Origin of the sequence: Paenibacillus amylolyticus (genome assembly GCF_051136285.1) — a bacterium.
Classification (GTDB): domain Bacteria; phylum Bacillota; class Bacilli; order Paenibacillales; family Paenibacillaceae; genus Paenibacillus; species Paenibacillus amylolyticus_F.
This window is the reverse complement of record NZ_CP194938.1, coordinates 3,285,828-3,401,170: the sequence shown is the minus strand read 5'-3', so window position 1 is coordinate 3,401,170 and position 115,343 is coordinate 3,285,828. Positions and strand designations below refer to the sequence as shown.

The following is a 115,343-nucleotide window of genomic DNA, read 5'->3' as shown; positions in this document are numbered from 1 at the left end:
GGTAGCATCGGGAGTGACGATTTCAATCGTGTGGCTCGCCATTTTTGACCCGACGGAATCTGGGCTGCTCAACCGCTTCCTCCTTTTATTTGGTCTTGACCCGGTGATCTGGCTTGGACAGTCGGGTACCGCGCTCTTTTCCCTCATTCTGATGAACTGGCTTGGATCTCATGGTGCGGGCATCATTCTGTATCTTGCAGCTATGGGGGGCATCCCGAAGTCGCTGTATGAGGCTGCTGATATCGATCATGCAAGTAGATGGACACAGTTCAGCAAAATTACGTGGCCCCTTTTGAAACCAACCACACTGTATCTGCTCGTTACAGGTGTAATTACGTCATTTCAGGTATTTATCTCCGTGTATCTGATGACCCAAGGTGGGCCGAACTTTGCGACAACAACCATTGCGTATTTGATCTATGAAACGGCCTTCAAGTTCTACGAGTTCGGACTGGCTTCGGCGCAATCTTTTGTGCTGGCGCTCATCATTATTGTCATCTCCGTCATTCAATTCAAATATTTCTCCAGTGATATCGAGTATTAAAGATGAAGTAAACGTATTACGTGTTAAATATGGCTTTCATTAGGCATCCGGGGGTGAATGCAACGTATGAATTCAACACGAAAAAAGATGTTACTTGTGATTGCATCTGTTCTATTGGCTGGGTGGGCGCTGATTACTATCATTCCGATGTACTGGATGCTGGTGGGATCCGTGCAGGATACAACGATGTCTGCTTCGTTTAAACCGCAGATGATTCCGGAGCAGTTGTCGATGTCGCCGTATGAACGTTTTTTTGCAAAAACAGATGCATGGCGCTGGCTCTGTAACTCGCTGCTGATCTCTGTTATTTTGACGGTAACCAATGTGTTCTTTGCCTCGCTGGCCGGATATGCATTCGCTAAACTAAAATTCCCGGGCAGTCAGGCCGTATTCTGGGTGTTGCTTGGGACGATGATGATTCCTGCGCAGGTAACATTGATTCCGCTCTACATTCTGATGGTCAATGTATTTGATCTCGGGGATACGTATACGGCAATTATTCTGCCAGCAGCGGTCAGTGTGGGCAATATCTTTCTGATGAAACAGTTTATGTCCACCTTGCCAACATCGCTGATCCATGCTTCCCGAATCGATGCCTGTAGTGAGTTTGGTATCTTCTGGAAGGTTATTCTGCCGATGGCCAAACCGGGGATTGCGGTGCTTGCAATATTCACCTTTGTCGCGTCTTGGAATGAATTTTTCTGGCCTTTCCTGATCACCAATTCCAATGAAATGCGTACGATTCAGGTCGGACTGGCTTCATTTGTTTTTGCTGAATCTACTGACTTCGGTGCCATGATGGCAGGAGCTACAATAGGCGCATTGCCGATGATTATTCTGTTCTTTTCACTTCAGCGTTACTTCCTGCAGGGGATTACGATTGGTGCGGTGAAGGGGTAAATATGATGATTGAACGTGGACTCTGAGATTGGGTTTGCGGATCGTAAATCTGAATGCATTCCGTTCTGGGAAAGTGACAATGTAAAGGGGGATCAACCTATGGCACGCGTGGAGTTTCGCCAAGTGCGCAAAGAGTTCAAAGACGACCATAAAGGAACGTTCACGGCAGTCGCCGGTTCGGACTTTGTTATAGAGGATAAGGAATTTGTCGTGTTTGTCGGTCCTTCGGGCTGCGGTAAAACAACCTCACTGCGCATGATCGCAGGGCTTGAAAAACAAACCAGTGGGGATATCGTTATCGGGGATCGGATTGTGAATGATCTGCATCCCAAGGATCGTGATATCGCCATGGTCTTTCAGGATTATGCATTGTATCCGCACATGACTATTCGGGAGAATCTGTCCTTCGGTCTGAAAAATCTCAAGAAACCGAAGTCCTATATTGACGAGCAGGTACAAAATGCTGCTTCGATCTTGGGTTTGGAAGCCATGCTGGAGCGTAAGCCACGTGAATTGTCTGGAGGACAGCGTCAGCGTGTCGCTGTAGGGCGGGCGATTGTGCGTGATCCGCAGGTGTTTCTATTCGATGAGCCGCTTTCGAATCTGGATGCCAAGCTGCGTGTGCAGATGCGCGTAGAGCTGGGTGAGCTGCATAAAAGGCTAGGTGCGACCATCGTTTATGTTACGCATGATCAGGTGGAGGCCATGACGCTCGGGGAACGGATCGTTGTTATGAACCATGGGGACATTCAGCAGGTTGCTTCACCGAAGGAGCTGTATGCCAGCCCGCGCAATATGTTTGTAGCTGGATTTATTGGCTCGCCTGCGATGAACTTTATTGATGCTCATATTGAAGGCACAGAAGTTAAGGTGGAAGGTGCCTCCTTTACGCTTCCTGATGATGTGCTGCAGCGGTTAAGCATATATCAGGGTAAACGAGTCATTCTCGGACTGCGCCCGGAACATATTTTTGGCGACGATGCCGCGTTTAACATCCCGAAGGATCACACATTACAGGCACGTGTTCAGGTAGTAGAGCACCTCGGGTCGGAGAATCTGCTCTACTTCCATCTGGGGAGCCGAACTGTAACGGCTAAGGTGCACCCTGAGACACATGCGTACGTAGGCATGGACAAAATTTTTGTGCTGGATATGCGCAAAGCACACTTTTTTGATCCGGAGACGGAGATAGCGATTGGTCGCGAATAAGAATCCATCGTGATAAGAAGCTTATATCATGCTCTTGACGAAAAAAAGCTTGTAGTAATCACAGAGGGGAGAACACCTATGCGTAAACTGAGTGAAGTGCTGGTCAAGTCGGGGGTAGAAATCTACCGGGATATTATTCCAGTGGCGTTGTACAGTGTAGGGAGTTCCGTACTGCTCGTTCCGATCTTGATGTTTGCACCCATACCGGTGGCTGTGCTGCTGCTAGCCGTCATCTATATGCCAATCTTGTTTGGTGTCTGCTATGCAGTACATCATCGGTTGGAGCGGAAAGTGCGCCGTAATGGACTGACTGATCTGTGGGAAGGTACATTGAAGGGACTGCTTCCAGGAGGTGTGACGGGACTGCTGTTTGCACTGCTCGTTTTCGTTCTCTGGTCAACCTGGTGGTATTATGGCGGACGTGGCAGTATGGTGGGAATGGCAGTAGGTATGTTCCAGACGTTCTTTGTCATTCTGGCAATGATTTCACAGTTCTACACCTGGCAACTTATTTTGCAAAAGGGATTGGGCACCTTTCAAGCAATGGGCGAGAGTGTGAAGCTGTTTTTTCGCTATCCGGGGTATACGGTGGCAGCCTGCTTCCAGGCAGTGTGCCTTACGGCACTGCTTATGCTGACGGTCGTGGGGTTCGGTGCTTTATTTGCAGGCATGTTTGCCATCTATCAGCATAAGGTCACACTCAATCTGATTGAACCTAAGGAGGAATCTGTTTCGTCGTCCAGCGGGAACGACCATCAGCAGACAGGCTGGCTGAGCGAAGGTCATGTATCATGAGAGTGAAAACGGGAGCAGATGTGCTGGCTGAGGGAGGCACTCATCCCTGGTTGTCTGGTGGTGCACGCATGGGATTGGTGACGAATCCGACTGGGATCACGGCTGAATTTGTGTCTACGGTGGATGTATGTGCTGGTCTTCCAGATACCCAGCTTACGGTACTGTTCGCATGTGAGCATGGATTGACTGGAGAGCTGCAGGCAGGTGTCCCTTTTGCAGATTCAGTGCATCCTCGTTACGGCATACCGGTATACAGCTTGTACGGTACACAAAAAAAGCCGCTGCCTTTCATGCTGGCCGAGGTGGATATGATCCTTTTTGATATTCAGGATGTGGGTGTGCGGTATTATACGTATGCATCAACGTTATTCCAGATGATGGAGGCATGCGGCGAAGCGGGAAAACATCTGCTGGTGCTGGATCGTCCTAATCCGCTTGGCGGTATGGAGGTCGAGGGAGGTTTACTACAGGAGGGATATCAATCTTTCGTAGGCGCCTGGACCACACCCATCCGTACGGGAATGACCATTGGTGAGCTGGCCCTGCTCGTCAATGCCGAGTGTTCCGAACCCTGTTCATTGGAAGTGATTGCAATGGAAGGGTGGCGGCGCGGGATGAATTTTGCAGAAACTGGCCTACCCTGGATGATGCCCTCGCCCAATATGCCAACGGTAGATACTGTGCGGGCATATGCGGGAATTTGTCTGTTCGAAGGTACCAATGTATCGGAAGGCCGAGGTACAACAAGGCCATTTGAATGGATTGGTGCTCCATGGATCAACGGCGAGCAACTGGCAGACGCGATGCAGGCACATGGATTGCATGGGGTTCATTTTCACCCGGTGTATATGACGCCAGCCTTTTCGAAACACGCAGGTGAGCTGTGCGGGGGTGTGCGAATTTTTGTTACGAATGAAACGGAATTTCGTTCGGTAGAAACGGGTTTGCTGCTTTTGCATGAGATCGCAGTGGGATATTCCAAACAGTTTGAGTGGCTTGAACCTCCGCGTGAAGGCTCCAGATATTTTATTGATTTGCTTACCGGGGGTGCAGAGGTTCGTGACGTTATTGATGACAGTGAACGCTTATCCGATCTAATGGCACTTTGGCGTGAGCAGGAGCAAATGTGGCGGGAACGACAGAACCCTTTTTTGATATACGAATAGAGGAATAGGTATGCTCGAGGGAAATACGAACCGGCTTGAGGGGAAGGATCGATGTTCATGGGAGGAGGGCATGGTATGCACAGCTTGAAGGACAGGGTCAAGCAGAGACTTGGGCAGATGAGCCTGCGTGACAAAATTGGACAGATGCTGTTATGTGGATTTCACGGAACAGAGCCGGAGGGAGAGGTAGAAAAGCTACTTCGAGGTTACCCGATTGGCGGCATCGTTTATTTTGCAAGGAATGTCGTTTCGCCTGAGCAGGTAGAGCGGCTGTCTGGTGGTTTACAGGACATCGCGCATGCGAGCGGTAATGTGCCTCTTTGGATCGCCATTGATCAGGAAGGCGGCATGGTGGCCCGAATTACAGAGGGTATCGCACTGATGCCTGGACAGATGGCCATTGCTGCGGCTGGATCGGTGCAAGATGCTTATGAGGCGGCACGTATCAGTGGAATGGAACTGCGATCGATGGGTATCAATATGAACTTTGCCCCTGTACTCGATGTGAATAACAATGCGAACAACCCGGTTATCGGTGTACGGTCGTTTGGGGAATCCGAGGAAAAGGTAGCCGAATTCGGTGCAGCAACCATTGCGGGCTTTCAGAATGCGGGTATCGCTGCGACGGCCAAACATTTCCCTGGTCATGGCGATACGGATACCGATTCTCATCTCGATCTTCCTGTAATCACCCATGACAGGGCAAGGGTCAACCGGGTTGAGCTTGCGCCGTTTCGTGCAGCAATAGCGGAAGACGTGGATGCTATGATGTCTGCTCATATTTATTTTCCGGCACTGGAGCCGGAGCGCCTACCTGTCACATTGTCCCATTCGGTATTAACCGGATTGCTGCGCAAGGAGCTTGGGTATGAAGGCATTATTGTGACTGATTGCATGGAGATGAATGCTATCGCTGTTCATTATGGCACCGTTGATGCAGCGGTGATGGCGGTGGAAGCAGGAGCGGATATTGTGCTGATCAGTCACACGGCACAGTTGCAGATGGAAGCTTTTGACGCATTGATACATGCAGTAGATAGCGGACGGATCAGCGAGCGCCGGATTAACGAGTCGGTTACACGTCTGTTGACGTTTAAAGCAAAGCGTGGGGTGCTTGAGAGGGAAAACGATGTGGCCGATGTGGAGCTGATGAATGCATTGAGCCCAGACTCCGTTACAGAGCATAGAAGTGATGTAGCCTCATCAACTGTGACGTTTCGGCGTAATGATCCGATACATCAGAAGGTGGCTCAGCGGATTAGTGAGAAGAGCATTACACGGGTCAGGGATACCCAACATATGCTACCGCTAAAAAGAGAGCGAACACTCGTGATCACTGTTGCATCAGAAGTGACAAGTATCGCGGATGAACAGTTGGGCGGTGCAGCAACACTCGGAGCGGCTTTGTCTGCCCAAGGTCTGGAGGTCGTGGATTGGATGGTGCCAGCGGATGAAGTTGCCATATCCTCGGCTCGTCTGCTTCAGGCCGCAGAAGCGGAGGATATTACACAAATTGTAATTGGTACATATAACGCAGGCAGCCCTTCCGGTGACCCGCAATGTCGATTGATCGGCTGGCTTCAACAGCTTGGTAAACCTTTGGCTGTAGCTGCACTTCGCAGTCCATACGATCTGTTGAAGCTTCCCGATGTGCAGACGTATATCGCAGCTTATGAGAGCCGACCTCTTGCCATGGACAGTGTAGCGAAAGCATTGATCGGCCGGATTCCATTCGAGGGCAACCTACCCGTCTCGCTGGATGTCGGTTAGTATGATTTAGCTGAATGCTGGCGATCACCAGAATTCGTAGTGTGGGGTAGCTTAGCCTTGAGTAGGTGGCTAAAAATAACAAAGGGACGGAGCTCTTATGCTTCGTCCCTTTTGTGTTATATCATACTCTCATTATTGAACGTGTAGAGAGCTTGATCATGTAAACCTTATCTAATTTTAGCGCCCCCCGATGATGATATGATCCGTTTTGGTGGATTCTGAAATCTAACGATCTCCAGAAGCGCTATTTGGGCAATATTACACGTTTTTATTTTCTAACGGTCTCAGCAGAGCTTATTATGGGGAATCGATGCGAAAATAGGTGTTGATCATGTGTTTTTAGCAAAATAAGGTTGCTGGTGATCGTTAAAATTCTCGAAGGCTCTTTATCACTCCAATAAGCTCATCTGAGATCGTTAGAATAAACAAGGGGTGGGGGAAGGCTTTAGATCCAGTCTCCACTCTGAAAACCTCAACCTACCCACCACACCCTAACCGAACCTAAAAACCTCAAAACCTCAAAATCTCACTCAACCTCAGCCTAAACCCAACCCAACCCAACCCAACCCAACCCAACCCAACCCAACCCAACCCAACCCTCAATCCCAAACTTTCAACCCCAACTGAATCGGTGGCTCCGTTATGATGCTTTAAGTGACTATCACAACTGCAAAGCTTCGGCCGTTCGTGCCTCTACGTCATTCAACAGCGAGGTCATATCCATGCCTGCATGATTACCGAGCAGGATAATGGTAATATCATCGGATAGATTGCGTGAAAATGCTGTCGAGAATCCGCCGCCGCTTCCATTGTGGAAGACAGTACGCTTCATTCCATTTTCCTTAAGAATCCAGGCGTAGCCGTAATTTTTATTGGAGTAGGGCTCGTACATCGTGTCAATCGTTTCTTGACTTAAAATCTGGTCGGTGTATAACGCCCGATCCCATTTCAGCAAATCGTCCACGGTCGAATAAATCGTTCCTGACCCGGATTGTGAAACATAGTAAGGTGCAGGCGCCCATCCTTTACCTTGCTGAACAAAGCCACTGTTTGTATGCACTTTGCGGGATGTCTCTCCCGAGTCTTTCATACCTAGCGGTCCCCAAATGGTTTGTTGCACATAATCGGCATAACTCATGCCGGATACCTGTTCTACAACATACGCCAGTAAAACGTAACCGCTATTGCTGTATAGATAGGCACTGCCAGGTTCAAACTTCAACGTTTTGTGCCGAATCTCTTCAACAGTTTCCTCAAGTTTCGTGCCTTCACCGCGACCGAAAGCCGAAGGCAGTCCCGACCTTTGGGACAGCAACATATGCAGGGTAATCTGATCTCCCTTCGGGATACCCGAAATATAGGTAGAGATCGGATCTTGAACGTTCAACTTACCGGCTTCGGCCAAACTTAAGATGGAAGCAGCTGTGAATGCCTTGCTCAAGGAGGCGATTCGGGTCTTCTGGTCCGGACGATTCATTGTTTGTTCATCGGCAAGACCATACCCCTGTCTCAACAATACTTCTCCATTCCGTGCAATCAGAGCCATACCCGGATAGTTAATCTCGCGCAGATACGTATCCACGCTAGCCACTTCAGAATTCAGCAAGCTGACCTGATCAGTTAAAATACCAACACGGATCTGGCCTGAAGGTGTTCGCTGGACCTTAATATCAGCCTTAAGAGCATTCGCCAAGGTACGAACAGGAATCATTAATGTACCGTTAATGGTACGTGAATTCACCGGAGCAGCTAGAGCAACATGATTTATTTTGATGGAGTTACTGCCAGCTTGATGCACCAGCTTGTCCCTGCCAACGGTAATGATTGCTGTTTTGGTACGGGCATCCCATTTCAAATCCCCTTTGACAGATTGAACTACATCCCGTAGAGGAACAAACGTTGTGCCTTTTAGAATAACCGGAGCATTCTGCCAGAATTGCTGCTCTCCATTAACTTCAATGTGCACAGATTGTGTGTTCTGCGCTGCAGAAACAGTAGAGTGGCTAGCCAGCCCAAATACCGGGCCTACGCATAGTATGAGTGCTAATAGAATACGAAACATAGATGGGTAGACACGGCTAGATATAAGTTGTTGCATGTGAAACTTGCGTAAGATTTGAACCCGCTCCTTCCAAGTGTTTCATGAAAAACCAATATATGATTATTGTAAACGATCCCAACAAGGGGGTCAAAAACAGAGTATACCTATGTAATAGGATTAGATCATTAAAAATGCGATTATTTAGTATTGATACATAATGTTTCGTGGTGAACTTTCCGATAAAAAGAGTTGAACTTAAGGATGGGAGATAGATAGATAATGAAAAAAGGGTTTCAAAAAAGACTTCAAACAGCACGTACAACGAAGAACGAATTCCAGTCCTGGTTTACGTTGACGGTGAAAAAACGGCTGATTGCGGCATTGCTTTTGTTCCTGATTGTTCCTAGTCTTAGTGTAGGGTGGCTGGCTTATCTTAAGGCAGCAGATCAGGTTAACCTGGAGATCACTCGTTCGGCACAGGCCAAAGCGGAAATGCTTAGCTTGCAAATCGATCAGATGCTCAGTATGGAGAAGGACAACGTTGCACAGATCGCATCGGGAATGACATCCGAAGACATTATTAACAAGTCACCTGCGATTCAAGCTCAGATGGATCGGATGTCTAAAAATCATAAAGAACTGGGTGTACTTACGGCAGGAGCCGAGGATGGAAGCTGGATGAAGTCTCCCGATCCGGGGAATCAGATCTATGATCCACGCGAACGCCCGTGGTATAAAATGGCAATGTCACAATCTGAACCAATTATCTCGGATACCTACCAGTCTTCATCGACAGGAGAATGGGTCGTGACGGCGGCAGCCAAACTGGCAGATGGGAAAGGTGTTTTTGGTGCCAATGTAAGCCTGAATCATCTGAAGGAGACGGTTGACCAGATCCATATCGGCAAAGCAGGGAAGCTGTATATGCTGGATAATGGCGGGAAATTTTTGTTCCATTACAAGATTGAAGCAGGTACACAGTCGAATCAAAGTTACATTAACGAGATGTACACAAAAGATCAGGGAACCGTGAAGTATACATATGATGGTCAAGCGATGGAGGCGGTGTTCTACACGAATCCGGCGACAGGCTGGAAAATTGTCGGTGAGATGATCCCTTCTGAAGCAGTGGAGTCCGTGCAGCCTATCATGATCCGAGCGATCACTCTTGTAGGCGTAGCAGTCATTGTGGGGATCGTGTTGATGATCTTTATTATTCGCAGCATTCACCGTCCATTGCAGCAGTTAACGCAAGCGGCATCTCAAGTAAGCGCAGGGGATCTGACGGTTCGTGTAGGCCTGCAGCGTAAGGATGAATTCGGTCAACTCGGAGAAAGCTTTGATACCATGACGACATCATTACGTAATGTACTCGGAGAAGTACATGATACATCCAGCCAGTTGGCAGCATCATCCGAGGAGTTGATGGCAAGCTCCGAGCAGACCTCCAAAGCAACCGAGCAGGTGGCCGAGTTGATGCAGGATGCTGCAGCAGGAACGACAATGCAGAATGCAAGTCTTGCAGCAACGGAACAATTAGTCGGTGAAATGTCACTCGGAGTGAAGGAGATCTCTGCAAGAGCAGGGGATGCGGAGCGTATTGCGATCGAAGCATCTTCGAAATCGGAAGCGGGTATGGTCACGATGCAGGAAGCCGTATCCTATATTCAGCAGGTGAATGATGAGAGTAAGGCTATGGAGGTTGTCATCGATGATCTGCGAGCGAAGAATGATGAAATTCTGGAGATCGTAGCGGAGATTACCGCCATTGCCAAGCAGACGAACATTCTGGCACTGAATGCTTCTATTGAGGCTTCAAGAGCAGGCGAGCAGGGGCGTGGATTTGCAGTGGTTGCAAACGAAGTGAAAATGCTTGCGAACAGTTCCGGCGCTTCGGCAGAGCGAATTAACGAGCTTATGCAGGAGATGCACGAGAAGACACATGCCGTACAGTCTACTTTTGCACGTACAGGTGAAGGCATGGTGAAGGGCTCGCAGATGATCGAAGAGGCAGGAGAAGCCTTCGAGACGATTCGTGATGCGGTCCGAACCGTTGCAGCACAGGCTGAGGAGGCCGCTGCAGCTTCCCGTCAGATTGATCAGGGAATGGGGCATGTAAACAAAGCTGTAAACGAAACGATGGTTCTGTCCAACCGGATTGCTGCGGGAACGGAGGATGGCTCGGCTGCCGCTCAGGAGCAACTTGCTACAATGGAAGAGGTTGCTGCATCATCAGCAGCCCTGTCACGCATGGCAGAGGATCTGCAGAGCATGATAGAACGATTCAAACTGTAATGAAATAAATAGGGAAACAGGTATGAAGACTGTCGGGGTGATGAACCGGCAGTCTTTTTTTCTAGCAAAAGGTTAATAGTTGTGTTTCTTATTTCTAATTTATTCATTTTGTTTGACAATAATAAAACAAAATAATAATATATCTATAAATAAACAAACGAGCAAGTTAGTGAATGAAGATTGGAAAACAGAAAACAAAAAATATTGAGATGAAAAAGCTGAAATTTTATTGAAAAACAATTCAAATTATATTGGAAAGATTTTAGAAAGGATGGTGACGGATGAAAGCCTCGGATTCAAGATTACAGACAGCTTCTCTCGAAGAGATCAAACGTGGATATGTGGAGGAAGGGTTGGCCTATTCATGTATCTGTTGTGGTTTTACAACGGAGGCAGGAATTATTTATCCCGAAGAGGGAGTGCTGTATGACGCAGTTCGTTATATGCGTGTTCATATTGAGAAGGTACATGGGTCCGTATTTGAATATTTGCTGGAACTGGATAAAAGCGTGACGGGGTTGTCCGATGTGCAGCGAGGTCTGCTGGCTCAGTTTTATGAAGGGAAAAAGGATGCAGAAGTGCAGCAGGCTTTGGGCATCGGCAGTGCGTCTACCATTCGAAACCACCGGTTTGTTTTGAAGGAAAAGGAAAGGCAGGCCAAGATCTTTCTGGCGTTGATGGAACTGTTGAAAAATAAAGACCTTCATGCTCCGGCAGCATGGGTATCCCCAATCATAAAACAAGAACATACGATTCATCAGCATTCTTTTGATATATCCGAAGAGGAACGTGAATATGTGCTGCGTAGTTATTTTCCGGAAGGTACGAGCGGCCCGATGACCACGTTTCATATGCAGCAAAAGCATAAGTATATTGTGCTCACGGAGATCGTCAAACGATTCGAGCCACAGCGTCACTACACCGAAAAACAGGTGAACACGCTCTTGAAGAGGGTGCATGACGACTATGTTGAGATCCGGAGGTATCTGGTGGATTACGGTCTGTTGGAGCGGAAGGAGGACGGCAGCCAGTATTGGCTGGGTAGTTCGGTAGAGAAAACACGTGACGACAGAGGACAGGGAAGGCAACCGGGCGAACAAACTGAGCAATTATCCGGAACATCATCACAAGTTGTGGAACAGCAAGATCGTGAAGGAAAAGCAGATAAGGGAGAGAAGCGCATGAATCGGCGTAAAGAGTTACAGGAACAGGCGAAAGAGGTCAAAACAGAAGCAGGTGTGTACCAGATCCGGAATGAACGAAATGGCAAAGTGTATATCGACAGCACACCGAATCTGAAGACGATTAATGGACAGCAATTTATGCTACAAATGGGAAGCCATTTGAACCGACGTTTGCAGGCGGAATGGAATGAATACGGTGAGAGCGCCTTCGTGATTGAGGTGTTGGAAGTGTTGAAAAAAGATGATAATCCCTACGCTGATTCGAAGGACGCACTGGCTAAATGTCTGGAACGCTGGTTTGAGAAACTCGAACCTTACGGAGAGCGTGGCTACCACGGGGAGACCAGACCATCTAATCAATAGACAAATAGGGTTCACTCCTACCTCAATTTTAACAATTTCAGATGAGTTTAATTTGGCGATACGGGGTTTAGCAAGAATGGCTATCCAAATAAAAAAGACCCTTTGCTGTAGAGTCAGCAAAGGGTCTTTTTTTGTGGTGATATGCTCTAATGCGCTCACCAGATGGCGATAACTTGACAGTGATCATCAGTTATAGCTTGAATTGCTCCACCAGCTTCTGCAGCTTACTAGCCAGGTGTGCAAGTGAATCCGCTGAGGAAGATATTTCTTGCATGGAAGCTACTTGCTCTTCTGTCGCAGCAGAGATATTCTCTGTGCCATCTGCATTCGTTTCCGATATCGTATGAATGTTGTCGATGGACTGCACTACTTCTGCTGTGCTGGCAGACATCTCCTCTGAAGCTGCTGCAATATTCTCAAGCTGCTGATTGACAATTCCAACAGCCTCGCTGATCTGCACAAAAGCATCATCGGCAAATTGTACTGCTCGAATGCCACTCTCCACGTCTTTTTGACCCAGATTGACATTTTTATTCGCTTGGGAGATTTCTTGCTGAATGGAGCTAACCATCTCAACAATTTTCTGACCGGATACGCTGGATTGCTCCGCCAGTTTGCGAACTTCACTTGCTACAACGGAGAAGCCGCGTCCATGCTCGCCAGCACGGGCTGCTTCAATGGAAGCATTCAACGCAAGCAGATTGGTTTGGGCTGCAATATCTGTAATGACAGACACCATCTCACCAATCGAAGTGGAATGCTGATCCAGCCGTATGGCGGTCTCTGCGATACCTTGCACGAAATTCTGGATGGAGCCCATCTCCGATACAGCGGTTTTGATGGTCGAATTCCCTTGTTGTGCAAGTTCACTTGCTTGCATAGCAGCTTCAGATACTTGCTGTGTACTGTTGGTTACTTGTCCGACCCCTCCGGCAAGCTCATTCATCTGCTGCGCGGTATGTTTCAGGCTGTTCGCCTGCTTTTCAATACCAGCTGCAGACTGCTCCGTAATGAGAGCTACTTGCTCCGTGGCTTTGGTCGTCTCAGACGAATTAATGGCAAGCTGTGCGGAAGAGGCAGTAAGCTCGTCAGCCGTATGACGCACATCCTGTATAACGTTACGGAGAGATTGACTCATTTTGTTAAAGCTGTTGCTGAGTTTACCGAATTCATCCTGTCCTTTCACAGCAACCTCAATGGTCAGATTGCCATCACTGATCTCGTTGGAGGCTTTGACAAGTCGATTGAGCGGTCTCGTAATGGCTTGTACAATCCAGTAGATAATAATGGAGCTGATGACAATCGCAATCGCGATAACAATAAGTGTAGTGTATAGAATCGGACGAACCGTTTCCGTGACCTCATCATTGTCTATAACACCGACAACCGTCCAGCCAGTTGTTTCATTGGTGACAAAGAAGGCATGTTCATTTTTACCATTTTGCGTATATTGCAGATCACCGTTTTTCTGTTCAAAAATATTTTTGTAAGGTTCCATCGTGCCTTCGGTACCTGGTTTCTCGGTTGGATGTACGATGATTTTATTCGCATTATCAATAATGTAGATATATCCTCTTTTCCCGATTTTGGTATTGTTAACCGTCTGGGAAAGAGCTTCAAGGGATAGACTTACCGAAACGACACCATGACCATCACCGGTCGTTTGAGCGACCGAAGCAACGACATTACCTGTATTACTTGAGATGTACGGTGTGATTACTGTAGGCACGTCTTTGTTGTCTGAAGCTGCTTTAAACCAAGGACGTTCACGGGGATCATATCCCGGCTTGTTCACGGCGGTCACCGGAGAGTTGATATAGACACCTTTATCTGTTCCAACGGAAGCGAGCTCGACATCGCTATGGGTATCTTTGTATGCATCCAGTAAGGTACGAATGGTTTTGGTTTCATCTCCTTGAACAGCTCCGACATTACCAGCATCGAGCTGACTTGCCAGGAAATCCACATTTTTGCGTGTAGCTCCAATGATCTGATCAATGGTCTGATTAAGCACGCTCACACTGCTATTGGCATTCTCAAACATTTTTTCTTCGACCTTGGCATTTGCTGTCTGGAATGAAATGATGCCTAAACTAATGGTCGGGATCAGCAGCACGATGGCAAATGACAGTATCAGTTTCTCTCTCATCTGCAACGTTCGTTTCCCCTTTGGCTGCGTCACTTTCTTCATAGTACATTCTCCCCCTGTCAACTCTCCCGAAATGACATAAAATGTGGTATATTTATAAGTTAATGTGCGAACCGATTCTGAATTTATGATTAGAATTTTCTGACCCAGAATGGTATGTATCGATATATATCGGTTGCACATGATTAAAATTAGAGAGGAGTTGTACTTGATTTTGGAACAAAATGCACTAAGGTCATCCGGATATGAGAACGATGTAAAAGTTCGGGATGATGCGACATTTATGCAGGGGGTTCGTGATTGTGTACCTACACTGCTTGGATATTTAAGTATTGGCTTTGCGGCGGGGGTTATCGAGATGACTGCAGGGCTGAGTTTTGCCGAGACCGCATTGTTAAGTCTAATTCTGTATGCAGGTTCTGCCCAGTTCATTGCAGCAGGTATGCTGGCTTCGAATGGATCAGCATTAGCAATCATCTTCACCATATTTTTTGTGAACCTGCGGCATTTGCTGCTCAGCGCAGCTGTATCTCCGTATTTCAGACATCTGACACCGCTTAAAAATATGTGGATCGGCTCACTGCTTACGGATGAATCATTCGGTGTGGCGATGACACGAGCCATTGGTAGGAAAACGCTCAGTGAACGCTGGATGCATGGCCTGAATATTACGGCATATTTGAACTGGTTTGCTGCGAATATGGCGGGAGCATATTTTGGACGCTGGATCACGAACCCGGATCGGTTAGGACTTGATTATGCACTGCCAGCTATGTTTATCGGGCTAATTGTGCTTCAACTGATACATCGCAAAAGCAAAAAAATACATATTAATGTAGCGATCATTGCAATTGTGTGTGTCATCTTAGCAAGTATGGCTTCACTAGGTAGTCTGAGCATTATCATAGCAGCGGTTGTTGCCGCAACGATGGGAGTGTTTATGGAACGATGGAAGTAAGATGGGATGTGTTCTGGATTATTATGGGCTCGGCATTGCTTACATTTATCCCCCGGGTATTGCCACTTATGCTCTTCAGTAAAATACAAATTCCGATGTGGCTGATGCGCTGGCTTGAATACGTGCCTGTCGCTGTTATGGGCTCACTCATTGGTCAGGAACTGTTCATGTCAGGCAGCCGCCTTGTGCCAATTACAGAGAATACGGCCTTGTGGGCAGCGCTGCCCACAGTTGCTGTTGCCATCTGGACACGCAGCCTGCTCGGCACGGTGCTGGTGGGTATTGTATCGATGATGATATTACGTTACCTCATGGGATAGGAAGAGATGATGGTAATGAAAACGCTATTTTCTAATGAAGCTAAAAGGGATAAGATGGAGAAAGAAGAATGGAATAGTCCATTTTTGCAGAGATAAAGCAGTAGATATCATCCTATGTGTTGAGAGAAAGGAACGATGTCCAAGATGAAACCAAGTCCATCTATGATTTTGTTTCAAGGTGATTCTATTACAGATGGTGGGAGATCACGTGATGGGGATCTGAATCATGTTCTTGGTCACGGGTATGCGTATCTGATCTCAAGCCGACTGGGCATGGAGCTGGCGAGTAAGCAAAAAACGTTCTATAACCGAGGGATTAGCGGAAATCGGGCATCCGATCTGTATGCACGTTGGAATGAAGACACGTATAGTCTGAAACCGGATCTGATCAGTATTCTGATTGGGGTTAACGATGCCTGGCGCTTCATGAATGAAGAACCTAGAGGGTACACGGATCGTTTTGCCCGGGCGTATCGTCACTTGCTGGAGGAAACGAGGGAGGTTATACCGGATACCGGTCTTATTCTGATGGAACCTTTCATTCTGAAGACGGGAGCAACGTTGGAGAAATGGGAGGGCTGGGAGAAGCTTATGGCAGAATACCAGCAGCAAGTTCGGGAAATGGCCGAGCAGTTCGGAGCCGTGTGGGTTCCGCTGCAGCAAACGTTCAATGCAGCTCTGGAGCGGGCTGATGCCTCCTACTGGCTGTGGGATGGCGTCCATCCTACTGCGGCGGGTCATGAGTTAATTGCACGCCAGTGGTTGTCCGTTGTGCAGCAATCTCCACTTGCTATTGTGTAGCGGGAAGCAGGAAACACATTGATTTTCGTAAACAATGTGTAATAAATAAAGAGTTCCTTATAGTATTTGATTTATGGCTCGTACTCCAATTTCTCATACCGTATTCGGTTGAAGGTTCTATCTTAAATTCCATAAGCGAAACGTGGTGAATGCTGTGCAAGGCTCCAATCACGACATTGAGAATAAACCTATGCATATACGTACAAGAGGGGCTGCAGATGAATCTGGGGCTGGGGGGATTGACTGGCCAGATGAACAGCGTATCCAGCAGGTACTTCATAACATTAATAAGCGAAATCATGGTCAGGAGAGTATAGGATGGAAGGCAGGTAAACTTCGGGAGAGATTGTTTAGGCCAGAATTAGCTGAGTTGCTCGAAGATTTGCAGACATATGGAGAGCGGGCATTAAATGGACCGTTGCCTCTCCTGACATTTCAATTGTTTCGACAGTTTGGCACGACGGGAGATCGCAAGGCTTACGAGCATGTTTATTTCGACCGACGCGGTAGATTGGCAGCCGTGTCCTTGCTTGCGCTCGATTCGAATGCCCCCGATATGTTCCATGCTCTTGAAGAGATGTTATGGGCGGTATGTAATGAGTATACGTGGTGTCTTCCAGCACATCTGGGAACGGGAGAAGCGGAGCAGGTGGAAGGTAATATTGACCTCTTTGCCGCAGAAACGGTACATATGCTTGCTGAAATTGTGGGGATTCATCGTCATCATCTCGATCCTCTGGTTGTTGAACGGATCAGTATGGAGGCGGAGCGGCGTATCTTTACGCCGTTATACAGGGAAAAGCGGGCGTATCACTGGCAGACGGCAGATCACAACTGGTCTGCTGTCTGCGGAGGGTGCTGCGGTATGGCTGCCATGTTGCTGCTAGAGGATAAAATGATGCTCTTGGAGTCCACCCGGCAGACGCTTGGCTGTATGAAGGCGTTCCTGAGCGGATATGGCGAGGACGGCGGCTGTGCCGAAGGGATTGGATACTGGGTCTACGGGTTCGGTTACTTCGTCTATTATGCCGAGATGTTATTGGGCTACAGTGGAGGGGCGTTAAATCTCCTGACGGGTTCCAAAATAGCAGCTATAGCAGCATTTCCGCTGCGAATTCATCTGTCAGGCGGAATATTTGTCAATTATTCGGATAGCTCGGAGCATGAAGAGATTCCATCAGGACTGTTGTCCCGGTTAGCCGCACGATTCGGGATGCAGGTGGATCTGCCCTTACACATTCCTCGGCTGACAGACGATCCTTGTCGTCGCTGGGCCCATCTGCTGCGGAACGTGATGTGGAGCGCTCCGGCGGTCTATGGACGTGTGCATGAAGAAGCGGCTGTGCAGGCGAATGGCGGATTTATTTTTCAACAGCTTAAATGGATGGTTGCCAAGGGAGCCCTTCATGTACCGAATGCACGGGAAGAAGAGGGCAGTCTGCGTTCCGACAGAGAGTGGATTCAGGCGGCGTGTTCGTTCAAAGGCGGTCATAATGATGAACCTCACAACCATAATGATCTGGGACAAGTGATTATCCATTGCGGCGGTGAAAATATACTGTGTGACCCTGGAGCAGGGGTGTACACTCAGGCGTATTTTGCTCCAGGGCGTGAGCGGTTATTTCATATCTCGTCTGCCGGCCATAATGTGCCGTTGATTCAAGGTTGTGAACAGGGCTCTGGCAGGCAGGCTGAAGCCGAACTGCTGGAGTTCAAGCTTGAGCCGGATGGATGTGGAATGCAGGCTGCTTTGGATCTGACGCGTGCATATCCTGAAGTAGAATCGTTGCATCAGTACACACGCCATTTGTGCTGGAGGATCGGAAAAGATGGTGCCGTGGCAACCTTACGAGTTATAGATCGGTTTCAATGGAGGGATGGCGCAGAGGATGACTCTGTGAAATTCTCGGTGGAGCAGCCATATGCCGGATCGCGGGTTGTTGAACGTTGGATAAGCCGGATATGTCCAGTGGTAGAAAAGGAAGGCCAGCTTAAGTGGCAGGCTTCACGCGCCAACATGTACATGATATATGATGCCATTCAGTGGCAGGCTGAGACGGAAGCGGTGCACACCATGGGTCATGATCAGGTACCTGTTACATTTTATCGTACATCCCTTATGTGGAAAGGGAATGAAGCAACAGCGACAAAGGGCGAGGATGAAAGATTCGGAGATGTGTTAATGCCGACGGGAGTTTCGGAAACCCAAGATTTCTTGGGAACTCTGGAGGTCTTGGAAAGTACGGATGGTGGAGATACGCCAGGTGTTGCAGGGGAGCAGGCGCACGGGATAGCTAATCTAGACATGCCGGAGATTTTATGTCAGGTTGATTTTATTATTGAATCCCATAAAAGAGAAACCGAGGTGAGTCCACGTGAGTAGTTATACAGCCACAGCGACATATCCATGGCATACGGAGCTTGAGCAGTATCGGACATTGGCAGCAGAGGCTGGCCCCGCACCGGCAGATGGCTGGAATCGGGAGCGCAAGCTGGCTCTCGTTCAACAAATTGTCAACGCTTACACGAAGATTCAAGATATGAATGGAGCTATTATCGATCCATACTCAGGCATAGAACGCTATTATTCCACGCCAGCTTATGCTATGGCCGCAGCTGTACTAGTGGATGTAGGGCATATGGAGCTTCTGGATTCTGCATCGGCGGCTCTATCACAGAGCATTGATGCGGTGGTCAACGGCAGCGCTCCAGACAATCATCCGGATTTTTTTCCTGTGCTGATGATGCGGGCTTATATGTTGCTGAGGCCTCATCGACCTGAACAAGCAGCCATCTGGGCTGAGGCCCTCCAAACCATTGATCCTGAGAGTGACTATGTGTTTACAATGAGCAAGATGAACAATGCCAATCGGATGATTAACTGGAATGCCATTATGATCTCAGGCGAATATTTGCGGTGGAGTGAGCAGCTTGCGAGTGAGGATAAGGCATGGATGGATCGTTATCTGGGGGCGTACCATCTACCACGCTTTACCGCGCTTGGATTGTATCAGGATGGGCCACTGGATCGGCCCAATTGTCCGTTCTCTTATGATATCGCTACCCGTTATCATCTTGAAGTGATGCTTGATGCCGGATATGAAGGCAAAGTCGCAGATGCATTGCGAGAGAGACTTCGTCACGGTGCGTTCAGCTCATTACTGATGTTGTCTCCGCTGGGAGAAATACCACCTCGGGGTCGTAGTTCCCAGCACCAATGGAATGAAGCTGCGGCTGCTTATGTATGCTCGGTGCACGCCAAGCTGGCGTTGCAAGCGGGGGATTCGGTAATAGCCGGGGCGTTTGCACGAGCGGCCAATCGTTGTTTTGAAGCTGTGGAGCGCTGGCTGATGCCGGATGGACGTCTAAAAATCGTACGCAACGAATATGCACCTGAGAATCGACACGGATATGAAATATATACGAATCACACCTGTTACAATCTGTGGACGGCCGCCGCGCTGGCTCATGCTTGTCTATGTGATCCAGATGAGGATATCGCTCCATTCTATCTTCCCTCCGAGATTGGAAGCAGGGTGTTGCGGGCCGATGGCTGGTTTGAAACGATACTGTCCTCTGTGCCAGGCCAGCAGATGGTTCTGCACACCGCACTGAATGACCCGTATACGATTCCCGGACTGGTACGAATACAGCAGGCTGGCCTACCAGGGTTAATTGGCCCGTCTGCAGCTAGCCATATGCAGGCAGGATTCACGGAATTTGCAGAAGGGGTTGTTCGTCCTTTGAGTTATTGCCCTGCCTGGAAGACTATCGATGGGGTCTGGCATAGTCTGGCCGAAGGTATCCCGTCTGGTAGCGACTATGACCGTGATGCGGGAATCAATCCGGCTAGCGGCGGTGGTTCGATTGTGTGTAAGCTGGAGGCTCAGAGGGCTGAGATGGTTGAGGCTTCCAGGTTGAACAACAATGCGGAGAATGCTTTTGAGATCACATGGACGGGGCCTCTACCTGGAATACAGTCTGTAAGCACCCGTTATGTGCAACGAGCAGATGAACTGACGGTGACGTATGAAGTCGAAGGTGAGATTGAGGCGGTGGGGGCCTTGATTCCGCTGATGTTCTGCGATGGCGAGGAGCAGGCTGTGATTACCCAGACGGAGCAAAGTGTGCGTACAGTGTACCGGGGAGCGTACGTTGAATCCACGGTACAGGATGCCGGGGCTGTGATTCAGCTGGATCAGCAGGAAGTGGCGTCACGCAACGGGCTGTTGAAGCAGGCTCGAATGGAAGTTTACGGTGCACAGCAACTGACTTTTACCGTTCGATTGGGACTGAACTAAAGAACACCAGAAGCAGTCAAGCTATCCATCTATGTATGCATGCGATGCGATCTCGCATAGAAACTGGAGGGACAAGATCATGGATACTTCAACATCGGCAACATGGCTGGAGGAAGCATGGCGGCAAGGGGCAGTCAAGACGATTCGGAATGCGAAACGAATCAAGGATACCTTTCCTCATACTTCAACCAATGGTGTGTACGACAGGAATGATCCGGAATGGTGGACAGCCGGTTTTTGGCCTGGGCTGTTATGGCTAGTGTACCGAGATGATCCGGATCACGAATCTGCGGCGGAGCTGTTACGCATCACCGATAGCTGTGAGCGGCAGCTCGAAGGTTGTCTGCGTGATCCGGATGCTGTGGATCACGACTTGGGTTTCATCTGGCTGCTTAGTGGCGTAGCGAGCTACCACCAGATGGGCAGCGAGGAAGGGCGACGCCGCGGCCTGCTGGCCGCGAATCTGCTCGCTGCCCGCTTTCATGTGCGCGGTGAGTTCATCCGCGCATGGAACTTTAGCTCGTCAATGATGGACACGCGCGGCGTTGCCATCATTGACAGTATGATGAACCTGCCGCTGCTCTACTGGGCATCCGAGCAGAGCGCCGACCCTCGCTTCCGCTGGCTGGCGGAAGCACATGCGGACACCGTGGCGCGCGAATTCATCCGCGCAGACGGGTCCATCTGCCACGTGGTGGAGTTTGATCCACACACGGGGCAGAAGCTGCGGGAGCATGGCGGCCAAGGCCATGCTCCCGGGTCCGCCTGGGCGCGAGGTACCGCCTGGGCGTTGCACGGGTTTGCGCTGTCTTTCCGGTATACGGGCGAAGCCCGATATCTGGAGACAGCGGAGCGAGCGGCCGATTTCTTCCTCGCCATGCTTGGCGAAGATATCGTGCCGGTGTGGGATTTTCGCGCGCCTGCGGAGCATCGGGCGGCGTGGGACTCGTCCGCTGCGGCGATTGCCGCGAGCGGCCTGTTCGAGCTCGCGAAGCTGTCGCCGCGCGGGCCAATCTACGCCGCCGCGGGAGAGCGCATCGTCCGCGGCTTGTATGAGCATTACAGCTCCGGCGAATCGGCAGCGGAGGAAGGGCTGATCATGCAGGGAACAGTTCATTACCCGGAAGGTCGAGGGATTAATGTGCCAATTATTTATGGCGATTATTTCTATATGGAGGCGCTGGCGAAGCTGCGCGGTAGTAAAGGGTTATTTTAGCTTAAAGTAGGAGGTTCCTAAATGTCATTCCCGACACATATCGTATCAGCAGGCGGAATTGTAGAAGATGGACAGGGGAATATCCTGTTGGTCAAAACCCATGATGATGGCTGGGTGTATCCTGGCGGAATAACTGAAGTTGGAGAGAACCTGATGCATGGCGTCATTCGTGAAATCCAAGAGGAAAGTGGGATCATCGCAACAGTAAGCCATTTAGTAAGTGTTGTTTCTAATACAGCTATTCATAAGTGGTATGACGGTGTAACGGATGTTCCTACAAAAGTCATGTTTGATTTTGTGTGCAGAGCAGAGGGTGGGGAGTTAACGACTTCTGAGGAAACGAGTGAGTGCAGGTGGGTTCCAAAGGAAAATGTTCTGGACATGATCACTTTACCCGCCATTCGTATGCGTTATGAGGCTTATTTAAACTTCAACGGTTCTGTAAACTATCTGGAGTATGGTACTGCGGCATCGACAGAACTACATGTCAAACTTCAAAGGCATATTTAAATATATGTAAAATAGTATCGTTAAACGTCTACCTGGTTGAACAGAAGCAAGAAATAGAACCGCCTACACAGGCTGGTTCTATTTTTGTTTTTTCTGATATAGATTTTACTTCGCTGGCGAACGTCTCAGAATAACAAAGTCAGCAGAGGACTGTTCGGGATATCGCTGGCGAATGATCTCATGCACTTTGAATTCGGGATAGTCAAACAGATAATGAAACAAATTCCGATCTTGTATAGTCTGCACGCCGGAATTCCCTTTCTCCTTCAGCCTTGTATAGATTACGACCCATTGGGTTGAAGTATGCAGAACATCGTTAAGAGTAGCCCGAAAGTCCGTCTCATCGGTAATATGATACAACACATCCAGACATACCGTTAGATCGGCTTGGAGAAAACCACGGTTGACCCATAGGCCCGGTGTATAGACCATGAAGCTTTTGGATGGATCACTGGCATATAACGACACACAGTGTTTTACGGATGAAGCTGCCACATCCATACCCAGATACTCGCCATAGTTCATATATTTCAGTTGGTTTCCATCTCCGCAGCCAAATTCGATGACCCGATGAATGCCCTCACGCTGGATTAATGCGTTAACCACCTCGGCTTTGAATTCGGCCAACACGCCATAGGAACCTCTGCCGGATGTTTCACCCGAACGATAGGTTTGTTCCCAATAGTTGATGTAATCAAATGACTGATTCACACAGATTTCCTCCGATTCTGAAAAATGATATTGTACCTGAATATCTCCTTATATTCAGGTTATGCGCCGTTAGTATCATTATGAATTGGACTCAGCACCCGTATTTAAATGAAACAGTAGTATGAATTACCATATAATCACCTGAAATTTTCCTGAAAGTCTAAACATCTGGAAAGTTCCTGCCGACAATATATAGTAGGAAAAAATTGACGATTATCGGAGGGAAATGATGTTAAAGCCAAGATTGACCAAGTACATGGTGATGATGCTGGTGTTGATGCTGAGTATTTCCAACGTAGGCTTGGCTGCTGCGGCAGAGAAAGAACTGTCTAAAATTGTGGTTTCCAAGAATGAAATGTCGCTCGAAGTCGGCGAATCAGGATCAGTGACTATAACAGGGGTATACTCAGATAACACCTCGGCAAACGTTACGATAAGCTCTTCCTGGAGTAGCAGTAATACTTCAATAGCAACTGCATATAACGGTTCAATTACGGCGAAGCAAGAAGGTACAGCAACGCTGACGGCAACGTACAAAGGGCTCACTCAGGACATTCAGGTTAAAGTAACGAAGAAGGTCAAAGCCCTTACGAAAAATGTTCAAAGCTTGGATTTGCGCAAAGGAGAAGCGAAGGACATCGCCTTGACCGCTACCTATAGCGACAACTCCACCAACGCAGAAGCGGCGGACACGGCTGTATGGACAACCAGTGATGAGAAGGTTGCTACCGTAGTAAACGGTAAAGTAACAGGTCAAAGCGCAGGTACGGCATTGATCACAGCGAAACTGGGTAGCCAGAGTATTACGGTAGATGTGAATGTTGAAGTCGTTAAACGTGTGGATGTGGACAAGAGTCAGGTTACTCTGCTTCTTAAACAGAAGGAAAATGTGAAATTAACAGCCACTTATCCCGATGGAACCACCAAAGATGTAACCGATCTTGCAGAGTGGACGTCGAGCAACGAAAAGGTTGCAGATGTGCTGAAAGGCAGTATTACCGGTTATTCGGCAGGTTCTGCCAAAATTACAGGTAAATACGGCACGAAGTCGGTATCTGTAGACGTCGATGTGGATCTCACCAGCAAGCTTAGCGTGGGGAAACAGAGTATTTTCTTCCGTTTAAGTGAGACCAATAAAACCGCTACTGTTGAGGTTACGGCTTCGTATCCTAACAACAGTGATGTGAATGTAACGGATCAGGCGACATGGACGTCAAGCAATGATAAAGTTGCTACAGTGTTCAAAGGCCAAATTACAGCAGTAAGTGCAGGATCAACAACGATCAAGGCCGCGTATAGTGGCAAAACGGTAGAGATCGCTGTGGATGTGGATACAGCGAGATATCTGGATATCAAAGATGTGAACGATAAACTGGCTATGAGTGTTACTGGTAACAACAGAACGAAAAAGCTGACAGCAAACGCCGAATATATTGATGCAAGCAAGGAAGATGTAACGTCCAAAGCGACGTGGACTTCCAGCAACGCAGATATTGTATATGTATCTGGCGGTGAACTGATCGCTTACAAATCAGGTACAGCTACAATAACCGCAGCCTATGGCGGTAAAACGGTGAAATTTACGGTGAACGTAGATGTTCCGGACAAGTATGAGATGGACAAAAAGAAAGCAATCGTTGCTGTTGGCGGAACCACATCTGCCAAAGTGCTTGCGGTGTATGGTGAAACGTCCAAGGATGTATCCGACGATGCAACATGGAGCAGCAGCAGCGAGAAAATCGCCGAGATAGACAGCAAAGGGGTTATTACGGGGGTAGCAATAGGTAAAGCGACCATTACAGCCAAGATCGAAGGCAAAACGCTGACACTTCCTGTTGAAGTAGGTATGGCGAGCGGCCTGGAGGCGGATGTGAATTTTGTCGTGCTGTCCGCAAAAGAAACACAATCCATTATCCTGACAGGCACGGATGGGGACGGGAATACCAAGGACGTCACGGCTGATGCAACTTGGAAATCCAGCAATGCCCGTGTAGCTGATGTGAAAAAAGGCGTAATCACAGGAAACAGCAGTGGTAAAGTTAATATCACAGCCGAATACGGCTCGCAGAAAATCACGATTCAGGTTGAAGTTGATGTGATTTCACGGATTGAAGCATCCGAACCGGATCTTTCCCTGAAATCAGGAGAAACGGTTGATCTGAAGGTAACAGCTATCTTGAGTGATGGTAGTGAGCGGGATATTACGGACAAAGCAGAGTGGAAATCAAACAGTTACAAAGTGGCTCAAGTGACCAAAGGCAAAGTGAAAGCACTTAGCTCAGGTAAAGCAAGAATCACAGCAAAATACGGCAGCAAAACAGTTACGATTGCTCTGGATGTTGATACACTGAAATATTTACAGACAGATAAAGTGACCTTGACTATGAAAGCGGGAGATAAGGCAACCGTTGTGGCTACGGCAACATATTTGGATGGCAGTGAGGCGAATGTATCCAAACCGGCTCTCTGGACATCCTCCCGTATTGCGACAGCTTCCGTAAAAGATGGTATCATTCAGGCGAATGGTAAAGGTAAAGCAACCATCACGGTCTCCTATGCAGGAGTAAGAACTAAGGTTACCGTAGTCGTTGAAGCAAAGTAATCCTGTCTTTTGAAGCCTGGAATATGAATCAAAAATAGTAGATGTCAAAAAGGTGATGTCAGCATTCAAGCTGATATCACCTTTTTGAGTAATATGCTGATGTAATTGCATATCGTTTTCATAGATAGATCGCATATCGCTCTCACATTCAAGTATGCCATTACGTCTAATAAGCGATCCAATCTCGTCACATCGTATGTGACAGTACCAATGCACCATAGGCAAAAGCAATAAGGATAAGAATAGCTGGGTGCAGCTTGGTTTTGGTCATGACCCAGAGGGAGATCCCTGCAATAATCAGTGTTTGCCAAATCCCAATGGAGTTTGTGGATACTTGGCCGAATTCCCAAGTGAGCAGAATCATGAGCACGGCAATAACGGGCTGCACAAGCAGGGTCATGCCTTTGACTTTAGGCGAAGTCCGATGTTTGTTCAATAAACGAATTAACAAAATGAGTGCGGTTGCCGACGGTACAATAGTAGCAAAGCTGGCGATTAACGCACCAAACCAGCCTGCGACGTGATATCCGACAAATGCAGCAATTTTTGTGGCAATTGGCCCTGGGAGTGCATTGCCGATCGCCAGGACGTCACCGAACTGTTCGGTTGTCATCCAGTGGTAGTGATTCACAATCTCTTCCTGCATTAATGGAATGGAAGCGGGGCCGCCGCCATATCCGAGGATATTCGCTACGAAAAATCCCCAAAATAATTCCCACCACGTCTGAAGCATCCTATGATACCTCCTTGTCGGAGTTACCTTTGGAACGGAACCGTTGAACCAGACCAAAATGGAAGAAGCCATAGGCAAGGAACACCGTTATCACTAGTCCGGGGTGGATATTTAGCAGCTGTAACGCTGCAAAAGCAATTACACCGAATAACATGGCAAACCACTTACCCAGCCCTTTCCAGGCCTTCATTGCAAATTCATAGGCCATCATGCCAAGCATTACAAAAATGACAGGCCGCACGGCAGCTACCATGCCTGCAACTATTTTGGATTCACGCAGGGCGTACATCGAACCGAGTAGAGCAATAATTGCAATGCTTGTCGGCAGAATATGAGCGAGTACGGACACAATAGCGCCCAGCACACCTTTCGTTTTATACCCGAGATAAGCAGCCATCTTGGTTGCGATGGGCCCCGGCAGAGCGTTGGCAATCGCCAGAATCTCGCCGAATTCATCATCACTGACCCACTTGTAACGGGTGACAGCCTCATAACGGATTAGCGGAATAACCGAAGGGCCGCCGCCATATCCCAAAATTCCGGTTCGTACCATACCGATTACGAGACCGTTGTAATCTTTCCAACTCATGCTGATATCCTCCTAGAGTCTCATGCCCATGCGGCTTTTATAACGTTTCAAGAGCAATTGTGATTCCACCTTGACGATGCCTGGCATCTTGTAAAGCTTCTCCAGCAGAAACTGCTCCATCTCTTCCATATCTGCGAAAATACCGTGCATATGCAGGGTACTTGGGCCGGTCATATGATAAAGGCTGGTCACGGCTAGCTCTTCGTCCAGCATCTCCGCAACTTCGTCCAGAAAGCGCGGCTCGACATCGACATTAAAAAAGGCAGAGACCTGTAGCCCAACCTTGCCGGGGTTAATGACAACGGTAAAACGTTCGATGATTCCTTTTTCCGATAATGCATTGATGCGAGCCTGGACGGCTACGCGTGATAATCCGATCTGTGTTCCGAGGTCTGTATAAGAAATTCGGCTGTTCTCATGCAAGGCAGCGATTATTTTGCGATCCATCTCGTCCAGATTGTACATTTGTGGAATCTCTCCGCCTTTGGAGGAACGTTTCTGTGACATGTTTGAACCATCCTTTACGTTTTCCTGTATGCAGTATCATTGCAGCATTCATAGTTTAATGACGAAACGTAACCACAGTCAACTGATTTTATTGAAATTGTTGAAAATATATGATGGGATGCCTTCATTTTGTCGGAATGATCAAAGAAAAGACTGCTCGCTATCTGCGGGCAGTCGGCAATTCATCTTATGGCACAAGTTATGTCATGAATCTGTTAGAGATTCACTGTCTTAGGTAACAGCAGCGTAACGGTTGTTCCTTCGCCGGGTTCTGATGATACACGTAACGTACCCCCTGCACCGCGTGCGCGTTCCTCCATGCTGAACAACCCAACACCATTCCCCGCAGTACCTTCATTAAATCCAGTACCGTGGTCTTCGATAACCACGAGCGTGAGCTCTTCCGTATCTTCTACGGTTACTCGTGCCTCGGCAACGTCAGCGTATTTGGCCACATTGGTTAAGGCTTCCTGGATAATTCGATAGATGGCGATTTCCCGGTTCATCTCCAGCCGTTTGCGCAAATTGCACTCCAGAGTAACTTCAATGCCGTAATGACGGTTATAGTTTTCGATATAGGTTCGAATCGCAGGAACGACGCCCAGATCATCCAACACAGAAGGACGTAGTTCCCAAGCCATGCCCCGTACATCCTCCATAATACCGGTAACTTGTTTCCGTAGTTCCTCCACACCGGGGTTCGCTTGATCTGCGAGCAGACGATCCATCTGAATCACAAGAGAGAACAGGCTTTGTCCAATCCCGTCATGGAGTTCACGAGAGATGCGGCGACGTTCTTCTTCCTGAATGTTCATCACTTGTGACATCATCTGCTGTAGCTCACCTTCAACTCGTTTCAGCTTGGTGACCTCACTGCGCACAGCCAAATACTGATAAGGCTCTCCGTCATTATCCAAAAACGGAACGATGGTGGTGTTCACCCAGTAATGACTGCCATCTTTCGCACGATTCCGTATCTCGCCATTCCATACTTTGCCTGAAGAAATCGTGTCCCATAACGTTTTCATAAAGGCTTTGCCATGATACCCTGAATTGATAATCCGGTGATCCTGATCAATCAGCTCTTCGCGACTATACTGTGAAATCTCGCAAAATTTATCGTTCACATATTGGATCTTGCCCAAGCGATTCGTCAGCGCTACGATGGAGGATTCATCAAGGGCAAACTTCAGATCGCTGAGTTGATGCAGTGAACCCTTCAGTTTGCTTCGGAACTCGTTGTCGGAGATGTGCTGGTCAATCTCGCTGAGTAATAGTTGAACCGGTTGATCGGCCAATCCGCTGAGTCTGTTTTTGCGTGGCTTACTCAAAGTTCAACAGCCCCTTTTTCATCGCAAACTTCACTAGTTCCGGTCGGGTACGCAGTCCAAGCTTCTCCATCAGATTGCTTTTGTGGGACTCCACGGTTTTGACACTGATGACCAGATGTTCGGCGATTTCCTTATTGGCATATCCCTTGGCAATCCAGGACAATATCTCTTTCTCCCGTTCCGAAAGGGTGTCATACGGCCCGGCATTTTCTTGTTTGGCTTTGTCCAGATACTCGCTCATTAATCGTTTGGTTGCACTTGGATAGAGGTAGGCACTCCCGTCTGCTACAGAACGAATAGCGGCTAGCAATTCCTCATGTGGTGCACTCTTAAGGATGTACCCTGAAGCTCCTGCATGGATTGCACGGAACAGGTATTCCTCATCATCATGCATCGTTAGAATTAAAATGGTGATATCCGGCATTAACTTTTTCAACTCCGCTGTAGCGGTCAGTCCATCCTTACCCGGTGGCATGCTGAAATCCATCAGAACCACATCCGGTTTCAGCTCCTGTGCTTTGGCAATAGCCTCGTCGCCGTCCGCTGCATCTCCAACAATATGTATATCGTTCTTTCCTTCAAGCAAGGCAATGAGCCCCGAGCGCACAACCACATGGTCGTCCACAACTAATAGTCGAATCACTTTCATTTCCCCCTGTCCGGTTCCTTCATCTATCTCTATCATACCAAAAAAAGAGACTTCTCAGAGTGTAATATCCGAAAAGTCTCCTAATCCTTGTACAGATCATAGAAGGTATATAGATGATAAAAGGGAGATGGAGCATGGCTTACCACGAGATGCAGGCATGTTCCGCGCTCTGATCCTGCTCATGCATATTGTTCCAATTGTCTGGCTGTTTGTTCGGTTTGCATCACCATCTCGGGGGAAAACGTGCGCGAGGTTCTGCTCCCCACAAGCAATACACCGCTTGGCAGACTGCCTTCGCTGAACATCGGTACAGCTATAGCACATACAAGTCGTTCAGCGAGCATAAGCGGGCAGCGATCCGGGGTGTATTCTCCACGGGACTGCGCATCCAGCATGACCGTGCGTCCGGTTCTGAGCGCTGTGCTTACCAGATCTTGTCCAGGGCGCATAGCCATCCGTTTCACACGTTCATTGGTTGCCCCGGAGGTATATTTCCAGCGCATCATCGATCCAGACACACAGGCCATTCCGCAAAAATCGCCGGCGGTGCTCTGACACAGGCCGCTCATCATCTCCTGAACGGCAGATGAGATTTCATCATGCATGAGGGACACTTCCTTTTTCTCGAATCATATAGACGATTAACTCGTCTCTCATCATGTTTCCTTCATTATCATGGTCATTCTTCGTTGTCACAACATATGGGTAACCTTGAACTCAAGGCTTGCTGGATGGAAAAAGAGATTATAATCAGGTTATTACGATGTTAGTTCTATTGTAGACTGTTTCGAGGGCCTTGTAATTCAGGGAAAACCCCTATTTCACTTCTGGAAAATGCTGAACGTGGGTGCTGGATCACTCGGGGAACGCAATATACGAAAGAAACAGCCGGCAACATTAGCCGACTGTCTTGTTTGAATGTGTGTTTTGAATGAGTTTATATTTAGGATGACTCTCCTGCAGATCAGAGATTGTACACGTTTCTACTTTTCTACATTGTAAATGTGCTCAGTAACGCCGGCCATACAGCGATATTCTCACGGCAAGCGGGACATGTGGTTTTACCTGCCAGATAAGGGAGGTGTGCGGCCAGTTTCTGCTCTCCAATCCTTGCTGCCCGTTCTGCTAAAGTTTGTGTTTCCTCATCTGTTAATGAAGGAAAGGGAAGGATAGCCTGAGCCTGCTGATCAGGTTGAAAAACAGGATCTTGTTCATAGGCACGAAGGGGAACGTTATGGTGTTCATCAGGCCATATATAGACTTCACTTTTACAGTCTGGGCACTCGGCTACATACTCATCCCCTTCTGTAAATGTCATCAGCATATTCGCAACGATATAGGATTCGCGGAATGCGGCATCGGCAATGAGGATGTATCGTTTCTCCATATCATCTGAGGTTGCCTCCGCAGCATCAGTCAGTACTTGCTCCGTCAGAGATCTGACCTGATCAATAGCTTTTACATAATCATTGTACATCTGTGTACAGAATGAACTGCCTACGGCATCAGCCAATTCAACCCAGGATGGTGGATAGGGCGTCTGATGCTGCTCCTCGCGGCTTGCTTCTATCACACCGCAGTTGATAAACAGTTCCTTGCGCACTGCTGCATCGGATGTGATACATGCGAGACGTGCCAGAAATGGCATGACGGCGTACGTAGCCGTATAGATTGTATTTTGATGAAAGAGATATTCCTGAAACAGTTCGTCAAAAACCTCTTGGCTGAATTGCTGCTGTAATTGTTGTAATAAGCGGGGGACATTTTCTGCTGACCCATAGGGGCCTGATAGTTTGGTCCAAAGATCACTATCCAGTGATAACATATGTATTCCTCCTGTTCTGGAGATGCATAAGATTGTAGAGACACAAGATTGAAGACTCATGAGTGTTTAACTGTATGCTAGCACTAACGTAAAAGATTGACAATTCAAGTTCGGATCACTCGCAAACGAGGCCTTTATTGGGGATATGTGACTTTTCTCACAGCAAATTGGGGGAGTTTCCCGCCAAAGATCAGGTAATCCCCCGATAACCTTTCTGACCCTTTCACGATATGATGTAATCATAAGGAATCACCGAGGGGGACGAAAATGATGGGTACAGTATTTGTGGAAAGAATCACCCAAAAAGTAGAGCAGACACAGACGGAGGTGGGCAAAATGACACAGAGAACAGGTGGAATTTTGTCGTTTGTCACACCGGATCAATGGAGTCTGATTGAAGAGAAAATGCAGCCTAAAAAGGTGAAGGCGGGATACAGTCTCTTTTTGGAAGGTGATGAAGCCGGTTATCTGTACTACATTCGTTCGGGACGTGTAAAATTGACCAAATCGACCGAGGACGGCAAAGAGATTATTTTATCGATTCAGCAAAGTGGAGATCTAATCGGTGAGTTTGGTGGTATTGGTGGATTGAATCACAGTTACAGTGCAGAGATGGCGGAAAAAGGGGAACTGTCTATCATTTCGCTGACAGATCTCGAAAGTGTAATCAGCAAAAACGGAGAACTTGCGCTGAAATTTCTGCAATGGATGGCACTTGCACAGCGGATTACCCAGTCGAGATTCCGCGACCTGTTGTTATATGGCAAGGCAGGTGCACTTGCTTCGACACTGATTCGTGCCAGCAACACGTATGGCAAGATTGTTCCAGATGGTATCGTGCTGGAGATGAAGTTGAATCATACTGAACTCGCTGAGATGATCGGCGCGACTCGGGAGAGTGTTACCCGTATGCTTGGAGCGTGGAAAGAACAAGGTACACTGGACATGATGGACGGCAAATTAATGATCCGGGACATGGCCGCGCTCCGCTGCATGTGTGGATGTCCTTCGTTCCCAAGTTGCCCGAAAGAGTTGTGCCGTCTGTAGGAGATTTTGCAGCAGACTATAAATAGCAGAATCAAGCATTAATACGAGCTGTAAAGCATTAATGTGAGCGTTAATGCATGAATATCGATTAGTGTGGCATATCACTTACACCATACACGGGATGTCGTGTCATCTCCACTGGCGATTGGGGTCGTAAACGGGAGATGGCGAAGTGGTGAGTAAAGTGGGCAAGGGAGAGGTAGAGTAGTAAAGAGCTAGAGTAGTAAAGAGCTAGAGAGATAAATACAGACTGCACATGAGGGAATTGGGGAGAACCGAGAGAAACTTGGGAGTAAAGCAAGAGAAATCTGGAGTATCGAGGGGAGCCCGTAGAGTAATAGAGCGCGCGGAAAATCATGGAGTGGAGCAAGTAATGAGTCACGTAAACGGTGTACGGAGTAGATAGAACGAGACGGGTAATTAGAGAGAGCGTACGGTGGGGAGAAATACGATCGGAATGGTTGAAAAGGACGAAGCAGCGCGGGCTATTTCGTCTTTTTGCTGTGAACCAACCAACCAACCAACCACTTTATTCGTCTGGTCACGGCTAACGATCTCAGATGACCCTATTTTATGTATTTTAGCCCATTAGAAAATCTAACGATCAGGAGAGACGCTATTTCTCAAAATTTACTGGAAAATGAAGCTTTATCGCGGTTTTTTGGTGAAATAGCGTCGCTGGAGATCGTTAGAATTTTAAACAGCCGAAAAATGACCAAATAAGGCTTCTGGAGATCGTTAGAATTTTGGCTGCTGCTTGCGTACCTTGCTGACCCACTAACATGTCAATCCAACATACTGAAACAAGCACAACGTAGTATACAACAGCACATCATCCCCACGCACCTGATCGCCCGCAGTAGATTACAGCACATCATCCCCACGCACCTGATCGCCCGCAGTAGATTACAGCACATCATCCCCACGCACCTGATCGCCCGCAGTAGATTACAGCACATCATCCCCACGCACCCGATCGCCCGCAGTAGATTACAGCACCTCATCCCTATACATCTGATCGCATCGCACTATATCACATTGAACATCGTAGCATCTTAGGCCACTCTCGCAAGGTGTGTAGTCCCACCGACAAGCAGTATCCCGCTTCCGCTACAAGTTACTCTAACTCCCAATCCAACATGGAGTAGAGTACCGAGTCATGATAAGCCCCTTTATAGAACCAGTGCTCCCGCAGCAGACCTTCACGCTGCATCCCGATCCGCTGCATGACACGCTCAGACGCAGGGTTTTCTGGCCGGCATTTGGCATAGATCCGATGAATGCCAAGCTCCCTGAATCCAAAATGAAGCAGTGCGCGGCAGGCTTCAGTCACATATCCATGTCCCTGATAGGCAGGATGCAGGATATAGCCGATCTCAGCATTAGTCTGATCCACAAGGTGGAGCCCTGCGCCGCCGATGAGAAGGTCTTCTTTTTTCAATACAATCGCAAGTTCATATCCTTCTCTCGGCTCAGCCAGCTGCATACCAATCACATCCTGTACATAAGCCCGGGTATCTTGTTCTGTGTTCGGTCCCCATGCAGCATGTTCCGTGATCTCGGGCATCGAAGTATACGTATGGATGTGCGGCCAGTCACTTTCAACAATCTCACGAATAAGTAATCTTGCGGTTTCAAGCTGCATGTTTGTACACTCCTTGCTCCATTTCAGGTTATTGCATCCTATTGTACCGCACCGTATACACGCAAAAAAGCCCACGACCGAATTCAAAAGTATGAATTCCTCGCAGGCAGTTATCGTCCAACTGTAAATTATATGTTATTTCAGTAGTGTTATTGTGGCTGTTTGCATGTCGTTGCAGGATAGGTGTAGGCCAGCTTGCGGATGATTTCCTTTTGCCATCTCATGTCACCCAGGTTAATCGCCAGGTTCAGAAGATCCAAATAATCGTCAAGCTGCAGGACAGCCTTTTGCAGAGTTGTGTTCATTCGATGTTCATTCCCCTTTATCTATAAAGTCGTAAGCTTAATTGTTGTGGTCAGGTGGTCAGATCGGACATAAAACAAGTCCAAGAATGATAATCATTATCATATATAATCACATTATGCATGGAACGTGGGTAAAATGCAATCCCTAACCGCGCTATAACTCAACTTTTTTCAGTAAAAAGGCTCTTCCAGAGCACATATGGGATATAAACGCCCAAGTAGGCAGCCGGGATCAGGAACCAACCGTTCAACAAAAAGTGATGTATTTCCGTGGTGAATGTTGTCATATGAGCATTGGTGGCATACACATCGCTGGCGATGACCGTTGCGGCACTATAGAAGCACAGGATGGCAAGCACATGGAATAGCCGAGTCGCCCATCTGAAGCGAAGAGTTATAAAGGTCATTGCAAGAGGGACAATGATGAGTAGTAACAAAAAGACAATTTTCATATGAGATTCTCCTTCAGAATTAGAGATATTCCAAACCTGACAACTGTACTTGTAATCGACTTGTAGTAATGGTCAGTATCACCGACCGAAAGCAACTTCAAACTTTTTTCAAAAATTTTACATAAACCTAGAGGAATTCATCATGTGAAGCTTTAAATTAGAAAGGAACAAACATCTAACGATATGGAGGAGGAGAAAGGGTATATGAAAAAGGCGTTAAGGCAGCACTGGATCGGGGCATTCCTGGTCTTTATAATGATGGCAGCAACGTTACTCGCACCGGGGGTTCAGGCTTCGGTTCAGGCAGCAGCACCACTTACCGTATCACAAGCCATTGCTGCTCAGAGCAGTGGAGGCACGGCAACTGTTGAAGGGTATGTTGTGGGACATGCGACCGGGTCACTGACGGCCAAGTTCACCTCCCCGTATGCCAATGATTTTAATGTGCTGATTGCAGATTCGGCATCCGAGCGCTCGAACGCCAAACTGCTGGATGTTCAGGTATCTTCTTCCTTTCGTACGCAATACGGACTGGCTTCGAACCCTAGTCTGGTAGGAAAAAAAATTATCGTAACGGGAACACTTGGCGCGTATAACAGCTATGCCGGTGTCAAAAATCCAACGTCAATCACCCTCTCTACAGGTACCACGAATCCTGACCCAGAGCCAAATCCGGGCACACCTCTTCCGGGCGGCAATGGCAAAAAAGTACTGTTTGATAACACTCATGCCCAGACCGCAGGCGCGGCTGACTGGATTATCGATGGAGCATTTTCCGACTTTGCGAATGGTTTGCGAAACGCAGGCTTTACCGTGGATCAGCTGGAACGCAGCATCCCGTATACATTTGGTGAGCAAGCGTACACCTATAACAAATTGAAAGACTATGACGTGTTTGTCATTGGCGAAGCCAACGTGCCATTCAAGGCTACGGAGCAGGCGGCGCTCCTGCAATACGTGCAAAATGGCGGAAGTGTCTTCTTCATCTCCGATCACTATAATGCAGACCGCAACAAAAACCGCTGGGATTCCTCCGAAGTATTCAACGGCTACCGCCGTGGTGCTTTCCTGAATCCAGCCAAAGGTATGTCCTCCGCCGAAGCGGAATCCCCGGCGATGCAGGGTGTGATCAGCTCGGACTGGCTCGGAAGCAACTTCGGTGTTCGTTTCCGCTATAACGCGCTGGGTGATGTGAATGCAACGGATATCGTAGCACCATCACAAGCTTTTGGGATTACGACAGGTGTACAAGCTGTAGCGATGCACGCCGGATCAACGATTGCAATTATGGACCCGAACAAAGCCAAAGGGTTGGTTTATGTTCCAGCAGGCGTGTCCAAATGGAATAACGCCGTAGATCAAGGCGTATACAATGCCGGTGGACGAGCAGAAGGGGCGTACGCTGCGATTGCCAAAGTGGGCGCAGGGAAGGCAGCGTTCATTGGTGATTCTTCTCCAGTTGAAGATGCAACGCCGAAATATTTACGTGAAGAAAATGGAGCCACCAAAAAGACGTATGACGGTTTCAAAGAAGTAGACGACGCCACTTTCCTCGTGAATACGGTAAAATGGCTGGCGGTCAAAGAGAGTTATACCAGCCTGTATCAAGTGCCAGGTCTGACACTCGATACAGCAACAAACCTGTTGCCAATGGAGACACCAGCAAACTCAACCGAGCCAACGGTTGAGCCATGGGCTGCCCCGACTGCAGGATATAAATGGTATGATCCAACAACATTTAAAGCCGGTTCGTACGGCAAGGCTCAATAAGAATTTATCAGAGTCGGAAGTGGTTTTAGACAATTTGCCCAAAGAAGCTGGGGTAAGTCACCCGGCTTCTTTGGGCATTTTACATAACATTTACAAATATCTAACGTTGTTTGTTTATATAAGCGATCTAACCGCACATAAACGGCAAAGGAGAGATTAAAGATGAAAAAGGAATTAAGGATGTTGTTGTTTCTGTCAGGCATTATTGTAATTTTAGTTGCTTGCGGAAATGAAGCCAGGAATAATACAAATCTAAATGAGGCTGTGGATGAGCAAGCAATAGAGCAGCACCAGAAAGAAGACAAAGAAGAAAATAAAATAGACAAAGAACCAAACCGTCCTGATTCCCCGGCTCTTGCTGACTTTGAAAGAGGAGTGTTTATTGATTTTGATAAAGAAAGAAACCCTCTGCTAAATGACCAGATCAAGAAAGTTTTAAAGAAGTATCTCGTTGCACAGGCTCGTTCAGATGAAAAAACATTCCGCAGTACGTTCAAAGATTCCAAAACGGCTGCTGCCTATATGTGGAGCTATGATGGAGATTATAAGTTCACAGATATAAATCATATCTCGAAAGATGAAACGAAAAACCAGATACTCGTTACGGTCGAAGGCGAAATGATAAGAGAGAACAAGATAGAGCATGCGGCGGTAACCGTATATTTCGTAGTGGATCAAGCGGGGAGATGGAGCATTATAGCCGTTGATTAAGTCTGTATAAATTTTTCCTCTTAAGGGGAAGGTATGGGTACTAATCATGGAGTTGGAGCCTGAGAGCAGATGATTCAGAAAGCAGTCAAGTTTGGAAACAGACGAGTACGAATTCAAGAAGAGGGAGGCGGCACAAGATGAATCAGCATATAGGACAAGCGGACTGCGACAGTTCTCTGATGCGGCAAAAGTTAAAGGCTGACCTGCATCGCGTAGCCGAGCGAATGAATCTGACATTATCGCGTTTTGACCATGACAGTGTCTGCTTGCTGGGACAGTTTGCGGAGATTCGTGCCGAGATCAAACACATTGAAGTGCTGGCTTCTTCTTTTTATCTCGACTGTTATTTGTCCCCGTTTACCGAGAAGTTTGCAGAACTGACGTCCAGCGTGCAGCATCTATCCGACCGCAGGTATGGAGCGCTGATTGTCATTGAACGGGAGGTTCCGCTGGAGCCGATGATTCATTCTGGTGTAGCGGTGGACGCCAAAGTAACCCATGCGTTGCTCGAATCACTCTTCATACCGGGTGCGCCCCTGCATGATGGAGCGGTTCTCATTCGTGGCAACCAGATTGTATCTGCTGGCAATGTGCTGCCTTTATCCCAAGCTGAAGCGCATGAGCGAAAATTGGGTACACGCCACCGGGCTGCGCTCGGATTAAGCGAGCTGACCGATGCGGTAGTACTGGTTGTCTCGGAAGAGACAGGACAGGCTTCTTTTGCGGTGGACGGGGCTTTGCATCCGATTAATGTGGTCGAAACGCTTTCCTAGAATAGTGGGTAGTGCGAGGTGAGTATGAACGCATGGGCACATGAGTAAACTGACCTGACTATGCATCGATATCAAGTTGTTGGAGGGGCTAGCCAGTCACGAGGTGACAGGCGGAGCCTCTTTTTGCTATGGTGAGTTTCCTTCATTCTCCGGAGCCATCCGATCTGGCTTAACAGGCTTGGATTCGAGCGATGATATGGCTCAAAAGCGAACATCGTGATGTCCCTTTTGCACAAACTGGGTGGATATGGGTACAATAGAGTGTGGAGCGTTCATAGGAAGTCTGCGGTTTATCGCAAAAATGGTTTAGAGGAGACGGTTAGCACATGAGTTGGTTTGAAGCAATGAAGCAGCATGATTATGAGGAATTGGTTCTGTGCCAGGATCGAAATTCAGGCTTGAAGGCCATTATCGCCATACACGATACAACACTTGGGCCTGCGCTTGGCGGTATACGGATGTGGACATACGCTTCAGAGGAAGCAGCCATTGAAGATGCACTGCGTCTCGCTCGGGGCATGACATATAAAAATGCAGTATCCGGCCTCAATCTGGGCGGGGGCAAAACGGTAATTATCGGAGATCCGCGCCGTGACAAAAATGAAGCGATGTTCCGCGCTTTTGGCCGCTACATTCAGGGCTTAAACGGCCGTTACATCACTGCCGAGGATGTGGGAACGACAGAAGAAGACATGAATCTGATCTATCAGGAGACCGATTATGTCACAGGCATCTCAGCTAGCTATGGCTCATCTGGCAACCCTTCCCCGGCAACCGCTTGGGGGGTATACCGTGGCATCAAGGCCGCTGCGAAGGAAGCATTTGGCACCGATCTGCTGGAAGGTAAAACCATTGCCGTCCAAGGCGTGGGCAACGTAGCGATGCATCTGTGCAAGTATCTGTACGAGGAAGGTGCGCATCTAATCGTAACCGATATCCACAAGGATTCCGTGAAGCTGGCGGTGGAACGTTTTGGCGCCAAGGCGGTTGATCCAGCGGACATTACCAGTGTCGAATGTGATATCTATGCGCCATGTGCACTCGGTGGCACGATTAATGATGATACACTCAAGACGCTAAAAGCCAAAGCTATCGCCGGTTGTGCGAACAATCAGCTACTAGAGCCACGGCATGGGGATGAGCTGTATCAGCGAGGCATCGTGTACGCACCGGATTATGTTATTAATGCAGGCGGTGTGATCAACATTGCCGATGAGCTGAACGGATATCATAAGGAGCGGGCTTGGGCGAAGATCGGGGAGATTTACACCACGCTGGAGAAAATTTTCGGAAGCTCCCGCACCGAAGGCATCGCTACCTATGTGGCGGCAGACCGTCTTGCCGAGCAGCGGATCGAGATGATGAAGAACACGCGCAGCAGCTTTTTGCAGAACGGTCACCATGCATTAAGTGCACGCAGATTGCGTAAATAAATAATTTTTGTCATTCAGGCATCCGTACAACAGGATTGATGTCAGGCGCAATGCAAATTGAAATGGTAAGCGGATTGTAAAAGGTATTGTAAGCTAAAGCAAGGGCAGAAGCTATCCTAGGGATGGCCTCTGCCCTTGCTTTGTATAGGTGGATTTTTTTAGAGGAATGCTCTGTCTATGGTGGTGGAGATGTAGATGAGATAGAGGATGAGCAACGGCATGGAAAGGTATAGGTTCTGGTAAAAATACAGACACAGACACAGACACAGACACAGACAGAGGTTATGTGCTGCTGACAGCTGTAATCTTTTTCTCCGTGAAGTAATACAGCAGCGCGAGCAGTGGCATGATTAGACCGATCAGTGTCGTAAGACTCCAGCCGCCATGGGCATAAGACCAGCTTCCGAGTGAAGAACCGATGGCACCACCGATGAAAAAGATTGACATAAACAAGCCGTTCACCCGTCCTCTCGCCTCGTTCCCGAGGGAGTAGATGATGCGCTGACCCAGCACCAGATTACCGGAAACAGCCATATCCAGCGTAATGGCGACCACGACTAGCAGGATCAAGGCTGGTGTGGAATGACTCTGGAATAGATAGGCCAGACCAAAGGAGACTGCGGCAATGACCATAGCGGCTCCGGTGAGCACTCGGGTAAAACCGCGGTCTGCCCATCTTCCGGCGATTGGAGCAGCAATCGCACCGCCGACCCCTGCCAGAGCAAACCAGGCGATGCCTTGCTGGGACAGGCCAAAGTCGTTTGCAAGTCGGAGAGGCACCGTTGTCCAGAATAGACTAAACGCTCCGAACAAGCTAGCCTGATAGAACGCACGACGCCGCAACATAGGTAGCGTGCGAAGCAGGGTTCCGAGGGAAATAATCAGTTGCCCGTAGGTTAGATTGGGATCAGGCCGACGGGCTGGAAGTGCCCGTGACAGTAGCAGCATGAGCAACGCGATCACTACGGCCGAGAATGCAAAGACCGCCTGCCAGCCGAACACACTGGTAATAAAGCTGGCGACAGGGCGTGCGAGCATTATGCCGAGCAGCAGACCACTCATGACATTGCCGACGACCTGCCCGCGCTGCTCTTCCGAAGTCAGATAAGTCGCATACGGCACCAGAATCTGCGCAACGACAGAACCAATGCCGATGAGCAGTGAAGCCGTCAGAAAGAGGAAAGCACTGGTGGAGAAGGTGGCGGTGATCAGCGCTACCACAAGTAAAATGAGAAACAGAACCATTAAACGGCGATTTTCAATAATGTCACTGAGCGGCACGATGAACAGCAGACCAATGACATATCCAATCTGTGTCAGTGTTACGATTAATCCGGCTGCGGCAGACGAGAGACCTGTAGTGCTGCTGATTGGCCCAAGAACGGTCTGAGCATAATACAGGTTAGCTACGATCAGACCGCAGGATGCAGCGAGCAGAAAAATAATCCAGGCAGGGACGGTAGTCTGAGTCTGGTTAGTACTTTGTTTCTGTTGGGTATCCATAAGATCAACCTCCAATAATAGTTTATGATGGTCATTTAATTGCCATTTTCACTGAGAATGATGTGCAAATTAATTAATATACGTTACGTTTACTAATTACACCTAAATAATATACGATACGTTTAGTATTGTAAATAGGCAGTTACAGAACAAAGTAATTTTACATAAAGATGACGGAAGTATAATGACATTGCTTGTAGCTTAAAAATGTATATTGACGCTGCATTTTAGTATAATGAACGTATCGTATTTTTTATTGGGAATAACAGCGAGTGAAAGGTTATTCTGTCATTGAAGTGGTTGTGTAAATACTTTAGTTCAGCCTATATAGATGATTACAATGGAGGGGTCAGCAATGACTGCAAAAAGAGGACGTCCCCGCAACATGGAAACCCAGAATGCCATTCTTGCCGCGGCGTATGAACTGTTGCTGGAGGATGGGTTCGCAGCGGTGACGATTGAGAAAATTGCCGAACGTGCACAGGTCAGCAAAGCCACCATCTACAAATGGTGGCCGAGTAAAGGTGCTGTTATGTTGGACGGGTATATGTCTGCGTTAACGGCCAGATTACCTGTGCCGGATACAGGGTCTGTCTATGAGGATGTGCGTGCTCATGCAGGGAACCTGGTTCAATTTTTGACAAGTGCCGAAGGGAAAGTCATTACACAGATTATCGGAGAAGGGCAGTCTGATCCCGTTCTAGCGGAAGAATACCGCAGCAGATATATTCAGCCTCGCCGGCGTGAAGCATGGGGCATTCTGGAGAAAGGCGTGGAACGTGGCGAGTTGAAGCAGGGACTGGACATTGGGCTGTATATCGACATGATCTATGGGCCTATGTTCTACCGGATGCTGGTCACGGGTGAGCCGATGGATGATACGTTTGTGGAATTGTTGCTAAGTACCGTATTTAAAGGCATCGGGTCTGAGGCATAGCAAGAAGTGATAGCTAACATGGGATAAATGAAGGTAGAGAAGAAGAGGAAAAGGAAGAGGGCAAAGCGGAGAAAGACCGAATTACCCGGGGATACGGTTACTGCGTGGCCAAACGAAGTCTTACACCTGGAAGATCGGGGAGATGGCAGTGGGCCATGTGTCCGTCGCTTTGGGGATGAAGGAATTTTCGTGCTCGTTTAAAACGGGGGGATCATTCCACACTGAACTTGGCAGTTCACGTCGTAATACAGGAGCCACTTCTGTAGCAAAACGTTCCACTTGCTCCAGCTGCTCGCTATGCGTGAGTCCGTCAACGCTTATACTGAGCACCTGGTGCCCGTAAGCGGCATGATAATCCAGAATCTTGGCGATCACCTGCTCCGGACTGCCGATCAGAACCGGGCCTCGGGCGATGTTATCCTCCAGATCCGTAAAAGGAGACTGGTTATGCTGTGCCGCAGCGGTAGCGTGAAATGCTTCGTAATATGGCTTGTAACGGCGAATGGCTTCTTCGCCTGTGCTCGCAAGATAGAGGCTGCCAGCACCAGAACCAATTACAGCTTGTTGTGCATCATGACCATAATAAGTGAGGCGCTCGCGGTAATGGTCGATCAAAGCTTTGTATTTGGCCTGAGGGTGAAAAGAATTCGAGGTGAACAGCGGCTCACCGTATTTGGCAGCCAGTTCTGTAGATAACGTGCTCGACGCACTTCCATGCCAGATCGGAATGGTCTTCTGAAGGGGTCTCGGCCACGTGGTCACCCCATCAAGTGCAGGACGATATGTGCCTTCCCAGGTGACATTCTCTTCCGACCACAGCCGCTTCAGCAGATGATAGCGTTCATCCAGAGAGTCCCACTGCTGCTCTTCACGAATGCCAAACAGCGGATAATGACGCGGGTCATTGCCTTTGCCGATAATCAGCTCCAGACGTCCACCCGATAACTGATCCAGCGTAGCGTAATCCTAGGCAACCCGAACCGGATCAAGGATGCTGAGAACCGTAACCGTGGTCAGCAACCGAACCCGTGAGGTGGCCGCAGCAATCGCGGTTAACACAACGGGTGGCGATGATGACAGAAAGGGTGCACCGTGTCGCTCACCGATGCCGTAGGCGTCGAATCCCAGTCGCTCAGCGAGCTGAGCTTGTTGCAGGATGTTATGGAATTTCTGCTGAGTCGTCAAAACTTCCCCTGTGACGGCATTGGGTAGATTCATCATGAGGCTAAACAAGGCAAATTTCATTGAATGTACTCCCTTGCTTGTATAAAAGTGTCTGTCCGTGTTGTATAATCCTATGGAAATAGTAGGATATTGAAGTTGGAATAACTGTATCACGTTCCCGTCCATTCTTCTAATGGATTTTTTCTATAAGCAATTCGGGGCGAAGGCAAGCTGGAGATATAGAAGTTTTGGGGTTTGCATAAAAATGTAAATTTATTGCCACGATTGTTATTGACCACTGTAAAATTTAGGATTAAAATTGGTCTAATCATATAAATTCAAATTTTTGGATTTTAATTGTGGAGGTGGGATACATGGAACCTGCAACTACGATACGCTCAACGATTGAGGATTACATCAGGAAACAGGGATATACCCTTCAATATTTTGCAGATATATCGGGAGTGAACGCTGGAACGCTTAGCGCCATTATTAAGGGAACACGCCCCATCGCCATGGCGCAGCTTGATCTGATTACCCAGGGCATGAATCTGGAGGAAGGCTACTTCTACGAGACGTACGGTGCGGAGTGCTTCGTAGAGTCGGCTCCACACTGGCGAAGGCTTGAGCCTTTCCTGCAACGCTGTGCAGAATTGGACAAGCTGGACTGCATCCAGCGGGTGATTCAACAAGTGACGGACGATCGCTCCTATATCTCGGAACTGTTCGAGATGGCCGAAGGTATGCTGGAGCGCGGTCAGCAGCAAGCTGCCCGGATGTTGTACGAATGTGTAGCGGAGTGTGAGAAATACCAGCATTCCGAGCGCTTGGCCCTCTGCCAGTATCGCATCTTCACCCTCTCGCTAGGCCAGAATCAGCATGATAACCTCCGGGCCGCCGTGCACTTCGAGCCTTATATTAATAGGCTGGATGAGGAGAGACAGTTGGATGCGATTAAGGATTTGGCGAATACGTATGCGTCTCTTCGATACTGGGATAAGTCATTTTCGCTTGCTGATGATCTGGGACGGAAAGCTGAAATTATCCAATCGTATACTAAGAAAAAAATAAGCAAAGAGAATAGGGTCACAGCCTACCCGTTATTTGTATATCAGGCGTATTCAAACTTGCTTAAGGCTAATGCATGCGAGAGAATGGGGAAATACGAAGATGCACTTAGATACACTAAACAGTATGAAAATATAGTTAATATAATAGATCCAGATGACGAAGAACTTTTGTATATTAATAAGTTTAAAGGTTGGGGAGAAGTAAACACATATCTATATTACTTATTTATGGGCGACAATAGTATGCTGTCAACATACGTTCAATATATAGAAAATAACCAATCAGAGTTACTGCCAGCATTGGTTAATATTATGGAGGCGGCTAACAAAAATAACATGAATGTGGATGATATCCTTCATAAATTTGAACCTCAAATTAGTTCTGAGGAAAGCCTTATTCATGGTTATAGCAGGCAGATTAAACAAAATTTATTTACTAGCCTCTTGCTAGAAGTATCCATTTACTACCTTACTCGGGGCAGATATGAGATAGGTTTGAAGAGACTTATGGAGTGTTTCTCATATGCAGTAAGAACTAATAATCAGATGGATACCATTCATTGCATGACACTATTTGAGGAATACAGGAATTTGGCCAGTAAAGAAATTCATAATAAATATAAACTTTTAGTAGCGGAGGTGCGCAGTTATTATGAAAAAGCAGAAAATACTTTATATGATCTTGCTTAGCATGCTTGTTGTTAATGTTGTACAAATAAGCGCTTCTTATGACACCACTGTTATTTATTCATTGTTGTCCTCACATGGGTTAGGAGATTTATAATTCTATCTTTCTTGTATTATTACGTATGTATTAACCATATAATAGATTGCTATGTTTAAACGATATTGATATTTTGCATTACATAAGAGGTTTATTTCTGTATGCGGAAGTAAGCCTATTTGTGTTTTCATAGATTGACCAATGTAAAATACAGGATTAAAATAACATTTATTATATTTAATTGAATTATAAGTGATTTGGATGACGGAGGTGAGATCGTGGAATCGGTACCTACGATAAAAATACATATTGAGAAATACATGAGAGAGAACGATCTCAAGTTGCAGCATTTCTCCGATATTACAGGAATTAACGTTGGGACATTAAGTGCTATTCTTAAAGGCAGCAGGCCGATGTCTATGAACCAGTTGAATCAGATCACTTCTGTAATGGGATTAGAAAAAGGTTATTTTTATGAAAGTTACGGGGTAGAGTCCTTTATTGAATCTGCGCCCCACTGGAGACGATTGGAACCATATCTATACGAGTGTGCTGAACTAGGTAAATTGGATTGTATACAACAAGTTATCACTCATGTAACGGACGATCGATCTTATATAGAAGAGTTATTTGAAGTAGCTGAAGGCTTTTTTGCTAGAGGATTAAATGAAGCAGCTCTTATTTTATATGAGTGTGTGGCAGACAGTGAGAAATATCAACACTCGGAGCGGTTGGCCCTTTGCCAGTACCGTATTTTCCTGCTTCATAAAACATTGAATAAACTCATTAACCTGAATGCAGCAGTAAAGTTTGAATCCTATATTGATAAATTGAATGAGGAAATGCAATTGGATGCGCTTAAAGATTTAGCTAACCTATATAGCACAATGAATCTATGGGATAAGGTTTTTGAGTTGGCTGAGGAGTCGATTCGAAGAACTGACTTACAAATTCATCTTCAATCCTTGAGACGGAAAAGGAAACCAAGAATTGCTTTTTATCCTCTTTTCACTTATAAAGCTTATGCCATTCTGCACAAGGCACATGTATCTGGAGAACGTAGGCAATATATAGAAGCTTTAGAGTACACAGATATCTATGAGGAAATAGTGAACAAAGTTAACGATCCAACTGGAGAAGAACAAGAACTAATAGAACTGTTCAAGGGTTGGGCGGAGGGGAATCGATATTTATACAAGATACTATCAGGTGATTTTGAGGTCTTGAATGATTATCTGGATTACCTAGATGCTAATCATGAGGAAATTTCAACAGCATTCGTATATATTATACAAGCTGCCAATCAGTACTCTTACAATATTGACTATACACTGAATAGATTCAAAAATCAGATAAACGAGATTAGAACAAAGAAATATGTAAAAGTAAAAAGAGCATATAACGAACAGGCATCAAATTTTAGATATATACGCCTATTCTACGAACTAGCAAAATACAGATTAAATCAAAACCAGATTGATCAAGGGATTGATGATCTAATCACTAGTCTTCAACGGTGCGTCTCAAGTAATGATGACATGATGTGTATCAAATGCATTGACTTATACGGAAAATATAGAGATCAGGCCAGTAAAACCCAGGAAAAGCAGTATACAAAACTAATAGATAAGTTAAGTGTACCAACTTTTCAATAGTAAAACATCTGGGGAGGACGATGAAGACAATGTCCAATATACGTTCCTATATTGAAGATTACTTGAAGAATGAGGGATATAAACTACAGCAGTTTTCAGAAATGGCTGACATTAATGTTGGTACATTAAGTGCGATTATCAAAGGAAGCAGACTTATGTCAATGAATCAACTAGACCAAATCACATCAGCAATCGGTTTGGAACAGGGATACTTTTATGAAATATATGGTTTGGAATGTTTTATTGAATCTGCGCCCCATTGGAGGCGATTAGAACCGTTTATATATCGTTGTGCTGAACTTGGCAAGCTAGATATTATACAGCAAGTGATTACTCATGTGACAGATGATCAATCCTATATTGATGAGTTATTTAATGTGGCAGAGAGTCTCTTTAATAAAAGCATGAATGAAGCGGCACTCATTTTATATAAATGTGTGGCCGGCAGTGAGAAGTATCAACACTCGGAGCGGTTGGCCCTTTGTCAATACCGCATTTTCTTGCTTCATAAAACACTGAGTAAATATGATAATCTTAATGCAGCAGTAAAGTTCGAACCGTATATTGATAAATTAAATGAGGAAGTTCAATTGGATGCAATTAAAGACTTGGCTAACGTGTATATGACGATACATTTGTGGGATAAGGTTGATGCATGGGCACGGGAACTGGAACGGAAAGCTGAATTTCAATTAGAAATGCAATCCCGTAGGCGAAAAAATAAAAGAAGGCTAACAGCTTATCCTCTTTTTACATATGTAGCCTATGCACACTTATTAATAGCAAGCGTTTATGATGCCCGTAGGGAATATGAAAATGTCCTAAAGTATACAGAAAAATACTTGGAATTAGTGGAACTTGGGAATCCTACACAAGAGGATCAACAAATAATAGACTTGTTCCGAGTATGGGGAGAAGGGAATCAATATGCCTCCCAATTAATGCTTGGTCAAGAAAATGTAATCGATTCTTATTTGGATTATATCGAAAACAACCCGTCAGAAATATTAGCTGGATTCGTTAATATTTTGCAAGCGGCTAATCAGTATTCTTTTAACATTGAATTTGCTTTAGATAGATTTAAAGACCAGATCAAATTGTTTAATACAGACATGCACTTTAAAGGTGGTTATAACGATCAAATGTTAAACCATGGGTATCAAGATTTTTACTATGAATTGGGATATTATCAAATAAAACAACGTAATTACTTACTTGGGATTGATGCCTTACTCATGTGTTTAGATCTCTCTTCTTCAAGTAAAGATGACCTGATGTGTATTAAATGTTTAGATTTGTACGGGGAGTATAGAAGTGAAGCCAATGACACACAGATCATAAAGTACAAAAATGTAGTAGGAAAATTAAGTTTGCCGACTTTTTGATACACTAAAATGCGTTGTTTATACGGAACTTACAGACAGCAAGCTAGTTTGTCACAACAAGAGACTTACTCACAATTATTGAAGACAATAAATATTAAATAAAACAAACAGCCTATCTGCCTTTGAGGTAGGCTGTTTTGTGTTTTGAAAAGGATTAGGTCTAGCACAATGCCTTTTCTAAAGATTTGTTTTTACAATATTATGCAAAACATAATATGTTCTAAAAAGCACTTGTAGTCATGAGCGAAACTAATAGCTTACTCGTATTGAATGTTTTTCTAGAATGTCCTAGAGAGGTACATGCCATGAGAGAACTAAGTATCTTGAAAGACCAAATCGAGCAAGGTCGGCAAGAGTTGAGTCGCTTGGTAGATCAATATGGAATTCCGAATGTGAAAGTGCTTGAGCAGTCTATGGCGTTGGATGAGCTAATTAATGAATATAATCGATTTACTTTAGGAATGAACATAAATATTAAATAGTAAAATACATTAGACATACCTGATTTTAAGACGATTCCGAAAGATGTTAAATCATGGGTAAAGGAAGAACTAAAGTTTCCTGCAGAGAACATATAATAAGAAACCGGAACCTAACATGTGAGATATTGTTTGAAGTCATTGAATGGTAAGTATTAATTCCCAAAAAGTATTGCTTACTCTAATTTTATTTATGGGGTTTTATTCATAAGAAGATTTTTTTAGTATTTTTTGCAAAATATTTTAAGATTCTTATGGGGGTCATTTATATTGTACTTCGGTTTTATAAAAAGATTGACGTTCTTTATTCTTTTTCTGGAAACGGAGGTGAACGATATATAGATGCGTAATTTTTGAAGTGTTGCTGGTTGATCTTTAACGTTTTTCAGTCCAAAAAAAAAGGAGAATTCCAAGATGAAAAAAAATTCATTCTTAAAAATGTTGTCTGTCGCTGTTATGAGTACAGGATTAGCATTTGGTAGTGTTGCTCCAACATTCGCAGCGGAGAACGTGGAAATTCCGGATACTTCAATTATTGGTTCTGAATCATATGTAGCCCCAGTGCCGGGGGCAAATAACGATGGATTCTCAACATTTGCAACAGTTTCAACTCATTCTTGGCTGAAAAGCTATAAAAATTTGTATGGAATTACAGTTGCAACGCAAGAAGCGTTTGCTCAATGGACTTGGGATGACGGTAAAATAACAAACTTCGGTAATTTGTGGCAAAATAATTCTACTGCTCCGCTGTACGGTTTCAAAGACGAAGAGAACAAATGGAATTATAAATATACTTCATCGGGTCAAACGAACCAAGGCGTATTGTTTGAGAGCGGAATTCCTACACCATGGGGTCACGCAGGAGGATCAGAATTTACAAGTCGTATTCTAATTAATGTTTCTTCGTCTGGTAGCTCAACTGCTCAATAAGTTAGAAAACATATGAAAAACACAAATACTTGGATGGGTATATAATGACCTTATCCAAGTATTTGTTGGTATAAAGGATGAGAGTCGGAAGGAGCTAAATATGAACAGAATTCTGAAAGTAGATAACTTGAAGATCAAATTTAAAAATGATCTGATACTAAATAATATTTCACTTTCACTCAATGCTGGTGATGTTTATGCATTAGTAGGAATCAATGGTTCTGGAAAAACTACATTGTTATCTAGTTTAGCTGGACTGCTCTCACCAACCTCAGGAAATATCTTTATTGAAGAGAAATTAAGTCAATTTAACCAAACGAGTATGTCATTCCAACCTACGTCTTTCTACTCCCATTTAACGGGTAACGATAATGTACGATTATTATCCCCTGATCCCCAAAGAGCGTTGAAAATATTGAAAAAACTAGATCTGACTACACCACAAATAATGAAAAAGAAAGTGAAGACGCTGTCTTTCGGTCAGAAACAACGACTAGGAATAGCTATTGCACTTTCGAAGAATGCGAAAGTTTATCTTTTGGATGAACCAACAAATGGACTCGATCATTACTCCTATAAAAGGTTGGTTGAGGTAATTCAAGATATGTCCAATCAAGGATGTTGTTTTGTTATAGCGAGTCATGAGTGGGATGTAATAGAACATTGCTGTAATAGACTTGGTATGATGATTAATGGACGAATTGAAAAAGAATTGGATATATCTGAATATAATAATGGTTTGCAACCAAAATCAATTCAAATAAAAGTAAATGCAGAGTTTAGCACGAATGAACTTTTGAAACTTGATGGAGTATTGAATGCAAACAGGTTAGATCGTTTTTCTTGGAAAATTACGCTTGATAAAAATTGTACATTTGAGTCTTTTCAAGATTCATTACGCCAAAAAAATGTTTCGATTAACGAATGGATCTCTTTGAACCATGTACAAGAATGGGAATCTATTTACAATCAGCTTGTAGAGGGGGGAAAACATGATTAAATCGTATACGAATGAATGCATTAAGCTTATTAAACACCCGTTCAGTATATGGTCAACTGTGATCTTCCTGGTATTTGTTATATACACATATATAAGTGTCGGATCAAATTTTCAAAACTCATTCCAAGCATTTATGGATAATAGCGGATATTCTCTAGAACAAACATATCAATTTATCAGTGGTTCAGATCCTTCCAGCAGTTCTTTATCCGCGATGTTATTTATCTTAAGTCCCAAAATGGCAATTTCCTATTCGCTGGCTTCTGTAAATGCCCTAGGACCGATCGTAATCTCTATTATTGGTGCGCTGATATTTGGAATAGAATACCGCAGCTTTACGCTCAGACAATTATGGGTTCAAGGCTTGACACGTCTAGAAGTGCTGCTTACAAAAGTTATGGCTATATTTACATTTATACTTTTGTTTATGTTGCTGACAATGCTTGTAGGAATTATGTTTAGCTATGTCACTCCTGCTGTTTTTAATCTTCCGATGGATTTGGTAAACACGAAAATAATAACGATTAAAGATTATTCTCTACAAATTTTAGGTTCTATTATAAGTCTATTATTGTGGGGGATGTTTGCAGGGTGCATCACTGTTTTGAGCAAAAGTTTAATGGCGGGGATCATCGTTGGTTTTATCTACCCAACCATTGAATCATCAGTGTTCCATAGCTGGTCTATAGGACAGTATTTACCTTTATTTATTCAAAAATCAATGCTTCCTATTTTATTTAAAGATACTGCTTATGGAGGAATTGTATCTTTCTACGATATGCCTAACATTTATTCTGTAACTAAAAGCATGCTGTTTACCTTAGCGTATACAATGTTATTCCTTTTAGTAACATGGATTGCTTTAAAGAAACAAAGGACTCTCATGCCATAGAAGAATTTTAGATGGCCACATTCTTAAATTCACCCAAAGGCAATTTCGATGGACAATGTGGTACGATCCGACATACAAAATACTATGTACAAGAATCTTTTTAAGTCCAGCCGGCTAAATTGATCTGTCTAAATCCCTTCATATGTAGCGGCATACAAGAGGGATTTTAAATTGAATCTATTGTAAAATAAGGGCGTTGAAAGTGTTTGTGTTTTGGTGATTTTTACTGTAACCAGGAAGAGGGGGAAGGAGAGGATTAAGATACCTTTTTTAAACACACTTCATGATTTGGGAGTCCTTTTTTTACTTGTTGGTTCCCTTTTTTATTTTCTACACTTAAGAAGAATTAAAAGACAAAGGCCATTAACAGGTGTGGAACAATCAATGTATATCATCACCCAAGCTGGTTATTTACTTTGGGCTGGAAGTAAGTTGATTATGTTAATCTCAAATTAAGCCTATATTATGGATAGGTATCATAATTCATCTCAAATAGTGAAGATCGATATATACATGGAAAATAAGCCAGCTCTTATAATTACAAGCGGCTTATTTTTTATTCAATCTCATTTGTCATTCCAACTCATCCAGCCTGAAGCTTAGATTTAAAGATCAGCTTTTTCAATGCACTTAAAGTGAAAAGCAATACAAGAAACATACCTAATTTCACACCGATATCGGAAAGACGTTGAATGTTGCCAGCGGTGAAAACGTTGTATCCATTGGTGACAGATGAACTAAAATGATCCCCAAAGAACAGATAATATGATCCGAAAATGACCATATGAGAAACTGTATACAAGATAGAGAAGGCGAAGGGCATCAAAGCGATGTAGATATTTTTGCTAATAACAAACAATATGAGTGTTTGAACAGCTAGGATCAGACCACCAATAAGCATGAAACTATTGCGCCCTGAAAAATCATAAGCGCCGCTGAAAAATAAATTCTCAAAAAGCGTAAATGAATCGAGGCCACCAAACATGTTTATAAAAAGGCCCAGATATGTCTGCAAATATCCTAATCCAAATAAAATGGGAACGGACAATAGACACCAACGATCAGTGTTTTTGCGAGTCAGCAGTAAGGCACTGCTCAAGGCACATAGAGTAATAAAGACTACAGGGAAAAGTTCGATCACTCTGTTATGAGCATCGTAATAATGAAGCACTAATCCTGCGAACAGGGAGCTAAAATATAGGATTAAGTTCATGATTATAAACTGTAGGATCAGTTTACTTGATAGACCGTAAGTCTCTTGAGTCAATTGAGTTCTTATGCTGATCGGATCGCCAAATGACTGTATAGCTTTTGTGGTAGCTTGTTCTTCAGTGCATCCCTCATTAACATGATGCTCTTTGGAGGAGTGTAAATGAGTAGCCATTTCTTCGGCTAAATCGCTACGCTCTCGTTTAGATAAGAATGAATTCTTAAAAACTTGGTCTAAATAGGATTGAATGTCCATTCGCCGTTCCTCCTAAAAAAATATTAATGATATGTGTATTTTGTTCCCATGAGGTTTTGATTGCTTTCAGGCGAAGCTGTCCTTCTTCTGTTATCCTGTAATATTTTCGTCTAGGCCCACCTTCTTGTTCACCCCAGTAGCCTTCAATGTAAGAATTGGCCTCCAACCTCTTTAATGCAGGATACAGCGTACCCTCCTTGAGCAGAAATGCTCCATCGGTGACTTGATTAATATATTGAGATATCTCATACCCGTATGCATCCCTTTGACTCAGAATCGAGAGCACAATACCATCGATATATCCTTTGATCATTTCATTCTTCAACTTATACACCACCTACTATGTAATTCTATGTAGTTAAATTAACATATATTTGAAAATGGTTCAAGAAGATAGAGCAATCTTTGGGCTCTATATTGTATGAATTCATCTTTTTGATAGAAGTTGACTGTATCTAATAACATTTCTGATAGAAATACTATAAAATATTTAGAAAAATATCATATAATTGGAATATATTTATCTGCGTTAACTTTCAATACAGCATGTAACAATGGATAAATTGGAGGTTGTTTTTTGAAAATAACTCGTGAATACTTCCGGCTGTTTACTAAAATGATGTTAAGCAACAAAGTAGCATTCGTATGGTATTTGTTATTTCCCCTCATTGCTTTTTTTATCTTTAATTATCAATGGTTTACTCAGGGGCCTGAGATCAATGAATTTTACATTCAGACCAGTGTATTTGTTTCATATATTATTTTTGTCATGTCCATCGATGTGACGACCAAACTGATCTCTTTAAGGGAGAGCGGTTTTTTCAAAATGTTCAAATTTATCTCGGGTAGTAAATATCCTATTATCTGGGGAAAAGCTCTGAACCAGATTGGTTTTCTGTTCTTGACCATTCTTCTGTTCTCGCTAGTATCGGGAGTGATATTCCTGAATAGCTTTGGACAGGTTGCTTTGTTTCTCGCCGTGTCTTTAACAAGCTGTATATTGGGATCTATAATGGTCATTTTATTAACGCTTATCCTCATGCTTCTTCCGGTAAGGCAGGAGTCGCTGAATGCGGTGATCAGTATGAGCTTACTTGTCATGTTTTTTCTATCAGCAAAGGGACTGGCGTATTCAACAGAGTATGGTCTACTTCTGGTGTTCATCAACCCTATGGAATACGTAAGAAATCTAACTTTTTTACTAGCAGAATGGTTTATGGATAGCCCGTTCCCACATTTGAGTCTGATCAACATGAGCTTCATCACACTTTGTTATGTTACCTGCGGACTTATCGCACTCAAGTTTGTGAAAGTCATATCCAGAACACATCGGACATAGCAGGAGGATCTATGATTAAAATTGAAGATTTGAACTTTTCTTATCCCAAAGCCTCTCGTCAAAATCTGGATCATTTACATGTGGAGTTTCCCGAACAAACCGTGAATATGATCATTGGCAAAAATGGTTCCGGCAAAACGACATTATTTGATCTGATCGCGAATGTGATTAAACGTCCGCCAGAAATACAAGGTATTCCTGATGAGAAGGAGATTATCTACCAGCTGCAGGGTTTGTTATTTCCTTTAACCTTGAAGGCTAAGGATCTCTTTCGTTTTTTCCTGTATTCCGATCACTCCAACCGTATTGAAGTGAACAACGAACCTTATACAGATGAAGCTATGAGTCCAGCTGAGATTGAATTGGTACAGCGTGTATGGCATATGGAATTTGGACAACTATCTGTTGGGGAGAGGCGTTATCTGTGTATTTTGGCTATCACATTAATGAAGAGGAAATTGTACATCTTCGACGAGCCACTAGCGGGAATCGATCCGGAGATGCGTTATCATATTTTAAAAAGGATTGAAAAGCTGGCACTCCATAATGAGTGCACTGTACTGGTCTCGAACCATCACTTGCAGGATATTGCAAATATCCAATGTGTTCTGCATTTTATTCATCAAGGTAAAATCATCTTTAGCGGATCATATGAGACATTTATTGAAATGGGAGATGGAGTGAATCCTGACTTGGCGTTTTTGGAGCAGGTGAAGTAGGGAGAGGTGTTACTCCATTTTCAAAAACGAAGTTACTCATCTTTAATTTGAACCGAGGGTGGAGAGGGGAAAAGCTATTTTTTATTTTCACATCCTAGAGAAGGCAGAATGTAACGCTTTTCTAAAGAATTATTTTTACAATATTATGCAAAACATAATATGTTATAAAAAGCACTTGTAGTCATTAGCAAAATATATAGCTTACTCATATTAATGGTACTTATGAATGTAAAGAACCAACGGAGTTATACTTTTACTGGCAAGATACCATTGGTTAATGACTAGACTTAATTTCACAATTTCGGTAATTTGATAACGTATACAATAGCGATACTATATTACTAAAGGAGAATTTAAATTTGAAAAGTAAAATGAATTTCTTAGTTCCCCTTATCTGTTCTATTGTATTATTTGTTATTGGATTTCAGTTTATTGCTCAAAGTACTGATTGGGGTATGGACAAAGCTATGTTGGTCTTTGCAGAATACCAAAATGTAAAGTCTGATACCTTTGATATCTTTGGTAGTTTCATAAACTCAGAGATTTGGTCATATAAAATTGAAGGAATATTATTGATATTTTTAGGGATGTTAATGTTGTATTTAGCAAATTCATTACGAAATAATTAAGACAGGGCTGTCCCATAAGTCATAAAATTGGCTAGGGACAGTCCTGTTTTCTAAATTGTAGCAGTAAAAAATGGTTCCGGCAAAACGACATTATTTGATCTGATCGCTAATGTGATTAAACGTCCGCTAGAAATACAAGGTATCCCTGATGAGAAGGAAATTATCTACATGCTTATACCACTTCCCTTTTACTCAAAAACGAGCGACAATAATTACCAGTAAAGAGTTAACTTGTGCAACAAAATGTGCTAAACTGGAGATAATAAAAAAAGAGCAAGGATGCGCTAACATCCCTACTCTTTACAACAGCCGCTTCTAAGGGCGGTGGCTGTGCATAGGTAGCTGAAATAGACCATTACCTTAGCTGGGGCGGTCTATTTCTTTTTGTTTTGATTATTTAAGGCAATGACAATAGTTACAATCAGTCCAATCAAGGTTACAATAAACCCCGCAAAACTGATCATCAACGTCAATACCGTTTCAATCGCCACAGGCATCACCTCCTTTGCAGGAGACTAGCCGACCACCCATATTAGCCATTCTGTTGATAGGAATATTATACCATACAAGCTATTTATGTTGGATATCATCGCGGCAATTAGAAATTATCTGGTTGATATGACTAATGATTGCATTCGACATCAATGGGTTTCATTCATCAAGGTAAAATCACCTTTAGCGGATCATATGAGACATTTATAAAAATGGGTGATGGGGTGAATCCTGACTTGGCGTTTCTGAATCAAGTAGGAACAAAAACATAAGGATCATCTAAATCATAGTTTGTGATTTCTAGTGAAGATGGATGGATCACGATATGTAGATATAACAAAAGATCGTGCATCCATATGTTGTAGGTGTTTTTGAGTAATGGGCATTTTTAAAAATACTAAACTTATGAAATTAAACCCCTGCAAGCAAACATTAAATTTTGCAAAGGAACAAAATATGAATTTTTTGGCAATCTATCCTATTATGTTATACAAAGAGGGGGTGTATGCTGTGAGTGAACCGTTGCAAATCAAAGATCGAATTGAACATGATAGGCAGAAGTTACGTCGGTTGGCGGAGAATCATGGCATGCAGGATAACAAAGTCCTCGAGCAGTCCATGGTTTTGGATGAGCTAATCAATGAATATTATCGTTTCCAATATAAACATATGATGAAGAGACAACCGATTGCTTAATGCAGTCGGTTTTTTGATGTGACCAAAAAGAAGCCGACTGCAAAATTGCATTCGGCTTATTAATGTTTTCCGAAAGATAAATCGCACTCCCCCAACTTACCCCCATAATAGCCCTCCATCCACTTCCTCTTCAAATTTCCTACTAAATCCATAGCTTACAGGATCGTCGCGACATCTCTAAACTGAATATGATGACCTCAATTCACCTGGAATGGATGCATCTGTTTGCTCCAACGGATGGAACCATTTCATTGAACAACAGCGAGGTCTCATACAATGAAACGAAGGAGGGGGACAAGTGAATGGCAGAAAGGACGATGAACTGTATCCGGGTAATTTGTTCGATCTGTTCTAGTTGTCTTAGATGTGCTTTTCAATCCTTGCGTGATTTCCGTTCAATCCGAAAAAGCATAAACCTGCGCTCCAAGCTGCTAGTGCTTTTTCTGGCATTGACGCTCTTGCCGCTTAGCTTGCAGGGGGTGATGAGCTACGCTCATTTTTCACAGACGCTGGATCGGAAGACAGAGCAATTCACCATTGATATGGTGCGGCAGATCAACACAAATCTGAACCGAATGCTCAAGGATTTTGAGCGGTTGTCGCTCTTGCCGCTCTATGACGAGACCGTCCTTGGCATCCTGAGGAAGTACGATGGTTCGATGGGTTCAGGGACGTGGGCCAAGTCGGATGATTATCAGAAAATGAAGCTGTATACGTCAGCTCAAGCCTATGATCGGCCAGAGATTCGAGGCATTCATCTGATCAGCAATAGCGGCATTCTGTTCTCCAATCTGGACTCCCTTGCGCTTAGGCCTGTCTGGGACGGTAGCCAAGAGAAATGGTTTTCCGAGCTGAGGGGCACCGAAGGCATATGGCACTTGCTTCCTCAACATGTTCCCGGCTACTACGTAAGTGGTCAGGAAGCGGAATACATCACCGTAGGCAGAGAGCTGCGTGATCCAGGGACGCTCCAGCGGCTGGGGTACATTTTGATCGATATCCGGCTGGAGGCCTTTGGACAACTGCTGTCCAACCTGAATTTTGAGCAAAAAGCAAGTCTGATGATCGTGGATAGCCAGCAACGTCTTATTTTTGAAAAAACGTCTACAGACGGGTTGTCCGCTTATGCTCCTTTGTTATCCCATGGAAAGCTTCAGGATTATGCAAACAATCAGAAGATAGAACTGGATGGACGTTCCTACCTCCATGTAAGGCATCATTCAGAATATTCGGGGTTGTCTGTGATCAGCCTGACGCCAATTACGGTCATTCAAAAGGAGTCGGGGGAGATGCTGACCTTTACGATGGGACTTGCCCTTCTCTGTATGGCGGCTGTAGCGATCCTCGCCGTACTCGTATCGTATAGGGTCACACGTCCGCTTATACGTCTAAAACATCATATGATTCGGGTGGAGCAGGGTGATTTCAGCCAGCGGGTTACTCAATACAGCAGTGATGAACTGGGGCAGATCAGCAGGGGATTTAACCGCATGATGGAGGAGATCCATCGTCTGTTCCATGAGGTGTATATGCTAGAAATTCAGGAACGGGAAGCAGAACTGTCGGCGCTACAGAGCCAGATGAACCCTCATTTTATATACAACACACTGGAGTCGATCAACATGATGGCTGTCCGTGAGAGACATACCGAGGTATCTGCCATGGTAACAGCACTTGGCAGGCTACTGCGATACACCATTGATAAGGCAGATCGCATGGTGACGCTGAGGGAAGAGCTGGCGTTTGTCGATTCTTACGTACGAATTCAGCAAGTACGTTACAACGGTGAACTGGAGATGATTTATGACATGGATGAAGAAGTCAACGACTGTCTTGTTCCCAAACTGATCCTGCAACCGCTGGTGGAAAATGCGATCTGCCATGGGATCGAAGGACGGCTAGCAGGCAGCGGCACGGGAGGTATGATCTGGGTATCTGCCGTTTTATTCGATCAGGAACTGCTCATCAGTGTTCGGGATAACGGCAAAGGAATGGAACAGGAGGAGCTGGATCGGTTAAATGCTTCTATCTCTGGACAGACCGTTTCTGGACAAAACGTGCACCCACCCGCTAATCCCATATTGCATCGTCATGCCGGGGAGAGTCTGGGGCTGCACAATATCGCTCAAAGGCTGTATCTGGTGTATGGAAAAGACAGCGGACTAAGTGTGGATGGCAGTCCCGGGCAAGGGCTGGTTGTTACCTTATCCATTCACCTTCAACGGAAAGGGGGTTGATACGCATGTATAAAGTGCTGCTTGTGGAGGATGAAACGGTGATTCGTCAGGGATTACGAGAGTTGATTGTACAGGCATCCCCTCAGTTTCAGGTGGTGGGGGAAGCGGCAAGCGGAGCCGAAGCATTGGAGGTACTGCGCTGTGAAGTGCCGGATGTATTAATTACGGATATCCGTATGCGCGAGATGGATGGATTGACGTTGGTTTCATTAGCGAGAGAGATGTACCCTGATCTGCTGATGCTTATCATCAGCGGATACGGGGAGTTCGAATATGCACGCAGGGCGATGGAACACGGGGTATTAAGTTTTCTTTTGAAGCCAATCGAACGTCATGAATTGGTGAAATGTCTGCAAAAAATGCAATCGTTGCTGGACCGCAGATCCGGCCGCTCCACACTTCCTGTTTCAGAACCTACTGGCGTAGCAGAGCTGGATCACGGGGAACCACGGAAAATTATTCGCAGCGTGAAAGAGTACATCCACCAGCATCCCGATGGTGATCTGCGGCTCCAGACGGTTGCTTCACTGGTCAATCTGAACCCGACGTATCTGAGCCAGCTGTTCAAAACCGAGACGGGCATCAACTATTCCGAATATATTGCGGAGGCACGAATGGAGCGGGCCAAATGGCTGCTGGTCAACACCGGACTCAAAATCTATGACGTTGCCCGGTTATCCGGGTATCAGAGTCCGAAACATTTCATGTTGGTTTTTAAACAGCAGATGGGGTGTACGGCTGGGGAGTATCGTGATGGATATGGTGTGCAGCGTGGGGAGTGACAAACAGAGAGTAAAGGTAAGAAATTAGCACTAGTGCAATGCCTCTTGGTTTGGAGCGTTTGAAAGAGCAAAGCATAGAGAGCATTTAGACGAGTGCTGTATGAGGACAGGGCTAGGAGCCACGAGAAAACCTCTTTAAAAACCGTACCATTTCTGCAACTGACGTGATTTAGGGGTGAGCAGTGCTTTCGATATACTGGGGTGGCACAGGAATACGATAACGTCCACAAGGGGGATTTCCATGAAAAAAGCAGGACTGATGCTGATTCTCGCACTTATGATCACAGCTTTAATTGGATGCACAAGTACCAATACGGGCGGGAATTCTAGCGCCTCTGGCGGAGAGAAAGACAAGGTAGAGCTGAAGTTCATGATGTGGGGTAATCAGGCACACATTGATGTGTACAACAAGCTGATTGATGGCTTTACCAAAGAAAATCCGGGCATCAAGGTGACGATGGAATCGGTCCCGTTTGCCGATTATCAGCAGAAAATATCGGTGCTTGCTGCTGGCGGCTCGCTCCCTGATCTGGCCTGGGTATCGGAACGTATGATACCGCAGTTCAAGTCCAATCACATCCTGGCCGACGTGTCGGCGTTCAAGGATGATGCACAATTTAAGCTGGACGATTACATTCCCAGCACGCTGGATCTCTTCCGTGAGGGAGATCAACTGTTAGGCTTGCCGTTTTCCACACCGCCTGTGGTGATGTTTTATAATCAAACGCTCTTCGACAAGGCTGGGCTGACCGATCCGAATACGCTGGCTGCCAAAGGCGAGTGGACGTGGGAGCAGTTCGAGGCTTCTGCCAAAGCGATAACCAGCAAGGATGCGGCGAATCGCATCTATGGGGCTAACTTTTTTCGAGACTGGAAGACCTGGGCAGTGTTATCTTCGTACTCCTGGTCTAACGGAAGCGGGCCGTTCAACGAAGATATGACAGCGTTTACCTGGAATGATGAGTACGGAGTACAGACCTTTGCCATGCTGGAGCGCATGATGTTTACCGACGAATCTCACCCGAAAGCGGGCGAGCAGGTGAGCTTTGATGCAGGCAATGTGGGCATGTTCTTCGATAACTACAGCTATGTGTCCAAAGCAAGGGAGATCAAGGATTTTGGATGGAGTATTGCACCTATGCCGTCCGGCTCACAGGGCAGCGTACCGATGTTGGGGCAGGCAGGCTATGCGATGTTTAAGGATAGCAAACATCCGGAGGAAACGAAGAAATTGCTGAAGTATTTTGCCAGTGAACAGGGAACGCAAGCAACCGCGACGTATTTTGTGCCTGCGCGTACTTCGGTGCTGAACTCCGACGCCTTCATCCAGCAGCCGAACAACCCGAGCAAAGAGCATATCGTGCAGGCGGTCATTGATGAAATGCCAAAAGCGCGACTGATTCCAGGACATATCCGCTGGCAGGATATTGATAACGCGGTACTGCAAGGGTTTGACCGTTTATTCGCCCGTACAGCTTCGCCAGAGGATAATTTGAAACAAATGCAGACCGAAGTGCAGCACATATTGCAGCCCTGAAGAGAGACAGAGTGTGAAAGAGTGAGAGAAGTGAGGGGATGAACCAGGTGAAAGACATGAAGAAGGGTCAGCAGACGGAGCAGATGCAGCAGCGGTCGCAGAGGACGGAACAGACACAGGAGTCACAACAGATGCAGCATTCTCAGAGTTGGCAGAACCCGCAGAACTCCCAGAACCCGCAACATTCACATCAAGTCGGTCAACTTTGGGCTAAGCAGCATGTGCAAAAGACAGGTCAACTGCAGGCTATGCTGGAGCAAAAATCGCTGTCGCTCATCGTCAGTCTGCCCGGGAATGATCTCGCACTGGCCCGGGCGGCATGGGAGGAAGGGGCGGATGCTCTGAAGGTGCACTATAATGTGGGCCATCGCGCAAGCGGCAACCATTTTGGTTCGCTGGATGAATACACCGAGGTATTTCGGGCAATCCGCTCGGAGTTCGGTGGTCCGTTCGGCGTTGTGCCATCCGGCAGTATTGAAGGGACACGCAGAGAAGATGTGGAGCGTTTGGCGGGTATAGGCTTTGATTTTTACTCCATCTATGCACATCATCTACCTTCTTTTATGCTGCAAGACCATGGGCTGGAATCTACGTTCGCGATTAACAACGCGTATGATGCGGCTCTGGTGGCATCCGCTGCACACTTCGGTTTTACTGCACTGGAGGCTTCGATTGTACCCGGCAAAGAATACGGCACCCCGCTCAGCTTCGCGGACGTGCTTCATTATCGGCAGCTGGTCTTGAAGGCCGGGGTACCGGTATTGGTTCCTTCCCAGCGCAAGCTGGTGCCGGAGGATGTTCCCGTGCTTCACCATAGCGGCATCAAGGCCATTATGCTGGGGGCAATCGTTACAGGCAAAACGGAGGATGAACTACGTAGAGCGGTGAGTAGCTTCCGCAATGCAATAGATCGTCTGGGACAAAAGGAGCCTTTGGGGTCGGAACAATTTGCATCAGAATCGTGTGTTGATGGACATTCTGACCCTGCCACTCCTGCCACTCCTTCCGTTCTCACGAAACTTTCGGATGGTTCGGGTTCAGGGAGGGATAGCTCGTGAGCCGATCCAAAAAGCGGAGACGCGGAGGGCCGCTCGCCAGGGAAGCGCAGATTGCTGGCTGGTTGTTTATTTCACCGATGGTGCTGGGCTTTACTTTGCTACTTCTGTTCCCGATGGGGCTTGCGTTTTATATGAGCCTGACGGATTGGCCGCTGCTCGGGGATCACCATTATATCGGACTGGACAATTACCGGGATATTATGACGGACGCCATGTTTTGGGAAGTGCTTGGCAATACGGTTTACTTTACGGCAGGTCTGGTGCCGCTGAATATCGTACTCGCTTTGCTGCTCGCCCTGCTCTTATCCAAAAGCATTCGAGGGATCGGCCTTTTTAGAACGGCCATTTTTGTCCCGGTTATGACATCATTAATTGTCTGGGCCATCGTGTGGAAGTTGATGTATGCAACAGAGTCGGGGTTAATCAATCAGCTGTTGCTGATGATGGGTATTAAAGGCCCTGCTTGGCTATATGATCCGAACCTGGCAATGCCTGCGGTCATTGTGACGAGTGTGCTGAAAAATGTCGGTCTGAACATGGTGCTGTTCATTGCAGCACTTCAGCAAGTCCCGCGTTCCCTGTACGAAGCGGCGACACTGGATGGCGCAGGCAGAAGGGCTTCTTTTTTCAACGTCACCCTGCCTATGATCACGCCGACCGTATTTCTGACCGTAGTGATGACCGTCATCGGGTCGCTCAAAGTATTTGGACAGATCTATGTCATGACCCAAGGCGGGCCGAGCAACAGCACGAAAGTTCTGGTCTATTACATCTGGGAAAAAGCATTTAAGCTGTTTCAGTTCGGCTATGCATCGTCCCTTGCGTATGTGCTGTTCCTGATTGTGCTGATTCTGACGCTGCTGCAATGGCAGCTCCGAAAGAGGTGGGTGTTTGGTGAAGGCGATGCCTAGGTTGACAGGCCGGAGATTCGGGGCTGCTGTTGGCACCTATTTGATACTGACGTTAGTTTCGCTGATCATGATTGTTCCGTTGATCTGGATGGTCTCGACATCCCTCAAGGAACCGCAGAGCATATTTACCTATCCGCCGCAGTGGATACCGGACAGCTTGCAATTTCAGAATTATATCGATGTGTTTCGATTGATTCCGTTTCACCGTTTTTACGGGAATAGTGTGTATATCTCTGCGTTGGTGGTGCTTGGCACGGTGTTTTTTGCTTCGCTTGCGGGGTATGCTTTTGCCAAGATTCCGTTTAAGGGACGGAATGTGGTCTTTCTCATTTTACTGAGCGCGATGATGATTCCACATGAAGTCACAGCGATTCCGATGTTTCTGTTTATGCGGCAGCTGGGGTGGATTGATACGCAACTTCCGCTAATTTTACTGCCGATCTTTGGTGCGGGGGGTGTGTTCGGCATCTTTGTAATGAGGCAGTTTTTTATTACTGTGCCCACCGAGCTGGAGGAAGCGGCAATGATTGATGGCTGTAGCCGATTTCGGATTTATTGGCAGATTATGCTTCCCCTTGCCAAGCCGGGCATGACGACTCTGACTATTTTTACATTTGTGACGAGCTGGAATGAGTTCTTTGATCCGTTGATTTTTATTAATTCAAGAGAGCTAATGACGTTGCCGCTGGGGTTGTCCCTGTTCACGGATGAGGTAGGCACAGCCTGGCAGTATTTGATGAGTGCAACCGTGATGGCGACGGTGCCTCTATTGATCGTCTTTTTCCTGGCGCAGCGGCGTTTCATTGAGGGTGTGGCGATGACGGGATTGAAGGAGTAGTTAGGATCGGAAGTTCAGGGTCATAGAAGGATCAGGTCACAACTGCGAGAGCGGGATGAGCGAGAGGACAGGGTGAGAGCAAGGTAGGTAGAGTAGAGGGATGTAGTACATGTTTGATTGGAAGGGCAGCTCATCACATGGAAGGGGAAGGTGACATATGGGTGAACGGCAGTATGTGAAAAGAGAAACGGCAGATGTTGTGATTGTCGGGGGCGGCCCCGCAGGGATCGCAGCCGCTATCGCAGCAGGGCGGCAGGGTGTTCGCGTCGTGTTGGTGGAACGTTACGGATTTGTTGGCGGCATGTCAACGGCCGCTATGGTCTACCCGTGGATGACGTTTCATACCGAACTGGGCGAGCAAGTTATTCGAGGGATTGCACAGGAGATTGTGGATCGTTTGCAAGCATGCGGCGGTTCGCCGGGACATCTGCGGGATACGGTTGGTTTTGTGCATAGTGTGACACCTTATGATTCGGCGGTCTATCAGGTGGTTGCGGCAGAGATGTTGAAGGAGGCGGGTGTCCGGCTGTTATTACACAGCTTCGTGGATGGTGTTGTTACGGTGGATGACCGAGTGGAAGCTGTGCGAGTTACAAACAAATCGGGTCAGCTGGAGATTCAGGCAGATGTATTTGTCGATGCGAGTGGTGATGCAGATGTGGCTTATCTGGCTGGTGCCGCTATAGCGAAAGGGCGGGAAGAGGACAATCAGTCTCAGCCCATGACAATGAAATTTCGTATGCGCGGCGTAGACCTTGGGCGTGTGAGGCAGTACATGCAGGAGCATCCGGAAGATTTTTATGAGAAAACGCCTTTTGCCGAGCTTGATACCCTTCCATTAACGGGCGTGAGCGGCTTTTACTCTCACTGGAAGAAAGCGGCGGTACCTGTGCAACGTGATCAGGTGTTGTTTTTTACCGGACCAGCAGAAGATGAAGTATTGATTAACTGCACTCGGGTGCAGGGGCTTGATGCTACCAATGCTGCGGATTTGACCGAAGCCGAACAGGAAGGACGGAAGCAGGTGCTAATGATCGCCGAGTTTCTGCGGAATGATGTTCCGGGCTTCGAACGAGCTTCCATCTCGGCTGTAGCGCCACAGATTGGTATTCGTGAATCCAGACGTGTGATCGGGCATTATGCGCTGACTCAGGAGGATGTAGTTATAGGGCGGAAATTCGAGGATGTGGTCGCCAGAAGCGGTTATCCTATCGATATTCACGATCCCTCCGGACAAGGCGTGACAGCCGCTTTTATTCGAGGTGACGGTGCATATGATATTCCCTATCGTTGTCTCATCTCGCTTAATATGAGTAATCTGCTGGTTGCCGGGCGCTGTATCTCCACGAAACATGAGGCTCATGCCTCTACCAGGCTAACCCCAAGCTGTATGGCAACTGGAGAGGCTGCGGGAACAGCGGCGGCTATGGCAGTAAAGCTGAAACTTGTGCCTGCGAAGCTACCTGTATCACTATTGCAGGCGGAGTTGCGCCAAAATGGTGCAGCAATTTGAGTGGAAAAGGGAAGACGGGATTCAACTTGGGTTAGAATGTGTGTGGCTAAAAACCTTTGAAGCTAGGCTAATCTACTCTCATAAGACATTAGTGAAGGTGGAATAAATCGGTAAAGAGGCCGAAGATTAGCGTAACCGCACAGTGGTGAAATTCTAACGATCACTAGAAGCCTTATTCGGGCAAAAAAGTAGTCATAAAAATTCTAACGATCCCCAGTGACGCTATTTTGCCGAGATTGCTCCGAATGGCATGGAAAATGATCTGAATCAGCAAAATAAGCTTCCTATGGATCGTTAGAATTGAAAATACCTCAAAAATGGCTAAATAAGCTCATCTGAGATCGTTAGAATTCAAAAGCTCCAATTCCACGAAAAATGTGGAACTGGAGCATTGGAAACTAAACCAATGAACCACTTAAAATAGCATGTAACCTCTCATACACTTAAAATCGCGTGTATTCTCTTACGCAAATAAGCTCTCCCTATATCCCCTTCTGCACTTAAAGCGTCCACTATATGTCCTCCCTAGTTCATTCGTGCCTCAAGTCTTCTGGCAACGATCGAGAGGGAGTAGTTGATGATGAAATACAGTACAGCAGCGAGCATCAACGCCGGGATAATGTAATCGAAGCTTTGACCACCGAGGATTTGCACATTGCGCATCAGCTCTGGCAAGGAGATGATGATCGCCAGCGACGTATCCTTCAGCAGTGAGATGAATTGGCTGACCATGGGCGGAGACATGCGGCGTAGTGCCTGTGGCATAATGATGCCGATAAGTGTCTGCATGTAGCTTAGGCCAGAGGAACGGGCGGCTTCCACCTGACCACGTTCTACAGATTTAAGGCCGCTTCGCACGATTTCAGCGATCATGGCGCCTTCAAACAAACTCAGTCCTACAACCGTGGACCAGAAGGGTGGCATTTTAATACCAAGCTGTGGCAACACGATATGGATAAAAAAGATGATGAGCAGCAGCGGCAAGTTACGAATAGTATCTACGATGACCGCCACAATCTGGGAGAGGACGGGGATTCGTGTAAATCGTATGGTACCGAGCAGTGTGCCCAGCACAAAGCTGAACACAATGGATAAGCCCGCGACTTGCAGGGTTACCCAAAATCCTTGCAGCAGAAAACGAAGGTTAGGCCATTCATAGGCCCCGCTAAAGTCCATACATCCGATGCCTCCTTCGGTGAGCGATATATGTTTCATATGTGTAATACATAAGCCGAGTGCTATAGACAAGCGAAGCTGTAAAGAGAGAATGTAAAGAGAATACAACGGGTCTTCAAAGAGATGAATGAACCATTACTGCCGGGTAAAAGATCAGAGGTTCATCTAAAACTCATCCCAAACCTATCTGAATACCTGCCCTACATCGTAACCTGCCCGGCGGGTTTGTTTTTCTTCGGTTTGCCTTTGGGCTTGCGTGCCTCTGCATCACTCTGTCCAAATCTGCGTTCCATATAATGCACCAGTAAGCTGAGTGGTAAGGTCAGCGTTAGATAGAATAGGGCAACAATGGTGTATACACTTAGCGGCTGGAATGTATCCGAGTTCACGATGTCGGCAAAATACATCAAGTCCATACCGGCCACAACCGCCAGAATGGAAGAGTTCTTGACCAGATTGATAAACTGATTGCCAATGGAGGGCAGGACAATTTTGATCGCCTGAGGCAGAATAATCAAGTTCATGGCCTGTACATAAGACAGTCCGGAGGATCGAGCAGCCTCCAGCTGTCCGCGAGGTACAGTTTGAATGCCTGCTCGAATCGCTTCTGCAATGAACACAGCCGTGTAGATCGTCAGTCCCAGTGTGCCTGCGACAAATCCATCCAGAGAAATGCCAAGCGCAGGTAGTCCAAGATAGAAAAAGAACACCACCAGGAGCAGTGGAATGTTGCGGATAAACTCAACAAAAGCGGCACCGAACCAGTTCAACGGCTTGATCGGAGAGATCCGAAAGATCGCCAGAATGGCCCCCAACACAAAGCTGCCAATCAGGGCTATAACGCTCACTTGAATCGTATTCAGAAATCCTTCAATAAACCGGTCGGAGTGCTTGAACAGTACGCTGAAATCCAATGTGCCCATATACAAGAGCCCCCGTTCTCCAGGTGTGAAAATAAAACAACAGCGCATCTGCTGCATGCGAAGCTCGCATACGGCAGATGCTTGAAGTGCATAGTTGCATGTAACTTCTTCGGTTCATCAAGGCCTATAATATTCCTCGCAATAAGCCTGAACACCGCACGTCTTCAACAGATGTGTGCTACACGTTACTCAGGCTTGCTGCCTAGCCACTTCTCATGTAGTGTGTCATACTCACCGCTATCCTTCAGATCTTTCAGCAACTTGTTCACTTCTTCTGCAAAAGCCGTATCACCTTTACGGATTGCCATACCATAAGGCTCGCTTGTGAAATTACCGCCAACCAGCTTGTAGTTGTTGTCCGTCTGTTGCATGCCGATAAGAATGATATTGTCGGTCGTCAGCGCCTCACCTTTGCCAGCTTTCAGCGCGGTAAATGCATCCTGGTAATTATCAAACTCCAACACCTCGGCCTTAGGCGCCTTCTCGCGAATGTTCTGGGCGGACGTGGAGCCTTTCACCGCAAGCACCTTCACACCGTCCAGGCTCTCCAGCCCGGTGATGGCACTGTCATTTTTCACCAGCAAGGACTGTCCTGCCTCGAAGTACACATCACTGAAATCCACTTGCTCTTTCCGCTCATCCGTGATGGTCATTGTGGCAATAATGATGTCGATATCTCCGTTTTGCAGCATCGGAATCCGTGTTTTGGATGTCACTTCTTTCAGCTCAACCTTGGTTTCATCTCCGAGAATCTGCTTGGCAAGCGCCTTGGCTATATCGATATCAAAGCCTTCCACATCCCCGCTTGCCGGGTCTTTGAGTCCAAATAACTTCGTGTCGTACTTCACACCAGCAAGAAGCTTGCCGCGCTCCTTAATCCGCTCAATCGTTCCTTTTGCTTCCGCGTCGCCCCCGCCGCTCGTTGCGGGCGTGTCTGTACCCGTGTTACAGCCAGACAATATAAGTGATAGCATAAGCACCAACATTAACGTTAAAGACGGGAACTTCATTTTGTTTTTCATCAATTTAAGACCCCTTTCAAAATGTGGAGTGAGAATAGATGATTTGAATTAACGTCTGAGTGAGATATGGCTTTTATTTGTAGAATCAGCCTTTCAGTTGTCTTTAGTTGCTTCATGGTGGTGGTTGTGATGTAAGTTCAGGAGTGGTGGTTTCAGATAAGCCTGGTGAGTTAGCTAGTTCTGAATTTAAGTGAAACAACGATGAGGCTAATGATGGATCAGGCGGCTAAGGAACTGTTGTGCTCTTTCTTCTCGGGGGTTGTCAAAAAAGGATGTTGCGGGCGCCTCTTCTATGATTCGGCCCTCATCCATGAAAATCACACGGTCTGCCACCTCGCGGGCAAAGCCCATCTCATGGGTAACAACAACCATCGTCATGCCGTTGTGTGCGAGAGAGCGCATCACATCAAGGACTTCTCCGATCATCTCCGGATCAAGGGCAGAGGTAGGTTCGTCAAAAAGCATAATCTTGGGTTCCATCGCAAGTCCTCTCGCAATGGCTACACGCTGCTGCTGTCCACCGGACAACTGGGAAGGGTAACTGTCTGCTTTATCAGCAATGCCAACTCGCTCCAGATATTTCATGGCTGTTGCTGCTGCCTGAGCTTTGGGTTGTTTGCGCACCTTAATGGGTGCGAGGGTAATGTTATCGATGACTTTTTTGTGGGGATACAGATTGAAATGTTGAAATACCATGCCGATGTCACGGCGGACAAGGTTGATGTCCACCTTTTTCTGATGCAGGGGAATGCCACTGACGACGAGTTCGCCCTCACTAATGGTCTCCAGACGGTTAATACAGCGGAGCAGTGTACTTTTGCCAGAGCCTGAAGGCCCGACAATAACGACGACTTCTCCTTCTTCGATGCGAAGATGAATATCCTTGAGGACATGGAAATGACCGAAATGCTTTTGGACACTTTTAAATTCAATCAAGAACATACACCCTTTCTGCGATAGAAAATAAAAGGAATAAAAAGGTATTATTGCAAAGTAGTTATTTAATCATACATAGACATCCTCCTAATAGCAATTAGTCTGTAATAAAACATGACATAAGTAATGGGTTGTATAGGGCTATAGCCCAAAATTACGTTATATATATGTTAGATAGATAAAATTCTTGTGACGAATGCTGACAAAAAAATGAATCGATATTCCTAGTTTATTTACAATGACTGGAATTGATGTATAACGTATACTAAAAATGGTGACCTGTTTTTATCAATTGTATAAGAAAATGAAATAACAAATAACATCAAGTTCACCCTCTACATGGCAAAAAAGCTTAACCCGTCACTATAGTGCCATTGATATGATGAAACGAGAGAACCACAGTAGAGAGGATGATTTCGTACATGAATATATACCACTCCCCAATATCTGCAGGGTCAGCCAGTGCTGCTGAGCTTCAAGCTTACGAAGTGGATCTGCCCGTCATTCCGGGAAAAGATTTTTATATTACGGAGTATGGTGCCGCTGGAAATGGTATCACCGATAATACTGAGGCATTCCGGCTGGCTATTGCGGCGTGTGCAGACGCAGGTGGAGGCCGAATTGTCATTCCCGCCGGGGTATGGCTCACTGGGCCTATTGTGCTTCGTAGTCAGATCGAACTACATGTGCAAGCTGGGGCGCTGGTAACCTTCAGTCAGGACTTTAACAAGTATCCGCTCATCGCATCCACCTTTGAGGGCTGGCAGGTCGTACGCTGTCAATCTCCAATTGATGCAGATGGACTTGAAGATATTGCGATTACGGGTGAAGGGATCTGGGATGGGGGTGGTGAAGCCTGGCGTCCGGTTAAACGTTCCAAGATGACAGCCACCCAGTGGAAACGATTGCTTGCCACAGGTGGTGTTGTAGAAACGTCCGGCTCAGAGGAACAGATCTGGTGGCCTTCCCAATCTGCGATGGATGGCGGGGCAATTGCCGAGAAGCTCTACCTGGAAAAGGTAACTGATATCAATGCACATGAAGATATCCGTGATTTCCTGCGACCGAACATGGTCAGCTTACGCCAGTGCAGACGGGTTCTGCTGGAGGGGCCTACATTCCAGAACTCACCGGCCTGGAACCTGCATCCTTGGGCATGTGAGCATGTGACCATTCGTAAGGTAAATGTACGTAACCCGTGGTTCTCCCAGAATGGAGATGGACTGGATATTGAATCCTGTCGTCATGTTCTGGTGGAACAGAGCATATTTGATGTTGGTGACGATGCAATCTGTATGAAATCAGGCAAAGATGCTGAGGGGCGTGAACTGGGGCTGCCATCGGAGTACGTTACGATTCGGGATTGCACGGTATACCATGGTCATGGCGGTTTTGTGATCGGAAGTGAGATGTCCGGCGGTGTACGGCATGTACGGGTAACAGATTGTACATTTATCGGTACGGATATCGGTCTGCGTTTCAAGAGTGCACGCGGACGCGGCGGTGTTGTAGAAGACATTCAGATTGAGCGTATCTATATGAAGGATATCATTATGGAAGCCATTTCGTTTTCCTTTTTCTATGCCAATCAGGAGGGATCTGCCCGAGGTGGGGATCTGGCCAAAGAGGTCAGCGAAGAGACACCGATCTTCCGGGATATTCGCATCTCGGATGTGGTCTGCGCAGGTGCCGATAGCGCACTGTTTGTCAGTGGTCTGCCGGAGATGCCTCTGGATAGCGTGAGTATTGAACGTTACAGCGTAGAAGCTCGTACAGGTATCCAGTGTGCTCAGGCGAAACATTTGCAGATTACGGGGCTGCAGGCACAGATTACCGAAGGTCCGCTAATTCATCTTCACAATTGCAAAGGCGCAGCGCTAGAGGACATTCATGGTGTGGGAGCGAATGGGAAGTTGCTGATGGTCACAGGGCATGAATCTGCAGGTATCGTATGCCGGGAAAGCGATGCAGATACCGAAGGGCGGCAGATATCTGTGAGTCCCGAGGTTCGGAGTGGCGTCATCATTCGTAGATAAAAGGTGCTTGATGTTCATGGCATGGGATAGTTCCAGCAGCTTTAGTGGCAAAAGAAGTAGGTAACTGTAGTAGGGCAGTCATGTATCCAGTCGTCGTTGCTTTCACCCAGAGTAGAAAGCAACCATTTTGGACTGGATCACGGCTGCCCTCCCGGTTTTGTATATAGTAAGCACAGGGCATGGCAGCATGTGGATTTCATCGATTCTCTTTGCGATAACGTAGCGGTGTTGTGCCTGTGACTTGTTTAAAGGTTTTGTTAAAATGAGCGGTATGCTCGAATCCTACCTTCTCTGCAATAAATTGAACACGTTCCTGGGTCGAAAGCAACCTTCTCTGTGCCTCGCGAACTCGAACGACACGTAAGTATTCGCTGAATCGAAATCCGGTAAGTCGGCTGAACATTCGGCTCAGATAAGAAGGGCTGATATAGAAACGGGCTGCTGCACCTTCTAATGTGAGCGGTTCGGTATAGTTTTTATTTACATATGTTACAATCTCACTGATCTTGTCCTGCATCGGGTGTAATGAACCTGGACTAGATTCCCGGATAACCTCCTGTGCCCGATGAATATGGATGAGAAGCTGGGCCAGCAGACTACGTACAGCGACCTCATAATGAGTGCGCCGCTCCTTGCATTCCTGTAACATCTGCCATAGTATGCGTTCAACCTCAGGCTGGTCTGACTCAGGGAGACGAAGCAGGCTGGAGCATTCGAAAGGCAGCAGACCGCAGATGCCTAGCTCCATACCCGTGGCAAAAGCAGGAGAGAAACCAATGAGAATCCGTTCGAAGCCAGGTTTGCTTCCTTTGGAAGTCGTGTGCACATCATGCGGGTTGATGAGAACCAGGTCTCCCTTTCGTGCAGGCAGAATCTGTCCATTCATGGAGTATACACGTTCACCTTCAAGCAGGTAGTATAATTCGTAAAAGGGATGAGCATGTGGCTGTGGCATTGCGCTTCCGTCATGTCTTCGCATATGTTCTATGGTAAAGGCATGATCCCCAATCCGATACTTCGGTCCAATCCGATCTTCAATGAGACTCATTATGCAACTCCTCTCTACTTCAGGCCTCGCGTTGATATCCATATCATAACGGAAAGTTGATATTTTTGTAAACGCTATCATTAAGGGCGAGATTGGTTTCTGGATAAATACGATATCATTGGTTCGAGATAAAACAAATGACGGAAACGGGTGGACTACTAGAAGATTGTCTGGTTGTAAAGGTGACAAAACGGAAATGTTGTTTTAGAGTAAGGAGAGCGAGGTAAGCTCCAGTTGGGAGCATCCCCGAATATGAGTTGGAAGGAAGGAAACAGGTTATGACAACACATGAATTATCACCGCTCGTAGCTGCGCTGGATATGCAGCCTCACGTTGAAGGTGGTTGGTATAAGGAAGTTTGGAAGGCATCGTATCAAATCCCGCAATCCGTTTTGCCGGATGCCTACTCGGGGCCACGTTTCTCAGCAAGTTCAACGTATTTCCTGCTGCATGCTCATGAAGTTTCCGAGTGGCACACGGTGCTTTCGGATGAGTTGTGGTTATGGCACAGCGGCAGTCCAATTGAACTGAAATTGGGCGGCAATGGCGAGAATCCGGAGAATGAGCAAGTGTTGATTCTCGGTATGGATATCGCTGCGGGACAATCTCCGCAGGTGCTTGTTCCTGCAGGGGTATGGCAGACGGCACGTCCACTGGGCGATGAGCCGGTACTGGTCACTTGTGTCGTTGCACCGGGCTTCCACTTTGATGATTTCAAGCTGGTGTCCAAAGGCTAAACTTATGTTTAACAGTCTAAATTGGAATAACCGATCCAGATGCTTTAACATCTGGATCGGTTTTTTTTGAGTACTCTTCTTTCTTGTTTTTATATCGCCGTGATGTTCATTGTGAATGTTCAGTAGGTTGCTGGCTTTAAAGCAACGAATCCTGTGACTATAACCGGCACAGAACCATACCAAAACACCCGCTCTCCAGAAACGAAGGCGGGTGTAGTTAAATTATGTTAGAAATTAAAATTGTCCGGATCGGAACCGAATCGTTTATTCTCGTTCAGGCCGTTGATCTGTTCGATTTCCTCAGCGGTTAACTCGAAATCATACAGTTCGGTATTGGCATGAATGCGCTCAGGGGTTACGGATTTCGGAATGGTCACGATGCCGTTCTGCAGATCCCAGCGCAGAATGACTTGTGCGGGAGACTTGCCGTACTTGGCAGCGATATTCTGGAGCAGGGCATGCTCCATCAGATTACCTTGTCCAAGCGGAGACCAGGCTTCAATCTGAATCTCGTGTTTACTGCAATAATCGCGTAGCTCCTTTTGGGTCAGGAGCGGATGAAGCTCTACTTGATTGACTGCGGGTTTTATAGTGGCATCCATCATGAGGTCTTCCAGATGATGAATCTGGAAGTTGCTCACGCCGATGGCGCGGATACGGCCTTCCTTATGGAGCTTTTCCAGTGCTCTCCAGGTGTCTTTATATTTGCCTTTGACAGGCCAGTGGATCAGATAAAGATCGAGATATTCAAGTTCCAGACGTTGCATGCTCTCTTCGAAGGCTGCAAGTGTACTCTCGTAGCCCTGATCACTGTTCCATACTTTTGTTGTAATAAACAAATCCTCACGAGCAATGCCAGATTCACGAATCCCTTGGGCGACACCGGATTCGTTGTTATATACTTTCGCGGTATCGATGCTGCGGTATCCAGCGTTTATCGCTGTTTTGACGGCATCTACCACCTCAGCTCCGTCTTTCACTTTGAATACGCCAAATCCAAGCCATGGCATTTTGACTCCATTGTTAAGTGTGGTTGTGTCCTGAACGTGTTTCATGATCTGTCATTCCTCCTCTGATTCTTCGGTTCAATATGAAGTTATTACCCTGAGATTGGGCAGCTAATCGGTTGCTAACAGGATGTCACACCCATTATACTAAAGTTTTCCTCGCTTTGGATAAGCATGGGGAAGCTCCCGCGTGAAAAGCCCCTGTTTGATCCTTTTTCGAAAGGCGCAGGTTTGGTTTTGACGCTTGTGGGTGATAAGATGAAGTATACGAAAAACGAACGATACATATCAAAAATAGTGATCCTTGTTAACGGCCTTGAGAGGATACGGTCAGTCGAATCTTATCCTAACCATGGAGTCGTATGTTTTACATCATTCAAACCCAATAATGCACGGTTATATCATATGACCACTTGAGCCGTGCGATTAACAATAAAGGAGCAAGATAATCATGGCTAAACCTAAACAAACCAAAACGGCAGCAGCCTGGTCTCTCGTGATCATGGGAGCGGGTTTTGCAGCATCATTGCCATTTCAAGGGGTACCCGTGGGTAAACTCTTGGTGGGTTCATTTGAAGCGGGGCTGGTGGGTGGACTAGCGGACTGGTTTGCGGTAACTGCACTGTTCCGCCATCCGCTTGGCATTCCGATTCCCCATACGGCGTTGCTGCCGAAGAACCGGGATAAGATGACGGAAGGTCTTGTCTCGGCTGTCGAGAATAATCTGCTTAACAAGGATAGCATTACGGAGAAAATTGCTGGCTTCAAAGCTGCCGAGACTGTTCTGGATACGCTAGGACGGGAACTGCATAGTGACGGCATCAAAACGATGATTGATACGCTGTGTAAACGAATCTTGGCAGGGCTACCGCTGGAGCAGATCGCTCCAATCGTTGCCAAAGAGATCAAGTCCCAGGCAGGTGCATTTGACCTTGGGCCGATCCTGGAACGGGCTGCTGTACAGGTGACAGAGCGAGGGTATGATGCCCAGGCTTTGGATTATGCATTGAAGCAGGCGGAGGAGTGGCTGGTGAAGCCAGAAACCGTTCTGTTCCTGGGTGATAGCGGCATGAAGGCGATCAGCGGTATCCAAATGAATGGACTCATGCAATTTGCGATGAATGCGTTCATGGGTTATTTGAATGAAGAACGTCTCGGCGGCATTATTCAAGGGTATCTTTTTGACCGGGTAGAGGATATGAAAAGGGAAGGCAGTGCACTTCGTTACAAAGTACTAAGCACCCTGCACACACAGGCCATGCGACTTGCTGTGAACGAAGCTGTGCAGGATGGCCTGAACGGCTGGAAAAATAACCTGCTGGATGGCTGGGACGCTGAGGAGACAGTACTCAACAAACTCACAGAGCTGCGGGATAAAGCGCTGGCGGCGATGAAGGATGGCCGTTATGTGGATGCGTATGCACTGCCTGCCATTGAAAATGTTCTGGCGGATCTGCGAGCGGATGAAAGGTTAATGGCAAGCATGAATGCCAAGATTGTGGAAGGTGTCACCACACTGTTGGAGAAAAATCACTCCAAAATCGGGAATCTCGTACGCGAAAATGTAGATAAAATGGATAATGCTTCACTCATCTCAATGATCGAAGATAAAGTGGGTCAGGATCTGCAATGGATTCGGATCAACGGTGCGGTGACCGGGTTTATTATCGGGGTCGCGCTGACTGCGCTGCGGATGGTGCTCGAATAAAGGGTAGGGCGAGTTTCATGGCGAACAAATCAGGCTTTCTTTTTGACACCGGAAGGTGTTGGGAAGAAAGTTTTTTTGTTTGGAGATGGAAAAAGTTAGGGCTTGGGTGATACAACGGTCTTAGAAGCGGGTAATATACACCCAAATATAGGCATGAATCATCTAGGAAAATAGTTTCAGGAAAACGCTCCTGTGAGCCGATGTGCCTTATGTTGATTTTGTACTATGATGCATGTAACAGGTGAGGGGGGCGCTCTTTACTTACATAGGTTTAAGCAAAAAGGGGGAATCGCTATTCCGCGCACAAGAGGGATGAAAAGTTTATTCGCACTGATGATGGTGTTCACTATATTGCTGGGAGGGTGTCAGAAGATGACCGAGAGTGAGAAGCAGGCGTTGTACCAGGAGGCTGAGAAGGTTGTGGTACAGCACTTTAAAGAAAAGTTTGATCTGGATGTAGTGGTCACAAGCAAGGAACTGCTGCCTGAGATGGCGATGTCGCAGATTGGACTTAAAGGGCATGTGAAGGACCATGAGGATCAGAACTTTGGCATTTCATACGACTACAAGAAAAAAATCACCAAAAATCTCGTGATCAGTCCTGAGCTCGAGGAAGTCATTACAGCTAAAGGACATGATCCATACGCCAAATAAAAGGGAGGTGCACTGATTGAGTAACGGTAGGAACATCGATGATGAAACATATAAAACCCTGTCGGAGTTAGCTTATCAGGATCAAAAGGCAGGTGACCGCCTGACAGAGCTCCCCGGCTGGCAAGTGCTGGAGGGCACAGAGAGTAATAAACTTTCCGGCTTCGATGCCGTGACGTTCTACAATCCGGAGACGAAGGAAGCAGTTATTGCCTATCGGGGAACGGAAGGTAGTGCCTCTTTGGACCGTTCCGTACCTGACTTTGTGATGGATGCGCGCATCGGGGGCGGAGAGTTGATCCGTAAAGGGCAACAAGACACGGCACGATTTGTAGACAGCCTGACACCGGATTGGCTCGACAAAGGCGTTCAGAATATCAAAGACTCCACAGGTATTTCCAAAGTGGAGAGCTGGGCAGGTGATCGGGTAGCGGACGCACAAAACTGGGCTGGCGATCGAGCCAAGGATATCGAGAAGACGATCTCCCCTACGGGCTGGGCTAACCAGATGTATCAATCCGAGGATTATGCGAATCGTATGAAAGACAAGTACGGTGACTTGAACTTCTCGCTGACAGGACACTCTCTTGGCGGTGGGGATGCACAATATGCATCCGCTTATACAGGTATTCCTGCGGTTACATTCAGTGCACCGTCAGTTATGGGCAACTTGACTCCTGAGATGCGTCGGCGGGTTGAGGCGGGTGAACTCGACGGCCAAGTCATCAATTATGCCAATCCGGGCGATCTGGTCGCTAGCGGAACGTTAGGCGGATATGATCGTCACGTAGGCTCTACGTATTATATTGACTCCAATTACGCAGATGCGAATGATGGCGTAAGTCTGATTGATAAAGTGAGTGATACATTCGGTGGGAAAAACTATCATAGCCTTGATCGGTATGACTTCAAGAATGGTTATATCTCCAACGATTTATATGATCCGATCACGGGCGAGCGAGTTCGATATTCACCGAGGCTTATGGAGAATCTGGGACCTCTGAGCAAAGCTGTAGGCCCGATGGGACTAAGGGGCGGTGCAGGAAGAGGTGCGGCTGTAGCGCTGGGATCTGGCCTGATTCAGGTTACCCCGGAAGAGCTGAAAAGTGTGGCTTCCCGTTGGAAACAAAATGCCCAGCAGTGCAATGCCGAGTTGAATCAGGTGCGGACACGTATGGCTCAATATTTGCATACAAGCCGCAGCCGCAGACTGGAGCCTATTGTGACTCACTTGGATGCATCCATCCAGGAGCTGAGTACATGGCATATGAAGCATACGAGCCAGTTCCTGAACTTTATTGAGGAAAAGGCAGAAGCCTTCCGGCAAGCGGATGAAAGCCCGGTTCATTTTAACTAATGATAAGTGACAGGCTGGAGAAATGAGCATTCATGGTGAGACATGCACTGAGGGGGAGGGATACATCAATGAGCGGACAATTGCTGGTGGAACTGAACGACTTGCGGATTGCGGAGAAGGAGCTGTCACAGCTGCTGGTGCGCATGCAAGCAGATGAACAGGAGGCAAGGGCGCTGTACAGCCGTCTGAATGACTGGAAAGGACAATCTGCGGATCATACGAGACAGCAGATTGAAGAGTTCTTCGCAGGCCTCGCCAAGCGTATCCAATCGATTGAGATGCAGAAGAAAAGTCTGATCCAGTATATCGAATTTATGATTCAAACGGATCAGCAGCGTTAAAGGACAGCACAGTGCCATATTGCGGATGGCACGTATGCTGGACGAGGCAAATCATCTGGATTCAGGATATGAGTTAACCAAAAAAGGAGTTTGCAGCATGGACGGGGTTATCCCGTTTGCGGCAAACTCCTTTTTATATCTTATTAAGATCCTTTACCTCTGGTCACCCCAGGGCAGGCAAAATACGGATTAACGTTTTTTGCGGCGAGTAGCCAGTGCAATGCCCAGGAAGGACATGATTAGGGCCAAAATGGATACGATCAACGTTGCTTGTTGCAGCTTCAAGGTTCCTGCATCGGAATCCGTGTTATTGGGTTGACCTGTCACCGTATCGGAAAGCGCGTCTCCGAGAGTGGTATCATCATTTCCTTTTTTGCCATCCGTTGCAGTGTCAGCCGTTTTGTCACCTGTCGCGGTACCTGCTGTACCTGCGCTGTCATGCCCATTACTTGCTGCACCTGCATTATGGTGGTCACCGCCAGCTGCGGCATTACCAGTAGCCGTGGGGTCTTCACTGATTGTGGTGATACTGTGTGGCGAATTTGCGCCTGGCTGGCCTGTCCATTCGACAATGCTGCCATCGCTGTAATATTGGAATGCATCCCATGCTACTTCTGCTTCGGTTTTTGGGTTCTGTGCTACGAAGTTAAACTGTTGGAATTGTCCAGCTGTAATCCCCTGATTATCTCCATCAATCTCCCAAGTAATGGAGGTTACATCGTTGGAGTCGTTCTTCTCGGTTGTGATCTTCCATCCAACAAGTGGTTGATATTGCTTGAATGCAATACCCTCTGGAATTTTAAGTGTGATTTTGGTCGTTGGCAGTTCTTTCTCAGACGGTATTTTAATGGTGTACGTCTGCCATGCACTGGTCTGTGCAACGGACGGATTCACTGTGACGTGAGCGCTGGCCAACCCGGAGAACAGCAGGAATGCTGCTGCACTTGTTGCCATAGCGGATGTTAATTTGGATACCCATGATGTCTTTTTCAAAATCAATAACCCCTCTCATTCTTATGTCCATTTTTTTGAAAACAATTCTATAAAGATAACATGCTACGGCTTCGCAGCCTCAATCTCGAACTCGGCATCCAAGGCATCAAGTGAGCTTGTCAGCGCATGTACTTTGATGTTCCACTTGCCGGGCATGGAGATGTAGTCCTCTGCTTTATATATGCCCGTATCATTCTTTGGAATGGTGATCTCATAGATACCCATATCCATATCCAGGTGAGTCAGTGACAACGTCACCTGTTCCAGATTTTTGACTACACTGCCATGGGCTCGTTTGATGCTGACTTCAAACTGATTCTCCCCCGTTACATTTGGACTTACCTGAAGAGAAATCACTGAGCCATCTTCTGTTGACTGTGTACCCTGATAGGGACCTACCGTGGCTGGTTGGCCAGGAGACAGATGTGTCAGTACAGCTGCCAGTGCAAGAATGATGGCACCTGTAGCGAGTTCAGCCTTTAAGCTTCGGGACAACCGGTCGCCCGAAGCTGCTCTTGCTCGTCTGGCATGAATCATGGCGAATACAACCATTACAACAAGCAGTAGAATTTTGCCAATCAGAACCAGGCCGTATGCTGTTGTGAATAAGGAGTTCAGCAGCGGATCGGGCAGGATAACCAGACTGCTGTAGATACCCGTAGCGACCAGAACGGCTACAGCACCAATCCCCCAAGCGGTGAATCTCCTTATCGCAGCCCAGTAGACCTCACCTCGCAGTTTCGCGGGTAATCGGTCGGTGAGCGGTGGCAGGCACACCGCCATAGCGGTGAGAGCCCCAATCCAGAATGCGGCAGCGACCAGGTGTACAAAGTCCATCGTGACGGCTAACACACGCTGCTCCGCAGCAGCAGGATGTCCTGTCATGGCATGGGTAAGCAGCCAGCCTAGCGCAAGTAGCAATGATCCGTAAGACGACCAGATGCGCACACGTATGGATCGATCCAGATCATAGCCGGATAGAAGAGTGACGGCGAGGAGCATGGCAATTAGCATCTGCAGCATCCAAATCTGTCCGAAAGAGGTCAGCTTAAGTGCACTGCCTATTAGAGCCCAACTGAATTCGCCGAGAGTCACACCTGACTCATAGAGTGTGTTCAGGGGGAGGCTGATCAGTGCGGCAAAAGAGGCGGCAGCATAGCTAATCCAGAGCAGCTTGTAACTGCCCGGTGCGTCCATAGGTTCCCGTAGTAACGAAGCAGGTGCAATTCGCAGTAGCAGGAAGGCTAGTGTACCCAAAATAATAGACAGACCAAGATACTGTATCCAGTCCGTGAATGACACGATCCATTTCAGCGGACCACCGGTTGCACCCGAACCGGATGCCAAATCTTTCAAACCGGCAGGTGCACCGGAAGGTTCACCGATATGGAACACATATGCTCCAGATATGGGATGACCATCGGCAGATACAGCCTTCCAGTTGACGGCATACGTCCCGTCTGCAAGGCCGGGTTTCAGACCGGTTTCCAGAATGTGCGGACGTTTTGAGTCAATCTGCACGTTACCATCACCAGCTTGATTGCCGTCAGGCCCGGTAATTTTAATATCATAAAAGGCCGTCTGCAGCGATTCATTAAACTCCAGCGTTAACCGCTGTGGTGCGGTCACGAGTAGTTCATTTTCTTCCGGCGATGCCTTTACAACATAAGCATGGGCAGACGCCCATTGCGGCGTCCCGAGACAAAACACCAGCAGCAGGCTGGTGAGTAGCACCCAGTGACGTTTGCTCCATCGCAGGGTTAAGTTTCTTACATTCAAAAAATCATCACCCTCGGGTTATAGATTTACAGTTTCCATGATTCATCGTTCACGCATAATCTATACCATTATAACTTTGTCCAAAATGAAGGCGTATGACTACATTGGGCTATAAAAAACCATGGATTACTGCATATTTGTGACAAATACTTGAAATGATGCTCTGTGGAGTAACGCGCTATAACATAGCGCATATCCTGATGACTCACTTCGTGATAGAATTTGCAATTTGCTTGGAAATAAGTCAGATGCCTGGAAAGTGATGTTATTTACGAGCCTTGCGTCCCGCAAGCCCGCTCTCCAATGCGTAGCGGGTGAGCTGTACCCGATTATCCAGTTGCAGCTTCTGTAGAATGTTCTTCAGATGGTTCTTAACGGTCTGATCCGAGATCCCTAGCTGTTCCGCAATTTCGCGATTGGTATATCCGGCAGATACCCATTGCAGAATCTCCAACTCACGGGTGGTTAACGGGTTTTCCTGCACATCCTCACTACGAGGGGCGGGGAATTCCTGCAAAATCCGGTACGCCAGCTCCTTGCTGAGAGGTGCGTCGTCACTCACAATGGCCCGAAGATATTCTAGCCATGTGGAAGGGGACAAATTTTTGCGCAGATAACCCTGAGCCCCTTGCTTCAATGCTTCAAAGAGGTAGGTGACATCATCCGATACGGTAACCATCACAATAATGACGTACGGAAAACGAAGTTTGATCTGCCGTGTGGCTTCCAGTCCATCCATATCCGGCATTTGCACATCCATGAGAATCAGGTCAGGCATCCATTGCTCCGTTAACTCGAGTGCTTCCTGCCCATTCTTTGCCGTGCCAATGACTTCAAACAGGCTATCTTCGGATAAAATAGTGCAAATCGCCTCACGCGCATGCGCGTGGTCGTCCACAACCAATACACGTACCAGTTCCATATTAGATTCGCTCCTTTCTAATTGTCATCCGTGTATAACCTGGTTTGGAATTCAGGAGGAATTCCCATCCCATCTGCTCTGCTCGTTCCTTCGTAATTCGCAAGCCGTAACGATCCTTGAGCAGCATAGGGTCTCCTTGAATTCCTATGCCATTGTCACAGACATGAACAGACCAATGAGAGGCATCATGTTCTGCGTGAACTTCTACCTTGGTTGCCTGGGCATGTTTGCGTACGTTGAGCAGTGCTTCCCGAATACAGGCCAGCAGCTCCACTTGCTCTTTGGCTGAGAAGGAAACCTCGGTCAGATTCCATTCCAAGTTTGCTTCCGGAACGGTATCGTTTATGATCGACTCAACCTGGGCTTGCAAGGCAATCGCTTCGGGATCAGCTGCTGGCGAAGGCACGTAACGCAACTGGGCAATGGCTTGTCTAACATATGTATTCACTTCATGCACCGTTTTTTGGATCTCGCGGATATCCTGCTCATGGTTGGTGCCGGCGAGGCTACGTCCGGCTTTGTCTGTCTTAACCGAAAGCAGGAACAGGGACTGTGAAATACCATCATGCAGTTCCCGTGCAAGCTGGTCGCGGGCTTCGAGCGCCGTCTTGGATGCTCGCTCCTGTTCCAGCGCGGCCCTCGCCCCTTCCAGCATACGGAACAAACGGCTAAGTAGCGTCACACTGACGAGATAAACGATCACAGGTGTCAGCCAGTTTCCGGCATCCATCGATAGATAAGGCATCAGAAACTGGTGGCGAATATATTCCCACAATCCCACGGTGATGGTGGGGATCAGCAGGATCATCCATTTAATCTGTTTGTAGGACATATATGCATAACTCCTTTTAAGTAAATTTGTCATCGTCGTGTGTCGTGCGTCGTGTGAGATGCTTCCTTCAATTGATCACCGGAATGGGTTACAGGGATCATTATAACGCAACCTTGTCCAAGACCCTAGTCCAAGCTGTATCCAGGAAATGGGGGAGCATCGTGGAGTATTTAGAAGGATATCTAAGAACACAGAGGGGTGAAATGCTGTCATGCTAGGTGAGGCTTGATGTGCTCTGCTCAGGAGGGCTCTGCCCGTTTTCGCTATGAGGCAGGGTCCTCTATACTTATATAGAACGCAAAATCATTACAAAACATGTTAAGGAGTGACGCAACAACATGAGTCAAGAAGTATTGGAACGTCGCAGTGAATTGCTCAAGAAGAACATTCACCAGATGCTTGTTCAAGACAATCAGCACGGGATCAGTCGCCAAGACAACATGTTTTTGCAGCAGATGATCAAAGAGCTGCATCAGACCTCGCATGAACTGAATACGATGAGTAACGAAGAGTCCTCTCAGGACTGAATTGGGTTGGATGCAGCTAGTTACGAATCGAATGACGATGAAAATGAAATTGGGGGCTGTCCCATAAGTCGTAAAAAAACTTGGGATAGCCCCATTCTCCAAAATTATGCAACAAAAAGAAACCGTTCCTTGGTAAAATGGAAGTGCGACCCACCATTTACAAAAGGAGACGGTTTCTTTGTACATTCAATATACCATGGATCAACTTTTCTTGCCAATGGATCTAGAGACAGATATCCCCGAAAATCACCTCGTGCGTGTCGTAAACGAGGCAGTTCATCGCCTTAGCGACTCCCTTTTCTCCGCCGCATACCCTGGTGGTGGCCGTCATAGCTATCATCCTAAAATGCTTACCAAAATCATCATCTACGCCTACACCCAGCGCATCTATTCTTCCCGGCAAATCGCCAAGGCGGTTCGCGAAAATATCATGTTCATGTGGCTCGCCGGGCGACAGCAACCAGACTTCCGTACCATCAATCGCTTTCGTTCCGAGCGGATGAAAGAGGTCTTGGAAACCGTGTTTACCCGTGTTTTGGAGTTGCTGGTTCAAGAACAATATGTATCATTAGATCACTATTTTCTGGACGGAACCAAGCTTGAAGCGAGTGCGAATCGCTACACCTTTGTATGGAAAAAAGCTGTCGTCAAGCATCAAGCCAAGCTGCAAGAAAAAGTACATACCCTGTTTCAAGCCATCGAAGAGGCAGAACACGAAGAGGATGCCGCCCATACTGGGGCCGACCTGCCTGAACTTGGTGAAGCCTCGGCGCTCACGGCGGAAAAGCTAGAGCAAGCCGTGAAGCACTTAGAAGAAAAACTCAGCGAAAAACCCAAGGACAAAACGCTGAAGAAAGCGGTGTGCCAGTTGCGGAAGGACTTGCTGCCTCGGCTGCAAAAATATGAGCATCAGCTTCAAACTGCGGGTGAGCGGAACAGCTACAGCAAAACTGACCCGGATGCGACGTTTATGCGAATGAAAGAAGATCACATGCAGAATGGTCAATTGAAGCCTGGATACAATGTACAGATCGGAACAGAAAATCAGTTTGTTTTGGGCTACAGCGTACACCAGCGGCCCACGGATACCAAATGCCTGAAACCCCATCTGGATCATCTGGAAAAAACGCTAGGCCGAAGACCGAAGACCGTCATTGCCGATGCAGGGTATGGTAGTGAGGAAAATTACAGTTATCTGGAGGAAAAAAACATTCAGGGTATCGTGAAGTACGGGACATATCACAAGGAAAAAACAAGGGCTTTTCAGCGAGCTATGGATAAAGTAGACAACTGGAGTTACAACGAAACGTCAGATACGTGGACCTGTGCGGCTGGACAGATATTACATTTTCGCGTGGAACGTCGGACAGTGACGGAGAGCGGCTACCCGATTCGCACCCGTCATTACCTGAGCGAAGATTGTAGCCAGTGCCCCATGAAATCGACATGCACCAAGGCGCAAGGAGATCGGGAAATTGCTATAAGCCTGACCTACCTGCGGCAAAAAAATGAGATGCGAGAACGCCTGCGCAGCGAGGAAGGATATCGTCTTTCCGTTCAGCGCATGATCGAGCCTGAAAGCGTGTTTGGACACATGAAAAACAATCGGGGATTCCGAAGATTCCTGCTTCGCGGCTTGCAAAAAGTAAGCTTGGAGGTCGGGTGGCTTTGCCTTGCCCATAATCTGCTCAAAAAAGCGACAATGGCGGAAAAACGTAAACGAGACCAAGCAGGATGAACCCCTGCTTGGTCTCGTTTGGACGTATCGGTGTTCATTCTCTTCACCGATGTTCGTTTTAAAGGCTTTTGAGACAGCCCCTTTGGCGTTTACACACAGATTGCACTACTGCAATAGTTGATGGGCGGTCCTTTTCTCAATATAACGGATGAACATCTCCGCAAGTTCCGGGTCAAACTGTGAGCCTGAACAAGCCCACAACTCCTGTATGGCTTCATCCACGTTTTTGGTCTTCTGGTACGGTCGCTCGGTGGTCATGGCATCAAAGGAGTCGATCACAGTCAGCATCCGGCACAGCTTCGGAATTTCATCACCTTTCAGGCCATAGGGGTATCCTTGACCATCATATCGCTCATGATGCAGTTCAATATACGGGATCAGATCCGCGAAGCGATCATTCGTCATCACCATTTTCTTGCCCCAGGTCACATGGCCTTTAATCGTATCCCATTCCTCACATGTTAACTTTTCTCTTTTGTTCAGGATAGACCAGGGGATCTCCAGTTTGCCAATATCATGGATCAGCGCTCCGAGTACAAAACGTCGTTTCTCTACATTATCCAACCTGAGCACTTCGCTGATATCAAGCGCGTATTTGTAGACCCGTTTGGAATGTTTGAACGTATCCATATCCTTGTACTGGAACAGGTTCAACTGCTGTTCAATGTCGCGGACATCCTGAACCAGATCGATTTCGTGCTCCATGCCGTCATTGCTGCCGTGGCGATGAACGTTGTTTTTACCCTGCTTTTTGGCATAATAGAGCGCTTTGTCAGCCTGATCCACCAGTTGAGACTTGTTATACATATCCACCTGATACGAAGCAATCCCGGCCGAAAAAGAGAGACAGCCATGCGGCAATACCTCGACGCCTTCAAAAGGGGTATCATTCAGCTGTTTACGTAACTTGTTCATAAATCTGTAGGACTCATCCAGATCCATGCCTGGCATTAGCAGTGTGAATTCTTCACCACCGTATCGAAAAGCGGTAACCGGTGTGCCATCGGTCTTGCGAGTGAGAAAATCCCCGAGCAGCGCCAGTAGGCTGTCCCCCTGAAGATGACCAAATTGATCGTTATACTTTTTGAAATCATCAATATCAAGCAGCCCCAGACAGAGCGGAGTTCCTTGCGTACGTGCTTTGATCAGCTCCGTTTCCAGCATAGTCTCAAAATAACTGTGGTTGAACAAACCTGTACGCTGGTCTGAATTCGCCTTCTCTTCGATGGACTGATACATAATGAACAGCTGCTTGAACGCATGGGACAACAGAATGCTGAGACTCAGATATAAAAATAGACCTAGCACGCCGTTATGTATTACCAGTATGGTGAGCACCAGCGCCAGAATAAGTGTACACAGATAGACCAGAAGGGATTCGGTTACGAATGCCCGTTTCATCTGCTGCAGTGCATCCTTGGTTGAGAAATGAAAGAACAAACCCAATGTGAGCGTGTTAATAATAAAATAGGCTGCCAGAGCTGCAACATAAGGGAACAGGTTGTAACCATCAATCGCGCCCATCTCGCCACCGGTCCACTCGAACACTTTAGCAGCCCCGGTAATCATGAGACTGTATATGCTGAAATTAACGACGTGTTTCCACCAGGCCAACTTGCGGTCTTTAATTAACAAAATGATGGAAATCGGAAGCAAGACCGACAGACTGAATGCCCCGCCAAACATAAATATGCATGCAAGGTACACAGAGGAATCCATCGATTGCTGGTTGCCCTTAGGGGGGATCTGGAATGTAAAATAGTCGAGGATAAGCGCAGCTCCCAGCATGGTATAGACCATGACCCAGTCGGATGTAGTCAGGTGTAAGTAGGACCACTGGTTCATATAGATAAAAACGCCAATCCCTGTGCAGCATAGCAAACTAACATACATCATGCTTCGATCTGCTTTGCGGATAAGGTTACGAATAATGTTCATAAAAAATCTCCTGCTTGGGTTTAGTCATCTCGTGATGTTAGATATAAACAAATGTTACGGCACCACTTCTCTCGTTGACATGTGAATGCTCGTCGCCTTTATCTTGGTTATTCTTGTATAGGTATATACTAACATGTTTTCTAACATAACAAGAATCGCTCCCATAAATCCAGCAACAAAAAACAGGCCGCTCGCAGCCTGTTTGTCTGGTGTGGCAGCAGAATTTAACCGCCAAGCTTGTATCCCGAAGTTAGTGCTACAACGACAGACGCTACGATGATGGCGTTGATGACAATGCGGGAATATTGGATGCCCTCGAATTTCTTCATGGAAAAGACCTCCCTTCCTTGGAGTCTGGTCCGATGCTCACTTGGTTTGGATATGTTTCTGCGGACGACACCACTTTTTTGAACCGGTTCACCATCATGTACTGGATAAACAGGAATATGCCAACATTCATAACAACATCACCGATGCTAATGACCTGTGTTCGTGGGTAAGGGCTCGACAACGGGATGATGTCACCGAGAAAAGCAAGGTGAGTTGAAGTGTCCATCATGTAATGTTTGGATACGGCTCCGCCTTCCCGAAGCAGATCGACATAATAGGGGCCAAGCACAGCAGATGCCTCCACGGAAACGGGCATGCGGCCGCCATTAACAGCCATTACGATGAAGTTGAGAAACACCCCGACCCAGATCAGCGTGAACCCCCGATGATGTCTGTTGAGCCATAGAAATATGAGGCCTGTGATATAAACGGCGGCAAACAGATAACCATTAATGGATGCTACCCAGCTCAATCGCTCCTGCATATAAAAAATGCCAAACTGAAAGAGTAACAACAGTGGAAAGATCCAGCCGCCGCGTAGCTGGAGTGTTGCAAACTGGTTGAGCCCATAACGGACTCCACCCCTGAATAGACCAACAATCAAGCCGATCAGAATACCGTCGTATACCATGATTAACCCCTGTTCTTGCGAATATGCGCAACGATACTTGCGTGTTTGTGTACATAAAACATTCGACCTTATATTGGTAATTCCTGCATTGATAAACTGATTTTCATGAAGATTTTTGCAAATGTATATACAAAAACCGCCTTCCCGAAAAATAGAGGTCGAAACCTGAATCCAATTCGGTGAAGGCGGCTGTATGTTTTGCTAAAAAATGAGCATATCAGTCAAATGGTTTTCTAAACGATATTTACTCGGAACCACCATTCAAATAATTAAAGAAAGGTTGATCCACCCAGAAGTTGTATGAGGTGATATTTGCTTCAGGAGCCAACTTGCGGAATCCTTCTTGAATTGCTTTGGCGTTTTCTTTTAATGAGAAAGATTGGGCATAATAATGGCCAAGCGTAATTTTGTTATTCGAAATAACTTGGTAGTTAGCCAGGGCAGTTGGTGAATAATACAGCGGCTGCCACCAGGAGTTGATAATTAATGGAGATTTGCTGTTGCTGTTCTTTTTGGCAAATTGCAGAACGATGTCATTGAAACGTGCTTTGTCAGCTGTGTTGTTAAATTCGAACTGAATGTCATATTCCTTCGCATAAGCGATGTAGTTGCCATTTTCAATCTGCGTGACTTTGTAGTCTGGTGTTTCTTTTGGCTCGCCCCACTCTTTCAGATAGATAAAGGCAGATGTTTTGGGCTGGAATTGTACATCGGCATTGATGCCTTCACTGCGAAGCAGACCAACGAGTTGAATTGCATGATTGATGCTGTCATGGCCGTAAGTTAACGTGAGTTCATCGATAAAGTTGGAGTCAAAACGACTGTCTTTCAGGTTGTAACCTGTAACGAGATCTTCGCGCAGCGCCTGATCGACAATCTTTCTAAGCTCAGGAGCTTCAATCAAATCAGCCGTACGATATGCAGCATACAACTTGGAATAGATATCTGCATCACTGGAGCGTCCAATTTCATTTTTGTATTTACCTTGGCTGATCAGTACACGTCCAAGCAGGATATTTGCTGTATCCTTGCTTGCTATACCGCCCTTAACAAGAGCAGGGTAGAGGCTCTCGGGAACCAGTCCTGTATCAATGGCCGCAGCCAATTCTTGCGCGGCTTGTCCTTGCAAACGGTTAGGCTTGATACCAGCTTTAGCAAGTGCTTTGGCTGTTTTGTCTGCGGGATAAGTGTATGCGAGTTCTTTGAAACCAGCTGCTTTAACGGCGATGAAGACCGCTGTGTACATGCTGAGTTGATCTTTGGCATGAACTTCGGTGCCTGATAGAACCCCATTTTTGAAGAGAGCAACGGCTGCATCGTAGGCGTCATCACCTGATTTCAGATCACTAAAGACGGGGGCTTGTACGGTATCTTTCCCCGAAGCAGATGCTGCGCTAGCTTCTGTGATGGCTGCTACGGCTTTGATAAAATCACCCTTAGTTGTTTGCGGCGACAATTGGATGCCGTACTTGGCTTGCAGGAATTGAGCGAAGTCTGTTGCGTTCTCCGTGTAGACAGCTGGTGCCTTAGCTGCAGGCGTATTTACATTCAGCGTTTTAGGTGCAACCGGAGTTGCGGATGCGGCGGAAGCAGAAACGGGCAAACTAAGGCTGCCGAGTGTTACCGGAGCGGCGAGCAGGGCCGCCAGCGTAATCTGGGTGATCTTTTTCAAATGAAATGCCTCCTTAAAATGGGGTGAAAATGATAGGGGGAAATGGTATAATTCTGACAAATCCTATCAGGAATATAATAATTGGATTGACTTTAGCACGGAGTCGCGCCAAATGTCAACGAAAAAAAGCCCGTTGCAGAGCAGTTTCCAGAGGTTGGAAAACCTGTTTCTGGGATGATCTATTATATGAGTGTATACGCTGAAAGTTTTATTGACAAGGATCGACATTATCCGCTAGGATAATAAAAAAGATTACTGAAAAGGGGAATTTTCAAAATGAAAAGAGGTTTATCGTTCGTCTTATCAATTGTTATGTTGTCTATTTTGCTGGCCGCTTGTGGGAAATCAGCTACTAAAGACGAACAATCCGCTCAAGGCGGCGATTCTGAAAAATCCCTGCGAATGGCACTGGTACTTCCTGAAAAAATAGGGGTCAACCCTTTCTTCGTACAAATGGATGAAGGCTTCAAAAAAGCAGGTAAAGAATTCAAGGTCGATACGAAAACGATCGAATCTACAGACCCTGCAGCATTCGAACAAAATCTTCGTGCAGCTGTTGCCGAGAATTATGATCTGATTATTACGGCAACGTTCCAAGCAGAGGATGCACTGAAGAAGGTTGCTGCCGAGAATCCAAACAAATCGTTTGCGATTGTAGACACAACCGTGGATCTGCCTAATGTTCGTAGCGTTGGTTTCCGTGAGTATGAAGGAGCGTACCTGTTGGGTGCTGCTGCTGGACTCTCCACGAAAACGGACAAAGTGGGCATGATTGCGGCAATGGACGTACCTTTGATCAAAAAATATACAGAAGGTTTCAGAGCTGGTCTGGAATCCGTTAATCCAAAAGCAGAATTCCTGGTAAACTATGTGGGTGGTTTCAATGACCCGGCCAAAGCAAAAGAGCTGGCGCTGGTACAATTCGGCAAAGGTGCTGACTTCATCGCGGGTGCATCTGCTGTAGGTGACCTTGGTGTGTTCGAAGCAGCCAAAGAAAAAGGCTTTTATACTTCCGGACAAGATACAGATCGTACTGTAGAAGATCCGGAGCATATCGTATTGTCTCAGTTGAAATCAACGGACACCGTTGCTTATGAGACCGTGAAGGATTTTGTAGAAGGTAAATTCAAAGCAGGCGCAGTAAACTACGGTCTGAAAGAAGACGGTGTAGGTCTGACATACGTTACACGTGACAGTGAGTCTCCGCTGAATGCATTTGTTGGTCAAGAGGTTATCGACAAAGTTAAAGCGATCAAAGATGACATCATCGCTGGTAAAATTGTAGTTAAAGATCCATTGCAACAATAGTAAGGATATAAATCACTTCTTATATATGATCTGAAATATTTCATATGAAGAATGAGCAATGAATAGATGGATGTGTAATCCATCTAGTTAGCCGGCTGCCCAACCAGGCAGCCGGTTTTGCTACTGTTACTAATCATTTATGTCCAATATAACGTTTACACGATAACGGAGAGGATAGATATAACCTGAAGAAGCAGCACGGTTGCCTAAAAGCTTTCTGCAAGAAAGCTGCATCGGAAGCATACGCTTATCACCGGATTTTCCCCTTCACAAGGGAATCAAAAAAATCCGGGGATAACAGCAATCGAAAGGTTGTTCTGTCATCGGAGTGCCCAGTGTAACCAGTTCACGTTGAACTTATATCAACCGAGAGGAGCGAACGCAAGATATGTTGTTGGAGATGGAGCATATTACGAAGAAGTACGGCAGCTTCACGGCGAACAAGGATATCCATTTTAATCTGCGCGAGGGGGAGATTCATGCTCTTGTCGGGGAGAATGGAGCGGGTAAAACAACGCTCATGCGCATGCTGTACGGAATGGAGCAGCCGACATCAGGCACGATCAAAGTCCGTGGACGCGAGGTTAGCTTTGCTACACCATCTCAGGCCATGGCCAGCGGAATTGGCATGGTGCATCAGCATTTCATGCTGTTTCCATCCTTCACGGTGGCAGAGAATATTGTTATTGGACGTGAACCTGCGACGGCAGGTGCATTTGATCGAAAAAAGGCGGCAGCACAGGTCAATGAATTGGGCAAACAATATGGCATGCCCGTAGATCCGTGGAAAAAAGTAGCCGAATGTCCGTTAGGTATGCAGCAACGTGTAGAGATCCTCAAAGTACTGCATCAGGGAGCAGACATCATTATATTAGATGAACCTTCCGCGGTGCTCACTCCGCTGGAAGTGAAAGAACTGCTGACAAACATGAAATCACTCGCGAAGCTGGGCAAAACCTTTGTCATCATCACACACAAGCTGCAAGAGGTCATGGATGTTGCGGATCGAATCACCGTACTTCGAGACGGACAAGTTACGGGTATATTAGAAGCAAAGGATACCAATGTGGAAGAACTGTCGCGCCTGATGGTAGGACGTGAACTGGTGCGGATGGATAAGCCGGCATCTGTTCCGGGTGAAGCAGTGCTTCAGGTGGAAGGCATTCATCTATCGGGAGCTAAAGATCGGTCTGCACTTAAAGACATTCATATGCAAGTTCGCAAAGGTGAAGTGGTCGGTGTAGCGGGCATCTCCGGCAATGGTCAATCCGAACTGATTCAGGTGATCGCCGGGTTGCGGAAGCCGGATGGAGGCCGAGTGCTGTTATCGGGGCAGGACACTACGAACTGGCCGGTACGCCGAATTCGGGAGCATGGCCTGGCTCATATTCCGGAAGACCGCTATATGTGGGGTGCAGCGAAGGATGCCAGCGTGAAAGAGAACGGACTGATGGGACACCATCATCGATTGCAGAAGCGCGGCATGATCAAAGCCAAAGCAGCCAAGGTAATGGTAGAGAGCTGGATCAAACAGTTTAGTATCAAGACAGGTTCCGTGGAAACGAAAGCACAATTCCTGTCAGGCGGTAACTTGCAAAAGTTAATTGCGGCGCGTGAATTTGCGCAAGATACACCGTTTCTGATTGCAGCAGAGCCTACGCGCGGAGTGGATATCGGTGCGATGGAAACCATCCATGCTGAATTGCTGCGCAAGCGGAATGAGGGAGCAGGTATTCTGCTGATCTCGTCCGAGTTGTCAGAAATTTTGCAATTATCGGATCGCATTATTGTGATGTACGAAGGAGAGATTGCCGGAGAACTTGCGGCAGCGGAAGCGACAGAAGAACAGATCAGCTTGCTGATGGCAGGAGGGAAAGAGCGGGTATGAATCGGGTAAAAGAAACACTTCGCGGACTGGTACAGCCGCTGCTTGCCGTATTGATCGGTTTGCTCGCCGGTGCGATTGCCATTCTGGTCGTTGGCGGTAATGTCGTGGATACGTATGGCGAGATGTGGAAGGGAGCCTTCGGTAACTTCTACTTCTTCACCAATACACTGGCACGTGCAACGCCGATTATTCTGGCAGGACTTGGCGTAGCGCTGGCATTCCGTGCCGGATTTTTCAATATGGGTGCGGAAGGTCAGATGATTCTGGGCGGACTCAGTGCGGCCCTCACGGCGCTCTATCTGCCAGGGCCGGGCTGGTTCGTATGTATTGCTGCGATTGTGGCGGGGATTGTCGCCGGTGGTCTATGGTCTCTTTTTGCAGGCTGGCTGGACGCACGCTTTGGCATGAACCTGTTGATTACAACGTTATTGCTTAACTATATTGCAACTTATTTCGGTGGATACATGGTGTCGTATCCATTCAAAGACCGGACGGGATCAGCAGCGATGGCACAGACCCCGATGATTGATCAGACGGTCTGGCTTCCGAAGCTTTTTCAGGGTATGGGACTGCACGCCGGCTTCATTATAGCGATTGCAGCGGCCATACTGATCTACTGGTTTACACACAAAACGGTAACCGGTTATGAAATCCGCATGCTCGGTAGCAATCCATCCTTTGCAGCTTACGGCGGTGTACGCCGTATTCGTATGATGATGCTGTCTATGGTCATCAGTGGTGGACTTGCAGGACTCGCAGGAGCGGGAGAAGTGCTCGGTACACAGTACCGTTTCCTGGATGGCTCGTTATCCTCAGCAAGTTATGCATGGAGTGGTATCATGGCTACATTACTTGCACGTTCGCACCCACTGGGTACAGCTGTAGCGGCTATTTTGCTGGCAGCTTTGCAGACAGGTGCGATGGGCATGGAACGGAACACGGATGTACCTCTTGAGGTCGGCAGCGTGATTCAGGCGGTCTTGACGTTATTTGTTTCAGCACAGATCGGTTATTCCTTCCTGAAGCGGAGAAAGGAGAAAAAGTCCAATGCAACAACTGTTTGATGCAGCCATGTTTGGCTCAACCTTGCGGATTATGACGCCAATCTTGCTGGCGGCACTCGGCGGGGCTTTATGCTCGCGCGTGGGTCTGTTCAACGTCGGTCTGGAAGGGCTTGTGCTGATCGGGGCGTTCTCCGCAATTGTGGGTAACTATCTTTTCGGTAACGTATTGCTGGCAGTGCTGTTCTCTATTATTATTGTGATGCTGTTCTCGGCTCTCTTTGCGTTTATTAGTATTAATCTGAAGGCGAATGCCATTGTTGTTGGTATATCCCTGAACTTTTTGGCGGCAGGACTCACGACTTTTGCACTGCGAGCGATCTTTGATGTAAAAGGTGCATACTACGACAAGAATATGGTGGGGCTCCCGAAATGGGACATTCCGCTGATCAAGGATATTCCTTGGGTCGGTACGGTGTTCTCAGGACATAGTCCGCTCGTATATCTCGGCATTATTATCGTTATTGCTTTGCAGTTCTATCTATTTAAAAGTGTATCCGGCTTCCGTCTGCGTTCCGTAGGTGAGAATCCGATCGCAGCACAGAGCATCGGCATCAAGGTGCGTGGCATTCAGTATGGCGCTGTGCTGATGTGTGGTGTGCTGTGTGCCCTGGCTGGAGCACAGCTGTCGCTTGGTCAGGTGACGATGTTTACTGAAGGCATGACGGCAGGCCGTGGGTTTATCGCTTTGGTTGCTACAATGCTGGGACAGGCCAATCCGCTCGGCGTAATGGGTTCCAGCGTGCTGTTTGGTTTCATGGAAGCACTCAGTATTCGTCTGCAAGGTTTCTCCTTGCCAACGCATTTCACCATGATGCTACCCTATATTGTGACACTCGTGGCGATGTTCTTTTTCAAAGACCGTACGTATGCTCAGGATGCTTTGAAAGCGGGCGGAAGCTCGCGTTAATTGTAGCAAAGGAGGAATCAGGGACGTGCATAACAAGGCTGAACGTTTGAAAAAAACCAAAACGCCGCCACCGAAAGCCGGTGCCGATTACGGAGATCGGCTGCCGCCGGGTCAGGTGCTGACGGAGAAATTCCCGATTTTGCATGAAGGGGAAGTGCCGGAATATGACCTTTCCACTTGGGATTTGAAGGTTTTTGGTGAAGTCGAAGAAGAGAAGGTGTTCTCTCTGGCTGAGCTTCAGGCGATGCCGCAGGTGAACATGGTAAGTGATATTCACTGCGTTACGCGCTGGTCGAAGTTTGATACACCTTGGGAGGGTATCCGCTTCTCTGAGTTTGTGAAGCTGCTTGGCGTTAAACCAGAAGCGAAGTATGTCATGATTCATGCGGATCAAGATTACGAGACGAATGTACCACTTGAAGAGCTGATGCATGAGGATGTATTGCTTGCGTTCAAATATAATGGCGAGCCACTCACACCGAAGCATGGTTTCCCACTGCGACTGGTTGTGCCACAGCTGTATTTCTGGAAGAGTGCAAAGTGGGTGCGAGGGCTGGAGTTTATGACGGAGGATCGCAACGGCTTCTGGGAAAGCAATGGATTCCACCATTTTGCCGATCCGTTCAAGGAGCAGCGTTTCTCGGGTGAGGATCTGCCGATTCCAGAGGATGAGTGGACGAAGAAGGAGTTTGATTAATATGTTGATGCCGATTTTGCAGATTCATTCGGAAGATATGCCGGCTTATGCGATCGTGTGCGGTGACCCGGCTCGTGCAGAGAAGATTTCCCGCAAGCTGGAGGATGCCAAAGAACTGGCATTCAGCCGTGAATATCGCACATTTGTAGGTATGTACGAAGGGGTCCAGATGGCTGTGGTCAGTCATGGTGTTGGTTCACCAGGCGCGGCCGTCTGCTTCGAGGAACTGATTCGTGCAGGGGTGAAAACCCTGATTCGTGTAGGTACGGCAGGTTCATATACAGCCGATTACCCAGCAGGAAGCGTTATTGTCAGTACTGCAGCTGTTCGCTCTGACGGGCTGACACGTCAGCTCGTACCGGACGGTTTCCCGGCGGTGGCGGATATTGATGTGACCAGCGCATTGGTCGCTGCTGCTCGTAAGGTGGGCAAGGGTGCAGATGCTACGAAGGTTGGTGTGGGCATCACGGTAACACTGGACGCATTCTTCACAGGCGTGGAGGAGATTCCACACCGCAAGTACAAGCAGGCTGGAGCACTTGCCGCCGAGATGGAGATTGCAGCACTCTATATCGTAAGCACCTTGCGTGGGGCACGGGCTGGAGCCATCGTAGCGATTGACGGCTTCGCAGACAGTGATCTCGCTGCCGAGTATGATCCGCATACCGATGCGGTCGCTCAGGCTGTAGAGCATGAGATGGATACGGCGCTTCATGCCCTCGCTACACTTGCTCGCGAGGATCAGGCGACAACATAGCTACAGGTGATGTGAATGTGAATGTCTACGAGTTGTGGACAGTTCAGAGGACGTTCTTCTATGGTCATGAATATGACCGGGGGGACGTCTTTTTTTACATATAGGAGTGAGATCGTTATCTTACCTTCTCCCCCGCTCGGAATGATTTTGAAATCATTGGGTCATTCTATACAAGGAACATACTTCAACAACATGAAATGGTAAAAGGAGGACTCAAACGATGACTCAGAACAATCAACCTCAGGATGAGGCAGCAATCCGCAACAAGCTGGACGAAGACGGCGATTCCTTGATGGAAAAAAAGAAGATCATGAACGGCGTGGATATTGAACCGCAGGCAGATGAATGGGCAGCCAAGCCGTCACCGGTTGCTTTTAACGAAGGGAACCATACCTCTTCCCAAAAATAGTGCAATTTCTCCTTACTCATGGTGAGAAGGGTTGGCGGAAGGTAATATACGATTTAACTCATGCAGGCAGGTATAACGTTGTATATCAATCGTTAGAGCAGGTACCGTAAGGTATCTGCTTTTTCGTCCCTGGATCTGGGGAGAGAGCTTCGAGCAGAATATTAGGAATGATCTGTATCTATCTTTGACTCGCTTACTCAGGCTCTCTATGAGCAGGTGGGGCTAAGAGGTCGTCACGACTACATACACAAAACGTTCAATAATAAAAAAAAGAAATTCCTTGAATACCCCATGGGGGTATGTTAATCTGGATAAAGAACGATTGAAAAGGGGTGTTATGATGGAACATCAAAGCCATCCCGAGGAATCTGTGATCCCTGCGGCAAAAGGTTCTGCTGTTGTTTTGGGTGCAGATACACAAGAACAGGCCAATGCACATGAAGGTGCAAGTGTATCAAGTGATGGTACAGGTACAGAACAGCAATCAGAGCAACAAGCGGATGCATGCCATGCTGTGAACCTCGATAAAGACGGCAAGCCCATTCGTAAAAGCCACCATTCTCAGGAGATGAAGGGCAACCTGATCTCTCGTTTGAACCGTGTGGAAGGCCAGATTCGCGGCATCAAAGGTCTGATTGACAAGGACACATATTGTGACGATGTGTTAACCCAGATCGCAGCAGCACAGTCTGCGCTGAATTCGGTAGGTAAGCTTTTGCTGGAAGGGCATATGAAGAGTTGTATTGTAGAACGCATCCAGGCAGGAGAACACGAAGTTGTGGATGAATTGCTGGTTACGGTTAGAAAACTAATGAAGTAAGTGCAGATGATAAATGAATAAACACCAAAACGAACATAACCAAGGAGGAATAGAATATGTCTAATGTTACGTTGAATGTCAAAGGAATGTCTTGCAATCACTGTGTGAAGTCCGTTGAAGAAGCAGTGAAGAACGCGGGAGCGAGTGGTCAGGTTGATCTGGCAGCCGGAACGGTAGCTGTAGAATATAATGATCAGGTTGTTACCGTAGATCAGATCAAAGCCGCGATTGAAGATCAAGGATACGACGTCGTTTAATTGATCCAAGGTATTTGTACAGAATGGAATGCAATAATACAGGCTTAAACCGGCTGATCATGGAGTCATAATCTACTAGCGTGGTCATACTTTGTAACGGTTTAAGCCTGATTTTCTAACTTTTACATACCCCCATGGGGTATGTTATCCTTTGGGAAGGAGCTGATATCATGACAACCAATGCATCTGAAAAAATAGAACCGGCACCCACGCCTGCACCTATGCAGAATGCGGGTCTGAAGACAACACTGCATATCACGGGTATGACCTGTGCTGCCTGTTCCACACGTGTGGAGAAAGGTTTGTCTCGTATGGAAGGGGTGCATCAGGCAAACGTGAATCTTGCCATTGAACAGGCAACCATCTCGTATGATCCCAAAACGACCAATGTAAACGCATTGCGGGATAAAGTGGCGTCGCTTGGATATGGTACGGTGATGGAATCCGTAGATCTCGATATTACGGGCATGACTTGTGCGGCCTGTTCTGCACGTATCGAAAAGGGACTTTCCCGGCTACCGGGTGTTTCTCAAGCTAATGTCAATCTGGCACTGGAGACGGGGCATATCGAATATGCTGCGGGTGCACTCAAACCATCCGACATCACGGCCAAGATCAAACAGCTGGGCTATGGTGCTGAACTGCAATTAACCCAGGAGGAGTCCACCTCTGTTCGCGAACGAGAGCTGCAGCGTAAGAAATGGAAGTGGATGATCTCCGCACTCTTGTCCATTCCGCTATTGTGGGCAATGGTAGCCCATTTCTCCTTTACATCGGGCATTTATGTACCAGAGCTGTTTCTGAACCCTTGGTTCCAGCTGCTGCTTGCTACGCCCGTGCAATTTGTCATTGGATGGCAGTTCTATGTAGGGGCATATAAGGCGCTTCGGAACGGCAGTGCAAACATGGACGTACTCGTGGCACTCGGAACGAGCGCAGCCTTTTTCTACAGCCTGTATCTGACGGTAACCAGCGGGTATTTACCTAGTGCTGGTATGGGCCAGGGCATGGATCATGGTGCAATGGGAACGGATGTAGGCACTACTGCAGGAGCTGCAGCTATGCCAATGGTGGAACTGTACTATGAGACAAGTGCGATTCTGATTACGTTGATTTTACTCGGAAAATGGTTCGAGGCTGTGGCGAAAGGGCGCTCTTCACAGGCAATCAAAAGCTTGATTGAACTGGCACCGCGTGAAGCGCGCGTCATCCGTGACGGGCAGGAAGTTCTGATTCCGGCTTCCTACGTAGCCGTTGGCGATCTTGTTCTGGTGAAGCCGGGAGACAGCATTCCGGTGGATGGTATTGTCGAAGAGGGCCAATCCTCTGTCGATGAATCCATGCTGAGCGGTGAAAGCTTGCCTGTTGATAAAAAGCCGGGCGACCCCGTCACCGGTGCGACAATGAACAAAAACGGTGTTCTCCGCATTCAGGCAACTCGTGTGGGTTCGGATACGGCTTTATCACAAATTATTAAAGTCGTTGAGCAGGCGCAGGGATCGAAAGCACCTATTCAGCGGATTGCCGATGTAATCTCGGGTATTTTTGTGCCGATTGTAGTGGGAATTGCGGTATTGACCTTCTTGATTTGGTATCTGTTTGCAAGCCCTGGGGACTTCGCCGGATCATTGGAAAAAGCGATAGCTGTCCTTGTTATCGCTTGTCCATGTGCGCTCGGACTGGCAACACCGACTTCAGTTATGGCTGGATCGGGCCGTGCGGCGGAATATGGCATTTTGTTCAAGGGCGGTGAGCATCTGGAGTCCGCCCAGCAGATTCAAACGGTCGTGCTCGACAAAACAGGAACCGTTACTCAAGGTAAGCCTGTATTAACTGACGTTGTTACCGCACCGGGCTGGACAGAATCGGAGCTGCTTAAGCGTGTTGGAGCGGCGGAGCAAAGCTCGGAGCATCCGTTAGCCGAGGCGATTGTGAACGGCATTCGGGAGAAAGGTCTGCTTTTGGAACCAGCAGCATCGTTTGAGAACATCCCTGGTTATGGTGTACGTGCAACGGTATCTGGTGAGGAGATTCTCGTGGGAACACGCCGCTTGCTGGCGGATGCGAACGTAGAGGTACCTGCGGAAAGCATACAGCAGATGAACGCTTTAGAGGAACAGGGGCGTACGGCAATGTTGGTTGCTGCTCAGGGTCAATGGGCAGGCATCATTGCGGTGGCGGATACGATCAAGGATACCTCACGTGAAGCCATCGGACGACTTCAGGCTATGGGGATCGATGTCATTATGATTACAGGAGATAATGAACGGACAGCTCGCGCGGTAGCGGAGCAAGCGGGAATCCGCAGCGTTCTGGCAGAAGTTCTCCCTGAAGGCAAAGCCGCAGAAGTGAAAAAATTGCAGGAGAGCGGTCTGAAGGTAGCTATGGTCGGAGATGGTATCAACGATGCCCCGGCACTGGCTACAGCGGATATCGGCATGGCGATTGGTACCGGAACGGACGTAGCGATGGAAGCGGCAGATATTACGTTGATGCGCGGTGACTTGAACAGCATTGCAGATGCTATCGAGATGAGCCGCCGCACGATGGGCAATATCAAACAGAACCTGTTCTGGGCGCTCGGCTACAATGTGATCGGGATACCGATTGCGGCAGTAGGTTTTCTGGCTCCATGGCTGGCAGGTGCTGCAATGGCATTCAGCTCGGTGTCCGTTGTGCTGAACGCCCTTCGTTTGCAGCGGATGAAGCTTGCTCGAACCAAGTAATTAAATAAAGAGATCAGCTTATGGAGAAGGAAAGAAAGGAAAGCTGGGAAACAGAACAGATATATCAAAGATTAATGAAATGCACGGCTCGCTTTACGGCGAACTGTGTATTTTTTTTATGCAAAAGTGGTCATAAATCAATCGCAAGATAGACCTCTGTGAAAATAAATTAGGCTTCATTCATGAAAATTCGGCTAAGTTTTCTGAATATTACGAAAGTTTATTGACAATATAGACATATACCTTTAAAATTTAAACGATTGTTTGATTCAAACGTATGTTTAAATTAAATTAGAACTATTTTGAAGATGGAGGAACCGAATTATATGCTGCAAGCTCTACGTACATTGTTTAAAAAACCACCAGTGATTATAGGCATTGTTACTGCACTGATGTTCCAGGTTATCTTTAGCGTGATCTGGATGACCGCATATTCCGGGGTGAATGACCGGACGAATGAACTAACCGTAGCCATTGTTAATGAAGATGGTGAACTGTCCAAAGGGATTGCGGATCGATTGGCAGAGACATTGCCTTTCCATACCGTGTCCAACCTGAGTGCGTCTGAGGCACTGGATCAATTGAATCATCATCAAGTGCATATGGTGCTGGACATTCCAGCAGGATTTAATGAATCCCTTCAAACGGCTGGCGCCACCGCCGAGATCAAATACACGATTAATGAAGCCAATCCGGTAACGATCAAAAGCATGATGCAAGGTGTGTCACAGAGCGTGACCAACACCGTTAACAAACAAGCATCTGCACAAGGTGTAAAGGCTGTCCTGACTGCTTCCGGTGCTTCTGCGGATCAAGCTGCGCAGGCCGCTGCGAACTTGACGAGCCGGGTGGAAGGCAAAACGACATCCATTAATCCGGTGAACGGGATGAACAATCAGATGGTACCGATGATGATGGTACTTGCATCTTACGTTGGTGCCATGATTATGGGTATGAATCTTCAGGTAGCCATGGGCATGTTGTCTTCGATGTTTTCCCGTCTGACTCTGTTCGGTGCCCGGGTCATCATTAATGTAGGCTCTGCGTTGGTTGTTTCCTTGCTGGGATCTTCTCTGATCGTTGCGTTGGGAGGACAAATTGCACAAGGGTTTGTTGCATTCTGGCTGTTCCAGGCACTGTTCCTGTGCACCTTTATGTTTTTCTCCCAGTTCTTCCTGATCTGCTTTGGGCCGGCTGGAAGCCTGTTTAACATCATCTCGCTGTCCCTGCAACTGGTGTCATCCGGTGCGATGGTGCCGCGTGAATTGTTGAACAGCTTCTACAGCGGAATCGGTCATTACTTGCCTGCAACTTATGCGGTTCAGGGCATTCTAAGCGTTCAACTGGGTGGCCCGGGTGTGCAATCTGCCGCAGGTTCCATCGTTGTTGTATTGCTCGTAGCTGTTGCGCTGTCCCTTGTGGTGACATTGCTCAAAAAAGGGCGCAAACCAGTTGGCATGCCAAGCCCGGCTCCAGCAAACAGCTAATATACGCAGACGTTATGAAGCTGCATCGTTTGTACCAAACCCCCCCGGTGATTTTCATCGGGGGGTTTGGTGTAATATAATAGACGGGATGAAGTGAGGGCTACAGTCTGGGTAAAAGGCTGAAGCAACTGACACGAACGGATAAGAGGAGAGAAACAAATGACGGAACCGGAATTGGATATCAAAACGAGGATATTGCTTGCAGCCAAGAAACTTTTTGCACTACAAGGGTATGATGGGACGAGTGTTCGTCAAATCTGTGATGAGGCGGGAGCGAATGTTTCGCTGGTGTCTTATCATTTTGGCGGTAAAGAGAAGGTGTTCGATGCGTTATTTGAGCATTTTTTTCCCGAACATATCCTGCGTATGCTGGCTGCGGAATCGATGTCCCCGGTTGAAGGTATCCGCCGAATTGTTGGCGAAGTCGTGAAGTTTACGATGACGGATCGTGAGATGAGCGACATTGTGCAGTTGGAGATTACACTGCGTACCAATCGGACTGCAACAGTGTTTCAGTATCTGGATCCGGTCTGGAATAAAGTGAGAGAGTACCTGCAGCAAGGTAAAGATCAGGGACTTTTCCGGATTGAGTCCGCCTCCTATGCCATGCTTCAGGTCATGGGGGTAGCACTTGCACACAAGCGGGCCAAGCACTCAAGATTTGGTTTTGATTATCAGGATATGAATACAGAGGAACTTGCCGAACAGACGGTGGAGTTTGTACTTCGAGGATTGGGAGTGAACAGCCATGAATGAAACGATTGAACTGATGATGAAACACCGCTCCGTACGCAAATTCAAGCCAGATCCAGTCAGTGAGGAGCAGCTCGCTGCTATAGTAGCGGCGGGACAGATGGCATCCTCCTCAAGCAACGTACAGGCATATTCGGTTATCGCGGTGACAGATCAGGAACAGAAAGCCAAACTGGCTGAACTCGCCGGGGGGCAGGCTTATGTCAATGAATGTCCGGTCTTTCTTGTATGGTGTGCTGACCTGTATCGGCTGAAAGATGCGGCGAAGCATCATCTTCCGGAGAAGGAGTCTTATGCGGACTCCACCGAAAATTTTATGGTTGCTACGATTGATGCTGCTCTGGCTTCTCAGAATGCCGCTCTTGCTGCCGAATCGCTCGGTTTCGGTATTGTGTATATCGGTGGACTTCGCACTCGTATTGAAGAAGTAGCTGAATTACTTGAATTACCGGATGGCGTATATCCGGTATATGGTATGTGCATCGGGGTTGCAGATCAGGAAACGGGCATTCGCCCACGTCTGCCGCTAAAGGCTGTATTACATCATAACCGCTATCAACCGGCACAAACGCTGGAAGGTGTTCAAGAGTATGATGTGACCACGACAGAATACCTGAAGGAACGTACCCTTGGTGAACGCACAACCCCATGGTCTGAACTCATGGCGAAGCGTCTTACCGAGCCTGCTCGTATGCAAGTGAGAGCATTTCTGGAACGTAGAGGTTTTTTGAAGCGCTAGTACGTAATTCGCCATAGTATACGTTGTGAATTGCACCATCTGTACAATTCGAAAACAGGATGAATGATATAGATCAAAAGCAGACTCAAAAGTTGGTTTAAAAGCCAGTAGGACAGGATTGAACAGCCGCCCCAAAGTCAGTTGGGTATCACCAACATTTGGATAACAGAGTGCCGTTCTATCGTGAGTCCGACTGGCTTTTTGCATGCATATATCCTTGTTCGAAGCCGCTTTAATTCTCCTTCGCTTAATCCAGGAGATGATAGAAACGTTTGGTATTTCGGTAAAAAAGCCGTGTTGCCCGCTCGGTTCCCATGCCGGTAATCTCGCTCCAGGCCTGAATGACCTGACGTGTCATAACCGGGTGTGTCATCCGTCCCTGAAACGGCCCTTCGAAGGGCCAAGGCCCATCTGTTTCTGCCATCACTTGTTCCGCGGGATATTGCCGGGCAAGCTCACGAATCTCAGTTTCGTATAGAATATCCGGTGTGAAGGATATATAATATCCGTTGTTTGCCATACGCTGAATCGTTTGTTTTGATCCTTTGAACCAGTGAAAGTGGGCATGTGCATATTGATGTTTCTCCAGCAGATTGCAGGCTATATCGGCATCTTCGTATACGGCATGCAACACGACAGGTTTATGGTGTTTCTTGGCGAGTATGATGAATTGCTCCAGCAGATCAATATATCCGCTCTGGTCAAAGCTCAGGCCTGTTCGCTGTGCTTCTTCACGGCTGTAATAGGGCAAGCCTACTTCCCCAATAGCAATGGCATGTCCAATGTGTTCTTCGATCCAGTGAAAAAACTGCTCCTGATCGGCGAGGGGTGGCAGTGGTTGTTCGGGATGATAGCCAAACGCCGGGTAGATATATCGCGGATGCTGTTTGGCCAGTTCCAGATTGGACTGAGCGGAAGCCAGATTCATGGAGACTGCAATCATGGCCTCGATCTCCTGTGACCTGAAGCTGGTCAGCATCTCCTGCTGTTCCTCGGGAGTATATTGATCCAAATGGATATGGGCATCGATCAGCGGTGCAAACGTTTGGAAATGCATGATGAAGTTCCTCCTTATATCGTAGGTATTTATATGATGTAACGTTCTATTTAATGTATTGGATCACTCAAATCAGGAAAAATATAACTAAAAACCCGCGCTATCAAGATAGGCGGGTTTTCTGCTGTTCTTCTTTCATCCACTGGGCAATTTGTCGTTTGCGTTCAAGAAAGGCAGGTTCTTCTGTAATCTCGTCTCGTCTCGGGCGGTCAAAAGGAATCTCAACCTCGTGCAGCACGGATGCAGGCCGGTTCGATAACACATAGACACGATCCGCGAGCAACAGCGCCTCCTCGATATTGTGGGTGATGAACAGCACCGAGCGGCGATTCTGTTCCCAGATATCCAGCAGCCAGCGCTGCATGTCGCTCCGCGTCAGGGCATCGAGCGCACTGAATGGCTCATCGAGCAGCATCAGTTCCTGCGGACTGAGTAGCGCACGCAGGAAAGCGGCACGCTGCTGCATCCCACCTGACAGCTGATGAGGGTAAGCCTGCTCGAATCCGTCAAGGCCAACACTGCCCAGCCACTGTCTTGCCTCCGCGAGTGCTTCGGCGCGCGGAGCAGGCTGAGCACCTGGAGCAGAGAAAGCTGCTACTGAAGCAACCTCGCCAGCCAGCAGCACATTGTCTTCAATGGTTCGCCATGGAAAAAGGGCCGGCTGCTGAGGCATATAGCTGATATGTCCACGTTGTCCGGTAACCTGCTTGCCGTTCATGAATACCTCGCCGTCCTGCGGCTTCTGCAAGCCGCCGATGATGTGGAACAGGGTGCTTTTGCCACAGCCGGAAGGGCCAACGATGGCGACGAATTCCCCTTTTTTCACGGTCAGGGACAAACCATTCAGTACAGGCAGTTTACGCCGTCGTTCTTTAAAGGACACATGAACATCAACGATGTCCAGTGCAGGTGGAACCGGCACGGAAGCCGCAGCGGCATCTCCGGGTGAAGTGCTTCGAACTTGTATGGATCGTTCTGGTTCGTTCTGATGCCTGTTCATATGGAATCACATCCTAGTGTTCATATATTACGTTAACCTCTGATAGGCAGAACTACCGCTTCTGTGGGCGCCAGCGCACAAGCAGCTTCTCTAACAGCGCAATGAGCAGGAAAAGCAGAAGACTGAGCGCCACGATAATCATAATGGCAACAAAAAGTCGATCCGTACGGTAAGCCGACTTCTGCAGCATCATATAATAGCCGATACCTTTATCCGCACCGATCCATTCGGCGATGATGGCTCCCATTACGCTGTAGGTGGCAGCAATTTTGACGCCGGAAAATACGGATGGCAGGGCATGGGGCAGCTCCAGTTTCCAAAAGATATGACGGCGCTTCGCACCCGCCATACGCATATAGTTCATCATCGCCGCATCGGTGCGTGTTAGTCCATCCATGGCCGCAACCGCTACCGGGAAGAAACAGACCAGGATGATCGTAATCAGCTTGGGCAGCAGGCCAAAGCCAAACCAGATCAGCAGGAGCGGTGCGAGTGCAATGGTTGGAATATTTTGACTAAGAATAAGTAATGGATACAAGGCCGATTTGAGAAAAGGGATCAGATGTAGCACCATTGCAATCAGCAGGCCTACTGCTGTTCCGGCAGCAAATCCGATGAGTGTTAACTGGATCGTTGCGGCAGCATGCATGCCTAGACGTTCAGCCTGCGAAGCTGCTTCATGGGCGATGTCGGACGGCGCAGGCAGCATCCATTTCTCAATATGGAACAGGGAGACCGCGCCTTGCCATATCGCAATAAAGAGAATAACCGCCACGAGGGGCGGCCATACACTTTTGAAATAGGTAGACATTAGCGATACTTCTCCGTTAGTGTATCCATGCTGAATCCGTCTGGACTATGTGCGATTTTGATCTGGGAGATGATACTTGGGCTACCGGCTTCCACAAGCACCTCGTGCATTTTGTGGACAACCTCCAGCAGTTCATCCAATTCACCCTCCATCGTGGTGTCGAGTGCATTAACCTGATATTTCAGGCCGGATTGTTGAATCACTTCGATGGCGCGGTCTACGTAAGGATAGGAGTTTTCACCGTTTGGTGTTTTGGGAATAACCTGAATGCTGAGTAATGTGCTTGCCATGAGAGAAAAATTCTCCTTTCGAGTGTGGGTGGACAAGTAGACATGCCATTGTACACGTTTCCACTCCGATTGCAGTCCCCTCTTACGATCGCTGTTATCCCCAGATTTTTTTGATTCCCTTTTTCAAAGGTGAAATCCAGTGATAAAGGCGACCGCTGCGCTTCTCCAGAGGGGTTCTGCACTCTCCGTTCTTGTGTACAAAAAATTAACTTATCCTTTAATTGTAGGAAGAAGAATCAGGAGAAAGCGTGCTCCCGAGGTAGCTTTCCTGAGAGAACCTTATGAGCGATCGCTTCGCTTCTTCAAGTTGTCTCTGTCCTCTTTATTCAAACGTGAAAATATCAAATTTCATTTTACATTAATGATGATAATGCTACGTATTACTGTGGTAAAAATTCGTTCGTGTAGGCTTTTGTTACATCGATCTCTTTATCCAGCAGTTTCTTGCTGAACATCCAATCGGTGTAGTTCTTCCACACGTCTTCCTTTTGCTCACCCCAGCGCGGTGCATCATCCTTGTATTTCGGGCTGAGCCACTTTTGACTTGCCAGTACTAATTCCTTGTCCAGATCAGGAACAGCTTTGATTAAAATGTTTGCAGCCTCTTCAGGATGCTCAATTGCATATTGGTACCCTTCAGAAGTGGCCTTTAGGAAAGCTTTCACCAGTTCAGGGTCTTTCTGAATCGTCTGTTCATTGGTCACGAGGACAGGTGTGTAGTAGTCCAGTGCTTTGGCATAATCCTTCACATACAACATATCAATCGGTTCACCGCGTAATTCAGCCTCAATTCCCGTCCATGCGTAGAAAATCCAGGCAAAATCGATGTCTCGTTTCACGGCTGTGAAGAAGTCGGCATCGCCCATATTAATATTTTTAACCTTGGATACATCGGCACCTTCGCCCTCCATAATGGATTGCATCACCGCTTCTTCTACCGGGGAACCCCAACCGCCATACGTCTTACCTTCAAAATCTTTGGGTGATTTGATCTTACGATCCACCGGAGCGGCAAAACCGGATGTATTGTGCTGAATAACAGCAGCAATCGACACAAGTGGAACGTCCTGCGTTCGCGCCTGAGTTACACTTTCCTGATAACTGACGCCAAAAGGTACTTCACCCGATGCGACCATCGTATCTGCTCCGCCAGCACCTGGCTGTACAATCTCGACGTTGAGTCCCGCTGCTTTATAAAAACCCTGATCCACTGCTGCATACAGACCAGTATGATTCGTATTTGGAGTCCAGTCGAGCACGACCTTCACATCTTTCAGTGCAGTGCTGCTTTCTTCGTTCGTTTTCTCCGATCCAGTTGCGCTTTTCTGCTCAGCTGGGGCCGCTTGTTTGCCACCACATGCAGCTACAGTAACCAGCAATACACACATGAGTAACATTCCCATCGTTTTACGCCATTTCATCGTGTTTCTCTCCTTCGTTATATCCGGCCAGATGGCACGGGGTACTCCTTGGCTTCATATCCAATCCCTTTGCATAAATCGACGAATTTATACTCGCGGGTTATCCGAATAACGTCATTTTTCTGTTTCTGCTTGTCAAAAGAAAACAAAAAAAGCGCCCCGTAATCCGGGACGCGTGCAGGCGTGAGAGAAGGGCGTTCAGCTTATGGCTGTGCCGTTGCAATATACTCCGATTCCTACGCTGGCATGATCCAGATCAGGTCTAAGGGTTAGTATCTTGGTGGGATACACTCTCAGCCGGCCAATTCCGACTCCCCTGGGAAACTATGAAGTTACGGGCATTACTAGGTGTAATTATAGGCCAGGGACAGAAATGTGTCTAGTCAACAAATATTTCACAGAATGTTCACTTATGTGAAGGGGATCTGATTGTCTATAATGATCCAAGTCAGAGAGAGGATGAGCATATTGCCAGTAAGTAAGAAAGAACAAGTTATGTTTGGACTTATGATGTGCACAGGAATGGTCTTAGTGATGATGACTCTTAATCTATGGCACACAGGAATGTTAAGTCAGATGTCCGTGATGCAAATGCTGCTTCAATTTGTGATCTGTTTTGCCCTCGCATTTTTGGTGGAGTCGTTCATCGTAGGACCCGTAGCGAGAAAAATTACGTTTTCCATCCCATTTGCAAGAGTCAGTAAAATCAAAGGTGTAGTCACCCTGTCGTTTCTTATGGTCATCGGAATGGTATTAGTCATGTCGTTATACGGCATTATTACGGCCTATTTGGCAGGTCAGTTAGATGGGGTATCCGTGTTTAACGCGTATCTTCATACGATTGCACGTAACTTTAGTCTGGCATTGCCATATCAATTAATCGTATTGGGGCCGCTAGTGCGTTATGTATTCGGCAAGTTGTTCAAAAGACAAGCGGCGGTAGTATCCGTTTAACGAATTGTAATATCTGTTGTGGAAAAGTATTTCCTGGGCAATGGGTAATTTTGATCCCTTTAAGAAGTTCTAGCGTAAGCCACCCAATATAAAATACCAATAATAACAACAGCGATAATGATGGTTGTCAGCATACCGCTTTTGAATGAGCTTTGCTGAGCTTGGCGAGCAAGTTCATCTGTTCTTTGTTTGGCGGCTTCGCCCTCGGATGAATTCAGATGGTTTGGGCTCATGTTCATGAAACAACAACTCCCTTCTGTAGTGTGAGTTTACCATAGTGTGGTCTGTTTTACAGGAAGATGCATCTAATTTGATGGAATCGATTTCACGAAAAATGGTCTGAGTGAAGCTATAGCTATAACGATACTCAGAGCAAGAAGGATAACGTCTCTGAACTTAATACTTGTGATGTCGGCTTGGTTTAAATAACCTTTATTACGATTGAAAGGCGAAGAGTCGGGTATGAGCAAGGCTCTGATCCCAAAGACGAATCCAATGATACTAATAATAAGAAAGCTTATGAAGTAAAACATGTCATCACCCCTTGATGTTAATTAGCTACATTAATTTTACCTGGATGAATTTTGAAAAGACACGTAAGATAGTCCTGTCTTCATGTGGAATGCTGACAGGCCTTTTATGCGAATTCGTTGTTTTCAATAAAAATAGGCGTTTAGAAGTTGCAATTCCGTTTGATCTTCGTATATACTGAGAAACACAATTACAGATCGGACTATGCCGTTGAAGAGAATCCAACTCGGAGGCGTTTTCGCCAGGGAGCGAATTGAAATTTTCCCAAGTTAACCGGAACCGCCCGTTATCGCGGACCAAGAGGCTGAATCAGGTAGTTTAAACCGATTCGGCAAGTTGGGTGGCACCGCGAGCAGAGCGCTCCTCGTCCCAAGGGATGAGGGCGCTCTTTGTATTTTTTAGCCAAAGGAGACGGTGACCATGTTAGATATGAAATGGGTTAGAGCACATGCAGAAGAGGTCCAGGCCGCAGCAAACGGGAAGAAAATCAAGATCGATATTGCGGTGTTACTACAGCGGGACGACGAGCGAAAAGCTCTTCTACAGCAAACGGAAGAGGCGCGTCGTCTGCGCAATACGCTGTCGGCAGAGATCGGGAAGCTGATGCAGGCGGGAGAGCGAGAGCAGGCAGAGACAATGCGGGCACAGGTAAAACAACTGAATGAACAGTTGGAGCAAGAAGAGACGAAGCTTGCGTTGATACAGGAGGAAGTGACCAGACTTCAATGGCTGGTGCCCAATATCGTATCGCCAGATACACCTGTGGGCATGTCGGATGCGGATAATGTAGAGTTGCGGCGGGTAGGTGAACTACCTGTGTTTGACTATGAAACAAGGGATCATGTCGAGCTTGGAGAGATGCACGGGTTGATCGATATTCCGCGTGGCGTGAAAATCGGTGGAACGCGGAGTTATGTCCTGAAGGGGGCAGGTCTGTTACTACACCGTGCGGTGCAGCAGCTTGCGCTGGATCTGCTGTTGGAGCATGGATTCACTCCGCTGGAGGTTCCGCTCATGGTTCGGGAAGATGCTTTGGTGAACACCGGATTTTTCCCGACAGGCCGGGATCAGGTATATGAGTTGCAGGGAGAGAACAAATGGCTTGTCGGCACATCGGAAGTACCGCTGGTCTCGTATTACGCGGATGAGGTCGTTGATGTGAAGCAGCCTGTTAAGCTGGCAGCCGTATCGACATGTTTCCGCAGTGAGGTAGGCTCGGGCGGACGGGATGTGCGAGGTTTATACCGTGTACATCAGTTTGCCAAAGTTGAGCAGGTCATTCTGTGTGCCCCAGATGCAGCGGAATCGGAACGGATGTTGCAGGAAATTACGGGACATGCCGAGGAGCTGCTGCAACGGCTGGAATTGCCGTATCGTGTGGTGTCGGTATGTACAGGGGATATGTCGCAGAAAACGTACAAACAGTATGACATCGAAACATGGATGCCAAGCCGCGGGGCCTATGGTGAGACCCATTCGTCGTCGAACCTGCATGATTTTCAGGCTCGTCGCTCGAACATTCGCTGCGTTGATGAAGACGGCAAGCTGGTATACTGCCATACGCTCAACAATACAGCCGTAGCTTCGCCGCGCATTCTGATCCCGTTGCTGGAAAATCATCAGGAGGCGGATGGCAGCATTTATATTCCGGCAGCTTTGCGTCCGTATCTGGGCGGGGCCGAACGTTTGATTTTGCCTGTGCGTGGTTAGAGATGAAAAAGTGATTGGAAGCTGATGAAGTAAAGCATAAGAATATAGAAAGAACAAAGAGGAGCCCTTATCGGGTTCTTCTTTGTTCGAGCATAAGATAAATGCCCCAATGATACTCTTATTTAAGTCGGGTTACCAATCTTGTGTTTGGTCCTTTTGAATGGGAAATGAAATACATATTACATATATTTATATTTAATTGAAAAAAACCAAGTGTATAATTACAAATATAGGAAAAATTTATAAAAATACTATATTGATGAAATTGGTGAAATGAAAAAAAGAGAATCGCGGCCCTTGTTTTTTCAGCTTTTCTAACGTTAGGGGCTGGGGCTTCAGTCTAAGCAGATAGCCAGAATACAGGAGATTTCAGCTATAAAACTCTCATTGCTAGTGGTGTTTTAAATGTTTACTGGAATATTATTGATGCAGATACAGCAAAATCCTATACTGAATTTAATGATGGAAAAGCTGCTAGTGGTTATCGTGTAGCAGTTCGTCTTGAGGAGTATAATCAGCCTTGGTCTTCTACTCCAGAAGCAACAAGATATCAAGGTGACTCGAAATGGGCAGAAGTAAATATGCAAGTTACTGGTGTTTGGATGTATGCGAGCAGACATGCGATTGAAAATAGTGGTGGTACAAAAGAATATGTCGATAGAGTATTGAAAGACCGCTAAATATATTGTTTTTTTTGGTGAACAATTTTAGAAGAATGTGTCGCAGGCTTAAGCCTGCGATATCCTTTTTATTTAAGGAGTTTCTAATGATAAATATAAAGATGATGTTTAATCAGATAAAGGCCCATCCTTTTACAACATTTGTTATGATGCTTGGTTTAATTATTTCAGTTGTGTTAAGCACAGTAGGTATACAGTCAATTAAAAAATCCAGCGAGTACGTTACCTACCAACAGCAGTTTACTTTGCAAAATAAAACGGAATTGGAAATAAACATTCTGAATAATAAGGGAGAGCAAGAGTTCTTTCAATTATTTAAAGGGATAAATAACAAGACAGGTGTTATCATTAGTAATTTGTCAATGGTTACAACAGTAGGCTTGCAAAAAGTGTTGCCTATATTTTGGGATGAAGATCCAGTCCAACCATATCCGTTGCAAGAGGGGAATTACATAACAAGCCAAGATATAGAGGAAGGTCAGAAGGTGGCTTTGTTAGGAAAAAGACTACAATCCTTGTCCTATATGAAAGATGGTCAGAGATTTGTACAGTTAGACCATGAAGAGTACAAAGTTATTGGTATTTTAGGGATTGAAGGGAAGAACGTGGACTCTTTAGATGGTCAAATAATGATACCTGCAACCTCCTGGAGCAATCGCTTAAAAAAAATGATCGTTGAAAATAAACTGGTAGAAGTGAAACTATTTAATGCCAGTTCAAATACAATCGCGGACGGAAATAAAATCAAACTTAACTCTCGAAACGTAAGCGGAACATCTGTAAAAGTACTACAGCATCAAATTGATGATTCTGGCACCGCTACTATTAAAATTGATATAGAAGTGTATCTTGCTGTAATTATTTATGTGTTATCTCTTATAAATTGTATTAACATCACTTCATTCTGGATTAATGAGCGTAGGTATGAAATTGGAATAAAGAAGGCATTTGGATATACCAATTTTGATGTGATTTTCAGCATACTCTTTGAAATGTGTACCATTACATTCTTTTCTGTAATCATTGGATATATTGTGCAACTTGTTTTATTGGGATATTTGGAAAAAATAATTGATTATCCTATAGCCTTATCCTTTAGCAGTATCTATTTTTCTATATTGTTTATATTTATTTCCTCATTTGTGACATCTATTATACCTATTGTTAAAGCTATTCGCACTAAACCAGCTGAAGCGATGAAACATACGTAGAGTGGGGGAACAATGAATACTATTAAAATTATTTTTAAATCAATGATGTTGCGTAAACTTTCAGGAGGGCAGAAACAGAGAGTTGCTATTGCACGAGCTTTGGCAGCCGAAACTGAAATCATATTAGCTGATGAACCAACAGGTGCTTTCGATAAAAAAAATGGCGAAGAATTAATGAATATATTATCCGAAATAAATAATGAGGGGAAAACCGTAGTGGTAATTACGCATGATGATACTATAGCTGAATACACAAAAAGAAAAATTCAAATCTCAGATGGGGCTATCATTTTCGATAGCTTAAGTGGAGGAGTATAAAAATATGACAAGTAAAAAATGGATTTCTATTTCTGTAATTGCTTTGATTTTGATTGTTGCTATAGGAGTATGGTATGCAAACTCAAGACCTGACACATTTATAAAAGAAGCAGGAGGAAATATCTATGCAGATGATTATGAAGAGAAATTCAATGAAATAGAAAGTAAAGTGGAGGTCACCCCAAAAAAACTAACTGATTTAGTTATTAAAAGCTATGTAGATCTGGATCAAGGATCATTAAAATATGAATTATATGATCCAAATGGAGCCCTGGTTGAAAGTGAACAGATCACACAAGATAAATCGTACTCCAAAGAAATTACAGTGAAATATACACCTGGGATTTGGGTGGCGAAGTATTACATTAATAGCAAAACGAATGGAAGTTATAACGTCACATTAACTGGACAATAGATTATGAGTTCCATTTTCGGCCGGATAGCTAGAAACAAATGAGGAATTACTGTCAAACCCAATAGAGTAAATCTACTCCCAATTGTCATTTAACTTTAACCTTCGAATTTCCGATATAGGGTATAGTGGGAAGTAAAATATTGGTTAGTGAAGGGTAGTAAAACATAGGATGATGGGAGAATGAGACTGGACATGAATAGAATCAAATGGATGTTACGAGGTATGCTTGCTCTGGTTATCGCACTTACGGTTGTTGTGCCTACGTCAGTTTGGGCAGCGTCAGGTGATGTAACTTCAATTGAAATTACGGGTGCCAATCCGCAGAAGATGAATGTGGGCGAGATCACATCCTATCAGGTGATGGCGACGGTTGAAGGTTCGGATCACAAACAGGATGTTACCGAGGGAGTGACCTGGTCTACCAGCAATGCTACTGTCGCTACGATTACAAAGGGTAAAGTCAAAGCCATCGCCGCAGGCGAAGCAACGATCGTTGCTCAAGTGGACACCGTCAAAACACAGGTAGTTGTCCAGGTTCAGGATAAGATCAAAAGCATCAAGGCTTCACCTACTGCGTATACGTTTGTAAAAGGAAACGAAGGCACACTCCCGAAAGTAAGTATTACGCGAGCGAATGGTAAGCAAGAAGATGTCACATCCGATATCGTGTGGACCGTATCGAGTAACCTGGCTGTGATCGAAAACGGAAAGATCAAAGGGGTTACTCCGGGCAAAGTGGTTCTGCAAGGGAAATACGGATCAACTATCGTTAAAGTACCTATAACTGTGATGGATACCATCACCAAAGTAGAGGTTAAGCCAGCAACGATTCAGTTGAACATCAAGAAGTCCACCGCACTTAAAGTGATGGGAACGTACTCTAGCGGCAAGACGGTTAATCTATCCAAATCCGTGATATGGACATCATCTAACCCTGGTTTGGCTGAGGTGAAAAACGGTATGGTCAAAGGACTGAACGAAGGACAAGCCACTTTGACAGGTTCGTATCAGGGTCAGACTGTCACTGCGGTCGTCACTGTGGTGCCTACGCTCCAGAAGCTGATTATGGGTCAGAAAAGTCTCGTTTTGTCACCGCAATCCAGTAGTACACTGGGTGTTATGGCTCAGTATGATACAGGGAAAACAACGATGGTGACGGGAAGTGCGGTGTGGAGCAGTTCCAAACCGAATGTTGCTACCGTAACCAATGGCAGAATTGTTGCTGTAGCCAAAGGCAAAACAAGCATTACCGCCAAATGGGGCAATAAA

Annotated in this window: 102 protein-coding genes, 2 pseudogenes and 1 riboswitch (2 of these 105 cut by a window edge); of the genes and pseudogenes, 67 read left to right on the top strand and 37 right to left on the bottom strand. The window is 46.7% G+C overall.

The window, feature by feature from the left end; all coding sequences use genetic code 11:
* The 6 genes from ACR8BL_RS14840 to nagZ all read left to right on the top strand — a co-directional run.
* A protein-coding gene (locus tag ACR8BL_RS14840; RefSeq protein WP_434748387.1) for a carbohydrate ABC transporter permease crosses the window boundary here: on the top strand, nt 1-544 show its 3' portion. It extends 377 nt beyond the left edge of the window; 544 of the gene's 921 nt are visible here — the last part of the coding sequence; its start codon lies off the left edge, out of view; its stop codon occupies nt 542-544.
* A 66-nt stretch (nt 545-610) separates the two neighbouring features.
* Nucleotides 611-1,444: a carbohydrate ABC transporter permease gene (locus ACR8BL_RS14835; RefSeq protein WP_434748386.1), complete on the top strand. Its 834-nt coding sequence runs from the start codon at nt 611-613 to the stop codon at nt 1,442-1,444.
* A gap of 99 nt (nt 1,445-1,543) precedes the next feature.
* Complete coding sequence (locus ACR8BL_RS14830) at nt 1,544-2,653, top strand: ABC transporter ATP-binding protein (protein ID WP_434748385.1); 1,110 nt, start codon at nt 1,544-1,546, stop codon at nt 2,651-2,653.
* A 78-nt stretch (nt 2,654-2,731) separates the two neighbouring features.
* Nucleotides 2,732-3,448, top strand: a complete 717-nt coding sequence (locus tag ACR8BL_RS14825; protein ID WP_434748384.1) for a hypothetical protein — start codon at nt 2,732-2,734, stop codon at nt 3,446-3,448.
* Nucleotides 3,445-4,614, top strand: a complete 1,170-nt coding sequence (locus tag ACR8BL_RS14820; protein WP_434748383.1) for an exo-beta-N-acetylmuramidase NamZ family protein — start codon at nt 3,445-3,447, stop codon at nt 4,612-4,614. The genes ACR8BL_RS14825 and ACR8BL_RS14820 overlap by 4 nt, the downstream gene beginning before the upstream one ends.
* Before the next feature lie 75 nt (nt 4,615-4,689).
* Nucleotides 4,690-6,384, top strand: a complete 1,695-nt coding sequence (gene nagZ / locus ACR8BL_RS14815; RefSeq protein WP_434748382.1) for a beta-N-acetylhexosaminidase — start codon at nt 4,690-4,692, stop codon at nt 6,382-6,384.
* Between the two features lie 661 nt (nt 6,385-7,045).
* On the opposite strand, the gene ACR8BL_RS14810 is transcribed toward nagZ, so the two are convergent.
* Nucleotides 7,046-8,482 (bottom strand): serine hydrolase, encoded by a 1,437-nt coding sequence (locus ACR8BL_RS14810; protein ID WP_434756362.1) that lies wholly within the window; start codon nt 8,480-8,482, stop codon nt 7,046-7,048.
* Nucleotides 8,483-8,704: 222 nt separating this feature from the next.
* Between ACR8BL_RS14810 and ACR8BL_RS14805 the strand changes: the two genes are divergently transcribed.
* Complete coding sequence (locus ACR8BL_RS14805) at nt 8,705-10,720, top strand: methyl-accepting chemotaxis protein (protein WP_434748379.1); 2,016 nt, start codon at nt 8,705-8,707, stop codon at nt 10,718-10,720.
* Between the two features lie 281 nt (nt 10,721-11,001).
* On the top strand, nt 11,002-12,267 hold the full coding sequence (locus ACR8BL_RS14800; RefSeq protein ID WP_434748378.1) for a DUF2087 domain-containing protein: 1,266 nt from the start codon (nt 11,002-11,004) through the stop codon (nt 12,265-12,267).
* 190 nt (nt 12,268-12,457) lie between these two features.
* Here ACR8BL_RS14800 and ACR8BL_RS14795 read toward each other — a convergent pair whose 3' ends face one another.
* Entirely contained in the window at nt 12,458-14,458 is a 2,001-nt protein-coding gene (locus ACR8BL_RS14795; protein ID WP_434748377.1) for a methyl-accepting chemotaxis protein, read from the bottom strand.
* Nucleotides 14,459-14,699: 241 nt separating this feature from the next.
* Between ACR8BL_RS14795 and ACR8BL_RS14790 the strand changes: the two genes are divergently transcribed.
* The 7 genes from ACR8BL_RS14790 (at nt 14,700) to ACR8BL_RS14760 (ending at nt 22,522) form a co-directional block, all read left to right on the top strand.
* The gene (locus ACR8BL_RS14790; RefSeq protein ID WP_434753131.1) at nt 14,700-15,374 is read left to right on the top strand and encodes an AzlC family ABC transporter permease; all 675 of its coding nucleotides are present in this window, start codon (nt 14,700-14,702) and stop codon (nt 15,372-15,374) included.
* Nucleotides 15,365-15,694, top strand: a complete 330-nt coding sequence (locus ACR8BL_RS14785) for an AzlD domain-containing protein (protein ID WP_434748376.1) — start codon at nt 15,365-15,367, stop codon at nt 15,692-15,694. The genes ACR8BL_RS14790 and ACR8BL_RS14785 overlap by 10 nt, the downstream gene beginning before the upstream one ends.
* Before the next feature lie 144 nt (nt 15,695-15,838).
* Nucleotides 15,839-16,495 carry an SGNH/GDSL hydrolase family protein gene (locus tag ACR8BL_RS14780; protein WP_434753130.1) on the top strand — a complete coding sequence of 219 codons (657 nt, stop codon included), beginning with the start codon at nt 15,839-15,841 and terminating at the stop codon, nt 16,493-16,495.
* Nucleotides 16,496-16,640: 145 nt separating this feature from the next.
* The gene (locus ACR8BL_RS14775) at nt 16,641-18,878 is read left to right on the top strand and encodes a hypothetical protein (RefSeq protein WP_434748375.1); all 2,238 of its coding nucleotides are present in this window, start codon (nt 16,641-16,643) and stop codon (nt 18,876-18,878) included.
* Nucleotides 18,871-20,796 carry a glycosyl hydrolase gene (locus tag ACR8BL_RS14770; RefSeq protein ID WP_434748374.1) on the top strand — a complete coding sequence of 642 codons (1,926 nt, stop codon included), beginning with the start codon at nt 18,871-18,873 and terminating at the stop codon, nt 20,794-20,796. Before ACR8BL_RS14775 ends, ACR8BL_RS14770 begins: the two co-directional genes overlap by 8 nt.
* Before the next feature lie 79 nt (nt 20,797-20,875).
* A complete protein-coding gene (locus ACR8BL_RS14765) occupies nt 20,876-22,012 on the top strand; it encodes a glycoside hydrolase family 88 protein (protein WP_434748373.1) in 1,137 nt (378 codons plus the stop codon).
* Nucleotides 22,013-22,033: 21 nt separating this feature from the next.
* On the top strand, nt 22,034-22,522 hold the full coding sequence (locus ACR8BL_RS14760; RefSeq protein ID WP_434748372.1) for an NUDIX hydrolase: 489 nt from the start codon (nt 22,034-22,036) through the stop codon (nt 22,520-22,522).
* A 105-nt stretch (nt 22,523-22,627) separates the two neighbouring features.
* Here ACR8BL_RS14760 and ACR8BL_RS14755 read toward each other — a convergent pair whose 3' ends face one another.
* On the bottom strand, nt 22,628-23,233 hold the full coding sequence (locus tag ACR8BL_RS14755; RefSeq protein WP_434748371.1) for a hypothetical protein: 606 nt from the start codon (nt 23,231-23,233) through the stop codon (nt 22,628-22,630).
* A 226-nt stretch (nt 23,234-23,459) separates the two neighbouring features.
* On the opposite strand from ACR8BL_RS14755, the gene ACR8BL_RS14750 reads away from it, so the two are divergent.
* Complete coding sequence (locus tag ACR8BL_RS14750; protein WP_434748370.1) at nt 23,460-25,835, top strand: Ig-like domain-containing protein; 2,376 nt, start codon at nt 23,460-23,462, stop codon at nt 25,833-25,835.
* Between the two features lie 187 nt (nt 25,836-26,022).
* Here ACR8BL_RS14750 and ACR8BL_RS14745 read toward each other — a convergent pair whose 3' ends face one another.
* From ACR8BL_RS14745 to ACR8BL_RS14715, 7 genes are all read right to left on the bottom strand, one after another.
* Entirely contained in the window at nt 26,023-26,568 is a 546-nt protein-coding gene (locus tag ACR8BL_RS14745) for a chromate transporter (RefSeq protein WP_434748369.1), read from the bottom strand.
* A 1-nt stretch (nt 26,569) separates the two neighbouring features.
* On the bottom strand, nt 26,570-27,157 hold the full coding sequence (locus ACR8BL_RS14740; RefSeq protein ID WP_434748368.1) for a chromate transporter: 588 nt from the start codon (nt 27,155-27,157) through the stop codon (nt 26,570-26,572).
* Nucleotides 27,158-27,169: 12 nt separating this feature from the next.
* The gene (locus ACR8BL_RS14735; RefSeq protein ID WP_434748367.1) at nt 27,170-27,664 is read right to left on the bottom strand and encodes an Lrp/AsnC family transcriptional regulator; all 495 of its coding nucleotides are present in this window, start codon (nt 27,662-27,664) and stop codon (nt 27,170-27,172) included.
* A 215-nt stretch (nt 27,665-27,879) separates the two neighbouring features.
* Nucleotides 27,880-28,995: a PAS domain-containing sensor histidine kinase gene (locus tag ACR8BL_RS14730; RefSeq protein WP_434748366.1), complete on the bottom strand. Its 1,116-nt coding sequence runs from the start codon at nt 28,993-28,995 to the stop codon at nt 27,880-27,882.
* Nucleotides 28,988-29,638, bottom strand: coding sequence for a response regulator (locus ACR8BL_RS14725; protein WP_434748365.1), 651 nt, complete (start codon nt 29,636-29,638; stop codon nt 28,988-28,990). The genes ACR8BL_RS14730 and ACR8BL_RS14725 overlap by 8 nt, the downstream gene beginning before the upstream one ends.
* A gap of 185 nt (nt 29,639-29,823) precedes the next feature.
* Nucleotides 29,824-30,249: a GAF domain-containing protein gene (locus ACR8BL_RS14720; protein WP_434748364.1), complete on the bottom strand. Its 426-nt coding sequence runs from the start codon at nt 30,247-30,249 to the stop codon at nt 29,824-29,826.
* A 386-nt stretch (nt 30,250-30,635) separates the two neighbouring features.
* Nucleotides 30,636-31,469: a hypothetical protein gene (locus tag ACR8BL_RS14715; RefSeq protein WP_434748363.1), complete on the bottom strand. Its 834-nt coding sequence runs from the start codon at nt 31,467-31,469 to the stop codon at nt 30,636-30,638.
* A gap of 267 nt (nt 31,470-31,736) precedes the next feature.
* Between ACR8BL_RS14715 and ACR8BL_RS14710 the strand changes: the two genes are divergently transcribed.
* Nucleotides 31,737-32,516: a Crp/Fnr family transcriptional regulator gene (locus ACR8BL_RS14710; protein WP_434748362.1), complete on the top strand. Its 780-nt coding sequence runs from the start codon at nt 31,737-31,739 to the stop codon at nt 32,514-32,516.
* A 1,117-nt stretch (nt 32,517-33,633) separates the two neighbouring features.
* Here the strand turns inward: ACR8BL_RS14710 and ACR8BL_RS14705 are convergent.
* The 3 genes from ACR8BL_RS14705 to ACR8BL_RS14695 all read right to left on the bottom strand — a co-directional run bounded on the left by ACR8BL_RS14705 (nt 33,634) and on the right by ACR8BL_RS14695 (nt 34,918).
* On the bottom strand, nt 33,634-34,161 hold the full coding sequence (locus ACR8BL_RS14705) for a GNAT family N-acetyltransferase (protein WP_434748361.1): 528 nt from the start codon (nt 34,159-34,161) through the stop codon (nt 33,634-33,636).
* A gap of 149 nt (nt 34,162-34,310) precedes the next feature.
* Nucleotides 34,311-34,466 carry a hypothetical protein gene (locus ACR8BL_RS14700; protein WP_434748360.1) on the bottom strand — a complete coding sequence of 52 codons (156 nt, stop codon included), beginning with the start codon at nt 34,464-34,466 and terminating at the stop codon, nt 34,311-34,313.
* 161 nt (nt 34,467-34,627) lie between these two features.
* The gene (locus ACR8BL_RS14695) at nt 34,628-34,918 is read right to left on the bottom strand and encodes a hypothetical protein (protein WP_434748359.1); all 291 of its coding nucleotides are present in this window, start codon (nt 34,916-34,918) and stop codon (nt 34,628-34,630) included.
* A 204-nt stretch (nt 34,919-35,122) separates the two neighbouring features.
* Between ACR8BL_RS14695 and ACR8BL_RS14690 the strand changes: the two genes are divergently transcribed.
* The 4 genes from ACR8BL_RS14690 (at nt 35,123) to ACR8BL_RS14675 (ending at nt 39,605) form a co-directional block, all read left to right on the top strand.
* Nucleotides 35,123-36,688, top strand: coding sequence for a DUF6359 domain-containing protein (locus tag ACR8BL_RS14690; RefSeq protein WP_434748358.1), 1,566 nt, complete (start codon nt 35,123-35,125; stop codon nt 36,686-36,688).
* A gap of 162 nt (nt 36,689-36,850) precedes the next feature.
* A complete protein-coding gene (locus ACR8BL_RS14685) occupies nt 36,851-37,399 on the top strand; it encodes a hypothetical protein (protein WP_434748357.1) in 549 nt (182 codons plus the stop codon).
* A gap of 137 nt (nt 37,400-37,536) precedes the next feature.
* Nucleotides 37,537-38,172 carry a sporulation-specific diadenylate cyclase CdaS gene (cdaS, locus tag ACR8BL_RS14680; RefSeq protein WP_434748356.1) on the top strand — a complete coding sequence of 212 codons (636 nt, stop codon included), beginning with the start codon at nt 37,537-37,539 and terminating at the stop codon, nt 38,170-38,172.
* Nucleotides 38,173-38,498: 326 nt separating this feature from the next.
* On the top strand, nt 38,499-39,605 hold the full coding sequence (locus tag ACR8BL_RS14675; RefSeq protein WP_434748355.1) for a Glu/Leu/Phe/Val family dehydrogenase: 1,107 nt from the start codon (nt 38,499-38,501) through the stop codon (nt 39,603-39,605).
* Nucleotides 39,606-39,887: 282 nt separating this feature from the next.
* Here ACR8BL_RS14675 and ACR8BL_RS14670 read toward each other — a convergent pair whose 3' ends face one another.
* Nucleotides 39,888-41,108, bottom strand: a complete 1,221-nt coding sequence (locus ACR8BL_RS14670) for an MFS transporter (protein WP_434748354.1) — start codon at nt 41,106-41,108, stop codon at nt 39,888-39,890.
* A gap of 355 nt (nt 41,109-41,463) precedes the next feature.
* Between ACR8BL_RS14670 and ACR8BL_RS14665 the strand changes: the two genes are divergently transcribed.
* Nucleotides 41,464-42,045, top strand: a complete 582-nt coding sequence (locus ACR8BL_RS14665) for a TetR/AcrR family transcriptional regulator (RefSeq protein WP_434748353.1) — start codon at nt 41,464-41,466, stop codon at nt 42,043-42,045.
* Nucleotides 42,046-42,165: 120 nt separating this feature from the next.
* Here ACR8BL_RS14665 and ACR8BL_RS14660 read toward each other — a convergent pair.
* A pseudogene (locus tag ACR8BL_RS14660) lies at nt 42,166-43,290 on the bottom strand (LLM class flavin-dependent oxidoreductase).
* 293 nt (nt 43,291-43,583) lie between these two features.
* On the opposite strand from ACR8BL_RS14660, the gene ACR8BL_RS14655 reads away from it, so the two are divergent.
* From ACR8BL_RS14655 to ACR8BL_RS14625, 7 genes are all read left to right on the top strand, one after another.
* Entirely contained in the window at nt 43,584-44,969 is a 1,386-nt protein-coding gene (locus ACR8BL_RS14655; protein WP_434748352.1) for a helix-turn-helix domain-containing protein, read from the top strand.
* A 312-nt stretch (nt 44,970-45,281) separates the two neighbouring features.
* On the top strand, nt 45,282-46,658 hold the full coding sequence (locus tag ACR8BL_RS14650; protein WP_434748351.1) for a helix-turn-helix domain-containing protein: 1,377 nt from the start codon (nt 45,282-45,284) through the stop codon (nt 46,656-46,658).
* Nucleotides 46,659-46,687: 29 nt separating this feature from the next.
* Nucleotides 46,688-48,043 carry a transcriptional regulator gene (locus ACR8BL_RS14645; RefSeq protein ID WP_434748350.1) on the top strand — a complete coding sequence of 452 codons (1,356 nt, stop codon included), beginning with the start codon at nt 46,688-46,690 and terminating at the stop codon, nt 48,041-48,043.
* Nucleotides 48,044-48,348: 305 nt separating this feature from the next.
* A complete protein-coding gene (locus tag ACR8BL_RS14640; RefSeq protein WP_434748349.1) occupies nt 48,349-48,525 on the top strand; it encodes a Spo0E family sporulation regulatory protein-aspartic acid phosphatase in 177 nt (58 codons plus the stop codon).
* A 411-nt stretch (nt 48,526-48,936) separates the two neighbouring features.
* Nucleotides 48,937-49,452: a hypothetical protein gene (locus ACR8BL_RS14635; protein ID WP_311281539.1), complete on the top strand. Its 516-nt coding sequence runs from the start codon at nt 48,937-48,939 to the stop codon at nt 49,450-49,452.
* A gap of 100 nt (nt 49,453-49,552) precedes the next feature.
* Nucleotides 49,553-50,452, top strand: coding sequence for an ATP-binding cassette domain-containing protein (locus ACR8BL_RS14630; protein ID WP_434748348.1), 900 nt, complete (start codon nt 49,553-49,555; stop codon nt 50,450-50,452).
* Between the two features lie 133 nt (nt 50,453-50,585).
* Nucleotides 50,586-51,344: an ABC transporter permease gene (locus tag ACR8BL_RS14625; protein WP_434748347.1), complete on the top strand. Its 759-nt coding sequence runs from the start codon at nt 50,586-50,588 to the stop codon at nt 51,342-51,344.
* Between the two features lie 583 nt (nt 51,345-51,927).
* On the opposite strand, the gene ACR8BL_RS14620 is transcribed toward ACR8BL_RS14625, so the two are convergent.
* On the bottom strand, nt 51,928-52,809 hold the full coding sequence (locus ACR8BL_RS14620; RefSeq protein WP_434748346.1) for a permease prefix domain 1-containing protein: 882 nt from the start codon (nt 52,807-52,809) through the stop codon (nt 51,928-51,930).
* Nucleotides 52,775-53,143, bottom strand: a complete 369-nt coding sequence (locus ACR8BL_RS14615) for a PadR family transcriptional regulator (RefSeq protein WP_434748345.1) — start codon at nt 53,141-53,143, stop codon at nt 52,775-52,777. The genes ACR8BL_RS14620 and ACR8BL_RS14615 overlap by 35 nt, the downstream gene beginning before the upstream one ends.
* A gap of 243 nt (nt 53,144-53,386) precedes the next feature.
* Here ACR8BL_RS14615 and ACR8BL_RS14610 point away from each other — a divergent pair, with 243 nt between their 5' ends.
* The 3 genes from ACR8BL_RS14610 to ACR8BL_RS14600 all read left to right on the top strand — a co-directional run bounded on the left by ACR8BL_RS14610 (nt 53,387) and on the right by ACR8BL_RS14600 (nt 55,496).
* On the top strand, nt 53,387-54,148 hold the full coding sequence (locus ACR8BL_RS14610) for a hypothetical protein (protein ID WP_434748344.1): 762 nt from the start codon (nt 53,387-53,389) through the stop codon (nt 54,146-54,148).
* 11 nt (nt 54,149-54,159) lie between these two features.
* The gene (locus tag ACR8BL_RS14605) at nt 54,160-54,867 is read left to right on the top strand and encodes an ATP-binding cassette domain-containing protein (RefSeq protein ID WP_434748343.1); all 708 of its coding nucleotides are present in this window, start codon (nt 54,160-54,162) and stop codon (nt 54,865-54,867) included.
* 359 nt (nt 54,868-55,226) lie between these two features.
* Nucleotides 55,227-55,496: a hypothetical protein gene (locus ACR8BL_RS14600; RefSeq protein ID WP_434748342.1), complete on the top strand. Its 270-nt coding sequence runs from the start codon at nt 55,227-55,229 to the stop codon at nt 55,494-55,496.
* Nucleotides 55,497-55,870: 374 nt separating this feature from the next.
* On the opposite strand, the gene ACR8BL_RS14595 is transcribed toward ACR8BL_RS14600, so the two are convergent.
* Nucleotides 55,871-55,987, bottom strand: coding sequence for a putative holin-like toxin (locus ACR8BL_RS14595; RefSeq protein WP_222592206.1), 117 nt, complete (start codon nt 55,985-55,987; stop codon nt 55,871-55,873).
* Between the two features lie 511 nt (nt 55,988-56,498).
* Here ACR8BL_RS14595 and ACR8BL_RS14590 point away from each other — a divergent pair.
* The 8 genes from ACR8BL_RS14590 (at nt 56,499) to ACR8BL_RS14555 (ending at nt 65,560) form a co-directional block, all read left to right on the top strand.
* Nucleotides 56,499-56,684, top strand: coding sequence for an aspartyl-phosphate phosphatase Spo0E family protein (locus ACR8BL_RS14590; protein WP_342553902.1), 186 nt, complete (start codon nt 56,499-56,501; stop codon nt 56,682-56,684).
* 302 nt (nt 56,685-56,986) lie between these two features.
* On the top strand, nt 56,987-58,921 hold the full coding sequence (locus ACR8BL_RS14585; protein WP_434748341.1) for a sensor histidine kinase: 1,935 nt from the start codon (nt 56,987-56,989) through the stop codon (nt 58,919-58,921).
* Nucleotides 58,922-58,926: 5 nt separating this feature from the next.
* Nucleotides 58,927-59,703: a response regulator transcription factor gene (locus ACR8BL_RS14580; protein WP_434748340.1), complete on the top strand. Its 777-nt coding sequence runs from the start codon at nt 58,927-58,929 to the stop codon at nt 59,701-59,703.
* 241 nt (nt 59,704-59,944) lie between these two features.
* The gene (locus ACR8BL_RS14575; RefSeq protein ID WP_434748339.1) at nt 59,945-61,240 is read left to right on the top strand and encodes an ABC transporter substrate-binding protein; all 1,296 of its coding nucleotides are present in this window, start codon (nt 59,945-59,947) and stop codon (nt 61,238-61,240) included.
* A gap of 47 nt (nt 61,241-61,287) precedes the next feature.
* Nucleotides 61,288-62,298, top strand: coding sequence for a hypothetical protein (locus ACR8BL_RS14570; protein WP_434748338.1), 1,011 nt, complete (start codon nt 61,288-61,290; stop codon nt 62,296-62,298).
* A gap of 77 nt (nt 62,299-62,375) precedes the next feature.
* Nucleotides 62,376-63,209, top strand: coding sequence for a carbohydrate ABC transporter permease (locus tag ACR8BL_RS14565; protein WP_434753129.1), 834 nt, complete (start codon nt 62,376-62,378; stop codon nt 63,207-63,209).
* On the top strand, nt 63,202-64,047 hold the full coding sequence (locus ACR8BL_RS14560; protein WP_434753128.1) for a carbohydrate ABC transporter permease: 846 nt from the start codon (nt 63,202-63,204) through the stop codon (nt 64,045-64,047). Before ACR8BL_RS14565 ends, ACR8BL_RS14560 begins: the two co-directional genes overlap by 8 nt.
* A gap of 157 nt (nt 64,048-64,204) precedes the next feature.
* A complete protein-coding gene (locus ACR8BL_RS14555; protein WP_434748337.1) occupies nt 64,205-65,560 on the top strand; it encodes an FAD-dependent oxidoreductase in 1,356 nt (451 codons plus the stop codon).
* 525 nt (nt 65,561-66,085) lie between these two features.
* Here ACR8BL_RS14555 and ACR8BL_RS14550 read toward each other — a convergent pair.
* The 4 genes from ACR8BL_RS14550 to ACR8BL_RS14535 form a co-directional block, all read right to left on the bottom strand.
* On the bottom strand, nt 66,086-66,736 hold the full coding sequence (locus tag ACR8BL_RS14550; RefSeq protein WP_434748336.1) for an amino acid ABC transporter permease: 651 nt from the start codon (nt 66,734-66,736) through the stop codon (nt 66,086-66,088).
* 200 nt (nt 66,737-66,936) lie between these two features.
* Nucleotides 66,937-67,659, bottom strand: a complete 723-nt coding sequence (locus tag ACR8BL_RS14545; RefSeq protein ID WP_434748335.1) for an amino acid ABC transporter permease — start codon at nt 67,657-67,659, stop codon at nt 66,937-66,939.
* A 185-nt stretch (nt 67,660-67,844) separates the two neighbouring features.
* The gene (locus ACR8BL_RS14540; RefSeq protein ID WP_434748334.1) at nt 67,845-68,681 is read right to left on the bottom strand and encodes an ABC transporter substrate-binding protein; all 837 of its coding nucleotides are present in this window, start codon (nt 68,679-68,681) and stop codon (nt 67,845-67,847) included.
* 207 nt (nt 68,682-68,888) lie between these two features.
* On the bottom strand, nt 68,889-69,623 hold the full coding sequence (locus ACR8BL_RS14535) for an amino acid ABC transporter ATP-binding protein (protein ID WP_434748333.1): 735 nt from the start codon (nt 69,621-69,623) through the stop codon (nt 68,889-68,891).
* 416 nt (nt 69,624-70,039) lie between these two features.
* On the opposite strand from ACR8BL_RS14535, the gene ACR8BL_RS14530 reads away from it, so the two are divergent.
* Entirely contained in the window at nt 70,040-71,653 is a 1,614-nt protein-coding gene (locus tag ACR8BL_RS14530) for a glycoside hydrolase family 28 protein (protein WP_434748332.1), read from the top strand.
* Between the two features lie 196 nt (nt 71,654-71,849).
* Here the strand turns inward: ACR8BL_RS14530 and ACR8BL_RS14525 are convergent, their stop codons facing one another.
* Complete coding sequence (locus tag ACR8BL_RS14525) at nt 71,850-72,701, bottom strand: AraC family transcriptional regulator (protein WP_434748331.1); 852 nt, start codon at nt 72,699-72,701, stop codon at nt 71,850-71,852.
* 278 nt (nt 72,702-72,979) lie between these two features.
* Between ACR8BL_RS14525 and ACR8BL_RS14520 the strand changes: the two genes are divergently transcribed.
* Nucleotides 72,980-73,438: a cupin domain-containing protein gene (locus tag ACR8BL_RS14520; protein WP_434748330.1), complete on the top strand. Its 459-nt coding sequence runs from the start codon at nt 72,980-72,982 to the stop codon at nt 73,436-73,438.
* 227 nt (nt 73,439-73,665) lie between these two features.
* On the opposite strand, the gene ACR8BL_RS14515 is transcribed toward ACR8BL_RS14520, so the two are convergent.
* The gene (locus ACR8BL_RS14515; protein ID WP_434748329.1) at nt 73,666-74,493 is read right to left on the bottom strand and encodes an aldo/keto reductase; all 828 of its coding nucleotides are present in this window, start codon (nt 74,491-74,493) and stop codon (nt 73,666-73,668) included.
* 403 nt (nt 74,494-74,896) lie between these two features.
* Between ACR8BL_RS14515 and ACR8BL_RS14510 the strand changes: the two genes are divergently transcribed.
* The 4 genes from ACR8BL_RS14510 to ACR8BL_RS14495 all read left to right on the top strand — a co-directional run bounded on the left by ACR8BL_RS14510 (nt 74,897) and on the right by ACR8BL_RS14495 (nt 78,502).
* On the top strand, nt 74,897-76,153 hold the full coding sequence (locus ACR8BL_RS14510) for a DUF445 domain-containing protein (RefSeq protein WP_434748328.1): 1,257 nt from the start codon (nt 74,897-74,899) through the stop codon (nt 76,151-76,153).
* A 312-nt stretch (nt 76,154-76,465) separates the two neighbouring features.
* Nucleotides 76,466-76,807 carry a hypothetical protein gene (locus tag ACR8BL_RS14505; protein ID WP_434748327.1) on the top strand — a complete coding sequence of 114 codons (342 nt, stop codon included), beginning with the start codon at nt 76,466-76,468 and terminating at the stop codon, nt 76,805-76,807.
* Nucleotides 76,808-76,823: 16 nt separating this feature from the next.
* On the top strand, nt 76,824-78,161 hold the full coding sequence (locus ACR8BL_RS14500) for a lipase family protein (RefSeq protein ID WP_434748326.1): 1,338 nt from the start codon (nt 76,824-76,826) through the stop codon (nt 78,159-78,161).
* Nucleotides 78,162-78,229: 68 nt separating this feature from the next.
* Nucleotides 78,230-78,502, top strand: a complete 273-nt coding sequence (locus ACR8BL_RS14495) for a hypothetical protein (protein ID WP_090918837.1) — start codon at nt 78,230-78,232, stop codon at nt 78,500-78,502.
* Between the two features lie 189 nt (nt 78,503-78,691).
* Here ACR8BL_RS14495 and ACR8BL_RS14490 read toward each other — a convergent pair whose 3' ends face one another.
* The 4 genes from ACR8BL_RS14490 to ACR8BL_RS14475 form a co-directional block, all read right to left on the bottom strand.
* Entirely contained in the window at nt 78,692-79,495 is an 804-nt protein-coding gene (locus ACR8BL_RS14490) for a YcnI family copper-binding membrane protein (RefSeq protein WP_434756360.1), read from the bottom strand.
* Between the two features lie 63 nt (nt 79,496-79,558).
* A complete protein-coding gene (locus tag ACR8BL_RS14485) occupies nt 79,559-81,274 on the bottom strand; it encodes a copper resistance protein CopC (protein WP_434748323.1) in 1,716 nt (571 codons plus the stop codon).
* Between the two features lie 265 nt (nt 81,275-81,539).
* Nucleotides 81,540-82,196: a response regulator gene (locus ACR8BL_RS14480; RefSeq protein WP_434748322.1), complete on the bottom strand. Its 657-nt coding sequence runs from the start codon at nt 82,194-82,196 to the stop codon at nt 81,540-81,542.
* Nucleotide 82,197: 1 nt separating this feature from the next.
* Complete coding sequence (locus ACR8BL_RS14475; protein WP_434748321.1) at nt 82,198-83,028, bottom strand: sensor histidine kinase; 831 nt, start codon at nt 83,026-83,028, stop codon at nt 82,198-82,200.
* A gap of 338 nt (nt 83,029-83,366) precedes the next feature.
* On the opposite strand from ACR8BL_RS14475, the gene ACR8BL_RS14470 reads away from it, so the two are divergent.
* On the top strand, nt 83,367-83,555 hold the full coding sequence (locus ACR8BL_RS14470; RefSeq protein ID WP_090918827.1) for a hypothetical protein: 189 nt from the start codon (nt 83,367-83,369) through the stop codon (nt 83,553-83,555).
* A 178-nt stretch (nt 83,556-83,733) separates the two neighbouring features.
* Complete coding sequence (locus ACR8BL_RS14465; RefSeq protein WP_434748320.1) at nt 83,734-85,293, top strand: IS1182 family transposase; 1,560 nt, start codon at nt 83,734-83,736, stop codon at nt 85,291-85,293.
* A gap of 105 nt (nt 85,294-85,398) precedes the next feature.
* On the opposite strand, the gene ACR8BL_RS14460 is transcribed toward ACR8BL_RS14465, so the two are convergent.
* The 3 genes from ACR8BL_RS14460 to ACR8BL_RS14450 all read right to left on the bottom strand — a co-directional run bounded on the left by ACR8BL_RS14460 (nt 85,399) and on the right by ACR8BL_RS14450 (nt 89,864).
* Nucleotides 85,399-87,231 carry a bifunctional diguanylate cyclase/phosphohydrolase gene (locus tag ACR8BL_RS14460; protein WP_434748319.1) on the bottom strand — a complete coding sequence of 611 codons (1,833 nt, stop codon included), beginning with the start codon at nt 87,229-87,231 and terminating at the stop codon, nt 85,399-85,401.
* 325 nt (nt 87,232-87,556) lie between these two features.
* The gene (locus ACR8BL_RS14455; RefSeq protein WP_434748318.1) at nt 87,557-88,192 is read right to left on the bottom strand and encodes a DUF5317 domain-containing protein; all 636 of its coding nucleotides are present in this window, start codon (nt 88,190-88,192) and stop codon (nt 87,557-87,559) included.
* 244 nt (nt 88,193-88,436) lie between these two features.
* Nucleotides 88,437-89,864: a hypothetical protein gene (locus ACR8BL_RS14450; RefSeq protein WP_434748317.1), complete on the bottom strand. Its 1,428-nt coding sequence runs from the start codon at nt 89,862-89,864 to the stop codon at nt 88,437-88,439.
* Nucleotides 89,865-90,140: 276 nt separating this feature from the next.
* Here ACR8BL_RS14450 and ACR8BL_RS14445 point away from each other — a divergent pair, with 276 nt between their 5' ends.
* The 13 genes from ACR8BL_RS14445 to nfsA all read left to right on the top strand — a co-directional run bounded on the left by ACR8BL_RS14445 (nt 90,141) and on the right by nfsA (nt 103,676).
* Nucleotides 90,141-91,172 (top strand): BMP family lipoprotein, encoded by a 1,032-nt coding sequence (locus tag ACR8BL_RS14445; protein WP_434748316.1) that lies wholly within the window; start codon nt 90,141-90,143, stop codon nt 91,170-91,172.
* A 388-nt stretch (nt 91,173-91,560) separates the two neighbouring features.
* Complete coding sequence (locus tag ACR8BL_RS14440) at nt 91,561-93,060, top strand: ABC transporter ATP-binding protein (protein ID WP_434748315.1); 1,500 nt, start codon at nt 91,561-91,563, stop codon at nt 93,058-93,060.
* The gene (locus ACR8BL_RS14435; RefSeq protein ID WP_434748314.1) at nt 93,057-94,124 is read left to right on the top strand and encodes an ABC transporter permease; all 1,068 of its coding nucleotides are present in this window, start codon (nt 93,057-93,059) and stop codon (nt 94,122-94,124) included. The genes ACR8BL_RS14440 and ACR8BL_RS14435 overlap by 4 nt, the downstream gene beginning before the upstream one ends.
* Nucleotides 94,108-95,031 (top strand): ABC transporter permease, encoded by a 924-nt coding sequence (locus ACR8BL_RS14430; protein ID WP_251509755.1) that lies wholly within the window; start codon nt 94,108-94,110, stop codon nt 95,029-95,031. The genes ACR8BL_RS14435 and ACR8BL_RS14430 overlap by 17 nt, the downstream gene beginning before the upstream one ends.
* Nucleotides 95,032-95,056: 25 nt before the next feature.
* Nucleotides 95,057-95,728: a sulfite oxidase-like oxidoreductase gene (locus tag ACR8BL_RS14425; RefSeq protein WP_434748313.1), complete on the top strand. Its 672-nt coding sequence runs from the start codon at nt 95,057-95,059 to the stop codon at nt 95,726-95,728.
* Nucleotide 95,729: 1 nt separating this feature from the next.
* Nucleotides 95,730-96,485, top strand: a complete 756-nt coding sequence (locus tag ACR8BL_RS14420) for a nucleoside phosphorylase (protein WP_434748312.1) — start codon at nt 95,730-95,732, stop codon at nt 96,483-96,485.
* A gap of 220 nt (nt 96,486-96,705) precedes the next feature.
* Nucleotides 96,706-96,894 (top strand): hypothetical protein, encoded by a 189-nt coding sequence (locus ACR8BL_RS14415; RefSeq protein ID WP_434748311.1) that lies wholly within the window; start codon nt 96,706-96,708, stop codon nt 96,892-96,894.
* 514 nt (nt 96,895-97,408) lie between these two features.
* Nucleotides 97,409-97,714 (top strand): metal-sensitive transcriptional regulator, encoded by a 306-nt coding sequence (locus ACR8BL_RS14410; RefSeq protein WP_434753127.1) that lies wholly within the window; start codon nt 97,409-97,411, stop codon nt 97,712-97,714.
* Between the two features lie 56 nt (nt 97,715-97,770).
* Nucleotides 97,771-97,971 carry a copper ion binding protein gene (locus tag ACR8BL_RS14405; protein ID WP_434748310.1) on the top strand — a complete coding sequence of 67 codons (201 nt, stop codon included), beginning with the start codon at nt 97,771-97,773 and terminating at the stop codon, nt 97,969-97,971.
* Nucleotides 97,972-98,192: 221 nt separating this feature from the next.
* On the top strand, nt 98,193-100,697 hold the full coding sequence (locus ACR8BL_RS14400) for a heavy metal translocating P-type ATPase (RefSeq protein WP_434753126.1): 2,505 nt from the start codon (nt 98,193-98,195) through the stop codon (nt 100,695-100,697).
* A gap of 326 nt (nt 100,698-101,023) precedes the next feature.
* Nucleotides 101,024-102,184, top strand: coding sequence for a YhgE/Pip domain-containing protein (locus ACR8BL_RS14395; protein WP_434748309.1), 1,161 nt, complete (start codon nt 101,024-101,026; stop codon nt 102,182-102,184).
* A 159-nt stretch (nt 102,185-102,343) separates the two neighbouring features.
* Entirely contained in the window at nt 102,344-102,940 is a 597-nt protein-coding gene (locus tag ACR8BL_RS14390; protein ID WP_434748308.1) for a TetR family transcriptional regulator, read from the top strand.
* Nucleotides 102,933-103,676 (top strand): oxygen-insensitive NADPH nitroreductase, encoded by a 744-nt coding sequence (gene nfsA, locus ACR8BL_RS14385; RefSeq protein WP_434748307.1) that lies wholly within the window; start codon nt 102,933-102,935, stop codon nt 103,674-103,676. Before ACR8BL_RS14390 ends, nfsA begins: the two co-directional genes overlap by 8 nt.
* A 247-nt stretch (nt 103,677-103,923) precedes the next feature.
* On the opposite strand, the gene ACR8BL_RS14380 is transcribed toward nfsA, so the two are convergent.
* The 5 genes from ACR8BL_RS14380 to ACR8BL_RS14360 all read right to left on the bottom strand — a co-directional run bounded on the left by ACR8BL_RS14380 (nt 103,924) and on the right by ACR8BL_RS14360 (nt 108,255).
* Nucleotides 103,924-104,733, bottom strand: coding sequence for a TatD family hydrolase (locus ACR8BL_RS14380; protein WP_434748306.1), 810 nt, complete (start codon nt 104,731-104,733; stop codon nt 103,924-103,926).
* A 103-nt stretch (nt 104,734-104,836) separates the two neighbouring features.
* A complete protein-coding gene (locus ACR8BL_RS14375) occupies nt 104,837-105,733 on the bottom strand; it encodes an ABC transporter ATP-binding protein (RefSeq protein ID WP_434748305.1) in 897 nt (298 codons plus the stop codon).
* Nucleotides 105,734-105,785: 52 nt separating this feature from the next.
* Nucleotides 105,786-106,544, bottom strand: coding sequence for an ABC transporter permease (locus ACR8BL_RS14370; RefSeq protein ID WP_434748304.1), 759 nt, complete (start codon nt 106,542-106,544; stop codon nt 105,786-105,788).
* Nucleotides 106,544-106,834, bottom strand: a complete 291-nt coding sequence (locus ACR8BL_RS14365; protein WP_434748303.1) for an MTH1187 family thiamine-binding protein — start codon at nt 106,832-106,834, stop codon at nt 106,544-106,546. The genes ACR8BL_RS14370 and ACR8BL_RS14365 overlap by 1 nt, the downstream gene beginning before the upstream one ends.
* Before the next feature lie 380 nt (nt 106,835-107,214).
* Nucleotides 107,215-108,255 carry an ABC transporter substrate-binding protein gene (locus ACR8BL_RS14360; RefSeq protein ID WP_434748302.1) on the bottom strand — a complete coding sequence of 347 codons (1,041 nt, stop codon included), beginning with the start codon at nt 108,253-108,255 and terminating at the stop codon, nt 107,215-107,217.
* Nucleotides 108,256-108,470: 215 nt separating this feature from the next.
* Nucleotides 108,471-108,583, bottom strand: a riboswitch (TPP riboswitch).
* 110 nt (nt 108,584-108,693) lie between these two features.
* Here ACR8BL_RS14360 and ACR8BL_RS14355 point away from each other — a divergent pair.
* Complete coding sequence (locus ACR8BL_RS14355; protein ID WP_434756731.1) at nt 108,694-109,209, top strand: hypothetical protein; 516 nt, start codon at nt 108,694-108,696, stop codon at nt 109,207-109,209.
* Nucleotides 109,210-109,268: 59 nt separating this feature from the next.
* On the opposite strand, the gene ACR8BL_RS14350 is transcribed toward ACR8BL_RS14355, so the two are convergent.
* Complete coding sequence (locus ACR8BL_RS14350; protein ID WP_434748301.1) at nt 109,269-109,448, bottom strand: hypothetical protein; 180 nt, start codon at nt 109,446-109,448, stop codon at nt 109,269-109,271.
* Between the two features lie 712 nt (nt 109,449-110,160).
* Here ACR8BL_RS14350 and serS point away from each other — a divergent pair.
* The 5 genes and pseudogenes from serS to ACR8BL_RS14325 all read left to right on the top strand — a co-directional run.
* Nucleotides 110,161-111,450: a serine--tRNA ligase gene (gene serS / locus ACR8BL_RS14345; protein ID WP_434748300.1), complete on the top strand. Its 1,290-nt coding sequence runs from the start codon at nt 110,161-110,163 to the stop codon at nt 111,448-111,450.
* Nucleotides 111,451-112,216: 766 nt separating this feature from the next.
* The gene (locus tag ACR8BL_RS14340) at nt 112,217-113,341 is read left to right on the top strand and encodes an ABC transporter permease (protein WP_434748299.1); all 1,125 of its coding nucleotides are present in this window, start codon (nt 112,217-112,219) and stop codon (nt 113,339-113,341) included.
* A gap of 54 nt (nt 113,342-113,395) precedes the next feature.
* A pseudogene (locus ACR8BL_RS14335) lies at nt 113,396-113,659 on the top strand (ATP-binding cassette domain-containing protein); the annotation flags it as partial.
* Between the two features lie 4 nt (nt 113,660-113,663).
* Nucleotides 113,664-114,074: a hypothetical protein gene (locus ACR8BL_RS14330; protein WP_434748298.1), complete on the top strand. Its 411-nt coding sequence runs from the start codon at nt 113,664-113,666 to the stop codon at nt 114,072-114,074.
* 192 nt (nt 114,075-114,266) lie between these two features.
* Nucleotides 114,267-115,343, top strand: partial view of an Ig-like domain-containing protein gene (locus tag ACR8BL_RS14325; RefSeq protein WP_434748297.1) — the 5' portion only. 30 nt of this gene lie beyond the right edge of the window; the window shows 1,077 of its 1,107 coding nt (coding positions 1-1,077); the start codon lies at nt 114,267-114,269; its stop codon lies off the right edge, out of view.

Bases quoted from the DNA above. Each gene is read 5' to 3' on its own strand.
- ACR8BL_RS14455 (WP_434748318.1), bottom strand. From the start codon at position 88,192: ATGGTATACGACGGTATTCTGATCGGCTTGATTGTTGGTCTATTCAGG.
- ACR8BL_RS14745 (WP_434748369.1), bottom strand. From the start codon at position 26,568: ATGCTTCAGACGTGGTGGGAATTATTTTGGGGATTTTTCGTAGCGAAT.
- ACR8BL_RS14370 (WP_434748304.1), bottom strand. From the start codon at position 106,544: ATGTCTACCTATTTCAAAAGTGTATGGCCGCCCCTCGTGGCGGTTATT.
- ACR8BL_RS14515 (WP_434748329.1), bottom strand. From the start codon at position 74,493: ATGAAACACGTTCAGGACACAACCACACTTAACAATGGAGTCAAAATG.
- ACR8BL_RS14635 (WP_311281539.1), top strand. From the start codon at position 48,937: ATGAAAAAAAATTCATTCTTAAAAATGTTGTCTGTCGCTGTTATGAGT.
- ACR8BL_RS14395 (WP_434748309.1), top strand. From the start codon at position 101,024: ATGCTGCAAGCTCTACGTACATTGTTTAAAAAACCACCAGTGATTATA.
- ACR8BL_RS14495 (WP_090918837.1), top strand. From the start codon at position 78,230: ATGAGCGGACAATTGCTGGTGGAACTGAACGACTTGCGGATTGCGGAG.
- ACR8BL_RS14475 (WP_434748321.1), bottom strand. From the start codon at position 83,028: ATGTCCTACAAACAGATTAAATGGATGATCCTGCTGATCCCCACCATC.
- ACR8BL_RS14375 (WP_434748305.1), bottom strand. From the start codon at position 105,733: ATGAACAGGCATCAGAACGAACCAGAACGATCCATACAAGTTCGAAGC.
- ACR8BL_RS14820 (WP_434748383.1), top strand. From the start codon at position 3,445: ATGAGAGTGAAAACGGGAGCAGATGTGCTGGCTGAGGGAGGCACTCAT.
- ACR8BL_RS14700 (WP_434748360.1), bottom strand. From the start codon at position 34,466: ATGAACACAACTCTGCAAAAGGCTGTCCTGCAGCTTGACGATTATTTG.
- ACR8BL_RS14605 (WP_434748343.1), top strand. From the start codon at position 54,160: ATGATTAAAATTGAAGATTTGAACTTTTCTTATCCCAAAGCCTCTCGT.
- ACR8BL_RS14525 (WP_434748331.1), bottom strand. From the start codon at position 72,701: ATGAGTCTCATTGAAGATCGGATTGGACCGAAGTATCGGATTGGGGAT.
- ACR8BL_RS14715 (WP_434748363.1), bottom strand. From the start codon at position 31,469: ATGTTATCACTGGATAGTGATCTTTGGACCAAACTATCAGGCCCCTAT.
- ACR8BL_RS14585 (WP_434748341.1), top strand. From the start codon at position 56,987: ATGGCAGAAAGGACGATGAACTGTATCCGGGTAATTTGTTCGATCTGT.
- ACR8BL_RS14825 (WP_434748384.1), top strand. From the start codon at position 2,732: ATGCGTAAACTGAGTGAAGTGCTGGTCAAGTCGGGGGTAGAAATCTAC.
- ACR8BL_RS14365 (WP_434748303.1), bottom strand. From the start codon at position 106,834: ATGGCAAGCACATTACTCAGCATTCAGGTTATTCCCAAAACACCAAAC.
- ACR8BL_RS14705 (WP_434748361.1), bottom strand. From the start codon at position 34,161: ATGCAGCTTGAAACCGCAAGATTACTTATTCGTGAGATTGTTGAAAGT.
- ACR8BL_RS14390 (WP_434748308.1), top strand. From the start codon at position 102,344: ATGACGGAACCGGAATTGGATATCAAAACGAGGATATTGCTTGCAGCC.
- ACR8BL_RS14690 (WP_434748358.1), top strand. From the start codon at position 35,123: ATGAAAAAGGCGTTAAGGCAGCACTGGATCGGGGCATTCCTGGTCTTT.
- ACR8BL_RS14795 (WP_434748377.1), bottom strand. From the start codon at position 14,458: ATGAAGAAAGTGACGCAGCCAAAGGGGAAACGAACGTTGCAGATGAGA.
- ACR8BL_RS14430 (WP_251509755.1), top strand. From the start codon at position 94,108: ATGCAACAACTGTTTGATGCAGCCATGTTTGGCTCAACCTTGCGGATT.
- ACR8BL_RS14480 (WP_434748322.1), bottom strand. From the start codon at position 82,196: ATGGAACTGGTACGTGTATTGGTTGTGGACGACCACGCGCATGCGCGT.
- ACR8BL_RS14735 (WP_434748367.1), bottom strand. From the start codon at position 27,664: ATGTCACAGAAACGTTCCTCCAAAGGCGGAGAGATTCCACAAATGTAC.
- ACR8BL_RS14710 (WP_434748362.1), top strand. From the start codon at position 31,737: ATGATGGGTACAGTATTTGTGGAAAGAATCACCCAAAAAGTAGAGCAG.
- ACR8BL_RS14760 (WP_434748372.1), top strand. From the start codon at position 22,034: ATGTCATTCCCGACACATATCGTATCAGCAGGCGGAATTGTAGAAGAT.
- ACR8BL_RS14330 (WP_434748298.1), top strand. From the start codon at position 113,664: ATGACAAGTAAAAAATGGATTTCTATTTCTGTAATTGCTTTGATTTTG.
- ACR8BL_RS14545 (WP_434748335.1), bottom strand. From the start codon at position 67,659: ATGGGCACATTGGATTTCAGCGTACTGTTCAAGCACTCCGACCGGTTT.
- ACR8BL_RS14805 (WP_434748379.1), top strand. From the start codon at position 8,705: ATGAAAAAAGGGTTTCAAAAAAGACTTCAAACAGCACGTACAACGAAG.
- ACR8BL_RS14550 (WP_434748336.1), bottom strand. From the start codon at position 66,736: ATGGACTTTAGCGGGGCCTATGAATGGCCTAACCTTCGTTTTCTGCTG.
- ACR8BL_RS14470 (WP_090918827.1), top strand. From the start codon at position 83,367: ATGAGTCAAGAAGTATTGGAACGTCGCAGTGAATTGCTCAAGAAGAAC.
- ACR8BL_RS14580 (WP_434748340.1), top strand. From the start codon at position 58,927: ATGTATAAAGTGCTGCTTGTGGAGGATGAAACGGTGATTCGTCAGGGA.
- ACR8BL_RS14520 (WP_434748330.1), top strand. From the start codon at position 72,980: ATGACAACACATGAATTATCACCGCTCGTAGCTGCGCTGGATATGCAG.
- cdaS (WP_434748356.1), top strand. From the start codon at position 37,537: ATGAATCAGCATATAGGACAAGCGGACTGCGACAGTTCTCTGATGCGG.
- nfsA (WP_434748307.1), top strand. From the start codon at position 102,933: ATGAATGAAACGATTGAACTGATGATGAAACACCGCTCCGTACGCAAA.
- ACR8BL_RS14785 (WP_434748376.1), top strand. From the start codon at position 15,365: ATGGAAGTAAGATGGGATGTGTTCTGGATTATTATGGGCTCGGCATTG.
- ACR8BL_RS14415 (WP_434748311.1), top strand. From the start codon at position 96,706: ATGACTCAGAACAATCAACCTCAGGATGAGGCAGCAATCCGCAACAAG.
- ACR8BL_RS14560 (WP_434753128.1), top strand. From the start codon at position 63,202: ATGCCTAGGTTGACAGGCCGGAGATTCGGGGCTGCTGTTGGCACCTAT.
- ACR8BL_RS14645 (WP_434748350.1), top strand. From the start codon at position 46,688: ATGTCCAATATACGTTCCTATATTGAAGATTACTTGAAGAATGAGGGA.
- ACR8BL_RS14535 (WP_434748333.1), bottom strand. From the start codon at position 69,623: ATGTTCTTGATTGAATTTAAAAGTGTCCAAAAGCATTTCGGTCATTTC.
- ACR8BL_RS14420 (WP_434748312.1), top strand. From the start codon at position 95,730: ATGTTGATGCCGATTTTGCAGATTCATTCGGAAGATATGCCGGCTTAT.
- ACR8BL_RS14405 (WP_434748310.1), top strand. From the start codon at position 97,771: ATGTCTAATGTTACGTTGAATGTCAAAGGAATGTCTTGCAATCACTGT.
- ACR8BL_RS14720 (WP_434748364.1), bottom strand. From the start codon at position 30,249: ATGCATGATGAAATCTCATCTGCCGTTCAGGAGATGATGAGCGGCCTG.
- ACR8BL_RS14400 (WP_434753126.1), top strand. From the start codon at position 98,193: ATGCAGAATGCGGGTCTGAAGACAACACTGCATATCACGGGTATGACC.
- ACR8BL_RS14740 (WP_434748368.1), bottom strand. From the start codon at position 27,157: ATGAGTTGGAAAGATTACAACGGTCTCGTAATCGGTATGGTACGAACC.
- ACR8BL_RS14640 (WP_434748349.1), top strand. From the start codon at position 48,349: ATGAGAGAACTAAGTATCTTGAAAGACCAAATCGAGCAAGGTCGGCAA.
- ACR8BL_RS14665 (WP_434748353.1), top strand. From the start codon at position 41,464: ATGACTGCAAAAAGAGGACGTCCCCGCAACATGGAAACCCAGAATGCC.
- ACR8BL_RS14510 (WP_434748328.1), top strand. From the start codon at position 74,897: ATGGCTAAACCTAAACAAACCAAAACGGCAGCAGCCTGGTCTCTCGTG.
- ACR8BL_RS14625 (WP_434748347.1), top strand. From the start codon at position 50,586: ATGGATAATAGCGGATATTCTCTAGAACAAACATATCAATTTATCAGT.
- ACR8BL_RS14750 (WP_434748370.1), top strand. From the start codon at position 23,460: ATGATGTTAAAGCCAAGATTGACCAAGTACATGGTGATGATGCTGGTG.
- ACR8BL_RS14765 (WP_434748373.1), top strand. From the start codon at position 20,876: ATGGATACTTCAACATCGGCAACATGGCTGGAGGAAGCATGGCGGCAA.
- ACR8BL_RS14555 (WP_434748337.1), top strand. From the start codon at position 64,205: ATGGGTGAACGGCAGTATGTGAAAAGAGAAACGGCAGATGTTGTGATT.
- ACR8BL_RS14835 (WP_434748386.1), top strand. From the start codon at position 611: ATGAATTCAACACGAAAAAAGATGTTACTTGTGATTGCATCTGTTCTA.
- ACR8BL_RS14630 (WP_434748348.1), top strand. From the start codon at position 49,553: ATGAACAGAATTCTGAAAGTAGATAACTTGAAGATCAAATTTAAAAAT.
- ACR8BL_RS14435 (WP_434748314.1), top strand. From the start codon at position 93,057: ATGAATCGGGTAAAAGAAACACTTCGCGGACTGGTACAGCCGCTGCTT.
- ACR8BL_RS14540 (WP_434748334.1), bottom strand. From the start codon at position 68,681: ATGAAAAACAAAATGAAGTTCCCGTCTTTAACGTTAATGTTGGTGCTT.
- ACR8BL_RS14675 (WP_434748355.1), top strand. From the start codon at position 38,499: ATGAGTTGGTTTGAAGCAATGAAGCAGCATGATTATGAGGAATTGGTT.
- ACR8BL_RS14780 (WP_434753130.1), top strand. From the start codon at position 15,839: ATGAAACCAAGTCCATCTATGATTTTGTTTCAAGGTGATTCTATTACA.
- nagZ (WP_434748382.1), top strand. From the start codon at position 4,690: ATGCACAGCTTGAAGGACAGGGTCAAGCAGAGACTTGGGCAGATGAGC.
- ACR8BL_RS14685 (WP_434748357.1), top strand. From the start codon at position 36,851: ATGAAAAAGGAATTAAGGATGTTGTTGTTTCTGTCAGGCATTATTGTA.
- ACR8BL_RS14445 (WP_434748316.1), top strand. From the start codon at position 90,141: ATGAAAAGAGGTTTATCGTTCGTCTTATCAATTGTTATGTTGTCTATT.
- ACR8BL_RS14380 (WP_434748306.1), bottom strand. From the start codon at position 104,733: ATGCATTTCCAAACGTTTGCACCGCTGATCGATGCCCATATCCATTTG.
- ACR8BL_RS14790 (WP_434753131.1), top strand. From the start codon at position 14,700: ATGCAGGGGGTTCGTGATTGTGTACCTACACTGCTTGGATATTTAAGT.
- ACR8BL_RS14800 (WP_434748378.1), top strand. From the start codon at position 11,002: ATGAAAGCCTCGGATTCAAGATTACAGACAGCTTCTCTCGAAGAGATC.
- ACR8BL_RS14360 (WP_434748302.1), bottom strand. From the start codon at position 108,255: ATGAAATGGCGTAAAACGATGGGAATGTTACTCATGTGTGTATTGCTG.
- ACR8BL_RS14575 (WP_434748339.1), top strand. From the start codon at position 59,945: ATGAAAAAAGCAGGACTGATGCTGATTCTCGCACTTATGATCACAGCT.
- ACR8BL_RS14695 (WP_434748359.1), bottom strand. From the start codon at position 34,918: ATGAAAATTGTCTTTTTGTTACTACTCATCATTGTCCCTCTTGCAATG.
- ACR8BL_RS14565 (WP_434753129.1), top strand. From the start codon at position 62,376: ATGGTGCTGGGCTTTACTTTGCTACTTCTGTTCCCGATGGGGCTTGCG.
- ACR8BL_RS14355 (WP_434756731.1), top strand. From the start codon at position 108,694: ATGATCCAAGTCAGAGAGAGGATGAGCATATTGCCAGTAAGTAAGAAA.
- ACR8BL_RS14620 (WP_434748346.1), bottom strand. From the start codon at position 52,809: ATGGACATTCAATCCTATTTAGACCAAGTTTTTAAGAATTCATTCTTA.
- ACR8BL_RS14440 (WP_434748315.1), top strand. From the start codon at position 91,561: ATGTTGTTGGAGATGGAGCATATTACGAAGAAGTACGGCAGCTTCACG.
- ACR8BL_RS14350 (WP_434748301.1), bottom strand. From the start codon at position 109,448: ATGAACATGAGCCCAAACCATCTGAATTCATCCGAGGGCGAAGCCGCC.
- ACR8BL_RS14460 (WP_434748319.1), bottom strand. From the start codon at position 87,231: ATGAACATTATTCGTAACCTTATCCGCAAAGCAGATCGAAGCATGATG.
- serS (WP_434748300.1), top strand. From the start codon at position 110,161: ATGTTAGATATGAAATGGGTTAGAGCACATGCAGAAGAGGTCCAGGCC.
- ACR8BL_RS14505 (WP_434748327.1), top strand. From the start codon at position 76,466: ATGAAAAGTTTATTCGCACTGATGATGGTGTTCACTATATTGCTGGGA.
- ACR8BL_RS14655 (WP_434748352.1), top strand. From the start codon at position 43,584: ATGGAACCTGCAACTACGATACGCTCAACGATTGAGGATTACATCAGG.
- ACR8BL_RS14830 (WP_434748385.1), top strand. From the start codon at position 1,544: ATGGCACGCGTGGAGTTTCGCCAAGTGCGCAAAGAGTTCAAAGACGAC.
- ACR8BL_RS14810 (WP_434756362.1), bottom strand. From the start codon at position 8,482: ATGCAACAACTTATATCTAGCCGTGTCTACCCATCTATGTTTCGTATT.
- ACR8BL_RS14670 (WP_434748354.1), bottom strand. From the start codon at position 41,108: ATGGATACCCAACAGAAACAAAGTACTAACCAGACTCAGACTACCGTC.
- ACR8BL_RS14530 (WP_434748332.1), top strand. From the start codon at position 70,040: ATGAATATATACCACTCCCCAATATCTGCAGGGTCAGCCAGTGCTGCT.
- ACR8BL_RS14340 (WP_434748299.1), top strand. From the start codon at position 112,217: ATGATAAATATAAAGATGATGTTTAATCAGATAAAGGCCCATCCTTTT.